Below are 115343 nucleotides of genomic sequence, written 5' to 3' on the forward strand. Positions count from 1 at the left end.
GCATCTCCCCTTGCCCATGCGTGTCTAGAGACGCGTCTACGGCTGGGGCGTATGATGTTCCACGAGTCCCGGGCCCGGCCCTTTGCCGTGTGTGCGTGGGGGCGGGAGAGATACGGGGAAGGGGCCCGGCGCCGGGGTGGCGGCCGGGCCCCTTCGGGGTGCCGGGGGTGGCTACGCCTTGCGGAGGCGGAAGGTGAGGGAGAGGCCCTCGTCGGTGAACGGGGTGCCGAACTCCGCCTCGCCCTCCGCGTAGTCGGTGGCCAGCACCTCGTCCGCGATCAGGCCCGCGTGGTCGGTGAGGGCCGCGGTGACCTCCGGGTCGGTGGAGGACCAGCGCAGCGCGATCCGGTCGGCCACGTCCAGGCCGCTGTTCTTGCGGGCCTCCTGGATGAGGCGGATCGCGTCCCGGGCCAGGCCGGCGCGGCGCAGCTCCGGGGTGATCTCCAGGTCCAGGGCGACCGTGGCGCCCGCGTCGGACGCCACCGACCAGCCCTCGCGCGGGGTCTCGGTGATGATCACCTCGTCCGGGGCGAGGGTGATGGTCTCGCCGTTCACCTCCAGCGTGGCCGTGCCGTCCCGAAGGGCGAGGGAGAGCGCTGCGGCGTCGGCGGCGGCGACCGCCTTGGCCACGTCCTGGACGCCCTTGCCGAACCGCTTGCCCAGCGCGCGGAAGTTGGCCTTGGCGGTGGTGTCCACCAGTGAGCCGCCCACCTCGGAGAGCGCGGCCAGCGAGGAGACGTTCAGCTCCTCGGTGATCTGCTCGCGCAGCTCGGTGGAGAGCGCCTCGAACCCGGCGGCGCCGACCAGCGCGCGGGACAGCGGTTGGCGGGTCTTCACCCCGGACTCGGCCCGGGTGGCCCGGCCCAGCTCCACGAGCCGGCGCACCAGCGCCATCCGGGTCGAGAGCGCGGGGTCGATCGCGGCGGGGTCCGCCTCCGGCCAGGTGGCCAGGTGGACCGACTCGGGCGCGCCCGGGGTGACCGGGACGACCAGGTCCTGCCAGACCCGCTCGGTGATGAACGGGGTCAGCGGCGCCATCAGCCGGGTGACCGTCTCGATTACCTCGTGCAGGGTGCGCAGCGCGGCCTTGTCGCCCTGCCAGAAGCGGCGACGGGAGCGGCGTACGTACCAGTTGGACAGGTCGTCGACGAACGCGGAGAGCAGCTTGCCGGCCCGCTGGGTGTCGTACGCCTCCATCGCGGAGGTCACCTGGTCGGTCAGCGCGTGCAGCTCGGACAGCAGCCAGCGGTCCAGCACCGAGCGCTCGGCGGGCGCCGGGTCGGCCTCGCTCGGCGCCCAGCCCGAGGTGCGGGCGTACAGGGCCTGGAAGGCGACCGTGTTCCAGTAGGTCAGCAGCGTCTTGCGGACGACCTCCTGGATGGTGCCGTGGCCGACCCGGCGGGCCGCCCAGGGGGAGCCGCCGGCCGCCATGAACCAGCGCACCGCGTCGGCGCCGTGCTGGTCCATGAGCGGGATCGGCTGGAGGATGTTGCCCAGGTGCTTGGACATCTTGCGGCCGTCCTCGGCGAGGATGTGGCCGAGGCAGACCACGTTCTCGTACGAGGACTTGTCGAAGACCAGGGTGCCGACGGCCATCAGCGTGTAGAACCAGCCGCGGGTCTGGTCGATGGCCTCGGAGATGAACTGCGCCGGGTAACGGGACTCGAACAGCTCCTTGTTCTTGTACGGGTAGCCGTACTGCGCGAACGGCATGGAGCCGGAGTCGTACCAGGCGTCGATCACCTCGGGGACCCGGGTGGCGGTGGCGCCGCAGTCCGGGCAGTCGAAGACGACCTCGTCGATGAACGGGCGGTGCGGGTCCAGGCCGGACTGGTCGGTGCCGGTCAGCTCGGACAGCTCGGCGAGCGAGCCGACGCAGGTGAGGTGGTCCTCCGCGCAGCGCCAGATCGGCAGCGGGGTGCCCCAGTAGCGGTTGCGGGAGAGCGCCCAGTCGATGTTGTTGTTCAGCCAGTCGCCGAAGCGGCCGTGCTTGACGGAGTCCGGGAACCAGTTGGTGTTCTCGTTCTCCTCAAGGAGGCGGTCCTTGACCGCGGTGGTGCGGATGTACCAGGACGGCTGCGCGTAGTAGAGCAGCGCGGTGTGGCAGCGCCAGCAGTGCGGATAGCTGTGCTCGTACGGCACATGCCGGAACAGCAGGCCGCGCTCGTCCAGGTCCTTGGTCAGCGCCTCGTCGGCCTTCTTGAAGAAGACGCCGCCGACCAGCGGCACGTCCTCCTCGAAGGTGCCGTCGGGGCGGACCGGGTTGACCACCGGCAGCCCGTAGGAGCGGCAGACCACCAGGTCGTCGGCGCCGAACGCGGGGGACTGGTGGACCAGACCGGTGCCGTCCTCGGTGGTGACGTACTCGGCGTTGACCACATAGTGCGCGGGCGCGTCGAAGGGGACCAGCTCGAAGGGGCGCTGATAGGTCCAGCGCTCCATCTCGGCGCCGGTGAAGCTCTCCCCGGTCGTCTCCCACCCTTCGCCGAGCGCCTTCTCCAGCAGCGGCTCGGCGACGACCAGCTTCTCGGTGCCGTCGGTGGCCACCACGTACCGCACCCCGGGGTGCGCGGCGACGGCGGTGTTGGAGACCAGCGTCCACGGGGTGGTCGTCCACACCAGCAGCGCGGCCTGGCCGGCCAGTGGGCCGGAGGTGAGCGGGAAGCGGACGAAGACCGAGGGGTCGACGACCGTCTCGTACCCCTGCGCCAGCTCGTGGTCGGACAGCCCGGTGCCGCAGCGCGGGCACCAGGGGGCGACCCGGTGGTCCTGGACCAGCAGGTCCTTCTTGAAGATCTGCTTCAGCGACCACCAGACCGACTGGACGTACTCCGGATCCATGGTCCGGTAGGCGTCGTCCAGGTCGACCCAGTACCCCATGCGGGTGGTCAGCTCGGCGAAGGCGTCGGTGTGCCGGGTCACCGACTCGCGGCACTTGGCGTTGAACTCGGCGATGCCGTACGCCTCGATGTCCCCCTTGCCGGAGAAGCCGAGCTCCTTCTCCACGGCCAGCTCCACCGGCAGCCCGTGGCAGTCCCAGCCGGCCTTGCGGGCCACGTGGTAGCCGCGCATGGTGCGGAAGCGCGGGAAGACGTCCTTGAAGACACGGGCCTCGATGTGGTGGGCGCCGGGCATGCCGTTGGCGGTCGGCGGGCCCTCGTAGAACACCCACTCCGGGCGGCCCTCGGACTGCTCCAGGCTCTTGGTGAACACCTTCTGCTCGCGCCAGAAGTCGAGCACGGCGTGCTCCAGGGCGGGCAGGTCTACCTGGGCTGGCACCTGGCGGTACTGCGACATCGATTCCTCCGGCGGACTGCGAACGTCTCCGTCCGGAGGGACGAGAGCGCCGATGCTGCAACGGCTCCCGCGGTACCACCCTCCTTGGCGGCACGCGCACGGCGTACCGCCCCCTCATTGGGGTCGCGATGCCGGTTCTACGGCCGGGGCTCCCGCACGGGGCGGCTGGGGGCCCGGCTTTCTTCCGGCGGCTCCGGGGTGATGCTTCACGCCGCGCTCGCCTCCGGGCTCGCACCGTCCCCGGCTCGCTCATGGCTGCGTACGACGCTACTCGGCCCCATCGTCGCCTTTCGCTGGGCCCAGTGTACGGGGCGGGGGTCGGCCCGGCCGACCGGATAACCGCCGGATTACCGGCGGGGGAGCTGGGCACAACGGAGGCAAGCCGTCCCCCGGGCGTACCGAGGTATCGGGCCGGGGTGTCGGAAACGGGCGGCGTGCCCCGTTGCCGCGGGGCCTGAGTCGATTTATCGTCCCAGCACGATTCGCGAGCAAGATCACAATATGTGAAGGGGCCGCGAGATGGTGGCGAAGGACGCTGGGGCGACGAGGGCCGGAGCGAAGAAGACCGCGGGGAAGACGGCCGGGGCGAAGAAGGCCACGTCCCAGGGGGCGGAGAAGGCTCCGGTGGCGGCGGCCGCTTCGGACCAGGGTGCCGCCGGGACGGTGCCGGGCGCCCCGGTCGGCAGCGCCCCGGCGGAACGGGCCGCGGTGCGGACCACCGCGAGGAAGAAGGCCGCCGCCGGGAAGGCCCCTGCCGGGAAGGTTGCCGCGAAGAAGGCCTCCGCTGGGAAGGCTCCCGTCGGGGAGGGCGCTGGGGGGAAGGCCTCTGCTGGGAAGGCTCCTGCCGGGGAGGGCGCTGGGGAGAAGGCCTCTGCTCGGAAGGCTCCCGCCAAGAAGGGCGCCGCGAAGAAGGGCAGTGCGAAGAAGGGGCCTGCCAAGAAGGCCGCCGGCAGGAAGGGCACGGCTGGGGAGGCGGGCGCCGAGGAAGCACCCGTCGGTCAGCGGGAGGCCGGGGAGGCGGCGGGCAAGAAGGCCCCGGCCCGGAAGGGTGCCACGAAGAAGGCCACGGGCGGGAAGGCGACCGGTTCCGCTGCCGGGGTGGCGGAGGAAGCCGCCGTGGGGGCCGGGAGGCGGAAGGCCGGGGCCCGGAAGGCGTCGGAGAGCTTGGCGGAGAGGGCGGAGCCTGACCGGGCCGCGGCCGAGGCGGCCGCGGATCGGGCCGCCGCCGAGGCGTCGCCCGAGCTGGCCGTGGAGCGGCAGCCGGGTGGGCCGGGTGGGCGCAAGGCGCGGCACGGCGCCGCCGCCGGTACGGCGGCCGAGCGCGCCGCGCCCCGCGGGAAGGCGGGCGCGGCCCACGGCGAGGCGGGCGCACCCGAGGGGCGTACGGCGGCGGCCGGGGCCGCGGCGGGCGAAGGCGACACGGCCCGGGGCCGTAGGGCCAAGGACAAGGGTGGGAGAGCCGCGGCCGGGAGGGCGGCGGTGGGGGAGCGGAAGAGGACGGGTGCGGCCGGATCGGCCGTGGCCGAGGGGGCCGGTGAGGCCGTGGATCAGACAGGAGCCAGGACTGTGGCAGCGAAGAAGACCGTCGATGTGACCGCGGCGTCCGGCGCCTCGGCCGTGCCCACCGCGCGCGGCGGGGTGGCCGACACCGCGCCCGAGCAGCTCGCCGTACGGCCCGGGGAGGACCCCTGGACCGCGGAGGAGGTGGCCGAGGCCCAGGCCGAGCTGGAGGGCGAGGTGGCCCGGATCCACGCCGAGCTGACCGCCTCCGAGACCGCGCTGACCGGGCTGATGCGGGACTCCGGGGACGGCGCCGGGCACGACGAGGCGGACACCGGCACCAAGAACATCACCCGGGAGCACGAGATGGCGCTCGCCGCCAACGCCCGGGCCACCCTGGAGCAGACCGAGCACGCCCTCCAGCGGCTGGACGCCGGCACCTACGGGCTGTGCGAGGTCTGCGGCAAGCCCATCGGCAAGGCCAGAATGCAGGCCTTCCCCCGGGCCACTCTCTGCGTGGAGGACAAGCAGAAGCAGGAGAGGCGCGGCTGACCCCGGGCGCCCGCACAGCCGTGCCGTACCCTCGTGCACAGTCAGGCACCTAGGTTGAGGGACTCACGTGGCAGAGGCGGAGCGCGTCATCGGTACCCCGGACACGGACGACGAGGCCGCGGCGCCCGCCGAACGGCCCCAGGGCAGGCGGCGGGTGTTCGCGCTGTTCACCGTCGCGCTCGTCGCCTACCTGCTGGACCTCGGCAGCAAGATGCTGGTGGTCGCCCGGCTGGAGCACCGGGAGCCGATCCAGATCGTCGGTGACTGGCTGCGCTTCGTGGCGGTACGCAACCCGGGCGCCGCCTTCGGCATCGGCGAGGCGTTCACGGTGATCTTCACCGTGATCGCGGCCACCGTCATCGTGGTGATCATCCGCCTCGCCCGCAAGCTCTACAGCCTGCCGTGGGCGATCGCGCTCGGCCTGCTGCTCGGTGGCGCGCTCGGCAACCTCACCGACCGGATCTTCCGCGCGCCGGGCGTCTTCAAGGGCGCGGTGGTCGACTTCATCGCGCCCGCCCACTTCGCGGTCTTCAACCTCGCCGACTCGGCGATCGTCTGCGGCGGCTTCCTGATCGTGATCCTCTCCTTCCGCGGCCTGGACCCGGACGGGACCGTCCACAAGGACTGACCGCCGGTACGGCCGCCGGGACGGGCGTGTCGGCTGGACAAGGCATACTCGACGGGTGAGCACGCTTCCCGAGATCCGTACGCTGCCCGTTCCCGATGGTCTGGAGGGCGAGCGCGTCGACGCCGCCATCGCCCGGATGTTCGGCTTCTCCCGGACCAAGGCCGCCGAGCTGGCCGCCGCCGGGAAGGTGCTGGTCGACGGCTCGGTGGTGGGCAAGTCGGAGCGGGTCAGCGGCGGGGCCTGGCTGGAGGTCGAGATGCCCGGCGCGCCCGCCCCGGTGCAGATCGTCGCCGAGCCCGTCGAGGGCATGGAGATCGTCCACGACGACGACGACATCGTGGTGATCGTCAAGCCGGTCGGGGTCGCCGCCCACCCCAGCCCCGGCTGGACCGGCACCACCGTGATCGGCGGGCTGGCCGCCGCCGGGTACCGGATCTCCACCTCCGGCGCCGCCGAGCGCCAGGGCATCGTGCACCGGCTGGACGTGGGCACCTCCGGGCTGATGGTGGTCGCCAAGTCCGAGCGGGCGTACACCCTGCTGAAGCAGCAGTTCCGGGAGCGCACGGTCGACAAGCGCTACCACGCGCTGGTGCAGGGCCACCCGGACCCGCTGAGCGGCACCATCGACGCGCCGATCGGCCGCCACCCCCAGCACGACTACAAGTGGGCGGTCACCGCCGACGGCAAGCCCTCGGTGACCCACTACGACCTCATCGAGGCGTACCGGGCGGCCTCGCTGCTCGACATCAAGCTGGAGACCGGCCGCACCCACCAGATCCGGGTGCATATGTCCGCCCACCGCCACCCCTGCGTCGGCGACCTCACCTACGGCGCCGACCCGACGCTGGCCAAGCGGCTGCGGCTCACCCGCCAGTGGCTGCACGCGGTCCGGCTGGGCTTCGAGCACCCCTCGGACGGCAGCTGGGTGGAGTTCGAGAGCACCTACCCGGCCGATCTGCGGTCCGCCCTGGACATCATCGCGGCGGAGAGCGCGTGAGCGCCTTCCTGGTACGGGAGGCGGTGACCGAGGAGGACCGCCGGGCCGCCTTCGCGGTGCGCCGCGAGGTGTTCGTCGGTGAGCAGGGCGTACCGGAGGAGATCGAGTACGACGCGCTGGACGCCACCGCGGTGCATGTGGTCGCCGTCGGGCCGGACGGGACGCCGCTGGGCGCCGGGCGGCTGCTGCACGGGGCGGACGCCATGGACCGTACCGGTGGCGCGGAGGGCGTCGGCTCGCTGGGCCGGCTCGCGGTCACCAAGGCGGCCCGCGGCCTCGGCCTGGGCGCCGCGCTGGTGCGGGCCGTCGAGGAGGCGGCCCGGGCACGCGGGCTGACCGCGGTCGACCTGCACGCCCAGACCCACGCGCTCGGCTTCTACCTGCGGCTGGGGTACCAGGCGTACGGCGAGGAGTACCTGGAGGCGGGCATCCCGCACCAGGCCATGCGCCGCCCGCTCTGAGGCCGGGGACGAGTCCGCTCCGAGGAGGCGGGAGACGCCGCCCGCTCTGACGCCGGACCGTCTTCCCCTTCCCGCCCCTCGTGCCCCGGTGCCGATCCGCGCGTCCCTCATGGCAGGGTTGAGGCGCTGATCATCATCCCGGGACGGACGACCGGGACGTACGACCGGAGGGGCGCACCGTGGACCAGCTGGCGCTGCTGCTCGCACTGCTGCTCGGGGCGGTGCTGACCGTCCCGCTGGGGGAGCGGCTGGGGCTGCCCGCCCCGGTGCTGATGACGCTCGTCGGCGTCGTCCTCGCCCTGGTGCCGGTGGTGCCCAATGTGGACATCCCGCCCGACTACATCCTGCCGCTGGTGCTGCCGCCGCTGCTGTACGCGGCCGTGCAGCGCACCTCCTGGCGGCAGTTCGCCGCCAACAAGCGGCCCATCTTCCTGCTCGCCGTCGCCCTGGTCTTCGTCACCACCGGCGCCGTCGCCGCGGTCGCGCACGCGCTGGTCCCGGCGCTGCCGCTGGCCGCCGCCTGTGTGCTGGGCGCACTGGTCGCCCCGCCGGACCCGGTCGCCGCCACCGCTGTCGCCGGCTCGCTGGGGCTGCCGCGCCGGCTGGTCTCGATCCTGGAGGGCGAGGGGCTGTTCAACGACGTCACCGCGATCGTGCTCTACCACGTGGCGATCGGCGCGGTGGTGGGCGGCACCTTCTCCTGGGGCGCCGCGGTCGGGGAACTGGCGCTCTCCGCGCTGGTCGCCGTCGCGGTCGGGCTGGCCCTCGGCTGGCTCACCGACAAGCTGCTCGGCCGGCTCGGCGACGCCACCCTGCAGACCGGGCTGACCCTCCTCGTCCCCTTCACCGCCTATGTGCTGGCCGAGGAGCTGCTGGGCTCCGGGGTGCTGGCGGTGCTGGTCACCGCGATGTTCCTGGCCGAGCGGTCGGTGGACGCCGACGACGTGATGGGGCGGCTCGCCGGGCGGACCTTTTGGGAGATCGTCGACACCCTGGTCACCGGGATCGCCTTCGGGCTGATCGGGCTGGAGCTGCACAACGTCTTCGGCACCGCCGAGGAGCGGGTGGGGTCGATGCTCGGCTGGGGCGCCGCGATCGTCGCCTGCGTGGTCGGCGTACGGCTGCTGTGGCTGCTGCCCGCCACCTGGCTGGCCAAGCGGCTGCACCAGCGCCGGGACGTGGACGAGGAGATCCCCACCACCTGGCGGGAGACCGTGGTGATGTGGTGGGCCGGGATGCGCGGGGTGGCCTCGGTCGCGCTGGCGCTCGCCATCCCGCTCCAGACCGACGACGGCAAGCCGTTCCCCGGGCGCGACGAGATCGTCTTCATCGCCTTCTGCGTGATCCTGGCCACCCTGGTCGTCCAGGGCCTCACCCTGCCCTGGCTGGTCCGCCGGCTCGGGGTGAGGGCCGACACCGACGCCGAGCGCCGCTGCGAGCACGACCTGGCGGTACGGGCGTTCAAGGCGGCCAAGCGCCGGCTGAAGGAGATCCAGGAGGTGGAGGAGCTGCCCGAGGAGTTCCAGGAGCGGCTCCAGCGCCTCGCCTTCGACGTGGGCGCCCGGATCAGCCCGGACATCGTGGACGAGGAGCGCCGCTCGGCGTACGCGGACCGGGCCAAGCGGTTCAAGACCATGCAGCGCCTCCAGCGGGAGCTGATGTCGGCCGCCCGCCACGAGGTGCTGGCCGCCCGCAGCGAACCGGGCGCCGACCCGGAGGTGGTGGACCGGGTGCTGCGCCAACTCGACGTACGCAGCATGCGGTAGGGCGGACGGCCGCCCCTTGAAGCGGTGGTGGTACGCCGAAGGCCGGGGCGGTGCCGTCCGCCCCGGCCTTCCGCCGTCCGTACGCCGTGATCAGCCGCGACCGGTGCGCGGCGCCTCCTCGGGGACCGGGCTGCCGTCCACCAGCGGGTACTCGTCGGCGTTGTTGCTGTGCACCTCCGAGGGGCGCGGCTGGCGGCCGTTCAGCCGGGCCCGCTCCGGCCACTGCCCGTCCGGCGGCAGCTCGGCCGCCGAGGTGGCGACCCGCGGCAGCGCGTACGGGTGCTTCTCGCACAGCCAGCCGATCAGCTGCTCGCGCACCACGCAGCGGGCGGTCCAGATGTCATCGGCGTCCTTGGCGGTCACCACCACCCGTACCTGGATGGTGCTCGGCGTGGTGTCCGTCACGGCCAGCGACCAGTCCCGGCCGTCCCAGGCCGAGCAGTTGCCCAGGATCTCCTTGGTCTTCTCGCGCATCAGGCTGATCGGCGCGGAGTGGTCCAGGTGGAAGAAGACGGTGCCGGTCATCTGCACCCCGCCGCGCGACCAGTTCTCGAACGGCTTGCTGGTGAAGTACGACACCGGCATGGTGATCCGCCGCTCGTCCCAGGTGCGCACCGCCAGGAAGGTCAGCGTGACCTCCTCGACCACGCCCCACTCACCGTCCACCACCACGGTGTCGCCGATGCGGACCATGTCGCCGAAGGCGATCTGGAAGCCCGCGAACAGGTTGCCCAGCGTGGACTGGGCGGCCACACCGGCGACGATGCCGATGATGCCCGCCGACGCCAGCACCGAGGTGCCGATCGCCTTGAACTGCGGGAACGTCAGCAGCATCGCCGCGGCGGCGACCACCGCGACCACCGCCGTGACGATCCGCATGATCAGCGTCACCTGGGTGCGCACCCGGCGCACCCGCGCCCGGTCGTGCGAGATGGTGGCGTACCGGGCGTAGCTGGACTCCGTTATCGCCGAGGCGATCCGGATCACCAGCCAGGCGCAGGCGCCGATCATCACCAGCGACAGCACCTGTCCGATGCCGGCCTCGTGGTCCTCGATGATCTGCCACTTGGTCTGCCGGTACGAGCCGCGCAGCGCCCCGGTCAGCAGCACCACCTGGAGCGGCAGCCGGCAGCGGCGCAGCAGCCCCCACAGGGGTGTCTCGGGGTGGCGGGCGTCGGCTCGGCGCAGCGTGACGTCGACGACATAGCCGACGAGCAGCGTGAGCACGATCGCTCCGCCCACGACGATCAAGGGGCGCAGTGCGTTCTCCATGACTCCGAATCCATTGGGATCGACTGGCAGGATGACCGGATGGACATCCTTCTCTTCCACTCGGCTCTCGGTCCGCGCCCGGCCGTGGACGCCGCGGCGCAGCGCCTGCGCGCCGCCGGGCACCACGTGCGCGTGCCCGACCTCTACGGCGGTCAAACGGCCGGCACCCTGGAGGAGGGCCTGGCGGTGAAGGACGCGATCGGCCGCGACGAGCTGCTGCGCCGGGCCGTACTGGCGGCCGCCCCGTACGCCGACAGGGGCCTGGTCTACGCCGGTTTCTCGCTCGGCGCCTCGGTGGCGCAGACCCTCGCCCTGGGCGACGAGAAGGCCCGCGGACTGCTGCTCCTGCACGGCACCTCGGACATCGCGCCGAACGCCTCGGTGGACGGGCTGCCCGTCCAACTGCACGTCGCGGAGCCGGATCCGTACGAGTCGGACGACTGGCTGACGTCCTGGTATCTGACGATGGGCCGGATCGGCGCGGACGCCGAGGTGCACCGCTACCGGGGCGCCGGGCACCTCTACACCGACCCCGGTCTCCCGGACTACGACGAGGAGGCCGCCGAGCGCACCTGGCGCATCGCGCTCGGCTTCCTGGACAGCCTCTGAGCGCGCTGAGCGCGGCCGGTTGTGAGAAAGGTCATGGGGCCGCGGGATCCCCGGCTCAGTCCCGGAAGCAGCGGCCGCTGACCCCGGCTCCGGACGCCAGGCACTGGTAGCCGAAGTCCGTCGGGTCACCGCTCACATAGCGGCCCATGCACTCCTCGCGGACCAGCCCCTGCGCCCGGCACCACGCCACCGCCTGACGCCCGTCGGTGAACCCCTTGGCGTAGAACACCCAGAAGCCCGGGCGCAGCGAGGCGTACCCGTCGCTGTCCAGGTACTCCTTCTCCCGCACCCCCTTGTCGTCCAGAGCGCGGGCCATCCGGTCCCTGGCCTCGGTGCCCGCCGACTTGCCCACCGTGCCCAGCTGGGCGATCCAGGCCCCCGCGGCCAGGTCCGGGTTGGTCTCCGGGGCGGCGGAGGAGGCGGAGGCGGTCGGGGTCGCGGGGGCGGTGGCGGTCGGGGTCGCGGGGGCGCCCCGGCCGTCGTCCCCCGGGGTGCCGTCCCGCAGCGCGTACACGGTGACGGCCGCGGTGGCCACGGCCACCGCGACGGCGGTGACCGCGAGGGCGGCCCACCGCCCGGTCCGGCGGCGGGCGCGGCGGTGCGGGACCGGAGCGGGCGTGCCCGGCCCCCGGGGCGGCGGCACGGAGGAGGACGGGCCCGGCAGTGGGTCGGGGGCGGGGGCGGCCCGCAGGGTCGGCGCCCTCCGGTCCACCGCCGCGGGCCCCGAACCGTCCGCCTCCGCCTCGGCCTCGGCCCGGGCCAGCATCGCGTCCAGCGTCTCCGCGTCCGGGCGGGCCGCCGGATCCCGTACCAGCAGCGCGGCCAGCACCGGGGCGAGCGGCCCGGAGCGCACCGGCGGGGGCACCGGCTCGTCCAGCACCGCGGCCAGGGTGGCCAACGCGGTCACCCGGCGCAGCGGACTGACGCCCTCCACACACAGGTACAGCACCAGTCCCAGCGACCACAGATCGGCCGCCGGCCCGTCCCCCCGCGCCCGCACCCGCTCGGGAGCCATGAACTCCGGGGAGCCCACCAGCTCCCCGGTGGCCGTCAGCGAGGTCGCCCCCGGCAGCGCGGCGATGCCGAAATCGGTCAGCACCGCGGAACCGTCGGTCCGCAGCAGTACGTTGGCGGGCTTGACGTCGCGGTGCCGGATGCCCACCGCGTGCGCGGCCCGCAGCGCCGACAGCAGCTGCCGGCCGACGCGCGCCGTCTCGGCCGGGCCCATCGGCCCGGCCGAGATCCGGTCCTGAAGCGAGGTGTTCGGCAGCAGCTCCATCACGATCCACGGGTGCGGACCCTGGTCCACCACATGGTGGACCGTCACCACGTGCGGATGGCTGATCCGGGCCAGCGCCCGCGCCTCGCGCAGCACCCGCTCCCGTACCGCCGGGTCCGCGTCCGCCCCGTAGCGGACCTCCTTCAGCGCCACCTCGCGCTGGAGCACGGTGTCGCGCGCCCGCCACACCGTGCCCATGCCGCCGCTGCCCAGCCGCTCCACCAGCGTGAATCGGCCGTCCACCACATCCCCCGGCGCACTCATGGCGCACAGAGTAGAGGACCGTGCACGGCCGTTCAGGAGCCCGTCACCGTACCGGGGCGTACACCCGCTCGACCTTCTGCGTCCCGTTCAGCGTGCGGTACGAGCGCAGCCAGGACGAGGTGGCGTCCGGGCGGGCCTTGTCGGAGACCGCGTAGTAGTCCATCTGCGTCCGCTCGGCCGTCACATCCAGCACCCCGTAGCCGTGCCGGTCCAGATCCACCCACCGCACATGGCGGTTGGCGGCCCGCAGCGCGGTCGCGGCGGCCACCGACACCGTGCCCGCCGGCACCCGCAGCAGGTCGTCCAGGTTGTCCGAGGACACCGAGGTCACCACGAACTCGGTGGCCGCCGACCGGGACAGCGGATAGGTCGCCGCCGTCACCGGCACGTCGTTCGCCCAGGCCATATGGATGTCCCCGGTCAGGAACACGGTGTTGCGGATGGCCCGCCCGGTCAGATGCGCCAGCAGCTCCCGGCGGTCGTCGGTGTAGCCGTCCCACTGGTCGGTGTTGACCGCCAGCCCGCCCTTCGGCAGCCCCAGCAGCTCCGCGAGCGGCGTCAGCAGATGCGCCGGCAGCGAGCCGAACGCCACCGGGGAGATCATCACCGAGGTGCCCACCAGCTGCCACACCGCGTCCGAGGACGCCAGCCCCGCCTTCAGCCAGTCCAGTTGGGCCCGCCCGGTGACCGTCCGCTCCGGGTCGTCCACCTCCCCGCTGCCCACCGAGACCTGCTGGGAGCGGAAGGAGCGCAGGTCCAGCAGATGCAGATCGGCCAGACCGCCGAACCGCAGCCGCCGGTAGACCGTCCCCTCGGTCGAGGTGCGCACCGGCATCCACTCGAAGTACGCCCGCTTCGCCGCCGCGACCCGCGCCGCCCAGTCGCCCTCCGCGCCCGGGGTGTGGTTCTCCGCCCCGCCGGTCCAGGCGTCGTTGGCGAACTCGTGGTCGTCCCAGATCGCCACCACCGGATGCGCCGCGTGCAGGGCCTGGAGGTCCGGGTCCGTCTTGTACGTGGCGTGCCGCAGCCGGTAGTCGGCCAGCGTGGTGATCTCGTGCGCCGGGAGGTGCGGCCGCACGGTGTACTTGGCCGCCGGGTACGCTCCGGACGCGTACTCGTACACGTAGTCGCCCAGGTGCAGCACCGCGTCCAGGTCCGGGCGGGCGGCGAGATGGCGGTACGCGGAGAAGTAGCCGGACTCCCAGTTGGCGCAGGACACCACCCCGAACCGCACCCCTCGCGCGGTCACCCCGGTGGCGGGCGCGGTGCGGGTGCGGCCGGTCGCGGAGACGGTCCCACCGGCGGTGAACCGGTAGTGGTACGCGGTCGCCGGGGCCAGCCCGCGGACGTCCGCCTTCACGGTGTGGTCGCCGGCCGCGGTGGCGGTCACCGCGCCCCGGGCCGTGATCCGGGTGAACCCGGCGTCCTCGGCGACCTCCCACCCGACCTCGGTGTCCGGGCCCGCGCCCGAACCGGGTATGGCGTCGGGCACCGGGGTCACCCGGGTCCAGAGCAGCACCCCGTCGGGCAGCGGATCACCGGAGGCGACACCATGGACGAAGGCGGGGCCCGGCGCGGCGGGCACGGCGGCGGCGTGTGCGGCCGCGGGGCCCGCCAGAGCGGGCGTGGCGACGGCGGTGGCGGCCGCGGCCATCACGACCGTGCGGCGGCTGGGGGAAACGGAAAGTTCACGACTGGTCACGGACGATCAGATTACTGATCGGTAAGGCCGATGGCAGGTAGTTCGGATGAAGAACCGCCGTCGTTTGACCGTCAATTGACCGAGGCGGGGGCCGGTGGTGGGTGGGGTGGGGCGCAGGGGGCGGGGTGGCGCTCGTGGTCCGGGCGCCACCCCGACGGGCTCAGGCCTTCAGCGCCTTGTCGATCGCGGTCTTGAACTCCTCGGCCGTCAGCGGGGCGTTCTTGCTGTTCGCGGCCGTCACCGGCTTGCCGTCCATCTTCAGCGTCGGCGTGCCCTCGACATCGCTCTTGGAGAACACCGCGGACATCTTCAGCGCCCAGGCGTCGAAGGTGCCGTCCTCCACGTTCTTCTTGAACGCCGCGTTGCCCTTCAGCGCCGGCACCGAGTCGGCGACCTTCAGCAGGTAGTCGTCCTTGGCGAACGCGTCCTCGGACTCCTGCGGGTGGTACTGGGCCGAGTACAGCGCGCTCTTGTACGCCAGGAACGCCTCCGGGCTCACATCCAGCGCCGAGCCCAGCGCGCTCAGCGCGTTCTTCGAGCCCTGGCCGACGGAACCGACCTTCTCCTTGGCGATGTTGTCGCCGTCCAGGAAGGTCGCGCCGATGTACCGCAGCTTGTACTTGCCGGCCGCGACATCCTCGTCGATCGTCTTGCCGACCTGCTGCTCGAACGTCGCACAGACCGGGCAGCGCGAGTCCTCGTACACCTCCAGGGTCTTCTTCGCGGACGCCTTGCCCACGACGACCGTGGTGCCGTCCGGGCCCGAGGTGTTCTTCGGCTTCTTCACGTCCTTGGCGTCCATCGCCGCCTCCCAGTGGGACGGCTTGTTCATCTGCACCACGGCGTAGCTGATGCCGCCGGCCAGCGCCAGCACACCGACCACCGACAGGGCGACCGTCACCTGCCGGCGGACCTTCGCCTTCTTCGCCTCGCGCTCGCGCTCCTCGCGCAGCCGCTCGCGGGCGGCGGCCTTGTTGGCCTTGCTGTTCCGTGCACTCATGGGTCTTCTCCGTACGGGTGGGAAAGGGTGGACGTTCGTCGCTCAGGCGGTGAGGCCCGGGCACGGCGGTCCACGCCGTCCGACGGAGTGCACCAGCAGCCGGCCGCGGCCGGCCTTCGGGGACGCGGAGGTGGGGCGCGGCCGGGGCGGCGCCGTGCGGCGGGGGGCCGGGGCCGCGACCACCCTCGGCAGGCGGAACGCCAGCGCCGCGACCGTGCGGGCCAGCCCGGCCAGCGCGCTCTCGCCCCGGCGCAGGTAGCAGGCCGCGGCGAGGCCCACCGCGATGTGCACGGCGAGCAGCAGCAGCGGGAGGGTGGGGCTGGGGTCGCCCAGGGCCTCCGGGGCGGCCCCGGTCCCGGCGACCCCGGGCAGCGCCGCGCCCACCGGGCCACCGCCGCACAGCACGTCCACGCCGACGGCCCGCAGCGAACCGGCCACGGGGCCGCCGGAGGGGCCGTAGCAGACGTGCTGGCCGGTGGTGAAGACGGTGTCCGCGGCGAGCTCCAGCGGGACGAGCAGCCCGGCGATGGACCAGAACCCGCGCTCCCGCCCGGCCAGCGCGTACGCGGCCGCGAACACGGCGGCGGCGACGGCGGCGAGGCTGCCCAGGGGCAGCGGGACGCGGGACAGCAGTACGTGGGAGGCCGCGGACAGTGTCACGGTCAACGCCGTGAAGACCGCCGCGCGCACCCCCCTGAGCCGGGTCCCGGATATGCCGTTCGCGTCCATCGCGGGAACGAGTGTGCCATGCGGCGGGGTAAGCGGTGGCTAAGTTCCGGCAGGCGGCTACGACAGCCCCGGCACGCGCCCGTTGCGGAAGAGGTCGACGAAGATCTGGTGGTCGGCCCGGGCGCGCGCCCCGTAGGTGTGGGCGAAGTCGACCAGCAGCTCCGGGAAGCCCGCCTCGTCCGCGGAGATCGCCGCGTCGATGGCGCGCTCCGTGGAGAACGGCACCAGGGAGTGCCCGCTCTCGTCGTCCGCCGCCGCGTGCATCGCGGCCACCGCGCGGCCCAGGTCCGCGACGACCGCCGCGATCTCCTCGGTGTCGTCGATGTCGGACCAGTCCAGGTCCACCGCGTACGGCGAGACCTCGGCGACCAGCTGGCCCGCGCCGTCCAGCTCGGTCCAGCCGAGCCAGGGGTCGGCGTGGGCCTGGAGGGCGCGCTGGGAGATCACCGTGCGGTGGCCCTCGTGGCGGAAGTAGCCGCGGACCGCCGGGTCGGTGAGGTGGCGGGAGACGGCCGGGGTCTGGCCCTGCTTCATGTAGATGACGACGTCGTTCTCCAGGGCGTCGCTGTTGCCTTCGAGGAGGATGTTGTACGAGGGCAGGCCCGCCGAGCCGATGCCGATGCCCCGGCGGCCGACCACGTCCTTGACCCGGTAGGTGTCGGGGCGGGCCCGGCTCGCCTCGGGCAGGGTCTCCAGATACGCCCCGAACGCGTCCAGCACCTTGTAGCGGGTGGCCGCGTCCAGGTCGATGGTGCCGCCGCCCGGCGTGAAGCGGCGTTCGAAGTCGCGTACCTCGGTCATGGAGTCCAGCAGCCCGAACCGGGTCAGCGCCCGGGCGACCCGCAGCGCGGCGAGCAGGGGGCCGTCGGCGGTGTCCAGGGTGAAGGGCTGGGCCTCGTCGCTGCGGGTGCCGGTGGCGAGCGCGTGGATCCGCTCGCGGTAGGCCGCGGCGAAGATCCGGACCAGCTCGGTGATCTGCTGGTCACCGAGGGCCTTGGCGTAGCCGATCAGGGCCAGGGAGGCGGCCAGCCGCTTGACGTCCCAGGTGAAGGGGCCGACGTAGGCCTCGTCGAAGTCGTTGACGTTGAAGACCAGGCGGCCGTTGGCGTCCAGGTAGGTGCCGAAGTTCTCGGCGTGCAGATCGCCGTGGATCCAGACCCGGGAGGTCCGCTCGTCGAGGAAGGGGCCGCCGTGCTGCTCCCGCTCCAGGTCGGCGTAGAACAGGCAGGCCGAGCCCCGGTAGAAGGCGAACGCGGAGCCGGCCATCTTGCGGAACTTGACCCGGAAGGCGGCCGGGTCGGCGGCCAGGAGCTCGCCGAAGGCGGTGCCGAAGACGGAGAGGATCTGCTCGCCGCGTTCCTCGGCGGCGGGCTGGGGGACCGGCATGGCGGGGTGCCTCCTGGGGTGCGGGGTGTTTCCGGTGGGCGGGCCGCGAGGGGGTGGCCGCCACAGCGTGACCGTACTCCCGGGTGCGGGGTGGCTGTCGGCGGGGCGGTCTAGAGTTGAGGGCTGCCCCCCTCGTCCTCGACCCCGGAAGGCCCCACCGTGTCGAAGCCGCCGTTCACGCACCTGCACGTCCACACCCAGTACTCGCTGCTGGACGGTGCCGCGCGGCTGAAGGACATGTTCAACGCGTGCAACGAGATGGGCATGACCCATATCGCCATGTCCGACCACGGCAACCTGCACGGGGCGTACGACTTCTTCCACACCGCGAAGAAGGCCGGGGTCACGCCGATCATCGGGATCGAGGCGTACGTCGCGCCGGAGTCGCGGCGCAACAAGCGCAAGATCCAGTGGGGGCAGCCGCACCAGAAGCGGGACGACGTGTCCGGTTCGGGTGGTTATACGCATAAGACGATCTGGGCGGCGAACGCCACCGGGCTGCACAACATCTTCCGGCTCTCCTCGGACGCGTACAAGGAGGGCTGGCTGCAGAAGTGGCCCCGGATGGACAAGGAGACCATCTCCCAGTGGTCGGAGGGGCTGATCGCCTCCACCGGCTGCCCGTCCGGCGAGCTGCAGACCAGGCTGCGGCTGGGGCAGTTCGACGAGGCGCTGAAGTCGGCCTCCGAGTACCAGGACATCTTCGGCAAGGACCGGTACTTCCTGGAGCTGATGGACCACGGCATCGAGATCGAGCGCCGGGTCCGCGACGGGCTGCTGGAGATCGGCAAGAAGCTCGGCATCCCGCCGCTGGTGACGAACGACTCGCACTACACCTACGCCCACGAGGCGACGGCGCACGACGCCCTGCTGTGCATCCAGACCGGCAAGAACCTCTCCGACCCGGACCGCTTCAGGTTCGACGGCACGGGCTACTACCTGAAGTCCACGGACGAGATGTACGCCATCGACTCCTCGGACGCCTGGCAGCAGGGCTGCGCCAACACCCTGCTGGTGGCCGAGCAGGTCGACACCGAGGGCATGTTCGTCGAGCGCAACCTGATGCCGCGCTTCGACATCCCCGAGGGGTACACGGAGGTCTCCTGGTTCCGCGAGGAGACCCTGCGCGGGATGGAGCGCCGCTACGAGGGGAACATCCCGGAGGACCGGCTCAGGCAGGTCGAGTACGAGATGGACACCATCATCTCGATGGGCTTCCCCGGCTACTTCCTGGTGGTCGCCGACTTCATCATGTGGGCCAAGAACCAGGGCATCGCGGTGGGCCCGGGCCGCGGCTCGGCGGCCGGCTCGATCGTCGCGTACGCGCTGGGGATCACCGACCTCGACCCGCTCACCCACGGACTGATCTTCGAGCGGTTCCTCAACCCCGAGCGCATCTCCATGCCCGACGTCGACATCGACTTCGACGAGCGCCGGCGCGTGGAGGTCATCCGGTACGTGACGGAGAAGTACGGCGCCGACAAGGTCGCCATGATCGGCACCTACGGCACCATCAAGGCGAAGAACGCGATCAAGGACTCGGCGCGGGTGCTCGGCTACCCGTACGCCATGGGCGACCGGATCACCAAGGCGATGCCCGCCGACGTCCTCGGCAAGGGCATCCCGCTCTCCGGCATCCTCGACTCCTCGCACCCCCGGTACTCGGAGGCCGGCGAGGTGCGCGGGATGTACGAGAACGAGCCGGACGTGAAGAAGGTCATCGACACCGCGCGCGGGGTGGAGGGCCTGGTCCGGCAGATGGGCGTGCACGCCGCCGGCGTGATCATGTCCAGCGAGACCATCACCGACCACGTCCCGGTCTGGGTGCGGCACACCGACGGCGTCACCATCACGCAGTGGGACTACCCGAGCTGCGAGTCGCTCGGCCTGCTGAAGATGGACTTCCTCGGGCTGCGCAACCTCACGATCATGGACGACGCCGTCAAGATGGTGAAGGCCAACAAGGGCGTCGACATCGACCTCCTGAGCCTGCCGCTGGACGACCCCAAGACCTTCGAACTGCTCCAGCGCGGCGACACCCTCGGCGTCTTCCAGTTCGACGGCGGGCCCATGCGCTCCCTGCTGCGGCTGATGAAGCCCGACAACTTCGAGGACATCTCCGCCGTCTCGGCCCTGTACCGGCCGGGCCCGATGGGCATGAACTCGCACACCAACTACGCGCTGCGCAAGAACGGCCAGCAGGAGATCACCCCGATCCACCCGGCCCTGGAGGAGCCCCTCAAGGAGGTCCTGGACGTCACCTACGGCCTGATCGTCTACCAGGAGCAGGTGCAGAAGGCCGCCCAGATCATCGCCGGGTACTCGCTCGGCGAGGCCGACATCCTGCGGCGGGTGATGGGCAAGAAGAAGCCCGAGGAGCTGGCGAAGAACTTCGTCCTGTTCCAGGAGGGCGCCCGGAAGAAGGGGTACACCGACGAGGCGATCCAGGCCCTGTGGGACGTGCTGGTGCCGTTCGCCGGCTACGCGTTCAACAAGGCCCACTCCGCCGCGTACGGACTGGTCTCCTACTGGACCGCGTATCTGAAGGCGAACTACCCGGCCGAGTACATGGCGGGGCTGCTGACCTCGGTCAAGGACGACAAGGACAAGTCGGCCGTCTATCTGAACGAGTGCCGGCGTATGGGCATCAAGGTGCTGCCGCCGGACGTCAACGAGTCCGAGTCCAACTTCGCCGCCCAGGGCGACGACGTGATCCTCTTCGGGCTCACCGCGGTGCGCAACGTCGGCACCAACGTGGTCGAGTCGATCATCCGCTGCCGGAAGGCCAAGGGGAAGTACGCCACCTTCCCGGACTTCCTGGACAAGGTCGAGGTGGTGGTCTGCAACAAGCGGACCATCGAGTCGCTGATCAAGGCCGGCGGCTTCGACACCATGGGCCACACCCGCAAGTCCCTGGTCGCCCACCACGAAGGCATGATCGACAACGTGGTGGCGGTCAAGCGCAAGGAGGCCGAGGGGCAGTTCGACCTCTTCGGCGGCATGGGCGAGGCGGCCGCCGGGGACGAGCCGGGCTTCGGGCTGGACGTCGAGTTCTCGGATGTGGAGTGGGACAAGACGTATCTGCTCGCCCAGGAGCGCGAGATGCTCGGCCTCTACGTCTCCGACCACCCGCTCTTCGGGCTGGAGCATGTGCTCTCCGACAAGGCGGACGCCGGTATCCAGCAGCTCACCGGAGGCGAGCACTCCGACGGCGCGGTGGTCACCATCGGCGGCATCATCTCCGGGCTGCAACGCAAGATGACCAAGCAGGGCAACGCCTGGGCCATCGCCACCGTCGAGGACCTGGCCGGCTCCATCGAGTGCATGTTCTTCCCCGCCACCTACCAGCTGGTCTCCACCCAGCTCGTCGAGGACACCGTCGTGTTCGTGAAGGGGCGGCTGGACAAGCGGGAGGACGTGCCCCGGCTGGTCGCCATGGAGCTGATGGTCCCCGACCTGTCCTCGGCCGGGACCAACGCCCCGGTGGTGCTCACCATCCCCACCGTGAAGGTCACCCCGCCGATGATCAGCCGCCTCGGCGAGATCCTCACCCACCACCGGGGCAACACCGAGGTGCGGATCAAGCTCCAGGGGCCCCGCTCCACCACGGTCCTCCGGCTCGACCGGCACCGGGTCCAGCCCGACCCGGCCCTCTTCGGCGACCTGAAGGTGCTGCTCGGCCCGTCCTGCCTGGCCGGCTGAGTCCTGTCGGGCCAGTCGTACGCGGCTCTGTTCCGGTGGTACGCGGCTGCGCTTCGGTGGTACGCGGAAGGGGCGCGCCCGTCGTCACGGGAGCGCCCCTTCCGGCGTCGGCACGGCGGCCGGCTGTGCGATCAGTTGTGACCGAAGCGCTTCTGCCGGCCCTTGTGGGCCACATCGGCGGACGTCATCTGCGAGACGCGCTGCTCGGCGCGCTCCTCCATGGACGAGGCCTTCGCGGCCTGCTGCCCGCGCTCGGCCGCCGAGGACGTGGACTTGCCGCGGTTCTGCTTCCGGTCCTTGGCCATGATGGTGCCTCCTGGGGGACTGCGGGGGTCAGGGCCGCCCTCAGCCTCACATACACGTAAATCCGCCGCATATTGGATCATTGCGGACAGTGAGCGGGGGGTGTGGTGAGGGTGCGCCGCGCCCCGGGGACGGGCGCCCCTCCGCCGCCTCCCGGGACTTTCCGCCGATCCGACGCGCCGATGATCCAGTTCCGGCCGTCAACCCCCGGCCAGTCGGGCAGACTCGAAGGAAACCCGAAGCAACTCCCGATCCCGAGGTTCCCGAAAGAGGGTGGAACACGTGGACCGCTGCGTCGTTCTGGTGGACGCCGGCTATCTGCTGGGCGCCGCCGCCAGCCTTCTCGCCGGGGAACCGGCCCGCTCACGGATCACTGTCGACCATGCCGCCCTCATTCGCGGCCTGCGCGAACGCGCCGAGATCGACACCCAGCAACCCCTGCTGCGGATCTACTGGTTCGACGGCGCCCCCGACCGCGTACCGCAGCCCGAACACCGGCGGCTGCGCGTGATGCCCCGGGTCACCGTCCGCCTCGGCGCACTGACCCGCAGCGACGGGCGCTGGGCGCAGAAGGGCGTCGACGCGGCGATGCACGCCGAACTCACCGAACTCGCCCGCAACCGCGCCTGCTCCGACATCGTGCTGGTCACCGGCGACGGCGACCTGCTGCCCGGGCTGATGTCCGCCAAGGAACACGGCGTCGCCGTCCACCTGTGGGCCGTACAGGCCGCCGACGGCGACTACAACCAGTCCGAGGACCTGGTCGCCGAGGCCGACGAGCGGCGCGTCCTGGACCGGGCCTGGATCACCCGAGCCGTACGCGCCAAGGACCTCACCGGAGTCTGCGCCCCCGCTCCCGCCCCGCGCCCCGAGATCGCCGCCATCCTCTCCGCGCCGCTGCCCGAGTCGGCGCTCGCCGCCTCCGCCTCCGCTTCCGCCGAACGGGCCGCCGCCGAGCGCGCCGCCGCCGAACGGGCCGCCACCGCCACCCCCGACCAGGGCGCCCCCGCCCCCGCCGCGCCCGTCAACGGCGCCGCCCGCCCCGCCACCCCCGTACCACCGGGCGCGGGAGCCAAGGGCGTCCCCACCCCCAAGGACCTGGCCGCCCTGCGCGCCGGCCAGCAACACCACCCCGGCGCCGCCGCCCCGCACCCCGCGAGCGCCACCCTGCGCTGGTCCTCCGACCGCGGCTGGATCGACCGCCCGGGCGGCCCGGGCGGCGAACCGCCCGAGACCGCCTCCCTCCCCACCCTCGCCCAGCTCACCAGCGCCGAACAGCGCTGGGCCGACCGCGAGGAGGACATCACCACCGTCGGCGGCGACCCCTTCGAGGTCGGCCAGGTCTTCGCCCGCCGCTGGCTGGACCGGCTCCCCGACACCGCCCACGTCCAGACCCTCTCCGCCATGTACCCGCGCATCCCGCACCGGGTCGACGGCGAACTCCTCCGCTACGCCGCCCGCTTCGGACTGCTCGCCCACAAGGACGACCAGATCGACGAGCACGACCGGTACGCCATCCGGGCCGGGTTCTGGCGCGAGATCGACGTCCGCACCGCCGCCGGGCACACCGCGGCGGGGGAGTAGCGGACCGCCCGGCTCCCCTTCCACCCCGCGCCCGGGGCACGCCCCGGGCGCGGGGCGACCCGCCGGACCCCTTAGGCTCATCCCTCGTGAGTACGGTGTGCGTGGTGCGGGACCTGGTCAAGACGTACCCCGCCGCGCGCGGTCGGCGGGGCACCCCCGCGACCCCCGAGGTGCGCGCCACCGACGGTGTCTGCCTGGAGGTCCGGGGCGGTGAGATCTTCGGACTGCTCGGCCCCAACGGCGCCGGCAAGTCCACCCTGGTCCGCCAGCTCACCGGGCTGATGCGCCCCGACTCCGGCTCCGTCGAGCTCCTCGGCCACGACCTGGTGCGCCACCCCGAGCGGGCCGCCCGGCTGGTCGGCTACCTCGGCCAGGAGTCCACCGCCCTGGACGAGCTGACCGTCGCCCTCGCCGCCGAGACCACCGGCCGGCTGCGCGGGCTCACCGCCCGCGAGGCCCGCGCCGGGCGGGACGCCGTCCTGGACGAACTGGGCCTCGCCGAGCTCGCCGGACGGCCCCTGAAGAAGCTCTCCGGCGGTCAGCGGCGGCTCGCCTGCTTCGCCGCCGCACTGGTCGGCGAGCGCCCCGTGCTCGTCCTGGACGAACCGACCACCGGCATGGACCCGGTCGCCCGCCGCGCCGTCTGGGCCGCCGTCGACCGGCGCCGCGCCGAGCACGGCGCCACCGTGCTGCTGGTCACCCACAACGTCATCGAGGCCGAGACGGTCCTCGACCGGGTCGCCGTACTGGAACGCGGCCGGGTCATCGCCTGCGACACGCCCTCCGGGCTGAAGGAGCGGGTGGCCGGGGAGGTCCGGGTGGAACTCGTGTGGCGCGAGCGCGCCCCGCTGGACGTCCCCGAGGTGGCCGCGCTGCGCCCCTCGGCCCAGGAGTCCGGCCGCCGCTGGGTGCTGCGGCTCGCCCCCGACGAGGCCCGGGCCGCCGTCGCCGCGGTCACCGGCGGCGCCGCCTTCGCCGCCCTGGACGACTTCACCCTGGCGGTGCCCAGCCTGGAGGACGTCTACCTGGCCCTCGGCGGCCGGACGAAGGGCCTGGTCAAGACGTGAGGCCGGGCGCGGGGACGAGGACGGGGACAGACGCGGGGATGGCGGCTGGGCGGGGCGGTTCCGGTCGTCCGACGGGGACGCCGGGGGAGGCGGGAAGCGCGGTGACGGGGATAGGGCCGAGGGCGACGGCTGCGCGGGGCGGTTCCGGGACGGGGACGGCGGCCGGGTGGGCCGGGGAGGGGCCGGGGATCCCGTACCGTGAACCCGGGCCCCGGGGACGTACGACCAGGACCCCCGGTTGTACTACCGAGACCCCCGGTCGTGTTGCGGGGGCGCCCGGAACGCACGCCGGAGACCTCGTACGTGTGCCGGGGGTGCCCGGACCGGACGCCGGGGGCCTCAGACGCGAGTCGGGGGCGCCGGGAACGTATGCCGGGGGCCTCGGACCGTACGCCAGCGCCACGGACGTACCCGCCGGAGACCCCGGCCCGTACGCCGGTGGTCCGGAGAGAGCGCGGGAAGCGCGGGAACAGGAGCGACACCACGTGAGCACCGTGTCCGCCAAGGCCCTGCCGTCCACGGTGGTGCGCGGGACGCGCGCCGGGGCGGGGGACGACCGGCCGGGCGCCGCAGACCTCGCCCCCCGGGCGCGGCTGCTGCCCGCACTCGCCGCGGTGTACCGGGCGCAGCTGTCCCGGGCCCGGGTGGCCCGGATCCCGCTGCTGTTCGTCGCCACCTTCCAGTCCGTCGGGATCATGGTCCTGATGCGCGGTGTGGTGGACGGCGGAGCCGAGGCGCGGGCCGTGGTCGCCGGCTCCTCGGTGCTGGTCGTGGCGTTCGTCGCGCTCAACCTGCTGGCCCAGTACTTCGGGCAGCTGCGGGCGAGCGGCGGGCTCGACCACTACGCCACGCTGCCGGTGCCGCCCGCCGCGGTGGTGCTCGGCGCGGCCGGCGCGTACGCCTCCTTCACGGTGCCCGGCACCGTGGTGACCGCCGTCACCGGTTCGGTGCTGTTCGGGCTGCCGCTCACCCATCTGTGGGTACTGGCGGCGGTGGTGCCGCTCTCCGGGGCGGCGCTGGCCGGTCTCGGCGCGGCGCTCGGACTGCTGGCGCCCCGCCAGGAGCTGGCCACCCTGCTGGGCCAGCTGGGCATGTCGGCGGCGCTGCTGCTCGGGGTGCTGCCCGCCGAACGGATGCCGGAGGCGCTCGGCTGGGCGCGTGACCTGCTGCCCTCCACGTACGGGGTGGAGGCCCTGGCCCGTACCTTCGACGCCCGGCCGGACTGGGCGGTGGTCGGGCTGGACCTGGCGGTCTGCGCCGGGGTCGGCGTGGTGTCGCTGGCCCTGGCCACCTGGGCCTACCGCCGGGCCGCGGTGCGCTGACCCCCGCCGCGGCGGACCGGTGAGGCGTACGCCGGGGGTGCCTGGCACGATGGCAGGGTGACCGCACCGCTGACCCCGCCCCACCAGCCGCCCCACGGGTCGTCCGACGGCCCCGCCCCCTCGCCGGCCGCCGGCGGTGCCGACTGGCCGCCGCCCTACCCTTCGGCGGCCTACCGGGACGGTGCCGGGCCGGACGAGAAGGCCGACCTGGCGGCCGAGGTGCGGCAGGGCGTCCTGGTGGCGTTGGCGGTGACCGTGCTGGGGGTGCTGCTGGGGCTGCTGTGGCTCTGGCTGGCGCCGCGGGTGCCGCTGATCTCGGACGGCAAGGCCGTTTTCCTGCGGGACACCGAGGGCGAGGGCGCGATCGGCGCCGACGCGGCGTTCGCGCTGCTGGGGCTGGGCCTCGGGGCGCTGAGCGCGGCGGGCGTCTTCTGGTACCAGCGACGCGGCGGCATCCCGGTGGTGGCGGGCCTCGCCCTTGGCGGACTGCTCGGCTCGCTGCTCGGCTGGGGCATCGGCACCCTGCTCGGCCCCACCCACGACGTGGCGGGACACGCCCGGGAGCTGGGGGCGGGCGTGGCGTTCGACGCCCCACTGGAGCTGAAGGCCTACGGGGCGATCCTGGCCTGGCCGATCGCGGCGATGCTCGTCCATCTGGCCCTCACCGCCCTCTTCGGCCCCCGCGACCCCGAGCCGGACGACTGGACCCCCCTCCCCGCCCCGACGCCCGGAACGACCTCCCCGGCGCCCGGTACGAACCCCCCGGGGTCCGGGCAGGGCTCGCCGCTCCCCGGCGCGACCGGTCCCACCGGCCCCTGGAACAGCCCGGACGGACACGGTCGCTGACTCCCCGACCCGCTGATCCGGGACGGACCCGGGGACGCCCGGGACGGGCCCCCTACGCGGCCCGCTGCCCCCACGGTGTGGCGGCCGGCCAACCTCGGCCCGGCCCGCCCCCGGCCCGGCCGGGAACGCTCAGGCGCGGCCGATGGGGGCGAGGACGGCCGCGGTGAGGGCGGCCAGGTCGGTGGGGGCTAGTTCGACCTCCAGGCCGCGGCGGCCGGCCGAGACGCAGATGGTGGCGTGACCGGAGGCGGAGGCGTCCAGCACCGTGGGCAGCCGCTTGCGCTGGCCGAGCGGGGAGATGCCGCCGCGGACGTAGCCGGTGGTGCGTTCGGCGGCGGCCGGGTCGGCCATCGCTGCCTTCTTGCCGCCGACCGCGGTGGCGAGCGCCTTGAGGTCGAGCCGGCAGGCGACCGGGACGACCGCGACGGTGAGCGCCCCGTCGACCTCGGCGACCAGGGTCTTGAACACCCGGTCGGGGGAGACGCCCAGCGCCTCGGCGGCCTCCTCGCCGTAGGACTCGGCGGCCGGGTCGTGGTCGTAGGCGTGCATGGTGAAGGCGGTGCCGGCGGCGGTCAGGGCGACCGTCGCCGGGGTGCCGCCGGCGGTCTGCTTCTTGGGCTTCTTGGCCACGGACGTCTCGTCTCCGGCGCGGTCAGTTGGGGCTGGTGGGGGTGCGGGTGAGTTCGACGGCGGGGAGGGAGGGGAGGTGGCGCAGCACCGCGGTCTCGGCGCGCAGCAGGTGCAGTTCCTCGCGCAGCCGGGTCGCGGTGTCCGGGGCCTGGAGCAGCCGCTGCTTGGCGCTGGTGTCCAGGACGGCGGCCGCGGCCACCAGGTAGGAGACGACGGAGGGTTCGTCGGGCAGCTCCTGGGAGGAGGCGACGGTGCGCTCCCGGGCCCCGGCCAGCCGCTGCTGGTAGGAGCGGAACGCGCGCAGGACGCCCTCGGCGAGTGGTTCGGCGCCGTCGCCGGGTTCCTCCTCCAGCTCCTCCAGTTCGGCGGTGAGGAACGGGCCGCTGGCCTCCACCGAGAGCAGTTTGACCCGAGTGGTGCCGGTGGCCAGCACCTCGAAGGTGCCGTCCGGCTGCTCCCGGATGGTGGCGGCGTCGGCGATGCAGCCGACCCGGTGGAAGGCCTGGATGGGGTCGGGGCCGAAGCCGGCGGCGGGGCCCTTCTCCGGTACGGAGGTCGGGTCGGGCATGCCGGGCGCGGTGGGTGCGACCTCGCGGCCGTCGCGGATCGCCACCACGGCGAACCGGCGGGGCTCCGACTCGTCGGTCTTCAGCAGCTCGCGCATCATGGCGCGATAACGCTCCTCGAAGACGTTCAGGGGCAGCACGAGGCCGGGGAACAGCACCGCGTTCAGCGGGAAGAGGGGCAGGCGAGCGGTGGTCACAGCGGTCAAGCGTAATGGCCGCCCGCACGGCTCCGTCCGCCCCATCCGGCCACGCGTCCGGCGGCACGTCCGCCCGGGCGCGCGGCGGGGTCCGCGTCGGCGGCCACCGCGCCGCGGGCCAGCTCGCGCGCGTCCAGGAACCGCCCCAGCGGATCGTCCCCCTCGGCGGCCCAGGCGCCGGCCGCCGCGCCCCACGGGTAGGAGGTGGCGTACGGGCCGATCAGCCGGAACTGCTCCAGCGCCTCGGTCCACCGCTCCCGGCGTACCAGGACGTGGGCGAGGATGTTGCGGACCTCGGCGGGCCAGGGGTCGCCGGCCGGGTAGCGGGCCGACAGTTCGGCGGCCAGGTCCGCGGCCGCGTCGATCCGGGCCCCGGGCACGGCGCCGGGGGCGTCCCCGCTGCCGGCGGCGGCCCGCAGCCGGGCGAAGGCGGCCCGCACCGGCAGCGCCCGTACCAGGGAGCCGGCCCCGGCGTCCTGGGCGGCCTGCTCGGCGAAGTCGAAGCAGTAGTCGAAGCAGGAGCCGAGCCCTTCGGGCCGGGAGCGGTGGCGGTGCTGGGCGAAGAGGTAGCGCAGCGCGGCGGTGTGGCAGCCGTAGTGGTGCGGGGCGCGGCGGACGGCCTGCTCCCACAGCGCCTCGAAGGCCTCCGGGGCGGCGCCGGTGCCGCGGGCGTGCTCCAGGGCGAGCCGCCAGGGCACCGGATCATGGGGGGAGGCCACGGCGGCGGCGTCGATGAGCGGGCCCACCTCGCGCAGCCGCTCGCCCCGCGCGGGGCTGGCCCAGGCGCGGCGCAGCGCCAGCTCGGCGGCGACCAGCGAGGCGTCCGGGTCGCCGGGCGCGGTCGCCTGCCAGCAGACGAGCCATTCGTCCCGGTTGCGGGCGAAAGCGGCGAGTTGGCCCGCGTACCGGTCGCGGCCTTCCCAGTCGGCCGACTCGCGGGTGGCCCGCAGCAGCGCGGCGGCTGGAAAGTGATCCCCGAGCGCGGCGGCGACCAGGGCCGGGGCCAGCCGCTGGTCGGGGGCGTCGAGCAGTACCGCGCCGTCCGGCGGCAGCCCGTCGGTGGAGTGGCGGTCGACGGGCCGGGACAGGCGTGCGGAGCTCATCAGGGCGCGCAGCAGTGTCATGGTATCGACCATTGAAAACCGCAGGTCACAGCAGCGCCAGGGGTGTGCTGTGAAGCTTTGGTAGCGGCCGGAAGGTTGTATCGCCGAATGTCAAGAGAACGTAAAGAAAGGGGTGAGGGCGGTGATCGTGGTGACGGTGGTGCGGTTGGGGTGGGATGGGTCGGCGATGTCCTCCGGCGGGCGCTCGCGACCCGACGGCGGTCAGTTGCGGCGCAGCAGCCGGGAGGCGCCGGCGGCCACCGTGGTGGCCAGAACCCATCCCAGCAGAATCAGCGCCACGGTCACCCACTGCCAGTAACCCGTCACCCGCCACTGGCCGACCTGGCCGAGATCGATCACCGGGAGCAGCAGATCCAGCGCGTAGAGCGCGGCGCTCCACTGCGGATGCTCCTGCTCCTTCATCGGCGGCGGGTCGGCCCGGGCGAAGGCCACCGTTCCGGCCGCCCACAGCACCGCCATCCACAGCGCCGCCCGCCCGGGCCGGTAGCCGTAGGCGACCGTCCAGTCCTGGAGATAGCCCCAGGCCTTCGCGGCCAGCGGCAGCGTCTCGCGCCGCCGCCGCTGCTTGGCCAGCAGCACCTCCCGGGCGTCGGAGTCCTCCCCGCCCGCCCGTAGCACCGCCGCCAGCCGCTCGTACGGCTCCGGGTTGAACTCCGGGGTGGCCGCCGCCAGCCACTCCAGCCGCCGGGTCAGCGGGAAGTGGCCGTAGGGGACCAGGTTCTCGTAGACCAGGCCGCTCATCGCCAGCCCGCCCGGGCCCGGCCAGCTGGTCGACTGGTCCACCAGGGTGACGATCTTCGCCCCGTTGAGCACCACCCGGCCCTCCTCCGGCCGCTCGCAGGTGAACCGCAGCTCCGGGGTGGCGATCCGGCGCAGCGACACCTCCTCGCGGGCCTCGGAGGAGAGCAGGAAGCGGGCATGGTGGAAGTCGACCGCGTCCCCGAACCGGCCGTCGTCCAGCCGCAGCCCGCCCCGGCACTCGAAGGGCCGTGTCCGGGTGCCGCGCAGCGGGGTGTTGAAGGTGGACAGCCCGCCCGGCGGGGTCGCCCCCTCCGGCGCGGCGCCCGTCCGGTCGCTGACCCAGGCGTCCGTCAGATGGAGGGTGCGCTCCACGGTGAGCTGCGGCGCGTTCAGCGCCCGGCGGCCCTCCCTACCGCGCAGCCGGGCGCCGCGCAGGCTCATCGACACCCCCACCTTCGCCCCGCGCAGGCTCAGCTCCCCGTTGGTCTCGATCAGATCCGCCTGGAGGTCCTGCGCCACCGACAGGCCGTCCGCGACCACCGCCCGCCCGCGCCGGTCCGGGCCGACATGGATCTGGCTGATCAGCAGGTCGGTGCCGATCTGGGCGTCGGTCAGCCGGATCCCGCGCTCCACCCGGCAGCGCGGCAGATGCAGATCGCCCTCGGTCTGCAGCCGGGCCGCCTCCAGCCTCGGTATCGCGCAGCCCGCCATCCGCAGGGTGGTGAACCGGGACTCCGGCAGCAGCACCTCCCGCTCGAAGCGGCAGCCGTGCAGCTCCACATAGGGCCCGATGGTGCCGCCGGCCAGATCCAGCGTGCCGGTGATCCGCACCCCGCGCAGCTTCAGCGCCGAGACCCGCCCGGCCAGCGCCGGCGGCCCGGCCAGGAGCAGCAGCGCCACCTTCTCCGCCCGTACCGTCCGCTCCGGCGGCCAGACCCGCGCCGCGAACGGGTCGTCCAGCAGGGCATTGCCCGCACTCAGGTCGTAGACGGCGCCGATCCGGAACGCCTGCCACATGCCCACCTCGGCCGGTGTCAGACCGTCCGGTACGTCGTCCTCGTGCGGTGCGTTCACCGCGGCCCCCTCGTTCCCCGTGTGCCCCGAGGGGCGTGCCCGGTGCGGCCGCGAGAGGCCCCTCCCCGTGGCGTCCGGCGGGGGCTCGGTCCCCGGCGCCCTGCCGGGGCACGACCTCGCTGCACCAGGCGCGGCACCCGCCCCCACCTCGTATGTCGTACGCGTGTTCTTCCCACTGTGTGACGGACCGAACGCTAACGGTCAGCCGTGGCGAGAAGACGCCACCGGGGCATGTATCAGCCAGTGATACGGAGGACGGGCCCCGGGAGACCGTCTGCGAGAATTGAGCCGTGATCTCACGAATCGATCTGCGCGGCGACGCCCTCCCCGAGGGCGCCGCACTGCGTGACCTGCTGCCCCGTGCCGAGCTCGACGTGGAAGCCGCCCTGGAGAAGGTCCGGCCCATCTGCGAGGACGTGCACCATCGGGGCGACGCGGCGCTGATCGACTACGCCCAGCGGTTCGACGGGGTCGCCCTGGACCGGATCCGGGTGCCCGGGCCCGCGCTCACCCGCGCCCTGGCGGAGCTGGACCCGGCCGTCCGCGCGGCCCTGGAGGAGTCCATCACCCGGGCCCGTACGGTCCACCGCGCCCAGCGCCGTACCGAGCACACCACCCAGGTCGCGCCCGGCGGCACCGTCACCGAGAAGTGGGTGCCGGTCGAGCGGGTCGGGCTCTACGCCCCCGGCGGCCGCTCGGTCTACCCCTCCTCCGTGATCATGAACGTGGTCCCGGCCCAGGAGGCCGGCGTCGAGTCCATCGCGCTCGCCTCCCCGCCCCAGGCCGACTTCGGCGGCCTGCCGCACCCCACCATCCTCGCCGCCTGCGCCCTGCTCGGCGTGGACGAGGTGTACGCGGCCGGCGGCGCCCAGGCCGTGGCGATGTTCGCGTACGGGACCGAGTCCTGCGCGCCCGCCAACATGGTCACCGGCCCCGGCAACGTCTGGGTGGCCGCCGCCAAGCGGTACTTCACCGGCAAGATCGGCATCGACGCCGAGGCCGGCCCCACCGAGATCGCCGTCCTCGCCGACCGCACCGCCGACCCGGTGCACGTCGCCGCCGACCTGATCAGCCAGGCCGAGCACGACCCGCTGGCCGCCGCCGTGCTGGTCACCGACTCCCTCGACCTCGCCGAGGCCGTGGAGAAGGAGCTCACCCCGCAGATCGCCGCCACCAAGCACGTCGAGGACCGCGTCGAGCCCGCGCTGCGCGGCCGGCAGTCCGCGATCGTCCTGGTCGACGGCATCGAGGAGGGCCTGAAGGTGGTCGACGCGTACGGCGCCGAGCACCTGGAGATCCAGACCGCCGACGCCGCCGCGCTGGCCCACCGGGTGCGCAACGCCGGCGCGATCTTCGTCGGCCCCTACGCCCCGGTCTCCCTCGGCGACTACTGCGCCGGCTCCAACCACGTCCTGCCCACCGGCGGCTGCGCGTGCCACTCCTCGGGCCTGTCCGTGCAGTCCTTCCTGCGCGGCATCCACATCGTGGACTACACCCGCGACGCCCTCGCCGAGGTCGCCCACCACGTGGTCACCCTCGCCGAGGCCGAGGACCTGCCCGCGCACGGCGCCGCGATCAAGGCGAGGTTCGGCTGGAAGGTGCCCGGCCAGTGAGCACCGAGGACATCGGCATCGACGACCTCCCCATCCGCGACGAGCTGCGCGGCAAGTCCCCGTACGGCGCGCCCCAGCTCCACGTCCCGGTACGCCTCAACACCAACGAGAACCCGTACCCGCTGCCCGAACCGCTGGTCGAGCGGATCGCCGAGCGGGTCCGCGAGGCCGCGCGTACGCTCAACCGCTACCCCGACCGGGACGCCGTCGAGCTGCGCACCGCGCTCGCCGCCTACCTCAGCCGCACCGCCGGGCACGAGGTCGGAGTGCGCCAGGTGTGGGCCGCCAACGGCTCCAACGAGGTCCTCCAGCAGCTGCTGCAGACCTTCGCCGGGCCGGGGCGCCTGGCCATCGGCTTCGAGCCGTCGTACTCGATGCACGGGCTGATCGCCCGCGGCACCGGCACCGGCTGGATCTCCGGCCCGCGCCGCGCGGACTTCCGCATCGACACCGAGGCGGCCACCGCGGCCATCGCCGAGCACCGCCCCGACGTCGTCTTCGTCACCTCGCCCAACAACCCCACCGGTACGGCGGTGGACGCCGAGACCGTGCTGGCGCTCTACGAGGCCGCCCAGGCCGCCAAGCCCTCCCTGGTCGTCGTCGACGAGGCATACGTCGAGTTCAGCCACCGCCCCTCCCTCCTGCCGCTGATCGAGGGCCGGCCGAACCTGGTGGTCTCCCGCACCATGTCCAAGGCGTTCGGCGCCGCCGGGCTGCGGCTGGGCTACCTCGCCGCCCACCCGGCCGTGGTGGACGCCGTCCAGCTGGTCCGCCTGCCGTACCACCTCTCCGCCGTCACCCAGGCCACCGCGCTCGCCGCGCTGGAGCACACCGATACGCTGCTGGGGTACGTCGAAGCGCTCAAGGCCGAGCGCGACCGCCTCGTCGCTGAGCTGCTCGCCGCCGGCTACGAGGTCACCGAGTCCGACGCCAACTTCGTCCAGTTCGGACGCTTCGCGGACGCCCACGCCGTCTGGCGGAGCATCCTCGACCGGGGCGTGCTGGTCCGCGACAACGGCGTACCGGGCTGGCTGCGGGTCACGGCCGGAACACCGCAGGAGAACGACGCGTTCCTGGACGCGGTACGCGCACTGAAGAAGGAGCAGAGCTCATGAGCCGTGTTGGACGGGTCGAGCGCACCACCAAGGAGACCTCCGTCGTGGTCGAGATAGACCTCGACGGCACCGGCAAGGTCGATGTGACCACCGGTGTCGGCTTCTACGACCACATGCTGGACCAGCTCGGCCGGCACGGTCTGTTCGACCTCACTGTCAAGACCGACGGCGACCTGCACATCGACACCCACCACACCATCGAGGACACCGCCCTCGCGCTCGGCGCCGCCTTCAAGCAGGCCCTCGGCGACAAGGTGGGCATCTACCGCTTCGGCAACTGCACGGTCCCGCTGGACGAGTCCCTCGCCCAGGTCACCGTGGACCTCTCCGGCCGCCCCTACCTGGTGCACTCCGAGCCGGAGAACATGGCGCCGATGATCGGGTCGTACGACACCACCATGACCCGGCACATCTTCGAGTCCTTCGTCGCCCAGGCGCAGATCGCCCTGCACATCCACGTCCCGTACGGGCGCAACGCCCACCACATCGTGGAGTGCCAGTTCAAGGCGCTCGCCCGCGCCCTGCGCTACGCCTCCGAGCGCGACCCGCGCGCCGCCGGCATCCTGCCCTCCACCAAGGGCGCCCTGTGACCGACCGAACCTTCCGGACCCCCCGGGCCGGGGCCGCGCTGTGACCGGTCTGTCCACCATCCTGATCGCCGCCGGCGTCTTCCTGGGCGCCGGCGTCTACTCCTTCGCCAAGCAGGGCATGCCCCGGGGCGTCGTCGTGCTGCTGGCCCTCGCCTCCGCGATGTGCCTGGTGGCCGGCGTCCTGCGCATCCAGGGCATCTGGGACTGAGGACGATGAGCACTTCTGAGAAGAAGGTCGTGGTCTTCGACTACGGCTTCGGCAACGTCCGCTCCGCCGAGCGCGCCCTCGCCCATGTCGGCGCCGATGTGGAGATCACCGGCGACTACGAGAAGGCGATGAACGCCGACGGCCTCCTCGTTCCCGGCGTCGGCGCCTTCTCGGCCTGTATGAAGGGGCTGAAGGAGGCCCGCGGCGACTGGGTCGTGGAACGCCGGCTCGCCGGCGGCCGCCCCGTCTTGGGCATCTGCGTCGGCATGCAGATCCTGTTCGCCCGGGGCATCGAGCACGGCGTGGAGACCGAGGGCCTGGACGAGTGGCCCGGCACCGTCGGCCCGCTGGACGCCCCGGTCGTCCCGCACATGGGCTGGAACACCGTCGAGAGCCCCGAGGACAGCGAGCTGTTCGCCGGGCTCGACGCGGACGCCCGGTTCTACTTCGTGCACTCCTACGCCGTCCACGACTGGTCCCTCCAGATCACCAACCCCGCCATGCGCGCCCCCCTGGTCACCTGGGCCACTCACGGCGAGAAGTTCGTCGCCGCCGTGGAGAACGGCGCCCTGTGGGCCACCCAGTTCCACCCCGAGAAGTCCGGCGAGGCCGGCGCGCAGCTGCTCGCCAACTGGCTCAGGACCTTCTGACCCACTCTCTCCTTCTGTTCCCCTCTCTACGATCTGCGATCGAGGACCCGCTGAGATGAGCAAGCTCGAACTCCTCCCCGCCGTCGACGTCCGCGACGGCCAGGCCGTACGGCTCGTCCACGGCGAGTCCGGCACGGAGACCTCCTACGGCTCCCCGCTGGAGGCCGCCCTGGCCTGGCAGCGCTCGGGCGCGGAGTGGCTGCATCTGGTGGACCTCGACGCTGCCTTCGGCACCGGTGACAACCGGGAGCTGATCGCCGAGGTCGCCCGCGCCATGGACATCAAGGTGGAGCTGTCCGGCGGCATCCGCGACGACGCCTCGCTGGCCGCCGCGCTCGCCACCGGCTGCACCCGGGTCAACCTCGGCACCGCCGCGCTGGAGACCCCCGAGTGGGTCGCCAAGGTCATCGCCGAGCACGGCGACCAGATCGCCGTCGGCCTGGACGTACGGGGCACCACCCTGCGCGGTCGCGGCTGGACCCGCGACGGCGGCGACCTCTACGAGACCCTGGCCCGTCTCGACTCCGAGGGCTGCGCCCGCTACGTGGTCACCGACATCGCCAAGGACGGCACCCTCCAGGGCCCCAACCTGGAGCTGCTGCGCAATGTCTGCGCGGCCACCGACAAGCCGGTCGTCGCCTCCGGCGGCGTCTCCTCGCTGGACGACCTGCGCGCCATCGCCGCGCTCGTCCCCGAGGGCGTCGAGGGCGCCATCGTCGGCAAGGCCCTCTACGCCGAGGCCTTCACCCTGGAGGAGGCGCTCGCCGTGGTCGCCGGATGAGCGGCGCCCTGCGCCGGGTCTCCTCCGGCGCGCCCTGGGAGGAGCAGTTCGGCTACTCCCGCGCCGTCGAGCTGCCCAGCGGCCTCGTCCTGGTCTCCGGCTGCACCTCCGTGGTGGACGGCCAGATCACCGGCGGCAGCCCGTACGAGCAGGCCGTGAACGCCTTCGGGGTCGCCATAGCCGCCCTCGGCCGGCTCGGCCTCACCGCCGCCGACGTGGTCCGCACCCGGATGTACCTCACCCACTCCCGGGACGTGGAGGAGGTCGGCCGCGCCCACAAGGAGCTGTTCGACGCGGTACGCCCCGCCGCCTCCATGATCATCGTGTCCGGGTTCGTCGACCCGGGCCTGGTGGTGGAGGTCGAGGTCGAGGCCTACCGCGCGCCCGGTACGCCCGCCCCCGGCACGCCCACCGAGGAGGTGCCCTCATGACCCTCGCGGTACGGGTCATCCCCTGCCTGGACGTGGACAACGGCCGCGTCGTCAAGGGCGTCAACTTCCAGAACCTGCGGGACGCCGGGGACCCGGTCGAGATGGCCCGGCTGTACGACGCCGAGGGCGCCGACGAGCTGACCTTCCTCGACATCACCGCCTCCTCCGGCGACCGGGAGACCACCTACGACGTGGTGCGCCGCACCGCCGAGCAGGTCTTCATCCCGCTCACCGTGGGCGGCGGCGTGCGCAGCGCCGACGACGTGGACAAGCTGCTGCGGGCCGGCGCGGACAAGGTCGGCGTCAACACCGCCGCCATCGCCCGCCCCGAGCTGATCCGGGAGATCGCCGAGCGCTTCGGCCGCCAGGTCCTCGTCCTGTCGGTGGACGCCCGCCGCACCCCCGAGGGCGCCTTCGAGGTCACCACCCACGGCGGCCGCCGCGGCACCGGCATCGACGCTGTGGAGTGGGCCCACCGCGCCGCCGAGCTGGGCGCCGGGGAGATCCTGCTGAACTCCATGGACGCCGACGGCACCAAGGACGGCTACGACACCGAGATGATCGCCGCGGTACGCGCGCATGTCTCGGTCCCGGTCATCGCCTCCGGCGGCGCCGGCCGCGCCGACCACTTCCCGCCCGCCATCGCCGCCGGCGCGGACGCGGTGCTGGCCGCCTCCGTCTTCCACTTCGGCGACCTGCGGATCGGCGAGGTCAAGGACACCCTGCGGGAGGCGGGCCACCCGGTGCGGTGAGTCCGTGTCCTTACTGAGCACTCTGTGCCCCGTCTGCTCCGGTCGGTGACCGGATGGAGGCGGGGCGCGGTCATGCTCAGCCCGCTTCTCCCTTCATTCTCCCTTCACGATGAGTTTCCGTGCCCCCGGAGGTCTACTGGAGACAGGCCCGGATCAGGGAGGTCGACCGCCATGGACGTCAAGCGCAGGCATACGGGACCGCGTGCGGATGCGGATACCGCTGAGGAGGTGCTCGCCGAGTTCACCGCGGTGCTGCGGAAGAGCCCCGAGCAGGGCGGTTGGACGTTCGTGGTCTGGCCGGAGTCCGTCGCCTTCTTCGGCACCCGCGGGCTGGTCAAGGTCAGCGGCACCATCGACGGCTGCCCCTTCACCAGCTCCTTCATGGCGCTCGGCGACGGCACCCACAAGCTGCCGGTCCGCTCCGACATCCGCAAGGCCATCGGCAAGGAGCGCGGCGACACGGTGACCGTCCGCCTGGAGCAGCGGCTCGGCGGTCAGGGCCCGAAGAAGACCTGAGCCGCTTCTCGCACCGATCGTGATCATTCCCTGACGGATTGTCAGTGCCGGGTGCTTTGATGTCGGTACTGCCGGAGACCGCCTCGGGGAGGGGCGGTCACGGTCGGACGGATGGCGAGAGGGGTGGGTTCATGCCCGCTGTCAGGGAGTACTTCAGGGCGAACGGGACCAGGGTGCGCGCGCACTGGCGCAACGCCGCGGGGTCCAGCGGCCAGTTGACGCTGCTCGCGGTCGTGGTGCTGGTGGTGATCGCCGCGTCGGGAGGTGGGGCCTCGGGGGCGAACGGGGAGCGGGGCGGAGGGGGGAAGCAGTTACCGGGGCCGCGTCCGACGACCGTCTATCCCATCACCTGGCCGGGCTGGGACAAGCCCGCGCCGAAGCCGTCCCCGACCGTCTCGTATCCGATCGTCTTCCCGACGAAGGGCGCGCGGTGAGCCGGCGTCCGTCCCGTTCACCGGCCCGGCGCCGGACGTCGGTGTCGCGCCGGGCCTCGGCGACCCGGCGGCGTACGAGGAGCCGGCGCACCAGGAAGGCGCAGATCGGCTGGGAGGAGATGGTCGGGCTGCTTCTGGTGCTTATGGCGGCCTGGAGCCTGTTCGTCGGGACGCTGCGCTGGCTGGCCGCCCACCCCTGGGTGCCCGTGCTGCTGCTCCTCGCCGTGTTGGCGGCGGGGGCCTGGTGGGTGTGGCGGCGAGCGGAGGCGGCGCGGTGGGAGCGGGTACGGGCCTCCGGCCTGCGGTACGGCCTGCCGCAGATCGACGCCCTGCACCACCGGCAGTTCGAGCACGCGATACGTGACCTGATGCACCGCGACGGCTGCCCGGACGCGGTCCAGGTCGGCGGCGCGGGCGACCACGGCGCCGATGTGAAGGCCACCGACCCCTATGGGCGCCGTTGGGTCATCCAGTGCAAGCACCGCCGGGCCGGGCTCGCCGGGGCGGCGGTCGGTACCCCGGACCTGCATGTCCTCAACGGCACCGGCCGCCCGGTGCACGGCGGTGATGTGGTCGTCCTGGTCACCAACGGCCGCTTCACCGCCAACGCCGTGGACTTCGCTGCCTCCCAGCGGCTGCATCTGGTGGACCGCCGGCTGCTGGGCCGGTGGGCGGCAGGCTCCACTCCGCTGTGGGAGCTGCTGCGCGCGATACCCCCGCCGCGCCGCCCCACGCCCCGGTCCTGAGGAGGGGGAGGGGGGCGGGAGCGAACGGTCGGGGGAGGCAGGCTGAGAGCGGGGGTGGTGCGGGTGTCAGCGTCTGGCTGAGGTCTCCGGGCGGCCTCGGGCCGGTGGGGGTGGGGCCGAGGGGCGACGGGGGGTGAGGACGCGGTGCCGGGGGTTCGCCTGCTTGGGCGGACGGGTCAGGGTGACCAGCCGCACCAGCTGCTGGAAGCAGGCCAGGGAGGCGGCGGCGGGAAGTGCGGCCACCGCCGCGTCGATGATCGTGTGGGCCTCGTGGGCGACCCCGAGGAGCATCCCGGTGGTGGAGAAGAGCAGGACCACCAGCCAGGAGTGCAGAGCCCGGCGCCGGTGCAGGGCGGCGCGGAGAATGGAGAGCGAGGCCACCGCCCAGGGGCCGTAGACCAGCACCGGCCACCAGCCCGCGACCCCCATGCCGGTCCGGTCCGCGGCGACGCCGCGCAACGGGTCGTAGGCGACGACGCCGCTGAAGACGCTGACCATGGCCACCAGGGCGGCGACTACGGCGGCGATGCAGAAGCTGATCGTCCGCACCCAGGTCCAGGTGCGTTCTCGCACCCGCCGTCTGCGGTGGTCGGCCCGGGCCCGGCGCAGGGGCGGCAGCTCGGCGGTGGACTCCTCCGACCGCCGCTCCGGGGCCGCCGGTGCGTCCCACTCGTCCACCATCGGTGGGGGCATCGGCGCCGGTGGCTGGTCGAAGTCGGCGGTCGACCGGGCCAGGGCGTCGTCCAGCAGGGAGGCCAGTTCGTCGGAGGGGTCCCACTCGGCGTCCAGCGCCCCTGGGTCGGGCATCCCGGAGCGAGGTCCCGGGATGCCCGACCCGGGGTCGCCGTAGCCGTCCTGGACCAGCCGCCCCTCCACGACGCGCCCCCGGTCGCGCCCAGGGAAGCCGGGCCCCGGTTCGGGCTCCTGCCCGTAGCCGTAGGCGTATCCGTAGCTGTCGAGCCTGCGTGCCCGCTCGGGTGGAATGTCATACATGTGCGCCCGGTCCCGTCCTCCGCGTCCTCCGCCTCCATGCGTAGGAAGACCGTTTTTTCAGCACATGCCACGAGCATGTCGTCGGCGTCATGCCTCACTAACGCGCCCGGTTGCCGGACGGATGCCCGGCAACCGGGTGAAGCGCCAGGGCCGTTCGAGTGGAGCCGGGGCGCGGTGTGTTCTCCACGCTGCGCCTCGGGAGTGGACCTCAGCTGCCTTCCTCGCCGTCGGCGAGCCTGCGCCGCCACCACCGGTCCGCCCGCCACTGCCGGTCCAGGGCGAACGGGTCCGGCAGGGTGCGTCGCAGATAGGCGGCGTCCCAGCGCGCGACATACCGCCCGAGTTCGGCCCGGGCGCGGTCGGGCAGGTGTGCCAGCACCGCTTCCAGCACATCGCGGGCGTGCCGGACGTCATCCATCGAGCACCCCGGGCACGGGCACAGGGACGGCCGGGGATAGCGGGGTCTGCGCCCGGGCGGCATCAGGAACTCCCGGTAGCGGCTCAGCGCCCAGTCGGTGGCGCCGGGGTAGAGGTCGAAGTCGGGGGCGAGCGCCTCCGCCCGGTGGACGGCGAGACTGGTGGCGGTGGAGAGCCCGTGGATCCGCTCGGGCGGCGGGGCGTCCCAGCGGAGGGCAGCCGGGGGTGCGGCGCGCAAGGCGCCGGGCCGTCTACGCGGCATAGGCCTTTCGGAGGGAGATCATGACAGTCAGCATGGCATGGCAGCCGCCTTCGGGTCAGGCGGGTTTCCACGCCGAGGGCACGGCCCGTACCCAGGTGTGGTCGCCGGTCAGATAGGCGTCCACCCGGAGGCCCGCCCCCGCCAGCGCCTCCTCGAACTCCTCGGTGCTCAGCGGCCGGGAGCGGAAGGTCTGCGTCCAGACGCCGTCCGGGAACTCGTACTCGGCCCGTACCGAGTGCACTCCGTCGCCGACCGGCTCCGAGGAGAGGATGCGCAGAGTCAGCCCGCTCGGGTCGACGCGTTCGCGCGGCACATCGGTGTGGGCCGTCGGGCCCTCCCGCTGGATCAGTACGCAGCCGTCCGCGGCGGCATGGCGGGCACAGGTGCGCAGCAAGCCCCGCCGGACCTCCGCGTCCCCGGTGTGCACCAGGAACGAGCCCAGCAGCACCACGTCGAAGGTCTCGCCGAGGTCCAGCTCCTCGATCGGGCCGCACACCGTCTGCGCGCCGCGCACCCGCTCCAGCATCTCGGGCGACTCGTCCACCGCGGTCACGGTGAAGCCCCGCTCCAGCAGGGGATGGGTGATCCGGCCCACGCCGCTGCCCAGCTCCAGGATGTGCGCACCGGCGGGCACCGCCGCGGTGATGATGTCGGGCTCGTCCCAGACCGGCAGCCGGGTGTACACCTCGACCGCGCATCCGTCCGGGGTGATGGCCCCGGACCCCGACCCCGCGTACCCCGCTCGCGTCTTCGGCTCCATACCGGGTCAACGGCCGGGGGAGGGGTGGGAGTTCCCTACGCCGGGGGGCGGAAGAGTGGCCCGCCGCCGCACCCCGGCTCGCCTCGCATGTGCGTGCGGAACGCCTTCCAGGCGGTGGGTGTGATGCGGAGGAGGGGGCCGCCGGGGCGCTTGCTGTCGCGGATGGCGACAGTGTGGGGGATGTTGACGGCGACTTCGACGCACTCGCCGGTGATGGTGCTGTACGTGGACTTGTGGAAGTTGAAGTGTGACAAGGTCAGAGCCCCCTCTTGAAGGCATTCCAGGTGGCATCGGACAACATGAGCACGACGCTGTCCGGGTCCTTGGAGTCGCGGACGGCCACGACATCGGCGACGTTGAGAGCGACTTCGACGCACTCCTGCCCCGCGGCGCCCCCACTGTAGGTGGACTTCACGAAGACGAAGGCGGGCATCGTCACAGCTCCTGCTGGAAGGCCGCCCAGGCGTCATCGGACAGTGTCAGGACAGGCCCGGCGGTGTCCTTGGAGTCGCGTACGGCGACAACTCCGCGCACGTTGACGGCAACTTCGACGCACTCGCCATTGCCCTTGCTGTACGTCGACTTGACGAATTCGAACGGCGACATGCCTACAGCTCCCTGCGGATTCCGTCGATCAGGGCGATCGACTCCTGCGGTACGAGCCCGTTCCGGACGATGCGGTTGAAGGTCATGCCGTGGCTCAGGGCATCGGCCTGGCTCTCCAACCACAGCGTAGACGAAGTGGTTTCCATGTAGACCACGTCCATCGCTCCGGTTTCGGCGAACGAGACGATGCTGAAAGCGCTGGACAGGCCGGGGTGGGAGCCCGCGAGGAACGGTACGACCTGGACCCTGACGTTCGGGAGTTCGGCTGCCTCGACGAGGTGTGCAAGTTGCTCACGCATGACCTCGCGGCCGCCTACGAGCTGGCGCAGCGCACCTTCACCGATCACGGCCCAGAGATCGAGAGGGGTGTCGTCCGCAAGCCGCCCCTGGCGTGCCATCTTGCCCGCGACGAAGCGTTCGATCTCGTCGGGATCCTCCCACTCGGCGTTGCCCACCGCGAGGGCATGGGCGTAAGCGGGTGTCTGGAGGAGTCCGGGCACGAAGGCGCCCTGCCAAGTCCGGACGCCCTTCGCGATGTCCTCCAACGCCACATACTCGATCATGGCGCGCAGCTCGGGGTACTGGTTCCACCAGCCGCGCGCCTTGCGTCGGCCGCGATCCGTCTTGGCCAGCTCCAACAGGCGCCCTATCGCCTGCTCGTCGCGCTCCCCGTAGAGGTGGCACAGCGCGCGGATGTCGGGGTCCCGCATCGGTACGAGGCCGCGTTCCATCTTGGCGACCTTGGCCACTGACGCGGTCAGCGCCTCCGCTGCCGCGGCCTGGCGCAGTCCGCAGGCCTCGCGCATCCGTAGCAGCTCACCGCCCAGGCGCCGCCCGAGCACCGTCGATACCGACACTCCGCGATCCGGGTTCGTACCAGCCATCCGCCCCTGCCTCCTGATGAGTCGCCACAGTCTGCTGCGCCGGGCACGCCACCCACAACTCACGTTCGATAGAAATTTATGCCCAAGCGGGTTGCTGTGCAGCGAATCGCATCGCTACCTTCGGTACGCACCCGCTCGCACAGCGCAGCGACCCCGCGGAAGTGCGCCGCCCTGCCCTGCGCGGGCACGGTCGAGCCACCGCGTCGTCGGCGAGCAACTCATCCGTACTCAAGGAGGTCCGTTATGACCGGTAGTTGCTCCCTGACCGACTCGATGACCTACACCCCCGAACGCCGGAACGTCCGTCGGGCGCGGCGGCGGGTGGCCGCGCTGGTGATCGAGTGGGGTCACCCCGGCGCAGCCGGCGACGCGGCGCTGATCGCGGGCGAGTTGGCGGCCAACGCGCTGCTGCACGGCCGGGTCGCGGGGCGGATGTTCCGGGTGGAGGTGTTCTTGGACGCGAAGGTGCTGCGGGTCGCGGTCACCGACGCCCGGGGCGAGCGGCTGCCGGAGCAGCGGGAGGCCGGGGTGGAGGAGCAGTGCGGGCGGGGGCTCGCGATCGTGGATGCGCTGGCGGCGCGGTGGGGTGTGGAGCCGCTGGTGGTCGGCAAGAGGGTGTGGGCGGAGCTGGACGTGGACGCGGCGGCGAACGACGTGGCCGTCCACTCCGCCGTGCCTGCCGCCGGCGAGGGGTAGGGGCGGCGGGGGCGGTACGGGCCGGCCGGGCCCGTACCGTCACATGCCGAGTTGCTTGGAGTCGCGCAGGCGTTCCACTGCGTCAGGGGCGCCGTCGACGGCGACATCCGCGCTGTCCTGGCGGCCGAAGGCGAACATCAGCAGTTCGCCGGGCTCGCCGGTGACCGTCACGACGGGCGTGCCGCGGTGGGCGACGGCGGTCTGGCCGTCGGGGCGGCGCAGGACGAGGCCGGTGGGGGCCTTGCGGCAGGCCAGGCGGGCGGTCTTCTCCAGGCGGGACCAGAGGGCGTCGGCGAAGACCGGGTCCACCTGGCGCGGGGTCCAGCCGGGCTGGGCGCGGCGGACGTCCTCGGCGTGGACGTAGAACTCCACCGTGTTCGCGCCCTCGTCCACCTGCTTGATCGCGTACGGGGAGCCCTTCGGCGGGCCGGTGCGGATCAGGTGCACCAGCTCCTCGTACGGCTTGGCCGCGTACTCCGCCTGCGCCTGCTCCAGGCGCGAGCGCAGCAGCGGGATCAGCAGCCCGGCCGCCGCGTCCAGCCGCCGCTCCCGCACCACCACATGGGCGGCCAGGTCGCGGGTCTTCCAGCCGTCGCACAGGGTCGGGGCCTCGGGGCCCGCGGCCTCCAGCAGGTCGGCGAGGAGCAGCCGTTCACGCTTGGCATGGGTCGACATGGTGATCAGCGTACGGCGGGGGCGGACGGTCCGCCCAGTGGACGGGGGGAGGGGGTGTCAGTGGGGCGCGGCACAATGGGCGGCATGAGCAGCAACCTCGATCCGGCCATCGCGGCCCGACTCAAGCGCAGCCCCGACGGGCTGGTGCCGGCCATCGCCCAGCAGTACGACACCGGTGAGGTGCTGATGCTCGGCTGGATGGACGACGAGGCGCTGCACCGCACCCTCACCACCGGGCGCGCCACCTACTGGTCCCGCAGCCGCCGGGAGTACTGGGTGAAGGGCGACACCTCCGGCCACGTCCAGCACGTCAAGGCGGTGGCGCTGGACTGCGACGCGGACACGGTCCTGGTGAAGGTGGACCAGGTCGGCGCCGCCTGCCACACCGGCGATCGCACCTGCTTCGACGCCGACGTGCTGCCGCTCGGCAAGTAGGGTCGGGCGCCATGGATCTGGAGACCTTCCGCAAGCTGGCCGCCGACCGCCGCGTCATCCCCGTCAGCCGGCGCCTGCTCGCCGACGGCGACACCCCGGTCGGCCTCTACCGCAAGCTCGCCGCCGAGCGGCCCGGCACCTTCCTGCTGGAGTCCGCGGAGAACGGCCGCACCTGGTCGCGGTACTCCTTCATCGGGGTGCGCAGCCACGCCACGCTGACGGTGCGGGAGGGCGGGGCGCACTGGATCGGTACGCCGCCGGTGGGCGTCCCGGTGGAGGGTGACCCGCTGGAGGCGCTGCGGGCCACGGTCGAGACCCTGCACACGCCCAGGGACCTGGTGGAAGGGATGCCGCCGTTCACCGGGGGCATGGTCGGCTACCTCGGGTACGACATCGTGCGGCGGCTGGAGAAGGTCGGCGAGCGGGGGGAGGACGACCTCGGTCTGCCCGAGCTGACCATGATGCTCACCTCCGACCTCGCCGTCCTCGACCACTGGGACGGCACGGTGCTGCTGATCGCCAACGCGATCAACCACAACGACCTGGACACCGGCGTGGACGAGGCCTACGCGGACGCCGTCGCCCGGCTCGACGCCATGGCCGCCGATCTCGCCGAGCCCGCTGCGACCGCCCCCACCGCACTGCCGGAATCGGCCCTGCCGGAGACCGTCAGCCGCTGGGGCGGCGCCGCCTACCAGGGCGCCGTCGAGGACATCAAGGAGCGCATCCGGGCCGGCGAGGCATTCCAGGTGGTGCCCTCCCAGCGCTTCGAGACCCCCTGCGAGGCCACCGCGCTGGACGTCTACCGGGTGCTGCGGGCCACCAACCCCTCCCCGTACATGTACCTGCTCCGCTTCGACGGCTTCGACGTCGTCGGCTCCAGCCCCGAGGCGCTGGTCAAGGTCGAGGACGGGCGCGCCCTGCTCCACCCGATCGCCGGCACCCGCCCCCGCGGCGCCACCCCGCGGGAGGACCAGGCCCTCGCCGAGGAGCTGCTCGCCGACCCCAAGGAGCGCGCCGAGCACCTGATGCTGGTCGACCTCGGCCGCAACGACCTCGGCCGGGTCTGCGCCCCCGGCTCCGTCGAGGTGGTCGACTTCATGTCCATCGAGCGGTACTCGCATGTGATGCACATCGTCTCCACCGTCACCGGCGAGGTCGCCGAGGGCCGCACCGCCTTCGACGTGCTCACCGCCTGCTTCCCGGCCGGCACCCTCTCCGGTGCGCCCAAGCCTCGCGCCATGCAGATCATCGAGGAGCTGGAGCCCACCCACCGCGGCCTCTACGGCGGCTGCGTCGGCTATCTGGACTTCGCCGGGGACTCCGACACCGCCATCGCCATCCGCACCGCGCTGCTGCGCGACGGTACCGCGTACGTCCAGGCCGGAGCCGGGGTGGTGGCCGACTCCGACCCGGTCGCCGAGGACACCGAGTGCCGCAACAAGGCGGCCGCCGTGCTGCGCGCCGTGCACACCGCCAACCGGATGAACGGGATGTCCGAGGCGTAGGGGATAGTGGGGTACGTGAGTGCCGCATCCGTACCCCAGCCCCGTACCGCCGCCCGCGGTGACGAGGAGAAGGCGGCGGCCCGCGGCGGCCGCCGCAGCCTCGCCGCCGCCCTGTTCCTCGGCGCCGCCGGAGCGGCCGTCGTCCTGCTCGCCTCCGGCCAGACCTGGTCCCGGGGAACGGTCGGGATCGGCGGCGGAAACGTCCCGCTGACCGCCACCGGCGGCGATGTCACCGGTCTGCCCACCGCGCTGGCCATCGTCGGCCTCGCCGCGCTGGTCGCCGTCTTCGCGGTCCGCCGGGCCGGACGGTTCCTGGTCGCCGGACTGCTCACCCTGAGCGGCGCCGGAGCGGCCACCGCCGCCCTGCTCGGGGCGGGAGACAGCGCCGCCCTGGACGAGCGGGCCGCCGTCACCACCAGCGACTCCGCCGCCCGGGTGGCCGAACTGACCCACACCGTCTGGCCGTACATCACCGCCGCGGGCGGGGTGCTGCTGCTGCTCGCCGGGCTGCTCGCCCTGTGCTACGGCCGCGGCTGGCCCGCGATGTCCGGCCGCTACGAGCGCGGAGCCGGCCCCCGCGGCGCCCGCAAGGGGCCCGCCCCGGTGGACCCGGACCGTCCCGAGGACCTGTGGAAGGCCCTCGACCGCGGTGAGGATCCGACGACGATCTGAGGACGACGATCTGGGGATCGGACGGGGTGGGTGCGGTGGCCGGTCGGTGCCGGGCCGGTGTCCAAGACGGTGCCTCGTCGGCGTCCGGTCGGCGCCCGGTCGGCGCTTCGTGGGCGTCCCGGTCGGTGTCCGTCCGCCGCCCCGTCCGGTGCCCACCCCCGGATCACTCCGGACGCACGGGTGCGGGACAATGACCCCGAGCGTCCGCACCCGGCGGGGCCGTAACCGAGCAACATCAACAAGGAGCAACTCATGGCGGGCACCGACCACGGACACACCCCGGCCGCCTGGACCGGAAGCATCATCTCCTTCGTCGGCTTCTGCGTCGCGGGCGCCTTCATGGTGGCCAACAAGCCCGTGCTCTGCTGGGTGGGCATCGGCGTGATCCTGCTCGGCGGTGTGGTGGGCGGCGCCATGAAGCTCGCCGGCCTCGGCTCCAAGGAGTCGCCGGACCTCATCCGCGCCCGTGAGGCGGCGGCCCGCCGGGACAGCACCCCCGAGACCGCCAAGGCCGACGCCCACGCCTGACCTGACCCGTCCGGGCGAACCGGCCTTCCCCAAGGCCTTCCAGGCGCGGTCCGGCCCCGGCCGGGCTGCGCCTTTCCGTCGCAACGGGGACAATCGCCCGGTGGACGACGCCATGGAGACGACCCCCGCGACCCCGCGCCCCGGAACCAGCCCCGGAATCGGAACCGGAACCGGGACCGGCCCCCGACCCGACCTCCGAACCGGAACCGACACCGGCCCCCGACCCGGAACCGGAATCGGACCCGGCGCCGCGCCGCGCTCGCTCGCGCGGCGGCTGGCCGCGCCGGTCGGCACCCTCGCCGCCGTCGCGGCGGCTTTCGCCTACGTCGGGGCGGTCGACCCCAACGAGCCCGGCCACTACCCGGTCTGCCCGCTGTTCCGCCTCACCGGCGTCCTCTGCCCGGGCTGCGGCGGGCTGCGCAGCGCCCACGCCTTCATCCACGGCGACCTGCCCGCCGCGCTCGGCGCCAACGCCGCCGCCGTCCTGGGCTATCTGGTCTTCGCCGCGGGGATGGTCTGGTGGCTGACCGCGGCCGTCCGCGCCCGGCCGGTGCGCGTCACGATCACGCCGGTGTGGTGGTGGGCCACCGGTGCCCTGCTGGCCGTCTTCGCGGTGGTCCGCAATCTGCCGTTCGGGGCGGCTCTCGCACCGTGAGACGGCCGTACCTTCCGCCGATCGGCGGAAAACCCCAGGTCAGGGGCGCGTGTCAGGAGTCTGGTGGCGCTGCGGCGTCAACCGGATGCGAAGCTTCGACCCACCTGCGGATACCATCGACGTGACCGGTTCCGGTCCCGTGACACCGACCTGGAAGGGGCCTCTCGCGTGAGCGTGCTCGACGAGATCATCGACGGCGTCCGCGCCGACCTCGCAGAGCGACAGGCACAGGTCTCCCTCGACGAGCTCAAGGAGCGGGCCGCCAAGGCACCGCAGGCCAAGGACGGCGTGGCCGCACTGCGCGGCGACGGCGTCAAGGTCATCTGCGAGGTCAAGCGGTCCAGCCCGTCCAAGGGGGCGCTGGCCGCGATCGCCGACCCCGCCGGACTGGCCGCCGACTACGAGGCCGGCGGCGCCGCCGTGATCTCGGTCCTCACCGAGCAGCGGCGCTTCGGCGGCTCCCTGGCCGACCTGGAGGCCGTCCGCGCCAAGGTCGACATCCCCGTGCTGCGCAAGGACTTCATCGTCACCGCCTACCAGCTGTGGGAGGCCCGCGCCTACGGCGCCGACCTCGCCCTGCTGATCGTCGCCGCGCTGGACCAGCCCGCGCTGGTCTCCCTCATCGAGCGGGCCGATTCCATCGGCCTCACCCCGCTGGTCGAGGTGCACGACGAGGAGGAGGTCGAGCGCGCGGTGGACGCCGGCGCCAGGATCATCGGCGTCAACGCCCGCAACCTCAAGACCCTCAAGGTCGACCGCGGCACCTTCGAGCGGGTCGCTCCGGAGATCCCAGCGCATATCGTCAAGATCGCCGAGTCCGGGGTGCGCGGCCCGCACGACCTGATCGCCTACGCCAACGAGGGCGCCGACGCCGTACTGGTCGGCGAGTCCCTGGTGACCGGCCGCGACCCCAAGTCGGCCGTGGCCGACCTGGTCGCCGCCGGCGCCCACCCGGCGCTGCGCCACGGACGGGGCTGACACCTCAGGGCCATGACCACGACCGCGATGACCGCCACCGCCTCGGACCCGACCGCCGCGCGCCCCGTGCGCCCGGCCGCCGGGCCGTCCGGGTGCGCGGTCGCCGGTCCTGTGGTCCCGGACTCGCGTGGCGGTGCGCCGCGTGATCCGTACGTTCCCGAGGTATACGGGGGTGCGCCGCGTGATCCGTACGCCCGGCTCGCTCGCGGCTGCCGGCCGCGCGGCTGCCGCGCCCCCGCCCGCCGGGTGCACGGCCGCCGGGTCCGCTACGTCATCGGCGACGAGCCCGGCCAGGTGAACGGCATGCGATGGCGCCCGCTCGGCGCCCACCTCCCCGCGTAACCCCTGAACGACGGCCGCCCCGCCATACCCGTACGCCCGCGGAAGGGCGTTCCGGACGGCGTACGGACGGCTCATGGCGGGGTACGCGGAGGTGGACGCCACCGGTCGACCACCCGAGCCCGCCCGCATCCGGGGCATCCGCCCCGTACAGGAGCGTTTCCGCATGCCCAGTGAGTTCTTCATCCCCGACGCCGAGGGGTCCGTCCCCAGCGCCGAGGGCTACTTCGGCGCCTTCGGCGGCGCCTTCATCCCCGAGGCGCTGGTCGCCGCCGTGGACGAGGTGGCCGTCGAGTACGACAAGGCCAAGTCCGACCCCGCCTTCGCCGCCGAGCTGGACGAGCTGCTCGTCCACTACACCGGCCGGCCCAGCGCCCTGACCGAGGTGCCCCGGTTCGCCGAGCACGCCGGCGGCGCCAGGATCCTGCTCAAGCGCGAGGACCTCAACCACACCGGCTCCCACAAGATCAACAACGTGCTGGGCCAGGCCCTGCTGACCCGGCGGATGGGCAAGACCCGGGTCATCGCCGAGACCGGCGCCGGGCAGCACGGCGTGGCCACCGCCACCGCCTGCGCCCTGTTCGGCCTGGAGTGCACCATCTACATGGGCGAGATCGACACCCAGCGCCAGGCGCTGAACGTCGCCCGGATGCGGATGCTCGGCGCCGAGGTCATCCCGGTGAAGTCCGGCAGCCGCACCCTGAAGGACGCCATCAACGAGGCGTTCCGCGACTGGGTCGCCAACGTCGACCGCACCCACTACCTCTTCGGCACCGTCGCCGGGCCGCATCCCTTCCCGGCTATGGTCCGCGACTTCCACCGGGTCATCGGCGTGGAGGCCCGCCGGCAGACCCTGGAGCGCACCGGGCGGCTGCCCGACGCCGTGGTGGCCTGCGTCGGCGGCGGCTCCAACGCCATCGGCCTGTTCCACGCCTTCATCCCGGACGCGGATGTCCGGCTGGTCGGCTGCGAGCCCGCCGGGCACGGGGTGGAGACCGGCGAGCACGCCGCCACACTCACCGCGGGCGAGCCCGGCATCCTGCACGGCTCCCGCTCCTACGTCCTCCAGGACGACGAGGGCCAGATCACCGAGCCGTACTCGATCTCGGCCGGACTGGACTACCCGGGCATCGGCCCCGAGCACGCCTACCTCAAGGACTCCGGGCGCGCCGAGTACCGGGCCGTCACCGACGACGCCGCCATGCAGGCGCTGCGGCTGCTCTCGCGTACCGAGGGGATCATCCCGGCCATCGAGTCCGCACACGCCCTGGCCGGCGCCCTGGAGCTGGGTCGGGAACTGGGCCCGGACGCGGTGATCGTGGTCAACCTCTCCGGCCGCGGCGACAAGGACATGGACACCGCCGCCCGCTACTTCGGGCTGTACGACGGAGAGGCAACGGAAGGCGGGCCGGTGACGGACGCGCCGGTGGAGGCCGACGCCTCCGCCGAGGACGGCGGAGCCGAGATCCAGCGCGACACCGCCGACCAGCGGGGACTGGGGGAGAGCAAGTGAGCGGGAACATCCGACTGCTGACCGAGACCCTGGCGGCCGCCAAGGCCGAGGACCGGGCCGCGCTGATCGCCTACCTCCCGGCAGGCTTCCCGACCGTGGACGGCGGCATCGCGGCCGTCAAGGCCGTGCTGGACGGCGGCGCTGACATCGTGGAGGTCGGGCTTCCGCACAGCGACCCGGTGCTGGACGGCCCGGTCATCCAGACCGCCGACGACATCGCGCTGCGCGGCGGGGTGCGGATCGCCGACGTGCTGCGCACGGTGCGCGAGGCCCACCAGGCCACCGGTAAGCCAGTGCTGGTCATGACGTACTGGAACCCGATCGACCGCTACGGCGTCGAGCGCTTCACCGCCGAGCTCGCCGAGGCGGGCGGCGCCGGGTGCATCCTGCCCGACCTGCCCGTCCAGGAGTCCGCGCTGTGGCGGGAGCACGCCGACAAGCACGGGCTGGCCACCGTGTTCGTCGTCGCGCCCAGCAGCAAGGACGCCCGGCTGGCCGCCATCACCGAGGCCGGCTCCGGCTTCGTCTACGCGGCCTCGCTGATGGGCGTCACCGGAACGCGCGCCTCCGTCGGCGCCCAGGCCGCCGACCTAGTCCGCCGCACCCGCGCCACCACCGAACTGCCGGTCTGCGTGGGCCTGGGCGTCTCCGACGCGGCCCAGGCCGCCGAGGTGGCCGCCTTCTCCGACGGGGTGATCGTGGGCTCCGCGTTCGTCAAGCGGCTGCTGGACGCGGAGGACGAGGCCGCCGGACTGGCCGCCGTCCGCGAGCTGGCCGCCGACCTCGCCCGGGGCGTGCGGCGGAACGCCTGACGGCGACGGAACGCCTGACGGCGACCGGGGCCGGGGCCGGGTAAAGCGGCCGGGGGCCCGTCACCCGAAGGGATGGAAGTGGACCGGGGAGGCACGCGGGTGCCTCCCCGGTTCGTTTGCCGGACGTGAGCGAGAAGAACAACGCAGGCAAGCGGAGCGCGCGCGAACGCCTCCAAGAGGAACGCGAGCGGGAGCGGTCCCGCGACCGGCGCAGGCGCACGCTGATCGTGTCGGCCGCCGTCGTCGGGGTGCTCGGGCTGGCCGCCGTCGCCGGGCTGATCGCCGCCAACACCGGCGGCTCCAGCGACGGCTCCGGCTCCGGCGCGGTCAGCGTGCCGTCCGGGGCGGCCGGCGGGGAGCAGCCGTCGATCACCGTGGGCGCCACCGACGCCCCTTCGACGCTCACCATCTGGGAGGACTTCCGCTGCCCGGCCTGCGCCCAGTTCGAGAACGCCTTCCGGGACACCATCCACCAGCTGACCGAGTCGGGCCAGATCAAGGCGGAGTACCACCTGGCCACCATCATCGACGGCAACATGGGCGGCAGCGGCTCGCTCAACGCGGCCAACGCCGCCGCCTGCGCCCAGGACGGCGGGAAGTTCACCGCCTACCACGACGTGCTCTACCAGAACCAGCCGCCGGAGCCCGACGACGCCTTCGCCGCCGACGGCAAGCTGTTCGAGCTGGCCGCCAAGGTGCCGGGGCTGGACACCCCGGCCTTCCGCTCCTGCGTCGCCGACGGCAGCCATGACGGCTGGGTGAACAAGTCGAACGAGGCCTTCCGCAGCGGGGACTTCCGGGGCACGCCCACCGTGCTGCTCAACGGCGAATCGGTCTTCCCGACCAAGGGGAACGAGCAGATCTCCCCGGAGAACCTGAAGAAGTGGGTCGCCGAGGCCAACAAGGGCAAGCGCCCGGGCACCGCCACCCCCGTCCCGCCCTCCCCGGCCGCCTCCGCTTCCTCCTCACCGGCCGCCGGGCAGGACACCGGGCCGGGGAACGGCGCCGCGGGCTTCGAGGAGTAGGAGTCGCCGGGGGCCTGAGCCGCCCTGGGGTGTTATCCAGTCTTTGCCGGGCGGGTTGCCGTGGGCACCGCCCGGCAGGGTAGCGTCAGTGCTGCCATGGACCTTGCCTATATCCCCAGCCCGTCGTCCGGTGCGGTCTACCTCGGACCCATCCCGCTGCGCGGCTACGCCCTCTGCATCATCGTCGGTGTCTTCGTCGCCGTCTGGTTCGGCAACCGGCGCTGGATCGCCCGCGGCGGCCGCGCCGGCACGGTGGCCGACATCGCCGTCTGGGCCGTGCCCTTCGGCCTGGTCGGCGGACGGCTCTACCACGTCATCACCGACTACCAGCTCTACTTCAGCGAGGGCGAGAACTGGGTCGACGCCTTCAAGATCTGGGAGGGCGGCCTCGGGATCTGGGGCGCCATCGCGCTGGGCGCGGTGGGCGCGTGGATCGGCTGCCGCCGCCGCGGCATCCCGCTGCCCGCCTACGCGGACGCCATCGCCCCCGGAATCGCGCTGGCCCAGGCCATCGGCCGCTGGGGCAACTGGTTCAACCAGGAGCTCTATGGCAAGCCCACCGATCTGCCCTGGGCGCTGAAGATCAGCGCGGGCGCCAACCGCGAGGCCGGGCTGTACCACCCGACCTTCCTCTATGAGTCGCTGTGGTGCGTCGGTGTCGCCCTGCTCGTGGTCTGGGCCGACCGCCGCTTCAAACTGGGCCACGGCCGGGCGTTCGCCCTGTATGTGGCGGCCTACTGCGCCGGGCGCGGCTGGATCGAGTACATGCGGGTGGACGAGGCGCACCATGTCCTGGGCCTGCGGCTGAACGTATGGACCGCGATCGTGGTGTTCCTGCTGGCCGTCGCGTACATCGTGATCTCGGCCCGGGTGCGGCCCGGCCGGGAGGAGGTCGTGGAGCCCGCGGCCCTCGCCGACCAGGCCAAGGCCGACGCGGCGAAGGCGGATGCGGAGAAGGACAGCACGGCCGCGGCGGGCGCTGAGGCTGAGGCTGAGAAGGACGGTTCCGGCGGCGCCGGTTCTGTCGGTACGGCGAAGGCCACGGACGGTACGCCGGAGTCGGCCGCGGGCGGTACGACGGCGTCCAACCCCGCCGGGGACGCGTCGAAGGCGGCCGGCAAGGGCTGACCGGGGGAGTGCCCGGAGCCCGTAGGGGTTGTGGGGAGGGGCGGTCACCGATCTCGGTGGCCGCCCCTCTCGGCGTCATGCCTGAGGCGCCTCAGAGAGCGTCGATCTCCTTGCGGTACGGCATGGCGGGTGCGGCGCCCAGCCGCTGCACCGAGAGGGCGGCGGCCGAGGAGGCCCAGGCCAGGGCGTCCCGTACCGGCCGGCCCTCGGCCAGGGCGACCGACAGGGCGCCGGTGAAGGTGTCGCCGGCGGCCGTGGTGTCCACCGCGTCCACCTCGGGCGCGGGCACCAGGACGGGGTCGGCGCCCCGGGCGGCGTGCAGACTGCCGGCCGCGCCCAGGGTGATCACGGTCTGCGGGACGTGCCGCAGCAGTTCCTCGGCGGCCCCGTGCAGGTCGGCGATCCCGGTGAGCGCGGCGGCCTCGTGCTCGTTGGGCACCAGCAGGTCGGTCGCGGCCAGCAGCTCCGGCGGCAGCGGGCGGGCGGGTGCCGGGGTGAGGATGGTGCGCACCCCGTGGCGGCGGGCGGCCCGAGCGGCCTCGACCACCGCGGACAGTGGCAGTTCCAGCTGGAGCAGCAGGGCGTCGGCGGTGGCGATGAGCGTCTCGTCGCCGGGGAGCAGGGACTCGACGGTGCCGTTGGCCGCGGGGACCACCACGATGGCGTTGCGGCCCTCGTCGTCCACGGTGATGTGCGCCGTACCGGACGGTCCCTCCACGGTGCGCAGCAGGTCGATGTCGACCCCGGCGCCCTGAAGGGAGGCGCGCAGTACGGCGCCGTACTGGTCGGAGCCGACCGCGCCGATCATCGAGACCTCGGCGCCGGCGCGTACCGCGGCGACGGCCTGGTTGAGGCCCTTGCCGCCGGGTGCCGTGCGGAACTCCCGGCCGGTGACGGTCTCGCCGAGTCCGGGCGCGCGGCTCGCATAGGCGACGAGGTCCATGTTGGCGGAGCCGAGTACCACGATGTGGGTCATGGGCGACGTCTCTCCTGCTGTCGAAGATCGAAACGGGGGCCGTTCCAGGGTGCCGTCCAGGCCCTGGAGCGCGGGGGATGGGCGGTGGGCACGGCGGGTCGGGGAACCGTCCGGCGCCCTCGCGGCGTCACACCGGTGACCACGGATGATCAAGGAGACAACGGATGGCCGTCACACTGGGCGAGGAGATCGCCCTGCTCTCGCTGGACGACGAGTCCGGGGCCGCCAAGGAGCGGTCGTCGGCCGGGTGGGCCGCGGCCAGCGGTGCGCTGCTGGAGCTGGCCATGGCGGAGCGGGTCTCGGTCGCCGAGGGCAGGCTGGCCGTGATCGACACCTCGCCGACCGGGACGGCCCTGCTCGACGGTCGGCTGGAGCTGCTGCGTGAGTGGACGGCGCACAAGAGCCCGCGCAAGGTGACCGACTGGCTGACCAAGGACCAGTCGAAGGCGGTCGCCGCGACCGTGGAGTCGCTGTGCGGGCGCGGGCTGGTCAGCGAGGAGCGCAGCCGGGTGCTCGGGCTCTTCCCGGTCCGCCGGTATCCGGAGGCCGACGGCTCGGTGGAGCGCGAACTGCGGGCCCGGCTGGAGTCCGTCGTCCTGGACGGGGCGGAGCCCGACGTTCGCACCGGCGGCCTGGTCGCCCTGCTGCACGCCGCCAAGCTGCACCGCATCGCCTTCCCGGGCGTGGACCGGGGGCGGGTCGAGCCGCGGATGGCGGAGATCGCCGAGGGCCAGTGGGCCGGCGACGGCGTCCGCGAGGCGATCAGGAACACGCAGGCCGCGATGGTGGCCGTCACCGCGACGACCGTGGCCGTGGTGCTGATCTGACCCGGGGCCGCGGGTGGCCGGGCCGAACGCACTGACCGGGTGGGCTGGATGCACTGACCCGGCCCGAGGTCGGGGCGCGGGGCGCCGTACGGCATGATCGGGGGAATGTCCGATCGCATCATCGCCGCCTGTGACGGGGCGGCCAAGGGAAATCCGGGTCCGGCCGCCTGGGCGTGGGTCATCGCCGACGGGGAGGGCCGGCCCGAGCGCTGGGAGTCCGGTCCGCTCGGCCGCGCCACCAACAACGTGGGAGAGCTGACCGCGCTGCTCGAACTGCTGCGGTCGGTGCCCGTCGGCACCTCGCTGGAGGTGCGGATGGACTCCCAGTACGCCATGAAGGCGGTCACCCAGTGGCTGCCGAACTGGAAGCGCAACGGCTGGAAGACGGCGGCCGGCAAGCCCGTCGCCAACCAGGAGCTGGTTCAGGGCATCGACTCGCTGCTGGCCGACCGGGACGTGGAGTTCCGCTATGTGCCCGCCCACCGGGTGGACGGTGACCGGCTGAACGCCATCGCCGACCAGGCCGCCAGCGACGCGGCGGTCAGCCAGCGGGCCGCCGGTACCGCGCACGGCGACACCGAGGTGCCCGAGCCCGCGCCGGAGCGCGCCGCCCCGGCCGGTGGAGGCGGGAAGGCCGGCCGCCCGGCCCGTAAGAGCTCCGGGAGCTCCGGGAGCGGCGGTACGCGGACCATCAAGGCGAAGTTCCTCGGCACCTGCCCATGCGGCGCGCCATACGCCGCCGGTGAGTCGATCACCAAGCTCGGCACCCGCTGGGGCCACCCCGCCTGCCGGGCGGCCGCCGACTCCCCGGCCTGACCGCTCGCTCCCCGGTAAGGCGTACCTGACCTGCGTAAACGAGCTTTCGGCGATGATCGGTAAGTAAAGCCTGCCTTGCTGGCGCGCCCCTTACATCGGGCGTAAGTTCGAGGGCGTCGAGGGGGAGTCGGACCACTGATTCGGCCCCGCCGTTTTACGTACCACGTACCGCCGGGGAGAAGTGTGTCCATCATCGAGACCGAGGCGACGCTCCATGAGGCGCATCGCGACAACCACACCCACCGTGATGTCAACGGCGGCTGGCTGCGGCCGGCCGTGTTCGGCGCGATGGACGGCCTGGTCTCCAACCTGGCGCTGATGACCGGGGTGGCCGGCGGGGCCGCCTCCCAGCAGACCGTCGTGATCACCGGGCTGGCGGGCCTGGCTGCCGGTGCCTTCTCGATGGCCGCCGGGGAGTACACCTCGGTCGCCTCCCAGCGCGAGCTGGTCCAGGCCGAGCTGGATGTCGAGCGGCGCGAGCTGCGCAAGCACCCGGTGGACGAGATGGAGGAGCTGGCCGCGCTGTACGCGGCGCGCGGGGTGGAGCCGGCGCTCGCCCGCGAGGTCGCCATGCAGCTGTCCCGGGACCCGGAGCAGGCGCTGGAGATCCACGCCCGGGAGGAGCTGGGCATCGACCCGGACGACCTGCCCTCGCCGCTGGTCGCCGCGGTGTCCTCGTTCGGGTCGTTCGCGCTGGGCGCCTTGCTGCCGGTGCTGCCGTATCTGCTGGGTGCCGCCGCGCTGTGGCCGGCGGTGCTGCTGGCGCTGCTGGGGCTGTTCGCCTGCGGTGCGGTGGTGGCCCGGGTGACCGCGCGCAGCTGGTGGTACAGCGGGCTGCGCCAGCTGCTGCTGGGCGGGGCCGCGGCGGCGCTGACCTACGGGCTGGGCGCGCTGTTCGGGGCGGCGGTCTGACCCAGGGGCCTGGTGCCGGGATCAGCGCCCCAGCTCTCCGTCGGGCGGCGGTCTGACATAGTCGCGCGGGTGTTCGGGGCTCGATGGGCGGGGGCGGCCGGTTGGCCGTACCGTGGAAGCCGCCGGACACCCCGGATCGCACCACCAGCAGGGCCGCTACCGCCGCCAGCGTTGTGACGAACATCCAATAGCACCATGCGCCATGCCGATGAGAGACTATGCGTCGCGGCTCATAGGTAGCCGCTCAGGCCGGCGGTTTCGATTTCCATGGACGTGGGCATGAGCCGTTAGCGCCGCGGGCAACGAAGCCCGCGCCACCTCCACGGGCCGTCGGACCGGCCCCAGCACCGAGCCGCTGCCGGGGGCGCCGAGGACGACAAGATCTGGCCTCCGTACACCTGGCTCCGCCGTCTCCGCCCTGCCCGTGGGTCCCGCAGAGCACCACCCGCAGCACCTCGCACCACCCCGTGTTGTCCGCATGCTGGAATGAGCTATCCGCTTTCCGAGATGGCGTCCATCATGTAACCTGCACGAAATTTTGCGGAGGGCCAACGTCGTCCCTTCGGCACCGCTGTATGCCACGACGACGACGGGAGAGCCGATGCGTTCCGACGCCTGGTCGCCCATGGACGGTCGCCCCGCCCCGCAGGGTATGTACGACCCCCGCAACGAGAAGGACGCCTGCGGTGTCGGCTTCGTTGCCACCCTCACCGGCGTTGCCAGCCACGAGCTGGTCGAGCAGGCGCTGACCGTACTGCGCAACCTGGAGCACCGCGGCGCCACCGGCGCGGAGGCGGACTCCGGCGACGGCGCGGGCATCCTGTTCCAGGTCCCGGACGCCTTCCTCCGCGAGACCGCGGGTTTCGAGCTGCCCGAGGCCGGCTCGTACGCCGTTGGCATCGCCTTCCTCCCGGCCGACGCGGACGACAACGCGGCCGCCGTCTCCCGTATCGAGGCCATCGCCGCCGAGGAGGGCCTGACCGTCCTCGGCTGGCGCGAGGTGCCGGTCGCGCCCGAGCTGCTCGGCGCCACCGCCCGCGCCACCATGCCGGTCTTCCGCCAGCTGTTCGTCAGCGACGGCGAGTCGAGCGGGATCGTGCTGGACCGCAAGGCGTTCGTGCTGCGCAAGCGCGCCGAGCGCGAGGCCGCCACCTACTTCCCCTCGCTGTCCTCGCGGACCATCGTCTACAAGGGCATGCTCACCACCGGGCAGCTGGAGCCGTTCTTCCCGGACCTCTCCGACCGCCGCTGCGCCACCGCCGTGGCCCTGGTGCACTCCCGCTTCTCCACCAACACCTTCCCGAGCTGGCCGCTGGCCCACCCCTACCGGTTCGTCGCGCACAACGGCGAGATCAACACCGTCAAGGGCAACCGCAACTGGATGCGGGCCCGCGAGTCCCAGCTCGCCTCCGAGGTGTTCGGCACCGGCGCGCTGGACCGGATCTTCCCGATCTGCACCCCGGACGCCTCCGACTCCGCCTCCTTCGACGAGGTGCTGGAGCTGCTGCACCTCGGCGGGCGCTCGCTGCCGCACTCGGTGCTGATGATGGTCCCCGAGGCGTGGGAGAACCACGACTCCATGGACCCGTCCCGGCGCGCCTTCTACCAGTACCACTCCACGATGATGGAGCCCTGGGACGGCCCCGCCTGCGTCACCTTCACCGACGGCGTCCAGGTCGGCGCCGTACTGGACCGCAACGGGCTGCGCCCCGGCCGCTACTGGGTCACCGACGAGGGCCTGGTCGTGCTCTCCTCCGAGGTCGGCGTCCTCGACATCGACCCCGCCAAGGTGGTCCGCAAGGGCCGCCTCCAGCCCGGCCGGATGTTCCTGGTGGACACCGCCGAGCACCGGATCATCGAGGACGACGAGATCAAGGCCGGCCTCGCCGGCGAGCAGCCGTACCAGGAGTGGCTGGACACCGGCATCATCGAGCTGGGCGACCTGCCCGAGCGCGAGCACATCGTGCACACCCACGCCTCGGTCACCCGCCGCCAGCAGACCTTCGGCTACACCGAGGAGGAGCTGCGCGTCCTGCTCGCGCCGATGGCCCGGGCCGGCGCCGAACCGATCGGCTCCATGGGCACCGACTCGCCGATCGCCGCCCTCTCCGACCGGCCCCGGCTGCTGTTCGACTACTTCACCCAGCTGTTCGCGCAGGTCACCAACCCGCCGCTGGACGCCATCCGCGAGGAGCTCGTCACCTCGCTGCACTCCTCGCTGGGCCCGCAGGGCAACATCCTGGAGCCGACCTCGGCCACCTGCCGTAGTGTCACCCTGCCCTTCCCCGTCATCGACAACGACGAGCTGGCCAAGCTCATCCACATCAACGCCGACGGCGACATGCCCGGCATGACGGCCGCCACCCTCTCCGGGCTCTACCGGGTCTCCGGCGGCGGCGACGCGCTGGCCGCCCGGATCGAGCAGATCTGCGCCGAGACCGACGACGCCATCGAGGGCGGCGCCCGCCTCATCGTGCTCTCCGACCGGCACTCCGACGCCGAGCACGCCCCCATCCCCTCGCTGCTGCTCACCGCCGCCGTCCACCACCACCTCATCCGTACCAAGCAGCGCACCCAGGTGGGCCTGCTGGTCGAGGCCGGCGATGTGCGCGAGGTCCACCACATCGCGCTGCTGATCGGCTACGGCGCGGCCGCGGTCAACCCGTACCTCGCCATGGAGTCCGTGGAGGACCTGGTCCGGGCCGGCACCTTCATCGAGGGCGTCACCGCCGAGCAGGCCATCCGCAACCTGATCTACGCGCTCGGCAAGGGCGTGCTCAAGGTGATGTCCAAGATGGGCATCTCCACCGTCGCCTCCTACCGCGGCGCCCAGGTCTTCGAGGCCATCGGCCTGGACGAGGCCTTCGTCGAGAAGTACTTCAACGGCACCGCCACCAAGATCGGCGGCGCGGGGCTGGACGTCGTCGCCCAGGAGGTGGCCGCCCGGCACACCAAGGCGTACCCGGTCTCCGGCATCGCCTCCGCGCACCGCCGCCTGGACATCGGCGGCGAGTACCAGTGGCGCCGCGAGGGCGAGCCGCACCTGTTCGACCCGGAGACCGTCTTCCGGCTCCAGCACGCCACCCGCTCCGGCCGCTACGACATCTTCAAGCAGTACACGGGCCGGGTGAACGAGCAGTCCGAGCGGCTGATGACCCTGCGCGGCCTGTTCGGCTTCGCCTCCGACCGCCCGTCCATCCCACTGGACGAGGTCGAGCCCGCCTCCGAGATCGTCAAGCGCTTCTCCACCGGTGCGATGAGCTACGGCTCCATCTCGCAGGAGGCGCACGAGACCCTCGCCATCGCCATGAACCAGCTCGGCGGCAAGTCGAACACCGGTGAGGGCGGAGAGGACCCGGAGCGGCTCTACGACCCGGCCCGCCGCTCGGCCATCAAGCAGGTCGCCTCCGGCCGCTTCGGCGTGACCAGCGAATACCTGGTCAACGCCGACGACATCCAGATCAAGATGGCCCAGGGCGCCAAGCCCGGCGAGGGCGGCCAGCTGCCCGGCCACAAGGTCTACCCGTGGGTGGCGAAGACCCGCCACTCCACCCCCGGCGTCGGCCTGATCTCCCCGCCGCCGCACCACGACATCTACTCCATCGAGGACCTCGCCCAGCTCATCCACGACCTGAAGAACGCCAACCCGGCCGCCCGCATCCATGTGAAGCTGGTCTCCGAGGTCGGCGTCGGCACGGTCGCGGCCGGCGTCTCCAAGGCGCACGCCGACGTGGTGCTCATCTCCGGCCACGACGGCGGCACCGGCGCGTCCCCGCTGACCTCGCTCAAGCACGCGGGCGGCCCCTGGGAGCTGGGCCTGGCCGAGACCCAGCAGACCCTGCTGCTCAACGGGCTGCGGGACCGGATCGTCGTCCAGACCGACGGCCAGCTCAAGACCGGCCGGGATGTCGTGATCGCCGCGCTGCTCGGCGCGGAGGAGTTCGGCTTCGCCACCGCGCCGCTGGTCGTCTCCGGCTGCGTGATGATGCGCGTCTGCCACCTGGACACCTGCCCGGTCGGCATCGCCACCCAGAACCCGGTGCTGCGCGAGCGCTACTCCGGCAAGGCCGAGTACATCGTCAACTTCTTCCGGTACATCGCCGAAGAGGTCCGCGAACTCCTCGCCGAGCTGGGCTTTAGCACCCTGGACGAGGCCGTCGGCCACGCCGAACTCCTCGACACCACCCGGGCCGTGGACCACTGGAAGGCGCAGGGCCTCGACCTCGCCCCGCTCTTCCACGTCCCCGAGCTGGCCGAGGGCGCCGTCCGCCACCACCTGGTGGAGCAGGACCACGCCCTGGAGAAGGCGCTCGACAACGAGCTGATCAAGCTCGCCGCCGACGCGCTGAACGCGGAGAGCGCCGAGCAGGCCCAGCCGGTCCGCGCCCAAGTCGCCATCCGCAACATCAACCGCACCGTCGGCACCATGCTCGGCCACCAGGTGACCAGGAAGTTCGGCGGCGCGGGCCTGCCGCAGGACACCATCGACATCACCTTCACCGGCTCGGCCGGCCAGTCCTTCGGCGCCTTCCTGCCGAAGGGCGTGACCCTGCGGCTGGAGGGCGACGCCAACGACTACGTCGGCAAGGGCCTGTCCGGCGGCCGGATCGTGGTCCGCCCCGACCGGGGCGCCGACCACCTGGCCGAGTACTCCACCATCGCGGGCAACACCATCGGGTACGGGGCGACCGGCGGCGAGCTGTTCCTGCGCGGCCGCACCGGCGAGCGCTTCTGCGTCCGCAACTCCGGCGCCCTGGTGGTCTCCGAGGGCGTCGGCGACCACGGCTGCGAGTACATGACCGGCGGCCACGCGGTCGTCCTCGGCGAGACCGGACGCAACTTCGCGGCCGGCATGTCCGGCGGCGTCGCCTATGTCATCGATCTCGACCGGGACAACGTCAACCCCGGCAACCTCAGCGCCGTCGAACCCCTGGAGGACGGCGACAAGCAGTGGCTGCACGATGTCGTGCGCCGCCACCAGGAGGAGACCGGCTCGACCGTCGCCGAGAAGCTGCTCGCCGACTGGGACAGCGCGGGCGACCGGTTCAGCAAGATCATCCCCACCACGTACAAGGCAGTGCTCGCCGCCAAGGACGCCGCTGAGCTCGCCGGTCTCTCCGAGCGGGAGACCACCGAGAAGATGATGGAGGCGGCGACCAATGGCTGACCCCAAGGGCTTCCTGACCACCGGGCGCGAGGTCGCCCAGACCCGTCCCGTGGACGAGCGCGTCAAGGACTGGAACGAGGTCTACGTCCCCGGCTCCCTGCTGCCGATCATCAGCAAGCAGGCCGGCCGCTGCATGGACTGCGGCATCCCGTTCTGCCACAACGGCTGCCCGCTCGGAAACCTCATCCCCGAGTGGAACGACTACGCCTACCGCGAGGACTGGGGCGCCGCATCCGAGCGGCTGCACGCCACCAACAACTTCCCCGAGTTCACCGGCCGGCTCTGCCCCGCGCCGTGCGAGTCGGCCTGTGTGCTGGGCATCAACCAGCCGGCCGTCACCATCAAGAACGTCGAGGTCTCCATCATCGACAAGGCCTGGGACAACGGGGACGTCACCCCGCAGCCCCCGGAGCGCCTGTCCGGCAAGACCGTCGCCGTCATCGGCTCCGGCCCCGCCGGACTCGCCGCCGCCCAGCAGCTGACCCGGGCCGGCCACACCGTCGCCGTCTTCGAGCGCGCCGACCGCATCGGCGGACTGCTGCGGTACGGCATCCCCGAGTTCAAGATGGAGAAGGTGCACATCAACCGGCGCATCGAACAGATGCGCGCGGAGGGCACCAAGTTCCGCACCGAGGTGGAGATCGGCCGCGACATCGACGCCGCCAAGCTGCGCCGCCGCTACGACGCGGTGGTCATCGCCGCCGGCGCCACCGTCTCCCGCGACCTGCCGGTGCCCGGCCGGGACCTCAAGGGCATCCACTTCGCCATGGAGTACCTGCCGCTCGCCAACAAGGTGCAGGAGGGCGACTTCATCGCCCCGCCGATCACCGCCGAGGGCAAGCACGTGGTCGTCATCGGCGGCGGCGACACCGGCGCGGACTGCGTCGGCACCGCCCACCGCCAGGGCGCCGCCTCCGTCACCCAGCTGGAGATCATGCCCCGCCCGGGCGAGGAGCGGAACGCGGGCCAGCCCTGGCCGACCTTCCCGATGCTCTACAAGGTGACCTCGGCCCATGAGGAGGGCGGCGAGCGCGTGTACGCGGTCTCCACCACCCACTTCGAGGGCGACGAGGACGGCAACGTGCAGGCCCTGCACCTGGCCGAGGTGGAGTTCAAGGACGGCAAGCTGGAGCAGAAGCCCGACACCGAGCGCCGTATCCCCGCCCAGCTGGTCACCCTCGCCATGGGCTTCACCGGCACCGACCGCTCCAACGGCCTGGTCGAGCAGTTCGGCCTGGAGCTGGACGAGCGCGGCAACGTCGCCCGCGACGCGGACTTCGCCACCAACGTGGACGGCGTCTTCGTGGCCGGTGACGCCGGGCGCGGCCAGTCGCTGATCGTCTGGGCCATCGCCGAGGGCCGCTCCGCCGCCCGCGGCGTGGACCGCTACCTCACCGGCGGCAGCGCCCTGCCCGCCCCCATCCGCCCGACGGACCGGGCGCTGGCGGTGTGAGCGGCTCGGTGGTCTGACCGCCTTGGCGGTCTGACCGGGGCCGGCGGCGTTCCGCGTCGGCCCACCCCTCATCGTCCCGTACAACGGCGTGCGGAACACGCAGCGCCTGCCCCGTCCCCGACCGGACCCGGGCAGGCGCTGCACCCTTTGGCCGGGGCGCGTACGCTCGGGCCAGCGCGCCGGGGGATCGTGCCCCGCCGCCGTACGCGAGGGGGGCCCGTGGCCATCAGCCTGGAGAAGATCGAACGGACCGCGCCCGCGCTGGCCGGGCTCTACCGGCAGGCGGGCGTCTCGCTGCGCAAGCACGGGCTGGCGGGGCAGCAGGCTGCCGTCTACCTCGTCATGGACTTCTCGGGATCGATGAGGCCCTACTACCGGGACGGCAGCGTGCAGGCGCTGGCCGACCGGGTACTGGGGCTCTCCGCCCAACTGGACGACGACGGCCGGGTGCCGGTGGTCATCTTCTCCACCGAGGTGGACGCCGAGAGCGAGCTCGCGCTCGATGACCACCAGGGGCGGATCGAGCGGATCGTCAGGGGACTGGGCCACATGGGCCGGACCAACTACCACCTGGCGATGGACGCGGTGATCGAGCACTATCTGGAGCACTACACCGAGCGGGGCGACCACACCCCCGCGTTGGTGGTCTTCCAGACCGACGGCGGCCCGACCAGCCGTCCCGCGGCCGAGGCATACGTCTGCAAGGCCGCGCAGCTGCCGCTGTTCTGGCAGTTCATCGGCTTCGGCGACCCGGCGAGCCGCCAGTTCGACTTCCTGCGCAGACTGGACGAGCTGCCCGTCCCCGCGCGGCGGCCGGTGGACAACGCCGGCTTCTTCCACGCGGGCACCGACCCGCGCCGGGTGCCGGACGCCGAGCTGTACGACCGGCTGGTGGCCGAGTTCCCGCACTGGCTGGCCGCGGCCCGGGAGCGGGGGATCGTCCGATGAGCTGATGGTCGGGCTGTTGCTGAGGGTGGTGTACGGGAGTGGGCCGGGCGTGTGAGGCGCTCGGCCGGGGCGTGGGCGGGGTAGCGCGGGCGGGTAGGGCTGTCGACTCCCCGACCCCCTGCGCCCCGGGTTGTCCGGTGCGCCCCTGGACAGGAGACAGCCCCCATGCACCGCTCTGTGTACCGTGCCGGACTCGTCGCGGCCGCCGCGGCCGTACTCGCCCTCGGCCCGGCCGCGCCCGGCTGGGCCACGACGACCACCACCGGTGAGGTCAGCGCCCACTGGGGCGACCGGGCCCGGGTCCAGTTCACCTGGACGGACTCGAACACCATCGAGGGCGGCACCCTCACCGTCGCCGACCTGACCTGCGACGAGGCCCCGGTGTACGCCGTGGTCACCGCCGTGGCCGGAAACGGCACCACCGTTCCGCTCGCCACCACCCCGCGTACCGCCGGCTGCGGCAAGACCGCCGAGACCCGGTTGGTACGGGCCGGGAACGCAGCCGGGCTGGGCAGGGTGACGCTCAGCATCTGCCGTCCGGCGGGGGCCGCCTCGGGCGTGGGGGCGCCGAGCTGGGGGACCGGGAGCCGGGCCGGTGACGAGTGTGTGTCTCCGTACACGGCGAGGAACCCGTACCGGGGGGCCGCGAACCTCGGCTTCTGATCACCCTGAACCGGTGGCGGATACCCGACAGGGAGTGTCGGGTATCCGCGGTGACGGGCGACCATGGTCCTTCGCCGGGCACCCCTCGTTCGTTCACCATCCGGCCGCCTAGGTGGCCGTTCGGTCGACATCCTGCGGACGTTGCCCGCCTGTCGTTGACGTGCACACGTCTACGCGCGTCATCATCGGTCCATGACGATCCCCCCACGTTTCAGTCTGCTCGGCGGCGCCGCCGCTCTGCTGTCCGCGCTGGTCGCCGGCCCGGCCGCCGCCGCGCCCGCCCCCGTCGCCCCTTTCTCCTACGGCTCCGTCACCGCCGTCCAGGCGGCGGCCGTCGGCGAGATCTGCCACAGCCGGCTGCCCAGCCAGGCGCACGACACCCTGGACCTCATCGAGGCGGGCGGCCCCTACCCCTACCAGCAGGACGGCACCGTCTTCCAGAACCGCGAGGGCATCCTGCCCAGCCGGTCCACCGGCTACTACCACGAGTACACGGTGAAGACCCCGGGCGCCGACAACCGCGGCGCCCGGCGCATCGTCACCGGCAGCGCCGACGAGGACTACTACACCGCCGACCACTACGCGTCCTTCGACAAGGTGGACCACGGCTGCTGAGCCGGGGCCGGGAGGAGGGAGGGGCGGGGTCCGCTGGGCCCCGCCCCTCCCCGTGCCCGGGCCTGCCCGGCTCTCAGGTGTCGCACTCCAGCACCGTGCGGCACAGCCCGCAGCGGGCCCGGACCCGGCCGCGTACCGGCACCCGGATGCGCTGGTGGCAGGTGGGGCAGGAGAACACCACCCGTAGTGCCACCGCCTCGCGATCCGTACCGCCGGCCGGGCCGTCCGCCGGCTCGAAGGCGTACGGCAGACCGGCACCGCCCGGCGCCCCGGGGTGCTCGCGGGCGTGCCTGCGCTCCTTGGCGTACCGGTGCCGGCCCGTCCAGCCCGCCGCCGTCAGCGGGGGCTGCCGGGCGTCCCGCAGCGCCAGCGCCCGGCCCTCGGTGTACGCCCGGTACGCCTGCGGGCTGGTGAACCACGGCGAGGGGTCCTCCCCGAACGCCAGCGCCCGCTTGGCCAGCACATAGCCGAACTCCTCGGGCGTCAGATAGCCCAGCTTCTGGCTGGACACCGCGTCCTGGCGGAAGGCGTCCAGCAGCAGCCAGCCCGCACCCAGATAGGTCGTCACGGTGTCGGTGAGGATCTCGTTGTCGCGGGTGCCGGGGAAGGTGAGATCCAGCCGGTGCAGCAGTACATGGGTGATCTCGTGCGCCAGGGCCGCACCGATGTCCCGGCGATGCGTACGGAACCGGTCGTTCAACTCGACGAAGTACTCCGGCCCGGCGGCCAGCTCCACACTCGCCGCGTGCCGCATCTCCCGGAACCCGACGATCATCCGGGCGTCCGGCAGCCGCAGCTGGCGCACCAGCGCGTGCGCCACCCGCTGAGCGCCCAGATGGCAGTCGTCGGCGTCCGCGAAGGCCACGTCGGCCGGGACGACGCTGCCGGCGTAGGCATACAGGCCCTCCGGGGTGAGCCGCCGGTACAGCGCCGTGATCGCCGCCCGCACGGTGTCCAGGTGCGGGTAGCCGCGTACGACCTCGCCCCCGCCGCCTGTTCCGGCGCCGCTGCCGTTCGCCACGTTCAGCCCCCAGGGGGTTCGCCGCGCTCCGACTTCCCACTGTACGAGTCGCCGTGCGGGTCGCTGTATGAGCCATCGCGTGAGCCGCTGTGGGAGCCGGATGCGTGCCGCGGGCGGTCGCGGGCGGTCACCGTCGGGCGCGGTTGGCTGAAAACACCGCCTTGTGGGCGGGGGAGCGGCCTCCCCATAATCCTGGGCACGCCTTGACGAGCCCATGCCATCCCGAACGACCGCGGCGGGGCTCCGAGATGCGTGACAAGGCATCAACCCCCCACGAAAGGCAGCACTGTGAAGTCGATCCTGCGCGCCTTCAAGAGAAGTGCCGTCATCGGCGCCGTCGCCCTCGCCGCCGTCAGCCTCCAGCCCGTCAACGCCTCCGCCGCCCCCGCTCCCGTCGTCGGGGGAACGAGGGCCGCCCAGGGTGAGTTCCCGTTCATGGTCCGGCTCTCCATGGGCTGTGGTGGCTCCCTGCTCACCCAGCAGATCGTGCTCACCGCCGCCCACTGCGTGAACGGCTCCGGTAACAACACCAGCATCACCGCCACCGCCGGCAACGTGGACCTGCAGAGCTCCAGCGTCGTCAAGGTCCGCTCCACCAAGGTCCTCCAGGCCCCCGGCTACAACGGCAACGGCAAGGACTGGGCGCTGATCAAGCTCGCCCAGCCCATCAACCAGCCCACCCTGAAGATCGCCGACACCACCGCGTACAACTCCGGCACCTTCACCATCGCCGGCTGGGGCGCCAACCGCGAGGGCGGCAGCCAGCAGCGCTACCTGCTCAAGGCCCAGGTCCCGTTCGTCTCGGACGCCAGCTGCAAGCAGTCCTACGGCAACAGCCTGATCCCCGCCGAGGAGATCTGCGCCGGCTACGCCCAGGGCGGCACCGACACCTGCCAGGGCGACTCCGGTGGCCCGATGTTCCGGCGTGACAACGCCAACGCCTGGATCCAGGTCGGCATCGTGAGCTGGGGCCAGGGCTGCGCCCGGCCGAACTACCCCGGTGTCTACACCGAGGTGTCCACCTTCGCCTCCGCCATCAAGTCCGCCGCGGCCACGCTGTAGCGGCATCCGCATCCGGTAGTACGGGGAGGGGCGGCGCCACCCGGCGCCGCCCCTCCCTGGGCTTTCCCCCCCGCAGCTTCCCTGCGCTTCCCGCGGCTTCCCTGCGTTTCCCGGGGTTTCCCAGGGTTTCCCGGGGTTTCCCCCTGCGTCTCCCGGGTTTCCTCGGCGGGTGTCAGCCGGTGAGCCGCACCGCCGCTCCGGCGCCCTCCAGTTCCAGTACCCACACCTCGCCCGGGCCGGCACCGAGCACCGGTCCTGGCAGGAAGAGGGCGCTCTGCGGACCCGCCTCCCAGTAGCGACCGAGGCAGAAGCCGTTCACCCAGACGAAGCCGCGTACCCAGCCCGGCAGTTCCAGCCAGGCGTCCCCCGGCACACCGTCTCCGCCGCCCGCACCGAGCTCCACGGCCGCGCGGTACAGCCCCGGAGCGCCCCGTTCCGCGCCTCCGTCCTGCTCCACCGGAACGAACGGCACCTTCTCCACCGCCTCCGGGGTGAACGCGTCCAGCCGCAGGCCCCGGGCCCGTACCCCGTGCAGATACTGCCGCTCGTGCCGTACCCCGTCCGTGATGCCCTTGGTCTCACCCAGCCGGGGCCCGTAGTTGACCCGGCCCAGCGACTCCACCCACAGCTCCACCTCCGCCGGACCCGCCACCGGCTCCGGCAGCGCCGCCTCGTCCCGGGCCCCGGCGCCCGCCAGCACCCCGGCCCGCACCCCGTCCACGTACACCACCGCCCGGTCCCGCAAACCGGTCACCGTCAGCGGGTACGGCTGCCGGGGGCCCGGCACCCGCAGCCGGTACCGCACCAGCCCCCGGTCCACCCCCAGCTCCTCGAACGACGGCGGAACCGGACCGTCCCACTCCTCGTCACCCAGTACCTCCAGCACCTCGGGCAACGGCGCCCACTCCCGTACCACCGCCCGCAGCGGCCCGTCCTCCGCCGCCCGTCGCGGCGGCACAGGCGGCAGCTCCGGCAGCGGTCCGGCCCCCTCGCCCCGGAAGCGCTCCAGCACCGACCGGAACGCCCAGAACTTCTCCGTCGGCCGCCCCGCCTCGTCGATCGGCGCGTCGTAGTCGTACGAGGTCACCGTCGGCTCCAGCGGGCCGTCGTGCAGCGGTCCGGCCCGGTTCGCCCCCGCCCAGCCCGCGAAGTTGGTGCCCCCGTGCGCCATGTAGATGTTGACCGAGGCCCCGCACTCCAGGACCTCCGCCAGCGCCGCCGCCGCGTCCGCCGCCTCCCGCCCCGCCGCCCGCTCGCCCCAGTGCGCGAACCAGCCGCACCAGAACTCCATGCACATCAGCGGCCCGGCCGGCTGGTGGCGGCGCAGCACCTCGAAGGCCTCCCGGGCCCCCGAGCCGAAGTTCACCGTCGCCAGCACCCCCGGCACCGAACCGCCGGTCAGCATGTGGTCCTCCGGGCCGTCGGAGGTGAACAACGGCACACTGACCCCGCAGGACTCCAGCAGGTCCGCGATATGCCGCAGATACCCGGCGTCCGAGCCGTAGCTGCCGTACTCGTTCTCCACCTGCACCATGAGCACCGGCCCGCCCCGGTCCACCTGCCGCTGGACCACCTGCGGCAGCAGCGCGGCGAACCAGCGGTCCACCCAAGCCAGGTACTCGGGGTCCTCGGTCCGCACCCGCCGCCCCAGCCGCCCGGTCAGCCAGTGCGGCAGCCCGCCGTTCTCCCACTCGGCGCAGATGTACGGGCCGGGCCGCACGACCGCCCACAGACCCGCCTCGGCCACCGCGTCCAGGAACCGGCCCAGCGCCCCCATGTCCCGGAAGCGGCCGGGCTCCGGCTCGTGCAGGTTCCACGGCACATACGTCTCCACGCAGTTCAGCCCCATCGCGCGGACCATCGCCAACCGGTGCCCCCACTGATCCTCGTGCACCCGGAAGTAGTGCAGCGCCCCCGACAGCAGCCGCACCGGCTCCCCGTCCAGCAGGAAGTCCCGCTCACCCACCGTGAAAACCGCCACGATCACACCCCTCGACCCCTCGGCCCTCGACCCCTTCACCGCGCCCCGCGCGTTCCGTGATCCACCCTCGGCCTCTGGCGGCCGGGCGGTCCATGGACAAAGATCGGCGCTGATTGGACGCGCGATCCGGCCGTACGGAGGCGGGTACGGGGCGGGCGGGAACGGACGGACACGAGGAGGCCGCGATGTACCACACCTGGATGCGCTTCTTCACGCCCAGCCCGCTGCACCAGCGCCTGGGCCTGGTGTGCCTCGGCGTCGGCCTCCAGCACGGCGCCCTGCCCACCGTCGGCCCCCGCACCCTCGACCACCATGTGGCCGTCGTCATCAGCGCCGGCAGCGGCTGGTACCGCACCCCCGACGGCCGCCGCACCACCGTCACCGCGCCCGCCCTGCTCTGGCTCACCCCCGGCGTCCCCCACCACTACGCCCCCGACCCGGCCACCGGCTGGGACGAGGGCTTCGTCAACTTCACCGGCCCCGCCACCGCCACCTACACCGAACTCGGCTACCTCGAACCCGACCGGCCCGTCGTCCCGCTCACCGACGCCCGCCCCGCCCGCGCCGTGATCGGCCGCATCACCCGCGCCGCCCGCCGGGGAAACCCCCTGCTGGAGGTGGAGACCGCCGCCGCCGTCCACGAACTCCTGGTCGTCCTGCGCCGCGCCCGCGCCGACACCAACGCCGACGGCGACCCGGTCCTCGACGCCCTCGCCCGGGACGCCTTCCAGCCGCTCACCGTCGCCGAACACGCCGCCCGGCACGGTATGACCCCCGCCGAGCTGCGCACCGCCGTCCGCCGCACCGCCGGATGCAGCCCCAAGGACTACCTGCTGGCCATCCGGCTCGGCCGCGCCAAGGAACTGCTGGCCGCCACCGACCTGCCCGTCGCGGCCGTCGCCCGCCGGGTCGGCTACGACGACCCCGCCTACTTCTCGCGGCTCTTCACCCGCCGGGTGGGCACCGCGCCGGTCCGCTTCCGCGAGCAGCAGGGCCACACCGTGCCCGGCGGCTGGAGCGAACGGGTCCCGGATGCCGAACACCCCCCTACGGTCATCACCGGACACGTCTAAGCTCGCACCCCATGACCACCAGCCAGAACCACGGGACCAGCCGGCACCAGGCCGAGCCGAACGACAACGGGCAGGGGGACGGGGGCGGGGACGATCGGGCGGTACGCGCCGAGCTGACCCGGCTGCGCCAGAGCATCGACAACATCGACGCGGCCGTGGTCCACATGCTGGCCGAACGCTTCAAGGCCACCCAACAGGTCGGCCACCTCAAGGCCCGCCACCACCTGCCGCCCGCCGACCCCGACCGGGAGGCCCGGCAGATCGCCCGGCTCCGCGAACTCGCCGTCAGCGCCCATCTCGACCCCGCCTTCGCCGAGAAGCTGCTCAACTTCATCATCGCCGAGGTGATCCGGCACCACGAGACCATCGCGGGCACCACCGAGGACGAGCCCGGCCCCGGCCACTAGGGGCCTGTCGGCCCTCGCGGGAGCCCGCCCCGGGCCGACCGGTCGGCCCGGGGCGCCGGTACGCTGCGGCCGGGTGGGCACGCCGGGTGGGCACGCCGGGTGGGCACGCCGGGTGGGCACCCTCCGCCCGGCAGCGGAGACCGGCAGCGGAAACCGGCAGCGGAGACCGGCAGCGGAAAGGCGACGGGCATGAGTGTGCTGAACGTCCACGAACGCCGGATCGAGGCGCCGCCGGACGCGGTCGGCGCCCTGGTGGACAGCCTCGCCTCCGAGGACGACCGGGTCTGGCCGGTACGCGACTGGCCGCGCATGCGGCTGGACCGGGGCCTGACCACGGGCTCCGCGGGCGGACACGGTCCCATCCGGTACGAGGTCACCGGGTACGAGGCGGGGCGGCGGGTGAGCTTCCGGTTCACCGGCCCGAGCGGCTTCCACGGTCACCACGAGCTGACCGCCACGCCCGCCGGGGGCGGCGCCACCGTGCTGCGCCACACCCTCGCCCTCACCCCTCGCGGAACGGCAAGACTCAGCTGGCCGCTGGCCATCCGCTGGTTCCACGACGCCCTCATCGAGGACGCCTTCGACCGCGTCGAGCTCACCTGCACCGGCGCCCTGCCGCACCCGGCCCGCTGGAACCCCTACGTCCGGCTGCTGCGCGCCGGAGCCGCCCTGGCCCGGCGGCGCTGACCGGGCTGCCACCCGTCTTCAACCTGCCGTCAACCCGGCCGTCAACCCGTGTTCGGCGGCAACCGACCGGCGTACGATCGGCGCGCGGCCGTCCCCGCGCGCCCCGGCGCGTACCACCGAGGGGTGCGAAACCGGCCGCGAGCTGGGAGAAACCCCCGCTGAAACTCTCCGGGCAACCCCAGTGCCGAGCACCCATCCCATCGGGCAGCATGGCCCCATGCCCGTACTGACGCGCGACGAAGCGCAGACCCGTGCCCAGCTCCTGGACGTCCACCGGTACACCGTCGACCTCGACGTGACCGGCGGTGGCGACGTGTTCGACTCGTCCACCACCATCCACTTCACGGCCCGGGCCGCCGGCGACACCTTCGTCGAGCTGAAGCCCGCCACCCTGCGCACCGCCGTCCTCGACGGCGAACCGATCGACCCGGCGGCCCTGGACGACAACCGGCTCCCACTCACCCTCACCGCCGGCGAGCACACCCTGCGCATCGACGCCGCCATGCACTACTCGCGCACCGGCGAGGGCATGCACCGCTTCACCGACCCCAGCGACGGCGAGACCTACCTCTACACCCAGCTCTTCCTGGACGACGTCCAGCGGGTCATCGCCGCCTTCGACCAGCCCGACCTCAAGGCCGTCTTCGAGACCACCGTCACCGCGCCCGACCACTGGACGGTCCTCGCCAACGGCATCACCACCCGCACCGGTGAGGACGGACGCTGGCAGGCCGCCGCCACCCCGCCGATCTCCACCTACCTCCTCGCCGTCGCCGCCGGCCCCTGGCACACGGTGCGCACCGAACACGCCGGACTGCCCTTCGGCATCCACTGCCGCCGCTCCCTCGCCCCCCACCTCGACACCGACGCCGACGAGATCCTCGACACCACCAAGCGGCTCTTCGACCAGTACCACCGCAAGTTCGACGAGCCCTACCCCTTCGACTCCTACGACCAGGCGTTCGTCCCCGAGTTCAACGCCGGCGCCATGGAGAACCCGGGCCTGGTCACCTTCCGCGACGAGTTCGTCTACCGCTCCGCCGTCACCGTCACCGAGCGCCAGACCCGCGCCATGGTCATCGCCCACGAGATGGCCCACATGTGGTTCGGCGACCTCGTCACCCTCAGCTGGTGGGACGACATCTGGCTCAACGAGTCCTTCGCCGAGTACATGGGCTACCAGACCCTCAACGAGGCCACCAGCCGCTACCCCGACACCTGGGTCGAGTTCGGCGTCGCCCGCAAGTCCTGGGGATACGACGCCGACCAGCGGCCCTCCACCCACCCCGTCGCCCCCGACCCCGACGCCGTCCCCGACACCGCCTCCGCGCTGCTCAACTTCGACGGCATCTCCTACGCCAAGGGCGCCTCCGCACTGCGCCAACTCGTCACCTGGATGGGCGAGAAGGAGTTCCTGGCCGGCATCAACAACCACTTCGCCCGCCACCGCTTCGGCAACGCCACCCTCGCCGACTTCCTCGACAACCTCGCCACCGCCACCGACCGCGACGTCCACGCCTGGGCGCAGGCCTGGCTGCGCACCACCGGCGTCGACACCCTCACCCCCGCCCACCACCCGGCCGACGCCACCCTCACCGTCGACCACCACGGCAGCCGCCCGCACCGCGTCGCCCTCGGCCTCTACGACCAGGACCTCGCCGACACCGGCCGCCTCGTCCTGCGCCAACGCACCGAGACCGACGTACCGCTCACCACCCCCCTCGCCCTCCCCGGCCCCCGCCCCGCCCTGATCGTCCTCAACGACGGCGACACCACCTACGCCAAGATCCGCCTCGACCCCGACTCCTGGACCACCGCCGTCCGCACCCTCTCCGGCATCCCCGACCCGCTCACCCGCGCCGTCGTCTGGAACACCGCCCGCGACATGGTCCGCGACGGCGAACTCGCCCCCGCCGCCTACCTCGACACCGCCCGCACCCACCTCCCCCGCGAAACCGACCTCGCCCTCGTCCAAGGCGTCCTCGCCTTTGCCACCGGCCCGCTCACCGACCAGTACCTCACCGGCGAGGACCGGCCCGCCGCCCTCGCCCTCCTCACCGACCTCACCCGCGACCTCATCCGCCGCACCGAGGACGGCAAGAACCCCGGACTACGCCTCACCGCCGTCCGCCACTACATCGACGCCGCCGGCCCCGCCACCCTCACCGCCTGGCTCGACGAGGACACCGTCCCCGGCGGCCCCGAACTCGACCCCGAACTGCGCTGGCGCATCCTCGCCCGCCTCGCCGCCCTCGGCGCCACCGACGAGACGGCCATCGCCGCCGAACTCGACCGCGACCCCAGCGCCACCGGAGAGGAAGGCGCCGCCCGCTGCCGCGCCGCCCTCCCCACCCCCGAGGCCAAGGAAGCCGCCTGGCAGGCGATGTTCCACACCGACACCCTCTCCAACTACCTCTTCACCGCCACCGCCCAGGGCTTCTGGCAGCCCGAGCAGGCCGAGCTCCTCGCCGACTACACCGCCCGCTACTACCCCGACGCCACCGCCCTCGCCCAGCGCCGAGGACCCGCCATCGCCACCGCCGCCGGCCGCCACGCCTTCCCCGCCCACCACGTCACCCCCGACCACCTCCACCTCGGCGAACAGCACCTCGCCACCCACACCGGAGACGACACCCTCACCCCCGCCCTGCGCCGCCAACTCGTCGACCGGCTCGACGACCTCCGCCGCGCCCTCCAGGTCCGCCAGGCCAACCAGCCCGCCTGACCTCCGCCTGCCCCGCCGGGGGCGCCCACCCCGGGCGCCCCCACGGCAACCCCAACCGACGGCCCCCGGCCACCGACCCCAGCCGTCGGCCGCCATCCGACGGCCCCCGGCCCCGGGCCACGCAGCCGCAGCGGCCCCCATAGCACGGGAACCACCCCGCCACGCCCACCCCGTCCCCCGTTCGGGTAGCGATCCGCCGCCACCCCGCCACACCCACCCACAGCCGGTCACCCTGAGCGCACACACCACCACCCACCGTGGAAGGCGCACCCGGATGACCGACCCCACCACCCCCCAGCCCGACGACCAGCCCCACGACCTCGTCGGCATCGGCATCGGCCCCCTCAACCTCTCCCTCGCCGCCCTCGCCCACGGCGTCCCCGGCGGCCTCGCCACCGCCTTCTACGACCAGCGCCCCGCCTTCCACTGGCACCCCGGCCAGCTCATCGACGGCACCACCCTCCAAGTCCCCTTCCTCGCCGACCTCGTCACCCTCGCCGACCCCACCAGCCCCTGGACCTTCCTCAACTACCTCCGCCAACGCGAACGCCTCTACCCCTTCTACTTCGCCGAGCGCCTCCACACCCACCGCGCCGAATACGACGCCTACTGCCGCTGGGTCACCGACCACCTCCCCGGCCTCCACTTCTCCCACCAAGTCGACGCCGTCCGCTGGAACCCCGAACGCCGCCTCTTCGAAATCGACCACAGCCAACTCGGCCCCACCGGCGAAACCGAAGCCCTCGGCCGCACCCACGCCCGCAACATCGCCCTCGGCATCGGCACCGAACCCCACATCCCCGACCCGCTGCGCCCCCTCACCGAACAGCCCACCGTCCCCGTCATCCACGCCGCCGACTACCTCCAGCACCGCGAACACCTCCTCGCCGCCGGCCACATCACCGTCATCGGCTCCGGCCAGTCCGGCGCCGAGATCTTCCTCGACCTGCTGCGCCAACGCCCCACCGGCGCCGAACGCCTCCACTGGCTCACCCGCACCGAGGCCTTCGCCCCCATGGAGTACTCCAAGCTCGGCCTCGAACACTTCACCCCCGACTACACCCAGTACTTCCACCAACTCCCCGAACGCGTCCGCGACGACCTCGTCCCCCGCCAATGGCAGCTCCACAAAGCCACCGACGCCACCACCCTCGCCGCCATCCACGACGAGCTCTACCGCCGCACCCTGGACGGCGGCTGGCCCAGCACCGTCCTCACCCCCGGCGTCCGCGTCCGCACCGCAGGCCGCCTCGCCACCACCAAACTCGAACTCCACCTCGAACACATCCAGCAAGGCACCCGCACCCGCCTCACCACCGACGCCGTCATCCTCGCCACCGGCTACCGCGAACGCCCCCTCGACCGCATCCTCGCCGGACTCGACCCCTATATGCGCCGCGACGCCCGCGACCGCCCCCGGATCGACGCCCACCACCGACTCGTCCTCGACCCCTCCGTCACCGGCTCCGCCTACGTCCAGAACGCCGACACCCACAGCCACGGCGTCGGCGCCCCCGACCTCGGCCTCGCCGCCTGGCGCAGCGCCGCCATCCTCAACCACCTCACCGGCAAAGAGCCCTACCCCCTGCCGCGCCGCACCGCCTTCACCACCTTCGGCCTCACCCCCCACCCCACCCCCGCCATCCCCGGCCAGCCCACCCCCGCCCACCCCCCACTCACCCCCCTGCGCTGACCCGACCACACCATCCCGGGCCCCGGGAACGCCGACGGCCCCGCCCCACCCTGACCACGGGCGAGACGGGGCCACCGGCCCGGCCGACGACAGACGTCAGAACACCGGCACCCCGTCCCGGGTCAGCCGCCAGCCCACCGACGCGAACGAGGCCGGATCCACCGTCCCCTTCGCCCGCACCCACTGGATGATCGTGTTCCGGATCTCCTCCGAGTTCGACCACACCTGCTTCGCCGACGCCACATGCGGGAACGCCCCACCACCCGACGCCCGGTAGTTGTTCACCGCCAGCACGAACCGCGCCGCCGGATCCACCGGCTTCCCCTCGAAGGCCAGCTTCGCGATCCGCTCACCCGCCGGCTTCGCGATGTCCACCTCATACGTCAGCCCCGACACCGCGTCGTAGTTGTAGTCCGGGATGCCGTCCGCGTTCGTCAGCTTCGCCGTGTCCACCGGTCCACCCGCCGGCGTCCGCACGTAATACCGCGCCGAGAACTCCAGATACTCCTTCAACTGCGCCCCGGTCAGCACCCGCGCCTCCAGGGTGTTCTCGAACGGATACAGCCCCGCCGCGTCCTTGATCGTCACCTGACCGGCCGGTATGCCCGCCGTCCGCGAGAAGCACGAGGCCTGCGACAGCACGGGGAGGGAAGCGAACTCCCCGCCCGCCAGCGCCGCCTTCACCGTCTCCGTCTGGACATGGTTGATCAGATCGATGATCGGCTCGTCCTTCCACGGCGCATCCGCCGTCGACATCGCCGCGGTCGACGTCCCGATCACCTGGTTGACATACGCCACCACCTTGCGGTGCTCGTCCCCGAGCAGCCGGGTGATCGCCCGATCCTCCTCCACCGTGTTGGAGTTCAGCACCTCGGCGCCCACCCGCTCCACGGTCCACCGCCCCCGCGACCACACCACCTCGATGTCGAACAGCGTCAACCGCTGCCCCCACTTCAACGGCTCCGACAACACCACCTCACGGCCGGTCTGCTCGTTCGCCACCCGGTACTCCGGGATCTCCGTGTGCGCGTGCCCCACCAGGATCGCGTCGATCCCCGGCACCTGCCGCGCCACCAGCGCCGCCGCGTTCTCCACATACGGCAACTGGTCCCCGTACGAGGACGTCCCGCTCGACCCCGAATGCGCCGACACGACCACCACATCCGCACCCATCGACCGAAGGCGCGGCACCCACTTCGCCGCCTGCTCCTCCAGACCCGGGAACACCATCTTCCCGCTCACATTCGCCTTGTCCCAGATCGCGATCCCCGGATTGGTCAACCCCAGCACCGCCACCCGTACATCACGGCCGAACGGCGTCCGCAACCGGTGCATGCTGTACGGCGCGAACGCCGGCCGCAGCGTCCTCGCATCCAGCGCGTTCGCCCCCAGCAGCGGAAAGTCGCACTGCTCCTCAAACTTCCGCAGCACCGGAATGCCGTAGTTGAACTCGTGGTTCCCCAGCGCCGCCGCGTCATAGCCGATCGCGTTCATCGCCTGCGCCATCGGATGCACCGGACCACGGCGGGCCGTGATCGGGTCCACCTTCGCGTAGTAGTACGACAACTGGGTGCCCTGAATCGTGTCACCCGCGTCGATCAGCAGCGTGTTCCGCCGCCCCCGCTCCCGCCGCACCCGCTTCACCAGCGTCGAGATCTTCGCCAGACCCACATCGTTGTGCGCCTTGTCGTCGAACTCCCGGTCCGTGAAATAGTCCCAGTTGAAGACATTGCCGTGCAGATCGGTGGTGCCCATGACCGTGAACGCGTACCTCCGCTCGCGCCCCGGCCGGCCGCCGTGCCGCGCCGCCCCGGCCGACGGCGCCGCGACCGCCTCGCCGGCCACCGCGCCACCCGCCAGCGCCGCACCCGCGCCGGCCGCCGCCGACCTCTCCAGAAACGCCCTGCGGTCAAGCCCCATGCCGATCCCCTTCACACGAACACACACACGAACAGTGCTGCGACAACGCGCGTAGATTCTGACGCAGACACGCCACCCGCAACACCCCCCAACCCACCCCCGCCACCCCCCAGGAGCCCCCATGACCACCACCCCCCAGCCCACCCCCGACCTCCCCTACGGCACCCCCACCGCACCCCGCATCGCCGTACGCGGCGAAGCCCACCTCGAAGTCGACCCCGAAATCGCCCGCCTCGACATCACCGTCACCGCACGCGGCACCGACCGCCGCACCGCCCTCGACGACCTCACCCGCCGCAACACCACCGTCCTCGACCTCATCAAGAGCTATGGCGAAGCCGTCACCGCCCTCGAAACCAGCGCCCTGTCCATCACCCCCGAACTCACCCGCCACGGCCGCGCCGAACGCATCCGCTCCTACCACGGCCGCGTCCACCTCACCGCCGAACTCACCGACTTCACCGCCCTCGGCGAACTCACCACCCGCCTCGCCGACCACGACCTCACCCAGGTCGGCGGACCCTGGTGGGCCCTGCGCCCCGACTCACCCGCCCACCGCCAGGCCCGCACCCGCGCCGTCCACGACGCCGTCCAGCGCGCCCGCGAATACGCCGAAGCCCTCGGCACCGACATCGCCGCCCTCGTCGAACTCGCCGACATCGGCGCCGAAGCCCCCACCCCCTACCCCGCCCCCTTCCCTGGCAGCGCCCGCATGGCCTTCGCCGGCGCCGCCTCCGCCGAGGACACCGCCCCGCCCCTCGACCTCGAACCCCAGCGCCAGACCGTCACCGCACAGGTCAACGCCCGCTTCACCCTCCACCCGCCCCGCCTCTGAAAAACCCCTCGGAAAGCTCTCTCGGCCGCTCATCAGAGCGCCATCCCGCCCACTTCAACACTTGTCAAAAAGCCCTATCCCAACGGCGGTTGAACAGTCACCTCAACCCAAATACCTACCCATCGGTAAGCCCTAGGCTCGACCCATGCGCCGAGCCAAAATCGTCTGCACCCTGGGCCCCGCCACCGACACATACGAGCAGATCAAAACCCTGATCGAAGCCGGAATGGACGTCGCCCGCTTCAACCTCAGCCACGGCAGCTACGCCGAACACGAACAGCGCTACCACCACGTCCGCAAAGCCGCCGAGGAAACCGGCCGCAGCGTCGGCGTCCTCGCCGACCTTCAAGGCCCGAAGATCCGCCTCGGCCGCTTCCTCGAAGGCCCCGTACTCCTCGAACGCGGCGACACCTTCACCATCACCACCGAACCCGTCAACGGCACCCGCCACACCTGCTCCACCACCTACGACGGCCTCGCCACCGACGTCACCACCGGCGAACGCATCCTCGTCGACGACGGCCGCGTCACCCTCGAAGTCACCGCCGTCAACGGCCCCGAGGTCACCACCACCGTCATCGAAGGCGGCATGGTCTCCGACCACAAAGGCCTCAACCTCCCCGGCGTCGCCGTCTCCGTCCCCGCCCTCTCCGACAAGGACACCCAAGACCTCCGCTGGGCCCTGCGCACCGGCGCCGACATCATCGCCCTCTCCTTCGTCCGCACCGGCGACGACATCCACGACGTCCACCGCATCATGGACGAGGAAGGCCACCGCCTCCCCGTCATCGCCAAAGTCGAAAAACCCCAAGCCGTCGAGAACATCGACGCCATCGTCGCCGCGTTCGACGGAATCATGGTCGCCCGCGGCGACCTCGGCGTCGAAATGCCCCTCGAACACGTCCCCATCGTCCAAAAGCGCGCCATCAAACTCGCCAAGCGCAACGCCAAACCGGTCATCGTCGCCACCCAGATGCTCGACTCGATGATCGACAACTCCCGCCCCACCCGCGCCGAAGCCTCCGACGTCGCCAACGCGATCATCGACGGCACCGACGCCGTGATGCTCTCCGGCGAGACCAGCGTCGGCCGCCACCCCACCGAGACCGTCCGCACCATGAGCCGGATCGTCCAAGCGGCCGAGGAAGACGTCCTCGCCAAGGGACTCCCACCCCTCAACGAACGCAACAAGCCCCGCACCCAGGGCGGCGCCGTCGCCCGCGCCGCCGCCGAGATCGGCGACTTCCTGGGCGCCCAGTACCTCGTCGCCTTCACCCAGTCCGGCGACACCGCCAAACGCCTCAGCCGCTACCGCTCACCCATCCCGCTGCTCGCCTTCACCCCCGACCCGGCCACCCACGCGCAGCTCACCCTGACCTGGGGCGTCGAGACCTTCCTCGGCCCGCACGTGGACTCCACCGACGCGATGGCCGCGCAGGTCGACGAGCACCTCCAGTCCATCGGCCGCTGCCGCCCGGGTGACGTCGTCATCATCACCGCCGGCTCCCCGCCCGGCGTCTCCGGCTCCACCAACCTGGTCCGCGTCCACCACATCGGCGAGAGCCTCACCTGAGCCCCCGCCCCCTCGAAGCCGTGAGCGGCGACCCCGCTCAGTGCTTCGGCCCGACGTGCGCGTCCATCAACGCGACGGAGGCCCGTCGGGCGACGGAGATGTTGTACGGCTGCCCGTTCCGGGTGCAGTGCGTCCACTCGACCCCGAGCCGGTCGAGGGTGTCCGTGAACAGCCGCCGGATGTCCGCCGAGACATTGGTGAAGAAGTACCGCGGGTACTCGTAGCGCTTCCGCTCCCCGCCGATGAGCCTGGTCGTCCAGTTCATGGTCCGGCACCCGTCGGAGTGGACCAGACCGCGGACGAACTCCCAGGGATGGTCGTCCACGACGACCTGCTGCCATTCATCGAGGATGATGTGCCGCTCGTGCTTCTTGCCGGGGCCGTGCTGAGCGAAGAGGCAGAGCCAGTGGCGGCTGGAGGATTGAACTTCGGCGCATCCGAGTCGTTCCCGGCGGTGGATGGTCGGTCGCTGCATCACCGCGCGCATCGCCTGTTCGGCGGCATCGACAAGTCCGGTCTGCGCTGCGTTGCAGTAGATCGACAGACGGTACTGCGCCGGCTTGGCGATGATGTGGCCGTCGCCGAGATAGAGGCCGAGCAGATAGGCGTATGCAGTGGCGTCGAGCGGATTACTCGTGCAGGAGGGGCAGTCATGTGAGGCGGACGGCGGCGCGTACGCCTCACCGCGCGCCTTGCGGTCCTCGCTGCGCCACCAGCCGACCGTCCCTCGCGGGACATTCAACTGCTCCGCTACGAGGCGGTTGGGCACGCCATCCCGCATGAGCGACAGCGCACGGGCGCGAATCGAAGGGCTGTGCTGTTCCATGGGGCGAGCCTGGCGAGAACGTCGCCACTGGCGCGGCCGAACGGGTGTCGATCGTTCGAACGAGTGAAGCACTGCCAGCTGAGTGGGTTCCTTGGAATCCAAGGTCAAGTGCCCCGAGTCGGATTCGAACCGACGCTGTCGGTGGTTTGAGCACCGTGTCTCTACCGCTGGACTACCGGGGCTTCCTTCAAAAGGAAGGTTAGCGGATACCCGCTGTGACTCAAACATACAGGAGCTAGGTAGGCTCATGACAGCTGTATCTGCCGTGACATGAGGAGCCCCCGTGACCGCGCCCGAGTCGCCCCAGCCCCCCGCCGAGGACGAGACGTCGCACGTCCCGCCGCAGACGACGCGAGTCGTCATCGCCGAGGACGAAGCGCTCATCCGGCTGGACCTCAAGGAGATGCTGGAGGAGGAGGGCTACACCGTCGTCGGGGAGGCCGGGGACGGGGCGCGGGCGGTGGAGCTGGCGCAGGAGCTCCGCCCTGACCTGGTGATCCTGGATGTGAAGATGCCCGTCCTGGACGGTATCTCCGCGGCGGAGCGCATCGCGGGGGAGTCGATCGCGCCGGTGCTGATGCTGACCGCGTTCTCGCAGCGGGACCTGGTGGAGCGGGCGCGGGACGCGGGGGCGATGGCGTATCTGGTGAAGCCGTTCAGCAAGAGCGACGTGGTGCCGGCGATCGAGATGGCGGTGTCGCGGTTCGCGGAGCTGCGGGCGCTGGAGCAGGAGGTCGCGGACCTCTCGCAGCGGCTGGAGACGCGGAAGCTGGTGGACCGGGCGAAGAGCATTCTGCAGACGCAGTACGGGTTGACGGAGCCGGCGGCGTTCCGGTGGATCCAGAAGACGTCGATGGATCGGCGGATGTCGATGCAGCAGGTGGCGGAGGCGGTCATCGAGGACGCGGAGGAGAAGAAGGCCGCGAAGGGGCAGTGACCGCGCCGGCGGGTCAGGCCCGCACGGTGGTGTCGAGCCAGTCGAAGACGGTCTCGCAGTAGTACTGGGGCGCCATGGGGGAGCAGTGGAGCTGGGCGCCCTGTTCGCGGGTCATCTCCACGTACTGCTTCTTGCTGGTGACGAGGTCGTAGAGGGCGCGGGCCTGGCCGGGGAAGAACTGGTCGTCCTGGAAGTCGATGATCAGGGCGGGGCACTGGATGCGGCCGGCCACCTTGGTGATGTCCATGCCGACCAGGACGCGGGCGGGGGTCCAGAAGTCGGTGAAGAGTTTGCCTTGGCGTGCGGCGCGCATGACGGCGGCGTCGTAGGGCTCGAAGCGTTTGTTGAGGGTGAAGCGGTCGGCCTGCGGGATCCGGGGGGCGACGTCGTCGTTCCAGATCTGGTTGGTTTCTTCCTTGGTGGGGGCGAGGACTTCGCGGATCTGGGGTGGGAAGGCGCTCCAGGGGGTGACGACGCCGGGGCCGGCGACGACGGCGGCGAGGCGTGGTTCGTAGGCGGCGGCGCGGGGGGCGAGGACGCCGCCGAGGCTGAAGCCGGTGAGGGCGATGCGGTCGGGGTCGACGTCGTCGCGGGCGGTGAGCCAGTCGACGAGGGGGGTGACGACCTGTTCCCAGCGGGGGGTGAAGGGGAGCTGGTCGACGAAGAGGAGCTGGCCTTGGCCGGGGCCGTCGTAGACGAGGGCGTTCCAGTCGCGGCGGAGGGCTTCGGCGACGCCGTAGGTCCACATGTCGACGTTCTGGCCGTCGCTGCCGTTAGTGAGGATGACGGTGGGGCGGCGGCCGGTGGCGCCTTGGGGGCGGAAGAACCATAGCGGCATGCGCTTGCCGCCGTAGGGGAGGGTGGCGGTCTGCGCGGGTGGGGTGCAGGTGCGGGCGAAGGTGTCGAAGGAGTCGCGGCCAGCTTGGTAGAGGGCTTGTTCGTCGTCGGGTTGGTCGGTGCCGAGGACGAAGTAGAGGGCTTGTTCGTAGCAGGCGGCGGAGCGTAGGGCGCGGGCGTTCTGGGTCTGGGGTTCTTTGTCGCCGCCGGCTTGGTCGGCTTGGTCGGCGAGGCGTTTTCCCCAGGTGCGGAAGGTGTCGGTGAAGGTCTGGCTGCTGGCGCCGGCCTGGTTGATGGTGTTGACGGCGGTGAGGGTTTCGCCGACTTCGGTGGAGCCTTGTCCGGCGGCGCCGAGGGCGAAGAGGGCTTGGAAGTTGTAGTCGGGGTTGTCGAAGAGCCGCATGGCGCCGGGGGCGGCGTTCTGGTCGGCGGTGCCGGGGCTGGTGCTGCCGCTGGGGGAGCCGGTGGGTTGGGCGCTCGCGGCGGGGTGGGTGGTGCAGCCGCTGAGTACGGGGAGGGTGGCGGCGCCGGCGGCGAGGCCGGTGAGGACGCTGCGGCGGGTGGGGTGGCCGGCGTCCGTGGGGGTCGTGGGGGGTGTCATGGGTGGGTGCCCTTCCGGGCCCGGGTGGGGGCGGCCCGGGCGGGTTGCGGGGGAGGGCGCGTACCGGCCCTTGGCTCGTACGGTAGGGGCGCGGGCGGGGGTGTGGCCTGCGCTGGTGCTCCGTACGGGAGCCGGGGGAGGCGCGTATGAGCGGGTACGGGTGAGGGCCCGTCCGGCGGTCGCGTGTGCGGTCGCCGGGCGGGCCCTCAACGGTGCCGTGGTGGGTCAGTCCTCGCCGAGGTAGGCCTTGCGGACGGACTCGTCGTGGAGGAGGTCCTGTCCGGTGCCGGAGAGGACGACCTTGCCGATCTCCATGACGTGGCCGTGGTCGGCGAGGGCCAGGGCGGCCTGGGCGTTCTGCTCGACGAGCAGGATGGTGGTGCCCTGGGACTTGAGCTCGGCGATGGTGGCCATGATCTTCTGCATCATGATGGGCGAGAGGCCCATGGAGGGTTCGTCCAGCATGAGCAGCTTGGGCTGGGACATCAGGGCCCTGCCCATGGCGAGCATCTGCTGCTCGCCGCCGGAGAGGGTGCCGGCGGCCTGCTTGCGGCGTTCCCCGAGGATGGGGAAGAGGTCGTAGGCGCGCTGGACGTCCTTGTCGATGCCGGCTTTGTCGCTGCGGAGGAAGGCGCCGAGGAGGAGGTTGTCCTCGATCGACATGCGCGGGAAGATGTGCCGCCCTTCGGGAGAGTGCGCGAGCCCGAGGGAGACGATCTTGTGGGCGGGGATCTTGCGGAGGGACTTGCCCTCGAAGCGGATCTGGCCGCCGACCGGCTTGAGCAGGCCGGAGAGGGTGCGCAGGGTGGTGGTCTTGCCGGCGCCGTTGGTGCCGATGAGGGTGACGACCTCGCCCTCTTCGACCGTGAAGGAGATGCCCTTGACGGCCTGGATCTTGCCGTAGGCGACGCGCAGGTCCTCGACTTCGAGCAGTGCGGTCATGCGTCGTTCTCCTTGCGGGGGCCGGAGGACGGGGTGGTGTCGTCGCCGGGGGCGGTGGCCTTCGGCGTGGTGTCGTCGTCCGGGGTGGTGGTGTCCGCCGGGGTGGCGGGGGTGTCGTCGGCGGCCGTGTCACCGGCGGCCGGCGTCGTGGTGAGGTCGCTGCCGGCCTCCTCGGCGGCGGCTTCGGCGGCGCGCTGCTCGGCGGCGGCGACCTCGGCGGCCTCCTCGTCACCGGGGGCGGCTTCGAAGGGTTCGCCGAGGTAGGCGGCGATGACGCGCTCGTCGCTCTGGACGACGGAGGCGGTGCCCTCGATGAGCTTCTGGCCCTGGACGAGGCAGGCGACCCGGTCGCAGAGGTTGAAGATGAAGCGCATGTCGTGCTCGATGACGAGGACGGCGATGCCCTGGTCCCGGATGGCGAAGATGAGCTCTTCGGCGGCCCGGGTCTCCTGGGGGTTCATGCCGGCGGTGGGCTCGTCGAGGAGGAGCAGGCCCGGTTCGCTGGCCAGGGCGCGGGCGATCTCCAGCTTGCGCTGCTCGCCGTAGGGGAGGTTGCGCGAGAGGTGCTCGGCCTTGTTGGCGAGGCCCACGAACTCCAGGAGTTCCATGGCGCGTTCCCGGGAGGCGGCCTCCGCCTTGTGGAAGCCGGGGCCGCGCAGCAGGGCCGACCAGAGGCCTTCCTTGGTGCGGGTGTGGCGTCCGACGAGCACGTTCTCCAGCACCGTCATGTTGCTGAAGAGGCGGATGTTCTGGAAGGTGCGGGCGATGCCGGCCGCGGTGACCTTGAAGGACTTGGGCGGCAGGACGGTGCCCTTGTAGCGGACCTCTCCCTCGGTGGGGATGTAGAGGCCGGTGAGGCAGTTGAAGAAGGTGGTCTTGCCGGCGCCGTTGGGGCCGATGAGGCCGACGATCTCGCCCGAGTTGACGGTGAGGTCCACGTCGCGGACGGCGGTGAGGCCGCCGAAGCGCATGGTGACGCCGCGGGCGTCGAGCACGGTCTCGACCGCCTTCCCGGCGGGGGCCGGGGCGGTGGTGTCGGTGGTGGTGGTCATGGCGTCAGGCACCTGCCTTCGTGAGCGTGGCCGGCGCGTCGTCCTTCTCGTCGTTCTCGTGGAATTCCAGCTGGTTGCGGCGGTTGGCGATGAGGCCTTCGGGGCGCAGGCGCATCAGCAGGATGAGCGCGACGCCGAACGCGAAGAGCTGGAGTTCGCTGAGGAACTGGAGCTTGTTGGGGATGAGGAAGAGCAGGGCGCCGCCGATCAGCGGGCCGCTGATGGTGCCCATGCCGCCGAGCACCACGGCGGCGAGGAGGAACGCCGAGTTGGGCGGGATGGCGTGGGCGAACTGGTACTGCTCGGGTGTCACGGTGTAGGTGACGTGGGCCTGGACGGCTCCGGCGAGGCCGGCCAGGGTGGCGCCGAGGGCGAAGGCGATCAGCTTGACGCGGAAGCCGTTGATGCCCATGGCGAGTGCGGCGGTCTCGTCCTCGCGGATGGCGACCCAGGCGCGGCCGATGCGGGATTCGGCGGAGCGCCGGAAGACGACGACCACGACGAGGGTGACGAGCAGCATCAGGAAGAAGTAGTTGGCGAAGCGGCCGAGGGTGAAGCCGCCGATGCTGTGCTCGGCGCCGAAGTCGAAGCCGAAGATGTTGAGGTTGGGGATGGCGGAGATGCCGGCGGAGCCGTTGGTGACGTCGGGGCCGGAGATGCCGTCGAGGTTGAGGACGGCGATGCGGAAGATCTCACCGAAGCCGAGGGTGACGATGGCGAGGTAGTCGCCGCGCAGCCGCAGGGTCGGGGCGCCGATGAGGACGCCGAAGATCATGGAGGCGACGGCGCCGACGAGCATGGCGGCCCAGAAGGGCAGGTGCAGGCCGAACGGCGAGGACGGGGAGCCGGAGACCATGGCGGCGGCGTAGGCGCCGACGCCGAGGAAGGCGACGTAGCCGAGGTCGAGCAGTCCGGCGAGGCCGACGACGATGTTCAGGCCGAGGGCGACGGTGGCGAAGATCAGGATGTTGACGCCGATGGTGGCGTACTGGTCGTCGCTCTGGGTGAAGGGGAACGCCGCGGCGGCGACGAAGGCGCCGACCATGGTGACGTTGCGGTGCCGGGCGGACAGCGCGGAGACGCGGGCGATGAGCCCGGCCTTGCCGATGGCGGCGAAGCCGAGGCCGGCGGTGAGGAGGAAGCCGAGGAACAGCTCGTCGTAGTCGGTGGTGATCCCGTAGGTGAAGACGATCAGGCCGAGGGCGAGCACGGCGGTGATGATCAGGATCTCGGCGTACGCGGGCAGGACCCGGGCCGGGGCCGGGGTGCGGGTGGCGGCGAAGCCGCCCTTGAACACGGTCCAGCCGTTGGAGGCGTTGTGCTTGAACTGGTCGAGGCCGCTGTCCTCGGGGTCGGCGGGCTGGGTGTCCGGCCGCTCGAAGGGCAGGGCGAGCGCGCCGATGAGGGCGGCGAGTGTGGCGAGGGCGACGACGTAGCCGCCGGGCTCCAGGTTGACCAGGCCGCCGAGCTGGAAGCTGATGGCGCCGATGGTGTACCAGGCGGTGGTGAACGCGGCCAGCGCGGAGAGCTTGATGGCCGCGTCGGCTCCGGCGGGCACCAGCCAGCCGAGGCCCTTGACGCCGTAGGAGGCGAGGCCGAACAGGGTGGTGAGGACGCCGGCGACCAGGACGAGCCACTGGAGGCCGCCGGGGTAGCCGTAGACGGTGAGGTCGCCGGGGAAGGCGGAGGTCCACGTCCAGGCGAGGAAGGCGGAGACGACGGTGAGGGCGCCGCCGCCGGTGGCGGTGGCCCGGGCGATGTTCTCCGGCAGGCCGATGAAGCGGGTGCGCCGGTCGGCGGCGGGGGTGATCGGGGTGTCCGCCGCGGTGGGGGCGGTCTGTGTGGTCATGGTGCTCACGCCCTGTCCGCGACGCGCTCGCCCAGCAGGCCCTGGGGCCTGAAGAGCAGTACGAGGATGAGAAGTACGAAGGCCCAGGCGTTGGCCCAGGACTGGCCGCCGAGCTGTTCCATGCCGGGCACGTGGTTGACGTAGGCGGAGGCCATGGTCTCGGCGACGCCGAGGACGAGGCCGCCGATCATGGCGCCGTAGATGTTGCCGATGCCGCCGAGGACGGCCGCGGTGAACGCCTTGAGGCCGAGGAGGAAGCCCATGCGGAACTGGACCTCGCCGTACTTCAGGCCGTAGGCGACGGCTCCGATGGCGGCGAAGGCGGCGCCGAGGGCGAAGGCGACCACGATGATGCGGTCGGTGTTGATGCCCATCAGCTTGGCGGTGTCCGGGTCCTGCGCGGTGGCCTGCATGCCGCGGCCGGTGCGGGTGCGCATGACGAAGTAGCCGAGGATCAGCATCGAGATCGGGGCGGCTATGACCAGGAAGATGTCACCGGTCTGGATGGTGACGGAGCCCAGGTGGAAGGGGCCGCCGGGTATCTCGGGGAAGGTGCGGGAGGACTTGGCCTCCGGGTACCAGGCCCAGACGGCCTGCTGGAGCGCCAGGGAGAGGCCGATGGCGGTGATGAGGGGGGCGAGCCGTGGTCCGCCTCTGAGTGGTCGGTAGGCGAACCGTTCCGCCGCCACGGCCACCAGGACGGCGACGATGATGGCGCCGATGAGCATCAGGGGCAGCGCGATCCACAGGGTGGTGCCGCCGGGCAGCAGCAGGTAGACCGACAGGGCGCCGAACCCGCCGATCATGAAGATCTCGCCGTGGGCGAAGTTGATGAGCTGGACGATGCCGTAGACCATCGTGTAGCCAATGGCGACCAGGCCGTACATGGATCCCAGTAGCAGGCCGTTGACCAGCTGTTGCGGCAGTTCGTTCACCGCAGGTCCTCCGAGGTGTGTGCGGATGTGACACCGCGCGGGGCGCCTGGTGCAGCGCCCCGCGCGGCGTAGGGGGTGTTACGGAGTGGGGTGGTGCGGCTGGTTCAGCTGAGGGTGCCGGACTTGACCGGGACCCAGGCGTTGCCCTTGTACTGGTAGACGGTGAGCTGCTTGTTGGTGGTGTCGCCGAACTCGTCGAACGAGACCTTGCCGCTCACCCCGTCGAAGGAGACGCCCTGGAGGGCCTCGATGACCTTGGCGCGGGCGTCGGACGGCAGCTTGCCGTCGTTGTCCGCGACGACCTTCTTGACGGCCTCGATGATCGACCAGGCGGCGTCGTAGGAGTAGCCGCCGTAGGCCTCGAAGGCGTCCTTGTAGCCGGCCGCCTTGTAGTTGGCCACGAACTCCTTGGCGGAGGGCAGCTCGTCCAGCGGGGCGCCGACGGAGGTGGCGAGGTCGCCCTCACCCTCCTTGCCGGACAGCTTGATGAAGTCGGCGCTGTAGATGCCGTCACCGCCGACCAGCGGGATCTTGGCGCCGGCCTTCTTGATCTGCTTGCTGAACGGGCCGGCCGCCGGGTACTCGCCACCGTAGTAGACCACGTCGGCGCCGGAGTTCTTGATCTTGGTGACCACGGAGGAGAAGTCCTTGGTCTCCGGGTCCACGTGGTCGGTGCCGACGACCTTGCCGCCGAGCTTGGTGAACTCCGCCTTGAAGGTGGCGGCCAGGCCCGCGCCGTAGGTCTTCTTGTCGTCGATCAGGTAGACCTTCTTCTTCTTGCCCTCGTTGAAGAGGTACTGCGCCGCGAACGGGCCCTGGACGGCGTCCGTGGTGGCGGTGCGGAAGTAGGCCTTGTACGGGCGGACCTTGGTGCCGCCGTTCCAGTCCTGGCCCTGGCTCAGGGTCGGGGAGGTGTTGGCGGGGGAGACCTGGGCCAGCTTGGCGTCGTCGAAGACCTTCTGCATGGACTCCGAGACCGAGGAGTTCAGCGGGCCGACCACGCCGAGGACGTTCTTGTCGGCGACGAACTTGGTGGCGTTCTGCTGGCCGGAGGAGGGCTGCGCCTGGTCGTCCAGGGCCTCCAGCTTGAAGGTGACACCTTCGACGGTCTTGTTCTTGTTGGCCTGCTTGACCGCCAGGTCGGCGGAGTTCTTGATGCCCAGACCCAGGGCGGAAAGGTCGCCGGTGAAGGGTGCGTCGACACCGATGACGACGGTGGTGCCGCCGCCCTCCGCGTCCCCGCCGGCCTTGTCGTCGCGCGAACCGCAAGCGGTGAGGGTCAGCGCTCCGGTGGTGAGCACTGCGGTGAGCATGAACAACGAACGCTGTCGCACGAAGGGGTCCTTTCCCTGGCGCGGTCTCCTCGCTTGAGGAGCCGTTGCGAGCGCCGGGCCGTACGTGTGGTGGGTACAGCCGTGAACTGACGCGCCCGGCGGCGCGGTGACTGGCCGTGACTCTAAGCGCAGCCGGGCCGGGTCCGGGAGCGCCATCGGCAGGATGTGACTCTCTTGTTATGCCGTGGCCAAACGTTTGCGGTGAGTGGTGCATACACGCGTCGGCCTCGACGGGGCGTTCTTCTCACATCGTGAGAACACCCAGTTCCGCTAAGGCGCTTGAGGCGATCACACTCCTTACGCGGACCCGCTCCCGAGTCGGTCGGAATCAGGTGCGCCGAGGAGCGTGCCGAGGTCTCGGCGGCGGTTTCCCTCCCCCTCGCCGGCTCGGTGTCATGTCACTCAGGGTGACGAAATCCGGGTCGGGCGCCCGGCCGCCCGGCGGGTGGTCCGACGTGTGCGGGACCCTCCCCGGGTCCCACCGCGACCGCCTCCGCCGCCCCGTGACCGCCCCGCCCACCCCGCCGGCCGGGCCCCCGTCCGCGCCCCTCGCGGCCTCGTCGGCCCGGTGCTCGCGAGCCCGCCCCGTGAGTCCGCCGAAGGCCCGACTCCCCGAAGTCCCGTCAGATCCACCGGTACTGCGTCCGACGTGCGCGGTGTCCGCTCAGCGGCACTCGGAATCCGGTAGGCGAAGTGGCCTGACGGGAGCGGAAGTTGCGCTTCCCGCCAGGTGGCGGAGGTAAAGGCTCCGCTTCGCCCCTGGGGGTCGCGCCGGTCGAGGGCGCCAGGAGGCGGGCCGAGGCCTCCGCCCACCCCTCGCGGAGGTGCCCGGCCCCCGCCGGTGCCCGGCACCCGACCTCTCTGGTCCACCCAACTGTGGTTGAACGGTGAGTAATTGGTGAGAGCGGTGAGGGCTGGTGGGGCGGATGTGAAGGCCATCGGTCGGTGGTCCGGCCGGGGTGTGCGGCGAAGGCCGTCTCCGAGCGCTTCCAGCCCCGGTCAGGGGGGCGTCCAGGCGGCGGCCGGACTCCGGATCGACCGCCGAGCTCGCTGCTCGGCCGGTTGCGCCACCTCCGTGTGGCGGCTGCGAGACCGGTCGGTGAACGGCGACGGTACGGCGTGGCGGGAGCGCCCGCGCCGGGCGCGCCACGGCACCGGAGCCGCCACCGGCGGAGGTGCCGATACATGGCCGATGGCGACGGACAGCGACAGTGCCGGCCCCTCGCCCGATAGGGCCCCGCCCCGTGCGACCCCCGCCCGGTAAGGAGCGTGGGGGGTGAGTGCGGCTGTACGTGCGCGGTGGGGGAGCGGGGTACGGGCGGCGGTACGTGGCTCCCGGCCCCCGCCTCCCCCGCCGTCAGCTGGCGGCGTCGGGGCCGGCGACGGGGACGTGTTCGGCGTCCCTGGGGGCCAGGTCGCGCAGCAGGCAGGTCAGCCGGGCGGTGCAGACCCGGCGGTCCTGCTCGTCGGTGATGACGATCTCGTACGTGGCGGTGGAGCGGCCGCGGTGGACGGGCGTGGCGGTGCCGGTGACCAGGCCGTCGCGGGCGCCCCGGTGGTGGGTGCAGTTCAGGTCCACGCCGACGGCGATCTTGGCGGGGCCACCGTGCAGCATGGAGCCGACCGAGCCCAGGGTCTCGGCCAGGACGGCGGAGGCGCCGCCGTGCAGCAGCCCGTACGGCTGGGTGTTGCCCTTGACGGGCATGGTGCCGACCACGCGCTCGGCGGAGGCCTCCAGGATCTCCACGCCCATCCGGGTGCCGAGGTCGCCCGCCGAGAACAGCGCGGCCAGGTCGACGCCGAGGGCGGCGTACTCGTCGAGCACCGCCTGGGGAAACAGCGGCGAGGGGGAAGAGGAAGAGGAGGGGGATGCCACCTGTGTCTGCTCGCCCATGGGCCCGGCTCCGTTCGTCGTCGTACGGATCGTCTGCGGTCGTCTTCGGTCGCTGCGCCTGAGCAAACGCTTAGGCGGCAGCCGATTGTTCCAGACGGACGATGACGGACTTGCTGGCGGGGGTGTTGCTGACGTCGGCGGTGGAGTCCAGTGGCACCAGGACGTTGGTCTCCGGGTAGTACGCGGCGGCGCAGCCGCGGGCCGTCGGGTAGTGGACGACCCGGAAGCCGGGGGCGCGGCGCTCGGTGCCGTCGGTCCACTCGCCGACCAGGTCGGCGCGGTCCCCGTCGGCGAAGCCCAGGGCGCGAGCGTCCTCAGGGTGGACCAGGACGACCCGGCGGCCGCCCTTGATGCCGCGGTAGCGGTCGTCCAGACCGTAGATCGTGGTGTTGTACTGGTCGTGCGAGCGCAGGGTCTGCAGCAGCAGCCGACCCTCGGGCACCTCCGGGTACTCCACCGGGGCGGCGGTGAAGTTGGCCTTTCCGGTACGGGTGGGGAAGCGGCGCTCGTCGCGCGGGGCGTGCGGCAGGGCGAAGCCGCCGGGGCGGGCGATCCGCTCGTTGAAGTCCTCGAAGCCGGGGATCACCCGGGCGATCCGGTCGCGGATCGTGCCGTAGTCCCGCTCGAACTCCTCCCACGGTGTCGCGGAGGCCTCGCCGAGCACGGCCCGGGCCAGCCGGGCCACGATGGCCGGCTCGGAGAGCAGTTTCGGTCCGGCGGGGCGCAGATTGCCCCGGGAGGCGTGCACCAGGCCCATGGAGTCCTCGACGGTGACGAACTGCTTTCCGCTCGCCTGGACGTCCTTGTCGGTGCGGCCCAGGGTGGGCAGGATCAGCGCGCGGGCGCCGGTGACGACGTGCGAGCGGTTGAGCTTGGTGGAGACGTGCACGGTCAGCCGGGCGCGCTGGATCGCCGCCTCGGTGACCTCGGTGTCGGGGGAGGCGGCGACGAAGTTGCCGCCCATGGCGAGGAAGACCTTAGCCTCGCCGTCGCGCAGCGCCTGGATGGCGCGCACGGTGTCATAGCCGTGGTGGCGCGGGCTGGTGATCTTGAACTCGCGGTCCAGGGCGTCCAGGAAGGCGGGCGCGGGCCGCTCGAAGATCCCCATGGTGCGGTCGCCCTGCACATTGGAGTGGCCGCGCACCGGGCAGACCCCGGCGCCAGGGCGGCCGATGGCGCCGCGCAGCAGCAGCAGATTGACCACCTCGCGGATGGTGGCGACGGCGTGCTTGTGCTGGGTGAGGCCCATCGCCCAGCACACGATGGTGCGCTGCGAGGCGAGGATCATCGCCAGCGCCTGCTCGATACCGGCCCGGTCCAGGCCGGTGGCGGCCAGGGTCTCGTCCCAGTCGGCGGCCTTCGCGGCGGCGGCCAGCTCCTCGTACCCATGGGTGTGCTCGGCGACGAAGGCCTCGTCCACCGCGCCCTCGGTCTCGATGACCAGCTTGTTGAGGAGGCGGAAGAGGGCCTGGTCGCCGCCGATGCGGATCTGGAGGAACAGGTCGGTGAGCGAGGTGCCCTGGAGCATCCCGCGGGCGGTCTGCGGGTTCTTAAACTTCTCCAGCCCGGCCTCGGGCAGCGGGTTGACCGAGATGATCTTCGCCCCGGCGGCCTTGGCCTTCTCCAGCGCGGAGAGCATCCGGGGGTGGTTGGTGCCCGGGTTCTGCCCGGCGACGATGATCAGATCGGCGTGGTGCAGGTCCTCCAGGGAGACGCTGCCCTTGCCGACGCCGATGGTCTCGGTCAGCGCCGAGCCGGAGGACTCATGGCACATGTTGGAGCAGTCGGGCAGGTTGTTGGTGCCGAACTCGCGGGCGAGGAGCTGGAGCAGGAACGCGGCCTCGTTGCTGGTGCGGCCGGAGGTGTAGAAGACGGCTTCGTCGGGGGAGTCGAGGGCGGTCAGCTCCTCGGCGATGATCGCGAAGGCCCGCTCCCAGCTCACCGGCTCGTACCGGTCGGCGCCTTCGGCCGCGTACACCGGCTCGGTGATCCGGCCCTGCTGGCCCAGCCAGTACCCGCTGCGCCCGGCCAGGTCGGCCAGCGGGTGTGCGGCGAAGAACTCCGGGGTCACCCGGCGCAGGGTGGCCTCCTCGGCGACGGCCTTCGCCCCGTTCTCGCAGAACTCCGCGACATGGCGGTCCTCGCCCTCGGGCCAGGCGCAGCCGGGGCAGTCGAAGCCGTCCTTCTGGTTGACCTTGAGCAGGGTGCGGGCGGTGCGGGCCAGCCCCATCTGCTGCCGGGACATCCGCAGGGTGTGGCCGACGGCGGGCAGCCCGGCCGCGGAGTGCCGGGGCCCGCTGACCTCCGGGGCGTCCTGGACCGGATCCCCGGCGGGCGGCTTGCTGGCCATCGCGCTCCCCCTTGAGCTCGGTGTACACGGTGGCTGCGCGCTGCTTGCCCGCTGCCTTCCACCGCTGTCTTCGATAGTGTCACGCACCACCGACAACGCCCCTCCCGGAGCCCTCCGGGGCGGCGGCGAGGCCCCCCGCCGGAGCCCTCCACCGACGGGCGGCGAGGTGCCTCGGTCGGGATTGTCAGTGGTCCGTGGCAGGATCGGATCCGTGGCAGAGAAAGCATCGAAGAAGACCGACGACCCGTCGAAGAAGACCGGGGACGCCCGCCCGCGCCTGCTCCTCATGGACGGGCACTCGCTGGCGTACCGGGCGTTCTTCGCGCTGCCCGCGGAGAACTTCACCACCGCGAGCGGGCAGACGACCAACGCCATCTACGGCTTCGCCTCGATGCTGGCCAACACCCTGCGTGACGAGGCGCCCACGCACTTCGCGGTGGCGTTCGACGTCTCCCGCAAGACCTGGCGCTCGGCGGACTTCCCCGAGTACAAGGCGAACCGCTCCTCCACCCCCGACGAGTTCAAGGGCCAGGTCGAGCTGATCGGCGAGCTCCTGGACACGATGAACGCGGTCCGCTTCGCCGTGGACGGCTTCGAGGCCGACGACATCATCGCCACCCTCGCCACCCAGGCCGAGGCGGCCGGGTTCGAGGTGCTGATCGTCACCGGCGACCGGGACTCCTTCCAGCTGGTCTCCGACCATGTCACCGTGCTCTACCCGACCAAGGGCGTCTCCGAGCTGACCCGGTTCACCCCGGAGAAGGTGCAGGAGAAGTACGGGCTCACCCCGGCCCAGTACCCGGACTTCGCCGCCCTGCGCGGTGACCCGTCGGACAACCTCCCCGGCATCCCCGGCGTCGGCGAGAAGACGGCCACCAAGTGGATCAACCAGTTCGGCACCTTCGCCGAGCTAGTGGAGCGGGCCGACGAGGTCAAGGGCAAGGTCGGCCAGGCCCTGCGCGACCACCTGGAGTCGGTGAAGATGAACCGGCACCTCACCGAGCTGGTCCGGGATGTCGAGCTGCCCAAGGCCGTCGCCGAGCTGGAGCGGGCCGCCTACGACCGGACGGCCCTCAAGGGCTTCCTGGAGGTCCTGGAGATCCGCAACCCCAGCCTCCGGGACCGGCTGCTCGCCGTGGACCCGGGCGCCGAGGCCGAGGAGGCCCCGGCGCCGGCCGCCGGGATCGAGCTGGACGGCGCGGTGCTGCACTCCGGGGAGCTCGCGCCCTGGCTGGAGCGGCACGGCGACCAGCCGCTCGGCATGGCCACCGTCGCCGCCTGGGCCCTGGGCAGCGGCAGCGTCAGCGAGGTTGCGCTCGCCGCGGCCGGCGGGGAGGCCGCCTGGTTCGACACCACCCAGCTCGACGAGGCCGACGAGCGGGCCTTCGCCGGCTGGCTCGCCGACCCGGCCCGGCCCAAGGTGCTGCACAGCGCCAAGGACGCGCTGCGGGTCTTCCCCGAGCACGGCTGGGACATCTCCGGCATCACCATGGACACCGCGCTCGCCGCCTACTTGGTCAAGCCGGGCCGCCGCTCCTTCGCCCTGGACGCCCTGTCCGTGGAGTACCTGCACCGCGAGCTGGCCCCGGCCGCCGCCGACGGCCAGCTCGCCTTCGGCACCGAGGACGAGCAGGCCGAGGCGGACGCCCTGATGTCCCAGGCCCGCGCGGTCCTCGACCTCGGCGAGGCCTTCGGCGGCCGGCTCACCGAGGTCGGCGCCACCGAGCTGCTGCACGATGTGGAGCTGCCCACCTCGCTGCTGCTGGCCCGGATGGAGCGGCACGGCATCCGCGCCGACCGGGCCCATCTGGAGGCCATGGAGCAGCAGTTCGCCGGCGCGGTGCAGCAGGCCGTGAAGGAGGCGCACGCCTCCGTGGGCCACGAGTTCAACCTCGGCTCGCCCAAGCAGCTCCAGGAGGTCCTCTTCGGCGAGCTGAACCTCCCCAAGACCAAGAAGACCAAGACCGGCTACACCACCGACGCCGACGCGCTGGCCTGGCTGGCCGCCCAGACCGAGCACGAGCTGCCGGTCATCATGCTCCGCCACCGCGAGCAGGCCCGGCTGCGCTCCACCGTCGAAGGGCTGATCAAGACGATCGCCGCCGACGGGCGCATCCACACCACCTTCAGCCAGACCGTCGCCGCCACCGGCCGGCTCTCCTCCACCGACCCCAACCTGCAGAACGTCCCGGTCCGCACCGACGAGGGCCGCGCCATCCGGCACGGCTTCGTCGTCGGCGAGGGGTACGAGGCCCTGATGACGGCCGACTACAGCCAGATCGAGCTGCGGGTGATGGCCCACCTCTCCGAGGACGAGGGCCTGATCGAGGCCTTCACCTCCGGCGAGGACCTGCACACCACGGTCGCCTCCCAGGTCTTCTCGGTGCCCGGGACCGCGGTCGACGCCGAGATGCGCCGCAAGATCAAGGCCATGTCCTACGGCCTGGCGTACGGGCTCTCCGCCTTCGGCCTCTCCCAGCAGCTGTCCATCGAGGCGGGCGAGGCCCGCGCCCTGATGGACACCTACTTCGAGCGGTTCGGCGGCGTCCGCGACTATCTGCGCCGGGTCGTCGACGAGGCCCGCGCCACCGGGTACACCGAGACCATGCTCGGCCGCCGCCGCTACCTCCCGGACCTCAACAGCGACAACCGCCAGCGCCGCGAGGCCGCCGAGCGGATGGCGCTCAACGCCCCCATCCAGGGCACCGCCGCCGACATCGTCAAGGTCGCCATGCTGCGCGTCGACCGGGCGCTCACCGAGGCCGGGCTCACCTCCCGGATGCTGCTCCAGGTCCACGACGAGATCGTGCTGGAGCTGGCCGCCGGCGAGCGGGAGCGGGTCGAGGAGATCGTCCGCCGGGAGATGTCCGGCGCCGTCCATCTGCGCGCCCCGCTGGACGTCTCGGTCGGCGTCGGCCCGGACTGGGAGTCCGCCGCGCACTGACGGCTACGCTGCCGGGCCCGCGAAGGAGCTTGCCGCTTCAGAGGTCCAGCACCGGCCGGAGGGAGAGGTCGCCCCAGGCGTCCTCTCCCTCCGGGCCGTACACGAACTCCGCCATCGCGGCGTTGCGCTGGGCGGTGGCCAGCGGCAGCCAGCCCAGCAGGGCGCCGTAGCCGCCGCACACCGACTCGCCTCCGTCACCGCCGTGGACGGAGCCCGGGTCGGTGCTCAGCTCGGTGCGGTAGGTGTCATAGGCGATCCGCAGCCCGAAGGCGTTCAGCCCCTGGTGCGGGCCGGAGGGGTCGCTATAGGGGTCGCGGTCCAGCGGGCAGTCGTCGCCCCACCGGAACAGCGTGCCCGCCCCCGCCCCGCAGCCGTACTCCCACTCGTCGGCGCTCGGCAGCCGCAGCCCCTCGGCCGCGAGGGCGCCCGGCAGCTCGGCGAGCGAGTCGGTGACATGATCCTCGGCGCTCTCGTCCTCCACCGCCATCAGCACCGTCGGCAGCACCGCCGTACGGGCCGGGCTGAGCTCCAGCGTCAGATGGGCCCGCAGATCGGGCCCACTGCCGTACCCCTGCTCCACACTCCGCGCGTAGTCGGCGTCCTGCCCCGGCGCAGGCGTCCAGCGCTCCGGGTCGAACCCCAGCGACACCGCCCCACCGGGCACCAGCGCGAACCGCCGGCCGCCCCGCTCGACGCACACCCGGTGCAGCGGACCGCCCGAATGCTCCACGGTCTCGACGGCGACGACTTGGCCGTCCACCAGGTCGGCGGCCTCCCGGGCCAGCCGGTGCGCGGCGGAAGCGTCGAAGGACCGCCAGCGGGCGAGGGTGAGATCGGCGAGTGACATGGCCGCAGTCTCCCAGCCGGCTCCGACACCGCCGCCCGGAAGCCCCCGCCGGACGCGGGAAACCCGCGGTCCGCGGCGGGCAACGCCCCGGGAAACCCCGTTGCCCCGGCCAGGGGCCCGCACTACCGTCGCCGCCTGTGACCACCTCCACCCTGCACTCCGCCCGCCTGACCCTGGAGCCCTATGTCCCCGGCGACGAGGAGGACTTCGTCGCCCTGTTCCAGGACGAGCGGGTCTCCCGGTGGATGGGCGACGGCCCCGCCACGGAGGCGGAGGACCGCGCCCTGTTCTGGCGGGTCTTCAGCCAGGTCTACGACCGGGACCTGTTCGATGTGTGGGCCGTCCGGTGCGACGGCCGCTATGTCGGCCACGCCGAGATCAAGCGGACCGACGAGGTGCGCGGCCACGAGATCATCTACGCCCTCGCCCCCGACGTCTGGGGCGCCGGCCTCGGCCGGGAGCTCGCCGAGACGATCATCGGCTACGGCTTCGGCACCCTGCGGCTGGGCGAGGTGCACGCCACCGTGGCCGAGGCCAACACCGCCTCGGTCACCCTGCTCGGCCGACTGGGCTTCGTCCATGTCCGGGACATCGCCGAGGACGACGGCACCACCACCCTCGTCCTGACCCGGACCCTGGCCGGGGAGTCCACCATCGTGCCTTCGGCTTGTTAGGGCGCGTCCAGCCGGCGCCCGCCGCGCAGCCGCATCAGCGTCCCGTACAGCACCACGCCCACCGCCAGCCCCGCGCCCGCGCCGAAGCAGGCGGTCGGCACGACGTCCAGCGGAGTCTCGATCCGGTCGCCCCAGTACGCGTACCAGCGCAGGCACCGGTGGACCGTTCCCGCCACCGCGCAGCCGACCAGCAACCCCACCCCCTGCAGCCGTTCCCGCCGGTCCAGCCCCGGCAGCGGCGGCGGACCGGACGGCGGGCGGCGCAGCGCCCGGGCCAGGAACCAGCCCAGCAGGACCAGCGCCACCGCCGAACTGCCGTACTGGGCGTAGGTGTACAGCGGGAAGCCCGCCACCCGCTCGTCCAGGACGGGCAGCACCCGGGTGCCCCAGCGGCCGGGATGGGTGAACAGGTCCCAGCCCACATGGGTGGCCGCCCCGATGACCGCCGACGCGTAGAACCAGCAGGCCAGCGCCGCCGGATGGCGCTCCCGCCAGGGCCGCCCCCGGACCAGGCCGTGCACGGGCCCCCGGAACCGGGCCGGAAACAGGGCGAGCAGGGGCTCCCGTACCAGCAGCCACATCCCCACCAGTGCGGCCGTGATGAGCACATCGACGGTGAACAGCCCCGCCCAGCCGTGGGTGACCTCGCCGAGGAACATCGCGTCCGGGGCGAGGGAGGCCGCGAAGTACACCATGTCCGGGGCGAACGTGCCCATCACCAGCGCCGAGGCGACCAGCGGGCCGCGTGCCTCCCCGGTGCGGCGCAGCCCCGGCAGCGCCGCGGCGGCATGGCTCAATGTGAACGGCAAGGCGGTCCCCCCGAATTCCAGGCCGCTGAGTTCCAGGCCGCGCAGTTCCGGGCCGCACGGGCCGGACCCCGTCCGCCCGGTGTACGCGGCGGGTCCGGCCCCCGCACCGAGGCGCGGTCGTCGTCCCGGTGGCGCGGCGGTGATCGTCGGCGCCCAGTATGCGCGACGCCGCACCCGACCCGGCCGACCCGGCTACCGACCTGCGACCGACCCGCGACCGACCCGCCGCCGCCCGGCCACCGACCCGCCACCGCCCGGCCACCGACCCGCCACCGGCCGAGACCGAGCCGCCACCGCCCGCACCGGAGCGGGGCGTTCCACCGCTTTCCGGACCTTCCGGCGGCCCCCGAGCCGACCTTCCGGCGGCCCGAAGGCATCGCCCGGGTGGTGAAAGCGTGAAAGGCGACCGGGCGGCGCTGTGCCGGGGTGGCGAGTTGACATAGGGTCCGCCTGGGCCGACGCGCTCGGGGCAGTGGAACCGCTGGGTCACCAGAGCCGTCTGAGGCGCAGGGATCGTCACTGGGGAGGGACCGGACGTATGGCAGGACACATCGGCCGACGACTGCGCAAGGGGGCCACCAGCACAGCGGTGGCGGCGGCCGCGGTGGCCGCGCTCTCCGCCTCGCAGGCGCCGGGCGTCACCCCGCTGGTCGGCGGGGCGACCGAGCAGCCGCCCACCGGCGCCGGGGCCTCGGCCGCTTCCGGCGACGCCCACGGCGGCTCGGCCACCGGCGACTCCCCGTACTACACGGACCTGCCGCCGCTCGACACCCCGGTCAAGCCCGGCACTCCGGTGCCGCCCGTCGGTACGCCGGTGGTCACCGGACCCGCCGAGGCGGGCATCCCGGCGACCGTGCTGGCCGCCTACCGCCAGGCCGAGGAGCACCTGAAGAGCACCGCCCCCGGCTGCAACCTGCCCTGGCAACTCCTCGCCGGCATCGGCAAGGTGGAGTCCGGCCAGGCGCGCGGCGGCCAGGTCGGCGCCGACGGCACCACGTTCACCCCGATCCTCGGCCCCGCCCTCAACGGCGTCGGGTTCGCCCGGATCACCGACACCGACAAGGGCGCCTACGACGGGGACGCGGTGCACGACCGCGCCGTCGGCCCGATGCAGTTCATCCCGTCCACCTGGGCCACCTGGGGCCGGGACGCCAACGGTGACGGCCGCAAGGACCCCAACAACGTCTACGACGCCGCCCGCGCCGCCGGACTGTATCTGTGCGCCAACGACCGGGACCTCGCGCTCAAGGGGGATCTGGACAAGGCGATCCTCAGCTACAACCGCTCCACCGAGTACCTCAGCACCGTCCTGACCTGGTTCGCGTTCTACCGCGACGGCAGCCACCAGGTCCCCGACGGCACCGGCGTGCTGCCCGTCGACCGCAGCGACGAGCGCTCCGGTACGGGTACTACGGGTACGGGGACGGGCTCCGGTACGGGCAAGGGCCCCGCCATCGTCCCTGCCCTGCCCACGCCCACCCCGCCCCCGTACACCCCGCCGGCCCCGCAGAAGCCCGGTCCGGAGACCAAGCCGCCGACCCCGACCCCGCCCACCCCCACCCCGCCGGCTCCGCAGAAGCCCAAGCCGCCCAAGCCCGACCCCAAGCCGCCGACGCCCCCCGGCCCCACCCCGCCGGCCCCCAAGCCGCCGACCCCGCGCCCGGTGCCGAACCCGGCCGAACGGGTCAGCCGCCTCAAGGACGCCACCACGGGCACCCTCACCGCGACGGCGGGCACCCGGTTCGAGGTGCGGCCCGCCGCCACCGCGGTGGACGCCCAGGGCAAGCCGGTGGCCCGGATCAGCGTGCGCTTCACCATCGTCGGCAGCACCGACAGCGTCTTCCCGGACGGCACCACCAAGGCCACCGTGCTCACCGGCGTCAACGGCACCGCCACCGCCCCGCAGCTCCAGGCGGGCGACCAGGACGGGAAGTTCACCGTGCGGGCCACCGTGGTCGGCCGCCAGGTCCCGGCCCTGGACCGCCAGGCCACCGTCACCGCCCGCAAGGCCGACGCCCTGGTGCGCACCGGCGAGGGCGAGCTGACCGCCGAGCCCGAGGGCGAGTTCGCCACCCCGGTCACCGTGAAGGCCACCCACCGGGGCACCGCCCTGAGCGGAGTCCCGCTGACCGCCGCCGTGCTCACCACCGCCGACGCCCCCGAGGCCACCGAGGCCGGGGAAGCCGGCGAGACCGCCGAGGGGGCCGAGGGCGGCGAGGCGGCCGGCAAGGGCCCGTACTTCACCGACGCGGCCGGGAAGCCGATCCGTACCCTCACCGGGCTGAAGACCGGCAAGGACGGCACCCTCACCCTGCCCGCGCTCCGCGCGGACGGCGAGAGCGGCACCTTCCGGCTCCTGCTCACCGCCGAGGGCGGCGCCACCCTCACCCTGGAGCTCAAGGTCGCCTGACCCCGGCCCCCCGGCTCACCGGAAGCAGCCCGCCCCTGACCCCCGCCCCGCGCGAGGTCAGGGGCGGCGGCGTGCCGTGGTGTGCCGGGTGGGCTCCGCGGTCGACGGGTCCTCGGGCCACGGGTGCTTGGGGTAGCGGCCGCGCAGATCGGCCCGGACCGCCCGGTACCCCTCCCGCCAGAACGAGGCCAGATCCGCGGTGACCGCCGCGGGCCGCCCGGCCGGCGACAGCAGATGCACCAGTACCGGCACCCCCGCCACCGTCGGGGTCTCGGCCCACCCGAACAGCTCCTGGAGCTTCACCGCCAGCACCGGCTGCTCACCGCCGTACGCCAGCCGCACCCGCGACCCGCTCGGCACCGTCAGCCGCTCCGGAGCCAGCTCGTCCAGCCGGGCCGCCTCCCCGGAGGACCAGGGCAGCAGCCGGTTCAGCGCCTGCCCGGCGTCCAGCCGCGCCAGGTCCGCCCGCCGCCGCGCCCGCGACAGCTCGGGCTCCAGCCACTCCCCGGCACGCTCCAGCAACGCCGCGTCCGACACCTCCGGCCAGCCCCCGCCCCGTACCCGGTGAAGGAACGCCAGCCGCTCCCGCAGCCCCTCCGCCTCCCGCGACCAGCGCAGCAGCCCCAGCCCCTCCCGGCGCAGACCCTCCACCAGCGCCGCTCGTACGAGGACGGGGTCCGGGTCGCGCAGCGGGCGCGCGGCGGTCTCCACGGCACCCAGCCGCTCCACCGACCGGGCCACCACCTCGCCGTCCTCCCACCGCACCTCCTCACCCGCCGACAGCAGATGCCCGGCGGCCTCCCGCGCGGTCTCCTCGTCCACCACGGCCGCCAGCCGCACCCGCGCCGAGGCCGAGTGCGCCGGGCGGTCGGCCACCGCCACCGCCAGCCACTCGGCCGCCCCCAGCCGGGAACCCTCCGCCAGCCGCGCCCCGGTCCCGGACGCCATCAGATACGCGCCCCCGCCCCGGGCCCGTGCCACCCGCTCGGGAAACGCCAGCGCGGTCACCAGCCCCACCACCGCGTCCTCGCCCCTCCCGCCCGCCCCCGAGTCCAGCCCGTTTCCCGAGCCGTTTCCCGACCGGTTTCCCAGATCGTTTCCCGACCCCTTACTCCCGCCGTCCCCCGAGCCCCGTCCCGGCAGCTGCCGCTCCAACCGCCGGGCCTCCTCCCGCCAGCGCGCCGCATAGCCGTCCCCGCCATGCCGCGCCGCCCGCCAGACCGCGGCCAGATCGTCGCCGTACGCCCGCGGCGGCTCCTCGCTCAGCAGCGCCACCACCTCGGCGGCCCGCCGGGCGCCCACCCGCTCCGCGCCGTCCAACAGCGCCCGGCCCAGCCGGGGGTGCAGCCCCAGCCGGACCAGCCGCTCGCCGCGCTCCACCACCCGGCCGGCACCGTCCACCGCGCCGACCGCCGCCAGCACCGAACGGGCCGCCGCCATCGCCCCGGCCGGCGGGGGATCAGGCAGCGCCAACCCCTTCGCCTCCGGATCGCCCCAGGCCGCCGCCCGCAACGCGAACCCCGCAAGATCGGCCACCTGGATCTCCGGCGACGGGAAGCGCTGCCGGGTGGCGTCCTCCGCCTCCGCCCAGCAGCGGTACACCACCCCCGGCGCCTCCCGCCCCGCGCGGCCCGCGCGCTGCCGGGCGGCCGCCTGGGAGGCCCGTACCGTCGTCAGCGAGCCCAGCCCCCGGGCATGGTCCACCCGCGGCTCGCGGGCCAGCCCCGAGTCCACCACCACCCGCACCCCGGGCACCGTCAGAGAGGACTCGGCCACCGAGGTCGCCAGCACCACCCGCCGCCGTACGCCGGGGGAGAGCACCGCCTCCTGCACCGCCGCCGGGGCCCGGCCGTGCACCTGGAGCACCTCCGCCCCGGCCTCCGCCAGCAGCCCGGCCACCCGGGCGATCTCCCCCGTACCGGGGAGGAAGCAGAGCACGTCCCCGGAGCACTCGGCCAGCGCCCGCCGCACCACCGCCGCCACATGTGCCAGCAGCGCCGGATCCACCCAGGTGCCCCGGGCCGGCCGCACCGCCCCCGGCGGTGGAACCCAGCGCACCTCGACCGGATGGCCCGGGTCCGCCGACTCCACCACCGGCGCGCCGCCCAGCAGCCGCGCCCAGGCCTCCGCGTCCGTGGTCGCCGAGGCCGCCACCAGCCGCAGCTCCGGCCGCAGTGCCTCCCGCACATCCACCAGGAACGCGGCCGCGGTGTCCGCGTCCAGATGCCGCTCATGGCACTCGTCCAGCACCACGGTGTCCACGCCCGGCAGTTCCTGGTCGCGCTGGAGCCGCTGGAGCAGCACCCCGGTGGTCACCACCTCCACCACCGTCTCCCGGGACACCACCCGCTCACCGCGGACCGTGAACCCCACCCGGCCGCCGACCCGCTCACCCAGCAGCCAGGCCATCCGCCGGGCCGCCGCCCGCACCGCCAGCCGCCGCGGCTCCGCCACCAGCACCCGCGCCCCGTCGGCGGCCAGCGCCAGCGGCACCAGGGTGGTCTTGCCCGTGCCCGGTGGCGCGCAGAGCACCGCCGCCCCGTGCTCCGCCAGACCTGCCGCCAGCGCGGGCAGCGCCCCGCGCACCGGCAGCCCCAGCGCCTCCGGCCGCAGCTCCGCCAGCCGTACGGTCACCCCACCACCGGCACCCCTGTCGCCATCGCCATCGCCGGCGCTCATCAGCCCGCCCGCTCGCAGACGAAGATCGCCGTGCCGGGGATCAGATTCCCGCGCAGCGGGGACCAGCCGCCCCACTCCTGGCTGTTCCAGGCCGGCCACTCCGGCTCGACCAGGTCCAGCAGCCGGAAGCCGCCGGCCACCACGTCGCGCACCCGGTCGCCCACGGTGCGGTGGTGCTCGACATAGACCGCCCGGCCCTCCTCGTCCTGCTCCACATAAGGGGTGCGGTCGAAGTACGAGCCGGCCACCGACAGCCCCTCCGGCCCGGGCTCGTCGGGAAACGCCCAGCGGAACGGGTGGGTCACCGAGAACACCCACCTCCCGCCGGGCCGCAGCACCCGGCCCACCTCGCGGAAGACCCGCACCGGGTCGGCGACGAAGGGCATCGCCCCGTACGCCGAGCACGCCAGGTCGAAGGAGCCGTCCCGGAACGGCAGCGCCGCGGCGTCCGCCTCTACCAGGGGCACCCCCTTGCCCGGGCCGCCGTCGATGCGCAGGGCGTGCTGGAGCTGGCGGTGCGAGAGGTCGAGGGCGACCGGGCGGGCGCCGCGCGCGGCCAGCCAGCGGGAGCACTGGGCGGCGCCGGCGCCGATCTCCAGCACATCCCGCCCGGCGACCTCGCCGAGCAGTCCGGCTTCCGCCTCGTCCAGCCCCTCCGGGCCCCAGACGAACCGGTCGTCGCCGAGGAAGGAGCCGTGCTCGCTCTGGTACTCGTCCGCGTTCCGGTCCCACCAGCCGCGGTTGGCCCGGCTGCTCTCGCCGTCCGCGGCCTGGCGCCGGGTGGCCTGCGGCTCGTACGCTTCCAGCGTCGTCCCGTCCTCTTCGATCCGGTCTCGTTCGAGCATGCCGTCCGTCCGTCGTGGAGTCAGTCGTGGAGTCATGGGGCGCGCGCCGCACCGCGCGGGCGTCCGTACGATCATCGGTACGGTGTACGGCCAGCGTAGGGCCGGTAAAGGGGCCCAATCGGGCGGCGGTGGAACCGGCGGGCGGCAAATGTGCCGGCTATGCACCTTTCTGCCCCGGGTGTGCGCCTTCGCGCATTGACCCTGTCCGGTCGCCCCCGTATGCTAAAGGTTGCGCTGCGGGCCTGCGCGCCTCAGACGGAGCAGGCCGCGCTCGCATCTGTTGTATGTCCCCTCGGTTGTCGAGGCGCCACCCCTCAGCGGGCGGGCGCTTCCCAGGCTGTCCGGCTTCTACAGGCGCGATACGGGCTCTCGGCGTAGCAGTACCTACGACTTCAATGTCCGTACCGGAGCCCTTTCCCACATGACGAGCAGCACCGAGACCACCGCCACCACCCCGCAGGTTGCGGTCAACGACATCGGTAACGAGGAAGCCTTCCTCGCCGCGATCGACGAGACGATCAAGTACTTCAACGACGGCGACATCGTCGACGGCGTCATCGTGAAGGTCGACCGGGACGAGGTCCTGCTCGACATCGGTTACAAGACCGAAGGTGTCATCCCGAGCCGCGAGCTCTCGATCAAGCACGACGTCGACCCGAACGAGGTCGTCAAGGTCGGCGACGAGATCGAGGCCCTGGTCCTCCAGAAGGAGGACAAGGAAGGCCGCCTGATCCTCTCGAAGAAGCGCGCCCAGTACGAGCGCGCCTGGGGCACCATCGAGAAGATCAAGGAAGAGGACGGCATCGTCACCGGTACCGTCATCGAGGTCGTCAAGGGTGGTCTCATCCTCGACATCGGCCTCCGCGGCTTCCTCCCGGCCTCCCTGGTCGAGATGCGCCGCGTCCGCGACCTCCAGCCGTACGTCGGCAAGGAGCTTGAGGCGAAGATCATCGAGCTGGACAAGAACCGCAACAACGTGGTCCTGTCCCGCCGTGCCTGGCTGGAGCAGACCCAGTCCGAGGTCCGCCAGACGTTCCTCACCACCTTGCAGAAGGGCCAGGTCCGCTCCGGCGTCGTCTCCTCGATCGTCAACTTCGGTGCGTTCGTGGACCTGGGCGGCGTCGACGGCCTGGTGCACGTCTCCGAGCTGTCCTGGAAGCACATCGACCACCCGTCCGAGGTTGTCGAGGTCGGCCAGGAGGTCACCGTCGAGGTTCTCGACGTGGACATGGACCGCGAGCGTGTCTCCCTGTCGCTGAAGGCGACCCAGGAGGACCCGTGGCAGCAGTTCGCCCGGACCCACCAGATCGGTCAGGTCGTCCCGGGTAAGGTCACCAAGCTGGTTCCGTTCGGTGCGTTCGTCCGCGTGGACGAGGGCATCGAGGGCCTGGTCCACATCTCCGAGCTGGCCGAGCGCCACGTGGAGATCCCGGAGCAGGTCGTCCAGGTCAACGACGAGATCTTCGTCAAGGTCATCGACATCGACCTGGAGCGCCGCCGGATCTCGCTCTCCCTCAAGCAGGCGAACGAGTCCTTCGGCGCCGACCCGGCCTCGGTCGAGTTCGACCCGACCCTGTACGGCATGGCCGCGTCCTACGACGACCAGGGCAACTACATCTACCCCGAGGGCTTCGACCCCGAGACCAACGACTGGCTTGAGGGCTACGAGACCCAGCGCGAGGCCTGGGAGACCCAGTACGCCGAGGCGCAGCAGCGCTTCGAGCAGCACCAGGCCCAGGTCATCAAGAGCCGCGAGGCCGACGAGGCCGCCGCTGCCGAGGGTGGCAACGCCGCTCCGGCCGCCGCGCCCTCCGGTGGCGGTGGCGGTTCCTACTCCTCGGAGTCGGACGACAACTCCGGTGCCCTGGCGTCGGACGAGGCGCTCGCCGCGCTCCGCGAGAAGCTGGCCGGCGGCCAGAGCTGACGCTCTGACCGACCCGCGGTCGACCGCGACCGAGGCCCGCTCCCTGCAAAGGGGAGCGGGCCTCGGCCCGTTTCCGGCCCGGCGCACCACTCACCGGCGATCACTGACCGGCGATCACTCCGGCGGTTCGGGAATGCCCGCGCGGCGGACCGGTGTTGTCCCTGACGACACGAGGAGGAGTGGTCATCGTGCTGGATCCGCAGGACTTGTACGCATGGGAGCCGAAGGGGCTGGCCGCCGTCGACATGGCGCTGGCCCAGGAGTCGGCCGGTCTGGTCATGCTCTACCACTTCGACGGTTACATCGACGCGGGGGAGACCGGCGAGCAGATCGTCGAGACCCTGCTGGACGCGCTGCCCCACCAGGTGGTGGCCCGCTTCGACCACGACCGGCTCGTGGACTACCGGGCGCGCCGCCCGCTGCTCACCTTCCGCCGCGACCGCTGGACGGCGTACGAGACGCCCGCGATCGAACTCCGACTGGTGCAGGACGCCACCGGGGCGCCCTTCCTGCTGCTGTCCGGCCCCGAGCCGGACGTCGAGTGGGAGCGGTTCGCCGTCGCCGTGCGGCAGGTCGTGGAGCGGCTCGGGGTGCGCCTCTCGGTCAACTTCCACGGCATCCCGATGGGCGTTCCGCACACCCGCCCGGTCGGGTTGACCCCGCACGGCAACCGGGTCGACCTGGTCCCCGGCCACCGCAGCCCCTTCGACGAGGCGCAGGTCCCGGGCAGCGCCGAGGCGCTGGTGGAGTACCGGCTGATGGAGGCCGGGCACGACGTCCTCGGGGTCGCCGCGCACGTACCGCACTATGTGGCCCGCTCCTCCTACCCGGACGCCGCCCTCACCGCGATCGAGGCCGTCACCGCCGCCACCGGACTGGTGCTGCCCGGGGTGGCCCACACCCTGCGCACCGAGGCCCAGCGCACCCAGACCGAGATCGAGCGCCAGATCGGCGAGGGCGACGAGGAACTGGTCGCGCTGGTCCGCGGGCTGGAGCACCAGTACGACGCGGTCGCCGGCGCCGAGTCCCGGGGCAACCTGGTCGCCGAGCCGGTGGACCTGCCCTCCGCGGACGAACTGGGCCGCGAGTTCGAGCGTTTCCTCGCCGAGCGCGAGGGCGACCTCTGAAAGGTTTCCCGGGCCGGGGCCGGGTCAACGGCCGCCCCGGGCCCGGTCTAGGCTTCCGGCCATGCTGAAGGTGGGACTGACCGGCGGTATCGGCGCCGGCAAGAGCGAGGTGTCACGGCTGCTCGTCTCGTACGGAGCGGTCCTGGTGGACGCCGACCTGATCGCCCGGGAGGTCGTGCAGCCCGGCACACCCGGGCTGGCCGCCGTCGTGGCCGAGTTCGGACCGGGGGTGCTCACCGAGGAGGGCGCGCTCGACCGGCCGAGGCTCGGCGCCATCGTGTTCGCCGACGCCGACCGGCTGGCGGCGCTCAACGCCATCGTGCACCCGCTGGTGCGCGACCGGACCGCCGAACTGGAGGCCGCCGCGGGCCCCGGTGCGGTCGTCGTCAACGATGTGCCCCTACTGGCCGAGAACGGGCTCGTCCCCCTCTACGACCTGGTCATCGTGGTCGACGCCCGGCCGGAGACCCAGCTCGACCGGCTGGTGCGGCTGCGCGGGATGACCGAGGAGGACGCCCGCGCCCGGATGGCCGCCCAGGCCGACCGCGAGCAGCGCCTCGCGGTGGCCGACATCGTCATCGACAACGACGGCCCGCGAGAGGCGCTGGAGCCCCAGGTCCGCACGGTTTGGACGGAACTCACCGAGCGCGCCGCCGCGAGCTGAGCCGGTCAGCTCGGGACGGCTCGGCGCCGGTGGGTCAGCCGCCCGCCCCGGCGCCGCCCTCGGCCGGCGGAGGCCCCGGGAACCGCGCCGCCTCCACATACTCCGGCTTCGGATCCAGCGCCGCCGCCAGCCGGAAGTGGCGTACGGCCTGCTCGGAGCGGCCGGAGCGCTCATAGGTGCGGGCGAGCGCGAAATGGGCGTACGCGTTGTCCGGCTCGCGCTCCAGCACCAGCTCGAACTCCAACTCGGCCGGACGCAGCTGGGCGGCCGCGAAGAACGCGCGGGCCCGCAGCAGCCGGGCGGCGGTGTTCTCGGGGTGCGCCGCGATCACCGAGTCGAGCAGCTTGACGGCACCGCGCGGGTCCCGGGCGGCGAGCAGCTGCTCGGCCGCGCGGAAGTCGATGACATGGGTCTCCGGGTCGGTCTCGGGCACGCTCAGGTCCTTCCGCTCGCTGACGGCTGGCAAACGCCGAGCCGGGCCCGGTAATTCCCGTACGGGACCGAGCCGGACCCGGTAATTCCCGCACGGGGGCCGGGCTCACCGACCGCCGGGTCGGCGGGGGCGCTCCTGCGGCTCGTACGGCGGGATGTCCCGGCCGGGCTGGAGGTGGGCGCCCTGGCGCATACGGACCACCACCACGGCCATGTCCACCAGCGCGAGCACGGCCAGCACACCGCAGGCCACCGCCCACCCGGTCTGCCCGAGCAGGACGAAGGCCACCGTGCCGCCGACCGCCCACAGCAGCCCCCAGGCGCTCAGCACCAACCGGAAACGCAGCGGACTGCGCGCGGTGCTCGGTTCACTGCCGGTACGTCTCATGGCCGTCGTCTCCCTGACGGCCCGGGTACCCTCCCCGGCCCCTCCGAAGACCCCGCCCGCCGGGCGATGAGTTCCGTGCACCGGGCCGGTCAACCCTCCCGTACACCGCGCCCAGCGCACCTCGCACAGTGCGCCGCGAGCACCCGCCGCCCGAGGAGGCCGCAGCCATGTCCCACACCCACCCCGCCGGCACCACCGCCGCCCACCCTGCCACTACCACCGGGCTGTCCCGGCGGGCCGATCTCTCCGTATGGGTCCTCCAGATCCTGCTCGCCCTGTTCATGGCGGTCCCGAGCGCCGGGCCCAAGCTCGTCGGCCACTCCTCCGCCACCGCCGTCTTCGATCAGATCGGCCTCGGCGACTGGTTCATGTACCTCGTGGGCGCGCTGGAGCTGGCGGGGGCGATCGGACTGGTCGTGCCGCTGCTGTCCGGGGTGGCCGCGCTGGCGCTGATCGGGCTGATGGCGGGCGCCTTCGCCACCCAGCTCACCGTCTTCGACGGCCGCAACGCCCTCACCCCGGTGATCTTCGCGGTGCTGTTCGCGGTGGTCGCCTGGGCCCGCCGCCACCGCACCGCACAACTGCTCGCCCTGCTCCGCCGCCGGCCCGCCTGATCCCGAGCCCGTCCGCTCCCCGTCGCTGCCGTCCGTTCCTCGCCCCGCTGCCGTCCGTCTCCCGTCGCTGCCGTCCGTCTCCCGTCGCTGACCAGCGGTTTCCTCCGCCGGATCCGGTGACGAGGGCGATTGTCAGACCCTCGCCGTAAGGTCGGAGACCGACGAAGGATCGACGGTACGGAGGGAGGTGGACGGAGATGGTGCCGGGTGGTGGTGACACGGCGCTCGCCGAGGCGGCCGGGGACCGGGCGGGCCCGTCGGTGCCTCCGCTCTCCCGCGCCGCCGTCTTCCTGCCGGCCGCCCTGCCCAGGGAGGGCCGGATCGCGTTCTGGTCGCCGCCCGACGGTCCCCCTGCCCTCCCCGCGGGCGCTCCGCCGCCCCCCGCCGGAGGTCCGGGCCGGCACCCCGCCCCTCCGCCGGATCCGCTCGCCCGCGACACCATCACCGTGGCCCACCGGGAAGAGGGCGAGGTACGGGGCCGGGCCGTCCCGGCGACGCTGCTCACCGTGGCCGAGGCGCTTCCGCTGCTGGTCGCGGCCCGGCACGATCCCGCCGCCCACCCCGCCGCGGCCTGCTGGGGGGCGGCCGCCCTGCACGCCCTGCACCTCGCCGCCCGAGGCCGGCTGCTGCCGGGTCTGGCCGAGGGGGACCTCGACGCCTGGCGGGCCGGTCCGCTGGACGCCGACGACATCGCCCATCTGCGGGCCATCGCGGCCGCCATGCCCTACGAGGCCCACGCCGTGCCCGTCGCCGGGCGGCGGCCCCTCCATCTGCCCGAGCCCGAGGCCCTGCTGCGGAGCTTCCTGGACGCGGTCGCCGACACCCTGCCGCGCACCCCCGCCGCGGCCCATGCCGCCGGGGCGCCCTTCGCGGCGCAGGCACCCCAGCACCTGCCCGGGGCCCGCGCCTGGGCGGCGGAGGCGGCGGCCGGGATGGACGCCGGGGTGCGGATCTCGCTCCGCATCGACCTGACTGGCTTTGAACTCTTCGACACCGCCGGGGGAGCGGACGCCCCCGGCACCGCGCCGACCGCCGACGCCGCCGGGGACGACACCGGCGGCGATCCCGACGACGCCGCCCACCACGGCCAACCGGGCGGCAGGCGGACGGCCGCCACCGCGCTGCTCCAGATCCACAGCCTGGCCGACCCCACCCTCGTCACCGACGCGGCCGAGCTGTGGGCAGGGAGCGCCGCCGAGCAGTTCGGGCCGCGCGCCCGGATCGACGCGGTGCTCGCGCTGCGCCGCGCCGCCCGGGTCTGGCCACCCCTCGCCGGGCTGCTGAGCCGGGCGATGCCCGACGCCCTCGCGATCGGCGAGGACGAGTTGTACGAGCTGCTGGGCCCGGCCGCCGCGCGCCTCGCGGACGCCGGGGTGGCCGTGCACTGGCCCAGGGAGCTGGCCCGCTCGCTCACCGCGACCGCGGTCGTCCGCCCCGCGCCCGGGTCCGCCACCGACGGCACCGCCTTCTTCGACAGCGCCGAACTGCTCCGCTTCAACTGGCAGGTGGCCCTGGACGGCGATCCGCTCACCGAGCGGGAGATGGACGCCCTGGCCGAGGCGCACCGCCCGATCGTGCGACTGCGCGACCAGTGGGTGGTGGTCGACCCCGGGCTCGTCCGCAAGGCCCGCAAGCGTGAGCTGGGGCTGCTGGAGCCGGTGGACGCGCTGGCCGTGGCGCTCACCGGCACCGCCGAGGTGGACGGCGAGACGGTGGAGGCGGTGCCCACCGGGGCGCTGGCCCGGCTCCGCGACCGGCTCGCCGCGCCTCCCGCCGCCCCCGGCCCCCCGCCGCCCGGTCTCGCCGCCGTCCTCCGCGACTACCAGGCGCGCGGCCTGGACTGGCTGGAGCTGATGACCTCGCTGGGGCTGGGCGGCTGCCTCGCCGACGACATGGGGCTCGGCAAGACGGTCACCCTGATCGCCCTCCATCTGCGCCGGGCCCGCCCCGAGCCGACCTTGGTGGTCTGCCCGGCCTCACTGCTGGGCAACTGGCAGCGGGAGATCGCCCGGTTCGCCCCCGGTACGGCGGTGCGCCGCTTCCACGGCGCGGGGCGCACCCTGGACGGGGTGGAGGCGGACGGCGGGTTCGTCCTCACCACCTACGGCACCATGCGCTCCAGCGCGGAGACCCTGGCCGCCGTGGAGTGGGGCCTGGTGGTGGCCGACGAGGCCCAGCATGTGAAGAACCCGTTCTCCGCCACCGCCAAGGCGCTGCGCACCATCCCCGCCCCGGCCCGGGTCGCCCTCACCGGCACGCCGGTGGAGAACAACCTCTCCGAGCTGTGGGCGCTACTCGACTGGACCACCCCCGGGCTGCTGGGCCCGCTCAAGGCGTTCCGCTCCCGGCACGCCCGGGCCGTGGAGAACAGCGAGACCCTGGTGAACGAGGAGGCGGTGGAGCGGCTGTCCCGGCTGGTCCGCCCGTTCCTGCTGCGCCGCCGCAAGTCCGACCCGGGCATCGTGCCGGAGCTGCCGCCCAAGACCGAGTCCGACCACCCCGTCGCCCTCACCCGGGAGCAGGCCTCGCTCTACGAGGCGGTGGTCCGCGAGACCATGGCCCGCATCGAGGGAGCCGAGGGCATCGCCCGGCGCGGACTGGTCATGTCGCTGCTGACCTCGCTCAAGCAGATCTGCAACCACCCCGCGCAGTACCTCAAGGAGGAGCGGGCCCGGCTGGCCGGCCGCTCCGGCAAGCTCGCCCTGCTGGACGAGCTGCTGGACACCATCCTGGCCGAGCAGGGCTCCGTGCTGGTCTTCACCCAGTACGTGGCGATGGCCCGGCTGATCACCGCCCATCTGGCCGCCCGCGCGGTGCCCTCCCAACTGCTGCACGGCGGCACGCCCATCGCCGAGCGGGAGCGCATGGTGGACCGCTTCCAGGACGGCGAGGTCCCGGTCTTCGTGCTCTCCCTGAAGGCCGCGGGCACCGGGCTCAACCTGACCCGGGCCGGCCATGTGATCCACTTCGATCGCTGGTGGAACCCGGCCGTCGAGGAGCAGGCCACCGACCGCGCCTACCGCATCGGCCAGACCCAGCCCGTCCAGGTCCACCGGCTGATCGCCGAGGGCACCGTCGAGGACCGCATCGCCGAGATGCTGCGCGCCAAGCGGGCACTGGCCGACGCGGTGCTCGGCTCCGGAGAGGCCGCGCTCACCGAGCTGACCGACCGTGAGCTCGCCGACCTCGTCTCCCTGCGGAGGCAACGATGACCGCGCGCCCCTTGCCCGGGCATACGACCGCCCGTCCTGTCCGGTGCGGGTACCGGTGCCGGGGCGGTGTGCCGACCCGCCCTCGTGCCGCCGCCCGCCCCGGCTCCCGCGGGTGGCGCGCGGCCGCCCGGTCTCGCCCCCCGGCCCTCGCTCGGGGCCGAGGCCCGCGCCTGCCCCTGCGGGGCCCGGACAGGCCCGTACCCGCCGGAGCCCCGGGCCGGACCAGGCCCGTGCCCCTGTCTGTGGCCATGGCCTCGGGCGGCCGGCACGTGAACGCGCGGGACACCGGCCGGACCGTGGCTTCCCCGGGCCGGGACGAGAGCGCGCCACTCGCCCAGGACGGGCGCGTGCACGCGAGCCCCGGGAGCATCCGACCCGGGGACGCGAGCGCCGAGGGCACCGACGCCCCAGGGCACCGCCGGACCCGATCCCGGCGGCGCTTGGCCGCCCCCATGATCCGGCCGCCACTGCGGGCTCCTGCGTCCGCGGGCTGCCGACCGAGGCCGTCGCGCCCGCGACCGCAGCACCCGGCGTCTGCTGGGTCCCGGCTGCCGCGGGGTACGGCGGCGGCCGCCGCATCCCGTACGCCTCGGCGCACCCGCATGGCCGCGGGGGCAGGCCCGGGGCGGCCGTACCGAACGGGTGCGGTGTCCCGCCCTTCGTTGCCGCACCGGACCGTCGCGGTATCAGGCCCCGGCCCCCGGCTGCCGTACCGGGCGGCCGAGGGGGCACGTCTGGCATGCCCGACCGGCGGCAGCCGGTCAGGACCGACCCGGCCCGCGCGGGGGCGGCGATGAGTCCGGTCCGCCCTCGCGCCGGGGGCCGGGCGGGGGCGGCGGCCCGGCGGGTGCCGCTGCACGACGACCACCGCCGTACCTTCCCTCAGCTCGCCCCCGTCCAGGACCGGGAGGGCCGGTTCGCCGGCACCTGGTGGGGCAACGCCTGGGTGGAGGCGCTGGAGGACAGCGCGCTGGACCCCGCGCGGCTCGCCCGGGGCCGCTCCTACGCCACCCGCGGGCATGTGGACGCCATCACGGTCACCCCGGGCCGGGTCACCGCCTATGTGCACGGCACCCGGCCGCGCCCGTACCGCGCGGACATCCGGCTGAGGGTGCTCGGCGACGAGGACTGGGAACGTTTCCTGGAGTCCGCCGCGGCCCGCCCCGACCATATCGCCGCCCTGCTGGACAAGGACGTGCCGCACGCCCTCGCCGCCGCCGTGGACCTGCTGCCCGCGCCGCAGGAGCTGCTCCCCGACTGCTCCTGCCCCGACAACGGCATGCCCTGCAAGCACGCGGCCGCCCTCTGCTACCAGGTCGCGCGGCTCCTCGACGAGGACCCGTTCACCCTGTTCCTGATGCGTGGCCGCGGCGAGCAGGAGATCCTCGCCGCCCTCGGCCGGCGCAACGCCGCGCACGAGGCCGCCGAGAGCGGTAGCGGGTCGGGGTCGTCGCCCGCGACGGCGGCGGTGCCGGCGCACGCCGTCCTCGACGCGCCCCCGCCCGCGCCGCTCCCGCCGCCCCTGCCCGTACCCGACCGGCCG

Annotated in this window: 99 protein-coding genes and 1 tRNA gene (1 of these 100 running past the window's edge); 60 read left to right on the top strand and 40 right to left on the bottom strand. The window is 72.8% G+C overall.

Features of this window, described 5'->3' with window-relative positions:
- Nucleotides 1-171 precede the first annotated feature (171 nt).
- Complete coding sequence (ileS, locus tag ABZ945_RS14150; RefSeq protein ID WP_361268168.1) at nt 172-3297, bottom strand: isoleucine--tRNA ligase; 3126 nt, start codon at nt 3295-3297, stop codon at nt 172-174.
- Between the two features lie 519 nt (nt 3298-3816).
- Here ileS and ABZ945_RS14155 point away from each other — a divergent pair.
- The 5 genes from ABZ945_RS14155 (at nt 3817) to ABZ945_RS14175 (ending at nt 9201) form a co-directional block, all read left to right on the top strand.
- Nucleotides 3817-5349: a TraR/DksA C4-type zinc finger protein gene (locus ABZ945_RS14155; protein ID WP_361268171.1), complete on the top strand. Its 1533-nt coding sequence runs from the start codon at nt 3817-3819 to the stop codon at nt 5347-5349.
- A 67-nt stretch (nt 5350-5416) separates the two neighbouring features.
- Nucleotides 5417-5977, top strand: a complete 561-nt coding sequence (gene lspA / locus ABZ945_RS14160; RefSeq protein ID WP_361268173.1) for a signal peptidase II — start codon at nt 5417-5419, stop codon at nt 5975-5977.
- Between the two features lie 55 nt (nt 5978-6032).
- Complete coding sequence (locus ABZ945_RS14165; protein ID WP_361268176.1) at nt 6033-6974, top strand: RluA family pseudouridine synthase; 942 nt, start codon at nt 6033-6035, stop codon at nt 6972-6974.
- Nucleotides 6971-7435 carry a GNAT family N-acetyltransferase gene (locus ABZ945_RS14170; RefSeq protein WP_361268179.1) on the top strand — a complete coding sequence of 155 codons (465 nt, stop codon included), beginning with the start codon at nt 6971-6973 and terminating at the stop codon, nt 7433-7435. The genes ABZ945_RS14165 and ABZ945_RS14170 overlap by 4 nt, the downstream gene beginning before the upstream one ends.
- Before the next feature lie 179 nt (nt 7436-7614).
- On the top strand, nt 7615-9201 hold the full coding sequence (locus ABZ945_RS14175) for a Na+/H+ antiporter (RefSeq protein ID WP_361268182.1): 1587 nt from the start codon (nt 7615-7617) through the stop codon (nt 9199-9201).
- Nucleotides 9202-9291: 90 nt separating this feature from the next.
- Here the strand turns inward: ABZ945_RS14175 and ABZ945_RS14180 are convergent, their stop codons facing one another.
- The gene (locus ABZ945_RS14180; RefSeq protein WP_361268185.1) at nt 9292-10473 is read right to left on the bottom strand and encodes a mechanosensitive ion channel domain-containing protein; all 1182 of its coding nucleotides are present in this window, start codon (nt 10471-10473) and stop codon (nt 9292-9294) included.
- A gap of 39 nt (nt 10474-10512) precedes the next feature.
- Between ABZ945_RS14180 and ABZ945_RS14185 the strand changes: the two genes are divergently transcribed.
- Nucleotides 10513-11082 (top strand): dienelactone hydrolase family protein, encoded by a 570-nt coding sequence (locus ABZ945_RS14185; protein ID WP_361268188.1) that lies wholly within the window; start codon nt 10513-10515, stop codon nt 11080-11082.
- A gap of 55 nt (nt 11083-11137) precedes the next feature.
- On the opposite strand, the gene ABZ945_RS14190 is transcribed toward ABZ945_RS14185, so the two are convergent.
- The 5 genes from ABZ945_RS14190 to ABZ945_RS14210 form a co-directional block, all read right to left on the bottom strand.
- Nucleotides 11138-12625 (bottom strand): serine/threonine-protein kinase, encoded by a 1488-nt coding sequence (locus tag ABZ945_RS14190; RefSeq protein WP_361268190.1) that lies wholly within the window; start codon nt 12623-12625, stop codon nt 11138-11140.
- Nucleotides 12626-12668: 43 nt separating this feature from the next.
- Nucleotides 12669-14327, bottom strand: coding sequence for an alkaline phosphatase D family protein (locus ABZ945_RS14195; RefSeq protein ID WP_361268193.1), 1659 nt, complete (start codon nt 14325-14327; stop codon nt 12669-12671).
- 160 nt (nt 14328-14487) lie between these two features.
- Entirely contained in the window at nt 14488-15327 is an 840-nt protein-coding gene (locus ABZ945_RS14200; RefSeq protein WP_361268196.1) for a DsbA family protein, read from the bottom strand.
- Nucleotides 15328-15369: 42 nt separating this feature from the next.
- The gene (locus tag ABZ945_RS14205) at nt 15370-16056 is read right to left on the bottom strand and encodes a hypothetical protein (protein ID WP_361268199.1); all 687 of its coding nucleotides are present in this window, start codon (nt 16054-16056) and stop codon (nt 15370-15372) included.
- A gap of 57 nt (nt 16057-16113) precedes the next feature.
- The gene (locus ABZ945_RS14210) at nt 16114-17442 is read right to left on the bottom strand and encodes a DUF2252 domain-containing protein (RefSeq protein ID WP_361268201.1); all 1329 of its coding nucleotides are present in this window, start codon (nt 17440-17442) and stop codon (nt 16114-16116) included.
- 159 nt (nt 17443-17601) lie between these two features.
- Between ABZ945_RS14210 and dnaE the strand changes: the two genes are divergently transcribed.
- Complete coding sequence (dnaE, locus tag ABZ945_RS14215) at nt 17602-21144, top strand: DNA polymerase III subunit alpha (RefSeq protein ID WP_361268204.1); 3543 nt, start codon at nt 17602-17604, stop codon at nt 21142-21144.
- A 131-nt stretch (nt 21145-21275) separates the two neighbouring features.
- Here dnaE and ABZ945_RS14220 read toward each other — a convergent pair whose 3' ends face one another.
- The gene (locus ABZ945_RS14220; protein ID WP_361268206.1) at nt 21276-21449 is read right to left on the bottom strand and encodes a hypothetical protein; all 174 of its coding nucleotides are present in this window, start codon (nt 21447-21449) and stop codon (nt 21276-21278) included.
- Between the two features lie 271 nt (nt 21450-21720).
- Between ABZ945_RS14220 and ABZ945_RS14225 the strand changes: the two genes are divergently transcribed.
- The 4 genes from ABZ945_RS14225 to ABZ945_RS14240 all read left to right on the top strand — a co-directional run bounded on the left by ABZ945_RS14225 (nt 21721) and on the right by ABZ945_RS14240 (nt 26266).
- Entirely contained in the window at nt 21721-23031 is a 1311-nt protein-coding gene (locus tag ABZ945_RS14225) for an NYN domain-containing protein (RefSeq protein WP_361268208.1), read from the top strand.
- A gap of 95 nt (nt 23032-23126) precedes the next feature.
- Nucleotides 23127-24098 carry an ABC transporter ATP-binding protein gene (locus ABZ945_RS14230; protein WP_361268555.1) on the top strand — a complete coding sequence of 324 codons (972 nt, stop codon included), beginning with the start codon at nt 23127-23129 and terminating at the stop codon, nt 24096-24098.
- Nucleotides 24099-24619: 521 nt separating this feature from the next.
- Entirely contained in the window at nt 24620-25420 is an 801-nt protein-coding gene (locus ABZ945_RS14235; RefSeq protein ID WP_361268558.1) for an ABC transporter permease, read from the top strand.
- 57 nt (nt 25421-25477) lie between these two features.
- Nucleotides 25478-26266 carry a DUF2567 domain-containing protein gene (locus ABZ945_RS14240; RefSeq protein WP_361268211.1) on the top strand — a complete coding sequence of 263 codons (789 nt, stop codon included), beginning with the start codon at nt 25478-25480 and terminating at the stop codon, nt 26264-26266.
- Between the two features lie 129 nt (nt 26267-26395).
- On the opposite strand, the gene ybaK is transcribed toward ABZ945_RS14240, so the two are convergent.
- The 4 genes from ybaK to ABZ945_RS14260 all read right to left on the bottom strand — a co-directional run bounded on the left by ybaK (nt 26396) and on the right by ABZ945_RS14260 (nt 30598).
- On the bottom strand, nt 26396-26896 hold the full coding sequence (gene ybaK / locus ABZ945_RS14245) for a Cys-tRNA(Pro) deacylase (protein WP_361268214.1): 501 nt from the start codon (nt 26894-26896) through the stop codon (nt 26396-26398).
- A 22-nt stretch (nt 26897-26918) separates the two neighbouring features.
- Nucleotides 26919-27659, bottom strand: a complete 741-nt coding sequence (locus ABZ945_RS14250) for an LON peptidase substrate-binding domain-containing protein (RefSeq protein ID WP_361268216.1) — start codon at nt 27657-27659, stop codon at nt 26919-26921.
- Between the two features lie 5 nt (nt 27660-27664).
- The gene (locus ABZ945_RS14255) at nt 27665-28795 is read right to left on the bottom strand and encodes a hypothetical protein (RefSeq protein ID WP_361268219.1); all 1131 of its coding nucleotides are present in this window, start codon (nt 28793-28795) and stop codon (nt 27665-27667) included.
- Between the two features lie 189 nt (nt 28796-28984).
- Nucleotides 28985-30598: an oxidoreductase gene (locus ABZ945_RS14260; protein WP_361268222.1), complete on the bottom strand. Its 1614-nt coding sequence runs from the start codon at nt 30596-30598 to the stop codon at nt 28985-28987.
- A 290-nt stretch (nt 30599-30888) separates the two neighbouring features.
- On the opposite strand from ABZ945_RS14260, the gene hisD reads away from it, so the two are divergent.
- The 11 genes from hisD to ABZ945_RS14315 all read left to right on the top strand — a co-directional run bounded on the left by hisD (nt 30889) and on the right by ABZ945_RS14315 (nt 38434).
- The gene (gene hisD, locus ABZ945_RS14265) at nt 30889-32211 is read left to right on the top strand and encodes a histidinol dehydrogenase (protein WP_361268225.1); all 1323 of its coding nucleotides are present in this window, start codon (nt 30889-30891) and stop codon (nt 32209-32211) included.
- A complete protein-coding gene (locus ABZ945_RS14270) occupies nt 32208-33326 on the top strand; it encodes a histidinol-phosphate transaminase (protein ID WP_361268228.1) in 1119 nt (372 codons plus the stop codon). Before hisD ends, ABZ945_RS14270 begins: the two co-directional genes overlap by 4 nt.
- Nucleotides 33323-33916, top strand: coding sequence for an imidazoleglycerol-phosphate dehydratase HisB (gene hisB, locus ABZ945_RS14275; protein ID WP_248636289.1), 594 nt, complete (start codon nt 33323-33325; stop codon nt 33914-33916). The genes ABZ945_RS14270 and hisB overlap by 4 nt, the downstream gene beginning before the upstream one ends.
- A 40-nt stretch (nt 33917-33956) precedes the next feature.
- Nucleotides 33957-34124 carry a hypothetical protein gene (locus ABZ945_RS14280; RefSeq protein WP_361268231.1) on the top strand — a complete coding sequence of 56 codons (168 nt, stop codon included), beginning with the start codon at nt 33957-33959 and terminating at the stop codon, nt 34122-34124.
- A 5-nt stretch (nt 34125-34129) separates the two neighbouring features.
- Nucleotides 34130-34774: an imidazole glycerol phosphate synthase subunit HisH gene (gene hisH / locus ABZ945_RS14285; protein WP_361268235.1), complete on the top strand. Its 645-nt coding sequence runs from the start codon at nt 34130-34132 to the stop codon at nt 34772-34774.
- Between the two features lie 55 nt (nt 34775-34829).
- The gene (gene priA, locus ABZ945_RS14290; protein ID WP_361268238.1) at nt 34830-35555 is read left to right on the top strand and encodes a bifunctional 1-(5-phosphoribosyl)-5-((5-phosphoribosylamino)methylideneamino)imidazole-4-carboxamide isomerase/phosphoribosylanthranilate isomerase PriA; all 726 of its coding nucleotides are present in this window, start codon (nt 34830-34832) and stop codon (nt 35553-35555) included.
- A complete protein-coding gene (locus ABZ945_RS14295) occupies nt 35552-35986 on the top strand; it encodes a RidA family protein (protein WP_361268240.1) in 435 nt (144 codons plus the stop codon). Before priA ends, ABZ945_RS14295 begins: the two co-directional genes overlap by 4 nt.
- Nucleotides 35983-36738, top strand: coding sequence for an imidazole glycerol phosphate synthase subunit HisF (hisF, locus tag ABZ945_RS14300; protein ID WP_361268243.1), 756 nt, complete (start codon nt 35983-35985; stop codon nt 36736-36738). Before ABZ945_RS14295 ends, hisF begins: the two co-directional genes overlap by 4 nt.
- Nucleotides 36739-36909: 171 nt before the next feature.
- Nucleotides 36910-37254, top strand: a complete 345-nt coding sequence (locus ABZ945_RS14305; RefSeq protein ID WP_361268246.1) for a DUF1905 domain-containing protein — start codon at nt 36910-36912, stop codon at nt 37252-37254.
- Between the two features lie 131 nt (nt 37255-37385).
- Entirely contained in the window at nt 37386-37688 is a 303-nt protein-coding gene (locus ABZ945_RS14310; RefSeq protein WP_361268249.1) for a hypothetical protein, read from the top strand.
- A 119-nt stretch (nt 37689-37807) separates the two neighbouring features.
- Nucleotides 37808-38434: a restriction endonuclease gene (locus tag ABZ945_RS14315; protein WP_361268253.1), complete on the top strand. Its 627-nt coding sequence runs from the start codon at nt 37808-37810 to the stop codon at nt 38432-38434.
- A gap of 66 nt (nt 38435-38500) precedes the next feature.
- On the opposite strand, the gene ABZ945_RS14320 is transcribed toward ABZ945_RS14315, so the two are convergent.
- From ABZ945_RS14320 to ABZ945_RS14350, 7 genes are all read right to left on the bottom strand, one after another.
- The gene (locus ABZ945_RS14320) at nt 38501-39427 is read right to left on the bottom strand and encodes a DUF2637 domain-containing protein (protein ID WP_361268256.1); all 927 of its coding nucleotides are present in this window, start codon (nt 39425-39427) and stop codon (nt 38501-38503) included.
- A 208-nt stretch (nt 39428-39635) separates the two neighbouring features.
- Entirely contained in the window at nt 39636-40106 is a 471-nt protein-coding gene (locus ABZ945_RS14325; RefSeq protein WP_361268259.1) for a hypothetical protein, read from the bottom strand.
- 55 nt (nt 40107-40161) lie between these two features.
- Nucleotides 40162-40866, bottom strand: a complete 705-nt coding sequence (locus tag ABZ945_RS14330; protein ID WP_361268261.1) for a methyltransferase domain-containing protein — start codon at nt 40864-40866, stop codon at nt 40162-40164.
- A gap of 35 nt (nt 40867-40901) precedes the next feature.
- On the bottom strand, nt 40902-41120 hold the full coding sequence (locus tag ABZ945_RS14335; protein WP_361268264.1) for a DUF397 domain-containing protein: 219 nt from the start codon (nt 41118-41120) through the stop codon (nt 40902-40904).
- Nucleotides 41121-41122: 2 nt separating this feature from the next.
- Complete coding sequence (locus tag ABZ945_RS14340; protein ID WP_361268266.1) at nt 41123-41299, bottom strand: DUF397 domain-containing protein; 177 nt, start codon at nt 41297-41299, stop codon at nt 41123-41125.
- Nucleotides 41300-41301: 2 nt separating this feature from the next.
- Nucleotides 41302-41472, bottom strand: coding sequence for a DUF397 domain-containing protein (locus ABZ945_RS14345; protein WP_361268268.1), 171 nt, complete (start codon nt 41470-41472; stop codon nt 41302-41304).
- Nucleotides 41473-41474: 2 nt separating this feature from the next.
- Nucleotides 41475-42356 (bottom strand): helix-turn-helix transcriptional regulator, encoded by an 882-nt coding sequence (locus ABZ945_RS14350; protein ID WP_361268270.1) that lies wholly within the window; start codon nt 42354-42356, stop codon nt 41475-41477.
- A gap of 243 nt (nt 42357-42599) precedes the next feature.
- Between ABZ945_RS14350 and ABZ945_RS14355 the strand changes: the two genes are divergently transcribed.
- Nucleotides 42600-43052, top strand: a complete 453-nt coding sequence (locus ABZ945_RS14355) for an ATP-binding protein (RefSeq protein ID WP_361268272.1) — start codon at nt 42600-42602, stop codon at nt 43050-43052.
- Between the two features lie 39 nt (nt 43053-43091).
- On the opposite strand, the gene ABZ945_RS14360 is transcribed toward ABZ945_RS14355, so the two are convergent.
- Nucleotides 43092-43727 carry a TIGR03085 family metal-binding protein gene (locus tag ABZ945_RS14360; RefSeq protein ID WP_361268275.1) on the bottom strand — a complete coding sequence of 212 codons (636 nt, stop codon included), beginning with the start codon at nt 43725-43727 and terminating at the stop codon, nt 43092-43094.
- 84 nt (nt 43728-43811) lie between these two features.
- Here ABZ945_RS14360 and hisI point away from each other — a divergent pair, with 84 nt between their 5' ends.
- The 11 genes from hisI (at nt 43812) to lgt (ending at nt 53320) form a co-directional block, all read left to right on the top strand.
- Nucleotides 43812-44162, top strand: coding sequence for a phosphoribosyl-AMP cyclohydrolase (gene hisI, locus ABZ945_RS14365; protein WP_361268277.1), 351 nt, complete (start codon nt 43812-43814; stop codon nt 44160-44162).
- Between the two features lie 11 nt (nt 44163-44173).
- Nucleotides 44174-45670: an anthranilate synthase component I gene (locus tag ABZ945_RS14370; protein ID WP_361268280.1), complete on the top strand. Its 1497-nt coding sequence runs from the start codon at nt 44174-44176 to the stop codon at nt 45668-45670.
- 6 nt (nt 45671-45676) lie between these two features.
- Nucleotides 45677-46342 (top strand): TIGR02234 family membrane protein, encoded by a 666-nt coding sequence (locus tag ABZ945_RS14375; RefSeq protein ID WP_361268282.1) that lies wholly within the window; start codon nt 45677-45679, stop codon nt 46340-46342.
- Nucleotides 46343-46594: 252 nt separating this feature from the next.
- Complete coding sequence (locus ABZ945_RS14380) at nt 46595-46870, top strand: HGxxPAAW family protein (protein WP_248636308.1); 276 nt, start codon at nt 46595-46597, stop codon at nt 46868-46870.
- Between the two features lie 100 nt (nt 46871-46970).
- On the top strand, nt 46971-47525 hold the full coding sequence (locus ABZ945_RS14385; protein WP_361268287.1) for a DUF2752 domain-containing protein: 555 nt from the start codon (nt 46971-46973) through the stop codon (nt 47523-47525).
- 168 nt (nt 47526-47693) lie between these two features.
- Nucleotides 47694-48503 (top strand): indole-3-glycerol phosphate synthase TrpC, encoded by an 810-nt coding sequence (trpC, locus tag ABZ945_RS14390; RefSeq protein ID WP_361268289.1) that lies wholly within the window; start codon nt 47694-47696, stop codon nt 48501-48503.
- Nucleotides 48504-48515: 12 nt separating this feature from the next.
- On the top strand, nt 48516-48845 hold the full coding sequence (locus ABZ945_RS14395) for a tryptophan synthase subunit(beta) (protein WP_361268291.1): 330 nt from the start codon (nt 48516-48518) through the stop codon (nt 48843-48845).
- Between the two features lie 163 nt (nt 48846-49008).
- The gene (trpB, locus tag ABZ945_RS14400; RefSeq protein ID WP_361268561.1) at nt 49009-50355 is read left to right on the top strand and encodes a tryptophan synthase subunit beta; all 1347 of its coding nucleotides are present in this window, start codon (nt 49009-49011) and stop codon (nt 50353-50355) included.
- Nucleotides 50352-51167: a tryptophan synthase subunit alpha gene (gene trpA / locus ABZ945_RS14405; RefSeq protein WP_361268294.1), complete on the top strand. Its 816-nt coding sequence runs from the start codon at nt 50352-50354 to the stop codon at nt 51165-51167. Before trpB ends, trpA begins: the two co-directional genes overlap by 4 nt.
- A gap of 125 nt (nt 51168-51292) precedes the next feature.
- Entirely contained in the window at nt 51293-52192 is a 900-nt protein-coding gene (locus ABZ945_RS14410) for a thioredoxin domain-containing protein (RefSeq protein WP_361268296.1), read from the top strand.
- Nucleotides 52193-52288: 96 nt separating this feature from the next.
- Complete coding sequence (gene lgt / locus ABZ945_RS14415) at nt 52289-53320, top strand: prolipoprotein diacylglyceryl transferase (protein WP_361268299.1); 1032 nt, start codon at nt 52289-52291, stop codon at nt 53318-53320.
- A 91-nt stretch (nt 53321-53411) separates the two neighbouring features.
- On the opposite strand, the gene rbsK is transcribed toward lgt, so the two are convergent.
- Nucleotides 53412-54296, bottom strand: coding sequence for a ribokinase (rbsK, locus tag ABZ945_RS14420; protein WP_361268302.1), 885 nt, complete (start codon nt 54294-54296; stop codon nt 53412-53414).
- A gap of 164 nt (nt 54297-54460) precedes the next feature.
- Between rbsK and ABZ945_RS14425 the strand changes: the two genes are divergently transcribed.
- The 8 genes from ABZ945_RS14425 to ABZ945_RS14460 all read left to right on the top strand — a co-directional run bounded on the left by ABZ945_RS14425 (nt 54461) and on the right by ABZ945_RS14460 (nt 65697).
- Nucleotides 54461-55123 carry a GPP34 family phosphoprotein gene (locus ABZ945_RS14425; protein WP_361268305.1) on the top strand — a complete coding sequence of 221 codons (663 nt, stop codon included), beginning with the start codon at nt 54461-54463 and terminating at the stop codon, nt 55121-55123.
- A 105-nt stretch (nt 55124-55228) separates the two neighbouring features.
- Nucleotides 55229-55939 (top strand): ribonuclease H, encoded by a 711-nt coding sequence (locus ABZ945_RS14430; protein ID WP_361268308.1) that lies wholly within the window; start codon nt 55229-55231, stop codon nt 55937-55939.
- A 183-nt stretch (nt 55940-56122) separates the two neighbouring features.
- Nucleotides 56123-56851 carry a VIT1/CCC1 transporter family protein gene (locus ABZ945_RS14435; RefSeq protein WP_361268311.1) on the top strand — a complete coding sequence of 243 codons (729 nt, stop codon included), beginning with the start codon at nt 56123-56125 and terminating at the stop codon, nt 56849-56851.
- Between the two features lie 601 nt (nt 56852-57452).
- On the top strand, nt 57453-62018 hold the full coding sequence (gltB, locus tag ABZ945_RS14440) for a glutamate synthase large subunit (RefSeq protein WP_361268314.1): 4566 nt from the start codon (nt 57453-57455) through the stop codon (nt 62016-62018).
- Entirely contained in the window at nt 62011-63471 is a 1461-nt protein-coding gene (locus ABZ945_RS14445; protein ID WP_361268317.1) for a glutamate synthase subunit beta, read from the top strand. The genes gltB and ABZ945_RS14445 overlap by 8 nt, the downstream gene beginning before the upstream one ends.
- A 219-nt stretch (nt 63472-63690) precedes the next feature.
- The gene (locus tag ABZ945_RS14450) at nt 63691-64419 is read left to right on the top strand and encodes a VWA domain-containing protein (RefSeq protein WP_361268320.1); all 729 of its coding nucleotides are present in this window, start codon (nt 63691-63693) and stop codon (nt 64417-64419) included.
- Nucleotides 64420-64584: 165 nt separating this feature from the next.
- Nucleotides 64585-65082 carry a hypothetical protein gene (locus ABZ945_RS14455; protein ID WP_361268323.1) on the top strand — a complete coding sequence of 166 codons (498 nt, stop codon included), beginning with the start codon at nt 64585-64587 and terminating at the stop codon, nt 65080-65082.
- 192 nt (nt 65083-65274) lie between these two features.
- A complete protein-coding gene (locus ABZ945_RS14460) occupies nt 65275-65697 on the top strand; it encodes a ribonuclease domain-containing protein (RefSeq protein ID WP_361268326.1) in 423 nt (140 codons plus the stop codon).
- Nucleotides 65698-65770: 73 nt separating this feature from the next.
- On the opposite strand, the gene ABZ945_RS14465 is transcribed toward ABZ945_RS14460, so the two are convergent.
- Nucleotides 65771-66718, bottom strand: a complete 948-nt coding sequence (locus ABZ945_RS14465) for a hypothetical protein (protein WP_361268329.1) — start codon at nt 66716-66718, stop codon at nt 65771-65773.
- A gap of 288 nt (nt 66719-67006) precedes the next feature.
- Here ABZ945_RS14465 and ABZ945_RS14470 point away from each other — a divergent pair, with 288 nt between their 5' ends.
- A complete protein-coding gene (locus ABZ945_RS14470) occupies nt 67007-67780 on the top strand; it encodes a serine protease (RefSeq protein ID WP_361268332.1) in 774 nt (257 codons plus the stop codon).
- 172 nt (nt 67781-67952) lie between these two features.
- Here the strand turns inward: ABZ945_RS14470 and ABZ945_RS14475 are convergent, their stop codons facing one another.
- Entirely contained in the window at nt 67953-69761 is a 1809-nt protein-coding gene (locus tag ABZ945_RS14475; RefSeq protein ID WP_361268335.1) for a beta-galactosidase family protein, read from the bottom strand.
- A gap of 185 nt (nt 69762-69946) precedes the next feature.
- On the opposite strand from ABZ945_RS14475, the gene ABZ945_RS14480 reads away from it, so the two are divergent.
- The 5 genes from ABZ945_RS14480 to ABZ945_RS14500 all read left to right on the top strand — a co-directional run bounded on the left by ABZ945_RS14480 (nt 69947) and on the right by ABZ945_RS14500 (nt 76346).
- Nucleotides 69947-70834: an AraC family transcriptional regulator gene (locus ABZ945_RS14480; RefSeq protein WP_361268337.1), complete on the top strand. Its 888-nt coding sequence runs from the start codon at nt 69947-69949 to the stop codon at nt 70832-70834.
- 11 nt (nt 70835-70845) lie between these two features.
- Nucleotides 70846-71241 carry a chorismate mutase gene (locus tag ABZ945_RS14485; protein ID WP_361268340.1) on the top strand — a complete coding sequence of 132 codons (396 nt, stop codon included), beginning with the start codon at nt 70846-70848 and terminating at the stop codon, nt 71239-71241.
- Nucleotides 71242-71430: 189 nt separating this feature from the next.
- Nucleotides 71431-71928, top strand: a complete 498-nt coding sequence (locus tag ABZ945_RS14490; RefSeq protein ID WP_361268343.1) for an SRPBCC family protein — start codon at nt 71431-71433, stop codon at nt 71926-71928.
- Between the two features lie 217 nt (nt 71929-72145).
- Nucleotides 72146-74653 (top strand): aminopeptidase N, encoded by a 2508-nt coding sequence (gene pepN / locus ABZ945_RS14495; RefSeq protein WP_361268346.1) that lies wholly within the window; start codon nt 72146-72148, stop codon nt 74651-74653.
- 274 nt (nt 74654-74927) lie between these two features.
- Nucleotides 74928-76346: a SidA/IucD/PvdA family monooxygenase gene (locus tag ABZ945_RS14500; protein ID WP_361268349.1), complete on the top strand. Its 1419-nt coding sequence runs from the start codon at nt 74928-74930 to the stop codon at nt 76344-76346.
- Between the two features lie 96 nt (nt 76347-76442).
- Here ABZ945_RS14500 and ABZ945_RS14505 read toward each other — a convergent pair whose 3' ends face one another.
- On the bottom strand, nt 76443-78266 hold the full coding sequence (locus ABZ945_RS14505) for a 5'-nucleotidase C-terminal domain-containing protein (protein WP_361268352.1): 1824 nt from the start codon (nt 78264-78266) through the stop codon (nt 76443-76445).
- A gap of 121 nt (nt 78267-78387) precedes the next feature.
- Here ABZ945_RS14505 and ABZ945_RS14510 point away from each other — a divergent pair, with 121 nt between their 5' ends.
- Nucleotides 78388-79101: an SIMPL domain-containing protein gene (locus ABZ945_RS14510; protein ID WP_361268355.1), complete on the top strand. Its 714-nt coding sequence runs from the start codon at nt 78388-78390 to the stop codon at nt 79099-79101.
- Between the two features lie 145 nt (nt 79102-79246).
- Nucleotides 79247-80674 (top strand): pyruvate kinase, encoded by a 1428-nt coding sequence (gene pyk / locus ABZ945_RS14515; protein WP_361268358.1) that lies wholly within the window; start codon nt 79247-79249, stop codon nt 80672-80674.
- A 37-nt stretch (nt 80675-80711) separates the two neighbouring features.
- Here the strand turns inward: pyk and ABZ945_RS14520 are convergent, their stop codons facing one another.
- On the bottom strand, nt 80712-81500 hold the full coding sequence (locus ABZ945_RS14520) for a helix-turn-helix domain-containing protein (protein ID WP_361268361.1): 789 nt from the start codon (nt 81498-81500) through the stop codon (nt 80712-80714).
- Between the two features lie 109 nt (nt 81501-81609).
- Nucleotides 81610-81682 (bottom strand) — tRNA-Leu (locus ABZ945_RS14525).
- Between the two features lie 101 nt (nt 81683-81783).
- On the opposite strand from ABZ945_RS14525, the gene ABZ945_RS14530 reads away from it, so the two are divergent.
- Nucleotides 81784-82437, top strand: a complete 654-nt coding sequence (locus ABZ945_RS14530; protein ID WP_248637580.1) for a response regulator — start codon at nt 81784-81786, stop codon at nt 82435-82437.
- 13 nt (nt 82438-82450) lie between these two features.
- On the opposite strand, the gene ABZ945_RS14535 is transcribed toward ABZ945_RS14530, so the two are convergent.
- From ABZ945_RS14535 to ABZ945_RS14570, 8 genes are all read right to left on the bottom strand, one after another.
- Nucleotides 82451-83875 carry an alpha/beta fold hydrolase gene (locus ABZ945_RS14535; RefSeq protein WP_361268364.1) on the bottom strand — a complete coding sequence of 475 codons (1425 nt, stop codon included), beginning with the start codon at nt 83873-83875 and terminating at the stop codon, nt 82451-82453.
- 225 nt (nt 83876-84100) lie between these two features.
- Complete coding sequence (locus ABZ945_RS14540; protein WP_361268366.1) at nt 84101-84817, bottom strand: ABC transporter ATP-binding protein; 717 nt, start codon at nt 84815-84817, stop codon at nt 84101-84103.
- On the bottom strand, nt 84814-85869 hold the full coding sequence (locus ABZ945_RS14545; protein ID WP_361268369.1) for an ABC transporter ATP-binding protein: 1056 nt from the start codon (nt 85867-85869) through the stop codon (nt 84814-84816). The genes ABZ945_RS14540 and ABZ945_RS14545 overlap by 4 nt, the downstream gene beginning before the upstream one ends.
- Nucleotides 85870-85873: 4 nt before the next feature.
- The gene (locus ABZ945_RS14550; protein ID WP_361268372.1) at nt 85874-87718 is read right to left on the bottom strand and encodes a branched-chain amino acid ABC transporter permease; all 1845 of its coding nucleotides are present in this window, start codon (nt 87716-87718) and stop codon (nt 85874-85876) included.
- Nucleotides 87719-87723: 5 nt separating this feature from the next.
- Nucleotides 87724-88653 carry a branched-chain amino acid ABC transporter permease gene (locus ABZ945_RS14555; protein WP_248637584.1) on the bottom strand — a complete coding sequence of 310 codons (930 nt, stop codon included), beginning with the start codon at nt 88651-88653 and terminating at the stop codon, nt 87724-87726.
- 104 nt (nt 88654-88757) lie between these two features.
- Nucleotides 88758-89987 carry a branched-chain amino acid ABC transporter substrate-binding protein gene (locus ABZ945_RS14560; protein WP_361268375.1) on the bottom strand — a complete coding sequence of 410 codons (1230 nt, stop codon included), beginning with the start codon at nt 89985-89987 and terminating at the stop codon, nt 88758-88760.
- 1357 nt (nt 89988-91344) lie between these two features.
- Entirely contained in the window at nt 91345-91881 is a 537-nt protein-coding gene (locus ABZ945_RS14565) for a hotdog fold thioesterase (protein WP_361268378.1), read from the bottom strand.
- A gap of 70 nt (nt 91882-91951) precedes the next feature.
- Complete coding sequence (locus ABZ945_RS14570; RefSeq protein ID WP_361268381.1) at nt 91952-94231, bottom strand: FdhF/YdeP family oxidoreductase; 2280 nt, start codon at nt 94229-94231, stop codon at nt 91952-91954.
- Between the two features lie 286 nt (nt 94232-94517).
- Here ABZ945_RS14570 and polA point away from each other — a divergent pair, with 286 nt between their 5' ends.
- Nucleotides 94518-97175: a DNA polymerase I gene (gene polA / locus ABZ945_RS14575; RefSeq protein WP_361268563.1), complete on the top strand. Its 2658-nt coding sequence runs from the start codon at nt 94518-94520 to the stop codon at nt 97173-97175.
- Between the two features lie 37 nt (nt 97176-97212).
- Here the strand turns inward: polA and ABZ945_RS14580 are convergent, their stop codons facing one another.
- Nucleotides 97213-98022: a hypothetical protein gene (locus tag ABZ945_RS14580; protein WP_361268384.1), complete on the bottom strand. Its 810-nt coding sequence runs from the start codon at nt 98020-98022 to the stop codon at nt 97213-97215.
- A gap of 137 nt (nt 98023-98159) precedes the next feature.
- On the opposite strand from ABZ945_RS14580, the gene ABZ945_RS14585 reads away from it, so the two are divergent.
- Nucleotides 98160-98696 carry a GNAT family N-acetyltransferase gene (locus ABZ945_RS14585; protein ID WP_361268387.1) on the top strand — a complete coding sequence of 179 codons (537 nt, stop codon included), beginning with the start codon at nt 98160-98162 and terminating at the stop codon, nt 98694-98696.
- Here the strand turns inward: ABZ945_RS14585 and ABZ945_RS14590 are convergent.
- Nucleotides 98693-99505, bottom strand: a complete 813-nt coding sequence (locus ABZ945_RS14590) for a DUF4184 family protein (protein WP_361268390.1) — start codon at nt 99503-99505, stop codon at nt 98693-98695. The genes ABZ945_RS14585 and ABZ945_RS14590 overlap by 4 nt on opposite strands.
- Before the next feature lie 538 nt (nt 99506-100043).
- Between ABZ945_RS14590 and ABZ945_RS14595 the strand changes: the two genes are divergently transcribed.
- Nucleotides 100044-101915: a lytic murein transglycosylase gene (locus ABZ945_RS14595; RefSeq protein ID WP_361268393.1), complete on the top strand. Its 1872-nt coding sequence runs from the start codon at nt 100044-100046 to the stop codon at nt 101913-101915.
- 57 nt (nt 101916-101972) lie between these two features.
- On the opposite strand, the gene hrpB is transcribed toward ABZ945_RS14595, so the two are convergent.
- Together hrpB and ABZ945_RS14605 are read right to left on the bottom strand one after the other, a co-directional pair.
- Entirely contained in the window at nt 101973-104549 is a 2577-nt protein-coding gene (hrpB, locus tag ABZ945_RS14600; protein ID WP_361268396.1) for an ATP-dependent helicase HrpB, read from the bottom strand.
- A 44-nt stretch (nt 104550-104593) separates the two neighbouring features.
- Nucleotides 104594-105439, bottom strand: coding sequence for a class I SAM-dependent methyltransferase (locus tag ABZ945_RS14605; protein ID WP_361268398.1), 846 nt, complete (start codon nt 105437-105439; stop codon nt 104594-104596).
- A 421-nt stretch (nt 105440-105860) separates the two neighbouring features.
- Here ABZ945_RS14605 and rpsA point away from each other — a divergent pair, with 421 nt between their 5' ends.
- From rpsA to coaE, 3 genes are all read left to right on the top strand, one after another.
- Nucleotides 105861-107363 carry a 30S ribosomal protein S1 gene (gene rpsA / locus ABZ945_RS14610; RefSeq protein ID WP_361268400.1) on the top strand — a complete coding sequence of 501 codons (1503 nt, stop codon included), beginning with the start codon at nt 105861-105863 and terminating at the stop codon, nt 107361-107363.
- Nucleotides 107364-107551: 188 nt separating this feature from the next.
- Nucleotides 107552-108490, top strand: a complete 939-nt coding sequence (locus ABZ945_RS14615) for a PAC2 family protein (protein ID WP_361268403.1) — start codon at nt 107552-107554, stop codon at nt 108488-108490.
- A 61-nt stretch (nt 108491-108551) separates the two neighbouring features.
- On the top strand, nt 108552-109154 hold the full coding sequence (gene coaE / locus ABZ945_RS14620; protein ID WP_361268405.1) for a dephospho-CoA kinase: 603 nt from the start codon (nt 108552-108554) through the stop codon (nt 109152-109154).
- Nucleotides 109155-109188: 34 nt separating this feature from the next.
- Here coaE and ABZ945_RS14625 read toward each other — a convergent pair whose 3' ends face one another.
- Together ABZ945_RS14625 and ABZ945_RS14630 are read right to left on the bottom strand one after the other, a co-directional pair.
- The gene (locus ABZ945_RS14625) at nt 109189-109587 is read right to left on the bottom strand and encodes a tetratricopeptide repeat protein (protein WP_361268409.1); all 399 of its coding nucleotides are present in this window, start codon (nt 109585-109587) and stop codon (nt 109189-109191) included.
- A gap of 105 nt (nt 109588-109692) precedes the next feature.
- The gene (locus ABZ945_RS14630; RefSeq protein ID WP_361268411.1) at nt 109693-109974 is read right to left on the bottom strand and encodes a DUF6343 family protein; all 282 of its coding nucleotides are present in this window, start codon (nt 109972-109974) and stop codon (nt 109693-109695) included.
- A gap of 167 nt (nt 109975-110141) precedes the next feature.
- Between ABZ945_RS14630 and ABZ945_RS14635 the strand changes: the two genes are divergently transcribed.
- The 3 genes from ABZ945_RS14635 to ABZ945_RS14645 form a co-directional block, all read left to right on the top strand.
- On the top strand, nt 110142-110588 hold the full coding sequence (locus ABZ945_RS14635) for a DoxX family protein (protein ID WP_361268414.1): 447 nt from the start codon (nt 110142-110144) through the stop codon (nt 110586-110588).
- 197 nt (nt 110589-110785) lie between these two features.
- Nucleotides 110786-113800, top strand: coding sequence for a DEAD/DEAH box helicase (locus ABZ945_RS14640; protein WP_361268416.1), 3015 nt, complete (start codon nt 110786-110788; stop codon nt 113798-113800).
- Between the two features lie 793 nt (nt 113801-114593).
- Nucleotides 114594-115343: the 5' portion of an SWIM zinc finger family protein gene (locus ABZ945_RS14645; RefSeq protein ID WP_361268566.1), read on the top strand. Its footprint extends 546 nt past the window's final position; 750 of the gene's 1296 nt are visible here — the first part of the coding sequence; its start codon is at nt 114594-114596; its stop codon lies off the right edge, out of view.

This window comes from Streptomyces sp. NPDC046887, assembly GCF_040644755.1.
Taxonomy (GTDB): domain Bacteria; phylum Actinomycetota; class Actinomycetes; order Streptomycetales; family Streptomycetaceae; genus Streptomyces; species Streptomyces lichenis.

Coding starts and splice junctions, on each gene's coding strand:
- ileS (WP_361268168.1), bottom strand. CDS start 3,297: ATGTCGCAGTACCGCCAGGTGCCAGCCCAGGTAGACCTGCCCGCCCTG.
- ABZ945_RS14155 (WP_361268171.1), top strand. CDS start 3,817: ATGGTGGCGAAGGACGCTGGGGCGACGAGGGCCGGAGCGAAGAAGACC.
- ABZ945_RS14180 (WP_361268185.1), bottom strand. CDS start 10,473: ATGGAGAACGCACTGCGCCCCTTGATCGTCGTGGGCGGAGCGATCGTG.
- ABZ945_RS14185 (WP_361268188.1), top strand. CDS start 10,513: ATGGACATCCTTCTCTTCCACTCGGCTCTCGGTCCGCGCCCGGCCGTG.
- ABZ945_RS14190 (WP_361268190.1), bottom strand. CDS start 12,625: ATGAGTGCGCCGGGGGATGTGGTGGACGGCCGATTCACGCTGGTGGAG.
- ABZ945_RS14200 (WP_361268196.1), bottom strand. CDS start 15,327: ATGAGTGCACGGAACAGCAAGGCCAACAAGGCCGCCGCCCGCGAGCGG.
- ABZ945_RS14205 (WP_361268199.1), bottom strand. CDS start 16,056: ATGGACGCGAACGGCATATCCGGGACCCGGCTCAGGGGGGTGCGCGCG.
- ABZ945_RS14210 (WP_361268201.1), bottom strand. CDS start 17,442: ATGCCGGTCCCCCAGCCCGCCGCCGAGGAACGCGGCGAGCAGATCCTC.
- ABZ945_RS14220 (WP_361268206.1), bottom strand. CDS start 21,449: ATGGCCAAGGACCGGAAGCAGAACCGCGGCAAGTCCACGTCCTCGGCG.
- ABZ945_RS14255 (WP_361268219.1), bottom strand. CDS start 28,795: ATGGTCGATACCATGACACTGCTGCGCGCCCTGATGAGCTCCGCACGC.
- hisB (WP_248636289.1), top strand. CDS start 33,323: ATGAGCCGTGTTGGACGGGTCGAGCGCACCACCAAGGAGACCTCCGTC.
- hisH (WP_361268235.1), top strand. CDS start 34,130: ATGAGCACTTCTGAGAAGAAGGTCGTGGTCTTCGACTACGGCTTCGGC.
- priA (WP_361268238.1), top strand. CDS start 34,830: ATGAGCAAGCTCGAACTCCTCCCCGCCGTCGACGTCCGCGACGGCCAG.
- ABZ945_RS14295 (WP_361268240.1), top strand. CDS start 35,552: ATGAGCGGCGCCCTGCGCCGGGTCTCCTCCGGCGCGCCCTGGGAGGAG.
- hisF (WP_361268243.1), top strand. CDS start 35,983: ATGACCCTCGCGGTACGGGTCATCCCCTGCCTGGACGTGGACAACGGC.
- ABZ945_RS14305 (WP_361268246.1), top strand. CDS start 36,910: ATGGACGTCAAGCGCAGGCATACGGGACCGCGTGCGGATGCGGATACC.
- ABZ945_RS14310 (WP_361268249.1), top strand. CDS start 37,386: ATGCCCGCTGTCAGGGAGTACTTCAGGGCGAACGGGACCAGGGTGCGC.
- ABZ945_RS14315 (WP_361268253.1), top strand. CDS start 37,808: ATGGTCGGGCTGCTTCTGGTGCTTATGGCGGCCTGGAGCCTGTTCGTC.
- ABZ945_RS14320 (WP_361268256.1), bottom strand. CDS start 39,427: ATGTATGACATTCCACCCGAGCGGGCACGCAGGCTCGACAGCTACGGA.
- ABZ945_RS14325 (WP_361268259.1), bottom strand. CDS start 40,106: ATGCCGCGTAGACGGCCCGGCGCCTTGCGCGCCGCACCCCCGGCTGCC.
- ABZ945_RS14330 (WP_361268261.1), bottom strand. CDS start 40,866: ATGGAGCCGAAGACGCGAGCGGGGTACGCGGGGTCGGGGTCCGGGGCC.
- ABZ945_RS14340 (WP_361268266.1), bottom strand. CDS start 41,299: ATGCCCGCCTTCGTCTTCGTGAAGTCCACCTACAGTGGGGGCGCCGCG.
- ABZ945_RS14345 (WP_361268268.1), bottom strand. CDS start 41,472: ATGTCGCCGTTCGAATTCGTCAAGTCGACGTACAGCAAGGGCAATGGC.
- ABZ945_RS14350 (WP_361268270.1), bottom strand. CDS start 42,356: ATGGCTGGTACGAACCCGGATCGCGGAGTGTCGGTATCGACGGTGCTC.
- ABZ945_RS14355 (WP_361268272.1), top strand. CDS start 42,600: ATGACCGGTAGTTGCTCCCTGACCGACTCGATGACCTACACCCCCGAA.
- ABZ945_RS14360 (WP_361268275.1), bottom strand. CDS start 43,727: ATGTCGACCCATGCCAAGCGTGAACGGCTGCTCCTCGCCGACCTGCTG.
- hisI (WP_361268277.1), top strand. CDS start 43,812: ATGAGCAGCAACCTCGATCCGGCCATCGCGGCCCGACTCAAGCGCAGC.
- ABZ945_RS14370 (WP_361268280.1), top strand. CDS start 44,174: ATGGATCTGGAGACCTTCCGCAAGCTGGCCGCCGACCGCCGCGTCATC.
- ABZ945_RS14380 (WP_248636308.1), top strand. CDS start 46,595: ATGGCGGGCACCGACCACGGACACACCCCGGCCGCCTGGACCGGAAGC.
- ABZ945_RS14395 (WP_361268291.1), top strand. CDS start 48,516: ATGACCACGACCGCGATGACCGCCACCGCCTCGGACCCGACCGCCGCG.
- trpB (WP_361268561.1), top strand. CDS start 49,009: ATGCCCAGTGAGTTCTTCATCCCCGACGCCGAGGGGTCCGTCCCCAGC.
- lgt (WP_361268299.1), top strand. CDS start 52,289: ATGGACCTTGCCTATATCCCCAGCCCGTCGTCCGGTGCGGTCTACCTC.
- rbsK (WP_361268302.1), bottom strand. CDS start 54,296: ATGACCCACATCGTGGTACTCGGCTCCGCCAACATGGACCTCGTCGCC.
- ABZ945_RS14425 (WP_361268305.1), top strand. CDS start 54,461: ATGGCCGTCACACTGGGCGAGGAGATCGCCCTGCTCTCGCTGGACGAC.
- ABZ945_RS14430 (WP_361268308.1), top strand. CDS start 55,229: ATGTCCGATCGCATCATCGCCGCCTGTGACGGGGCGGCCAAGGGAAAT.
- gltB (WP_361268314.1), top strand. CDS start 57,453: ATGCGTTCCGACGCCTGGTCGCCCATGGACGGTCGCCCCGCCCCGCAG.
- ABZ945_RS14445 (WP_361268317.1), top strand. CDS start 62,011: ATGGCTGACCCCAAGGGCTTCCTGACCACCGGGCGCGAGGTCGCCCAG.
- ABZ945_RS14455 (WP_361268323.1), top strand. CDS start 64,585: ATGCACCGCTCTGTGTACCGTGCCGGACTCGTCGCGGCCGCCGCGGCC.
- ABZ945_RS14460 (WP_361268326.1), top strand. CDS start 65,275: ATGACGATCCCCCCACGTTTCAGTCTGCTCGGCGGCGCCGCCGCTCTG.
- ABZ945_RS14480 (WP_361268337.1), top strand. CDS start 69,947: ATGTACCACACCTGGATGCGCTTCTTCACGCCCAGCCCGCTGCACCAG.
- ABZ945_RS14485 (WP_361268340.1), top strand. CDS start 70,846: ATGACCACCAGCCAGAACCACGGGACCAGCCGGCACCAGGCCGAGCCG.
- ABZ945_RS14490 (WP_361268343.1), top strand. CDS start 71,431: ATGAGTGTGCTGAACGTCCACGAACGCCGGATCGAGGCGCCGCCGGAC.
- pepN (WP_361268346.1), top strand. CDS start 72,146: ATGCCCGTACTGACGCGCGACGAAGCGCAGACCCGTGCCCAGCTCCTG.
- ABZ945_RS14500 (WP_361268349.1), top strand. CDS start 74,928: ATGACCGACCCCACCACCCCCCAGCCCGACGACCAGCCCCACGACCTC.
- ABZ945_RS14505 (WP_361268352.1), bottom strand. CDS start 78,266: ATGGGGCTTGACCGCAGGGCGTTTCTGGAGAGGTCGGCGGCGGCCGGC.
- ABZ945_RS14510 (WP_361268355.1), top strand. CDS start 78,388: ATGACCACCACCCCCCAGCCCACCCCCGACCTCCCCTACGGCACCCCC.
- pyk (WP_361268358.1), top strand. CDS start 79,247: ATGCGCCGAGCCAAAATCGTCTGCACCCTGGGCCCCGCCACCGACACA.
- ABZ945_RS14520 (WP_361268361.1), bottom strand. CDS start 81,500: ATGGAACAGCACAGCCCTTCGATTCGCGCCCGTGCGCTGTCGCTCATG.
- ABZ945_RS14535 (WP_361268364.1), bottom strand. CDS start 83,875: ATGACACCCCCCACGACCCCCACGGACGCCGGCCACCCCACCCGCCGC.
- ABZ945_RS14540 (WP_361268366.1), bottom strand. CDS start 84,817: ATGACCGCACTGCTCGAAGTCGAGGACCTGCGCGTCGCCTACGGCAAG.
- ABZ945_RS14545 (WP_361268369.1), bottom strand. CDS start 85,869: ATGACCACCACCACCGACACCACCGCCCCGGCCCCCGCCGGGAAGGCG.
- ABZ945_RS14550 (WP_361268372.1), bottom strand. CDS start 87,718: ATGACCACACAGACCGCCCCCACCGCGGCGGACACCCCGATCACCCCC.
- ABZ945_RS14565 (WP_361268378.1), bottom strand. CDS start 91,881: ATGGGCGAGCAGACACAGGTGGCATCCCCCTCCTCTTCCTCTTCCCCC.
- ABZ945_RS14570 (WP_361268381.1), bottom strand. CDS start 94,231: ATGGCCAGCAAGCCGCCCGCCGGGGATCCGGTCCAGGACGCCCCGGAG.
- polA (WP_361268563.1), top strand. CDS start 94,518: ATGGACGGGCACTCGCTGGCGTACCGGGCGTTCTTCGCGCTGCCCGCG.
- ABZ945_RS14580 (WP_361268384.1), bottom strand. CDS start 98,022: ATGTCACTCGCCGATCTCACCCTCGCCCGCTGGCGGTCCTTCGACGCT.
- ABZ945_RS14595 (WP_361268393.1), top strand. CDS start 100,044: ATGGCAGGACACATCGGCCGACGACTGCGCAAGGGGGCCACCAGCACA.
- ABZ945_RS14605 (WP_361268398.1), bottom strand. CDS start 105,439: ATGCTCGAACGAGACCGGATCGAAGAGGACGGGACGACGCTGGAAGCG.
- rpsA (WP_361268400.1), top strand. CDS start 105,861: ATGACGAGCAGCACCGAGACCACCGCCACCACCCCGCAGGTTGCGGTC.
- coaE (WP_361268405.1), top strand. CDS start 108,552: ATGCTGAAGGTGGGACTGACCGGCGGTATCGGCGCCGGCAAGAGCGAG.
- ABZ945_RS14630 (WP_361268411.1), bottom strand. CDS start 109,974: ATGAGACGTACCGGCAGTGAACCGAGCACCGCGCGCAGTCCGCTGCGT.
- ABZ945_RS14635 (WP_361268414.1), top strand. CDS start 110,142: ATGTCCCACACCCACCCCGCCGGCACCACCGCCGCCCACCCTGCCACT.
- ABZ945_RS14640 (WP_361268416.1), top strand. CDS start 110,786: ATGGTGCCGGGTGGTGGTGACACGGCGCTCGCCGAGGCGGCCGGGGAC.